Origin of the sequence: Planktothrix prolifica NIVA-CYA 540, from assembly GCF_963864145.1 — a bacterium.
Taxonomy (GTDB): domain Bacteria; phylum Cyanobacteriota; class Cyanobacteriia; order Cyanobacteriales; family Microcoleaceae; genus Planktothrix; species Planktothrix agardhii.
This window is the reverse complement of record NZ_CAWLTW010000001.1, coordinates 4,132,854-4,248,196: the sequence shown is the minus strand read 5'-3', so window position 1 is coordinate 4,248,196 and position 115,343 is coordinate 4,132,854. Positions and strand designations below refer to the sequence as shown.

Below are 115,343 nucleotides of genomic sequence, written 5' to 3'. Positions count from 1 at the left end.
AATCATTTGTCGAATAGATTGATATTAAATCGACAAAGATTGTTTTTATTGAGGAGGAGTTATTTTTGATAAGGGTTGAATTGCATTTTTTAAAGTTTCTTTGTTTAACTCAAGTTTGGGTTTGGGAACAGAACTAATATTAGTTAGGGGTAAACGAGCTAATGCTAATTCTGAAGTTGATGTTTTTTCAGAATCGTTATTAATTAAAATATAACTATTCAGAATTTCTAACTGAGCATCAACAATATCATCATAGTTTTCATACCAACTAGCGATCGCAATTGACAAAGTTTCAATATCATCGGGTAAGGGTTCAATTAACTCGATTAATTCTTGACGGTGTGAGTCAATAAATAATTGAGGCTGTTCTTCTAGTAATTTCAAAAAAGCCTCTAGGTTTTGATGGTAAAAAGACATAGACTAATCCTCCAACTTAATATAAAATTGATTATATCAAATTCAAGGTTAATTTTGTAACCCGACCTCAAAAAAACCGTTTTTTTCAGAAACTGGGTTTATGTACTGTTATACTAAGAGAACATCCTAAACCGCAGGATATAATAATTGAGGTAAAATCACCGATGACATACCTAGAAGAAATTACAATTAAAGTTCCTGTTGATATTGCTGAAAGTTACCGCCAGGCTAACGAACAAGAAAAACAACAGATAGAAACTAGAATTGCCTTTTTATTGAAAAGTCAAACGATATCTCGAAAAATGGCTATTAATAAATTGCGACAAACGATGAGTGAAATCGGTCAAAAAGCCGTTGCGAAAGGATTAAGTCCTGAGATTTTAGAAGATATATTAAAAGATCATGAAGGATAAACTGTTTCTTTTAAATTTAAAATCAGTTTAATTAAAAGTTTTAATTAACTTCAGAAATATAGCCCTAACTGGTGTGACCTCTCCCCCTCACCTTACATCTTATGGGTTTGGGGGTTGGGTCATACATTTACAAGGGGTAATTAAACAGCCCTGGAGAGCTTAAAAAGGGAGGTTTAGGAATATTAAATCTAATGACCCCCAACACTAAAAACAGCCCGTTTGTAGGCTTCATCAAGCACTTCTGAAAGGGTGGGATGAGTATGAACCGAGAACACTAAATCATGGACAGATTGACGGTGATACATAGCATTTGCCGCTTCTTGAATTAAATCAGAAGCATGAAGACCAAAGATATGAACTCCTAAAATTTCCCCCGTATCTTTCCGATAAATCACTTTAGCCATACCTTCGGTTTCTCCCTCCGCAATTGCTTTAGAATTACCCTTAAAATAGGTTTTTACCGTTGCAATTTCAAACCCTTCTGTTTGTCCTAATTCCTTCGCCGCAGGTTCATTTAAACCCACATAACTAATTTCAGGATGGGTAAAAGCAGCCGCCGGAATACTGCGATAATCCACCGCGCGAGGACGTCCGCAAATAGTCTCTACAACGGCGACTCCCTGGGCGGATGCGGTATGGGCTAACATCATTTTACCCGTAACATCTCCAATCGCCCATAAATGGGGAACAGGTTCACCTCCAGATAATACCTCTAAATGATCATTCGTAGGAATAAAACCGCCCCGAATAGGTTCAACATTCACCGATTCTAAACCTAAATTTTTACTCACCGGAATCCGTCCAGTGGCGACCAAACAAGCATCCACTTCTAGGACTTCTTCTACTTCTTTAGTTTTAGTATCGGCTAACTCAATAATAACCGGAGAACCCGGAGTTACTTTTAAGGCTAATTTCCCGACTTTAGTTTCAATATCCCTGGGATTAATTAAAACCCGTTGAGCTAATTTAGCAATATCAGGATCAAAAGTTGGCATTAATTGATCTAAGGCTTCAATCATGGTAACTTCACAACCTAAAGCCGTATAAATATCAGAAAATTCTAATCCGATATAACCACTTCCAATAATCGCAATCCATTGGGGTAGGGATGCTAATTTAACCGCATCATCACTGGTAAAAACTGTTTGATGATCAATCGTAATTCCTGGGGGAACAAAAGGCACAGAACCCGGTGCTAAAATAATATCTTTAGCGGTAATTGTTTTTTCTCCGTTAGTAGTTTCAACGGTAACTTTATTCGCCCCGGCAATTTTACCCCAACCTTGAATTACATCAACCCCTAACCGCTTCAAACTATTAGTCAAGTCACCCCGAAGTTTAGTGACAATATTATCAGCATGGTTAGCAATTTGTTCACGATCAAAACTGACTTGTCCTAACTGAATCCCTAAATTTTTTAAGTGATGGGTATTATGTAATTCTCTGACCCGTCCCGACGCCGCTAATAACGCTTTAGAGGGAATACAGCCTCGGTTAACACAAGTTCCCCCCATGTCCGCGGCTTCAATAATTGCGGTTTTCAAGCCACAACCGACGGCGTGGATAGCAGCACCATGTCCGCCCACTCCCGCACCAATAATCACTAAATCGTAATCCATATTCTGTTACTACTCTATTGGGATTAAAAAATATTACCGTTTTCCCTGTCCCTTGCCAACTCAATAACCTTTACAAACCTAAAATTAGTTTGGTCTGCCCCCGGCTTTTTGCGGTAAGCTAGACTCGATTACTGTGTTTGTCATCCTGATCATAACATGAAAACCAAACTCGCAACTGTTACATTAAGCCTGATTTTATCGGTACTTTTTCCTTTACAAAGTTTTGCTGGAACAGTTTTAGAAGATATCAAAAAAACCGGAGTTTTAAAAGCAGGAGTTCGACAAGATGCACCCCCATTAGGATTTGTTACATCCGATGGAAAGTGGGAGGGATATTGTATTGAATTAATGGATTTATTAGGAGAAAGATTGCAAAAACAGTTAAAACTAAGTAAACCCATAGAGGTACAATTAATTCCCTCAAATTTACAAAATCGGGAACAATTAGTCAGGGAAGGAAAAGTTCATTTAGAATGTGGCCCTAATACAATTTTGAGGAATCCAGAACCAGGTATTACTTATTCTGATCGGTTTTTAGCCACGGGAGTTCACTTATTAGTTAGACCGGATAATCAATCTTATATTCAACCATCGGGAGCTTTAGAAGCTATTTCCATTGGGGTTTTACCTGCATCCTTAACCCAACAGTTTATTAGCAGTCGCTATTCCTTAGCAAAAGTTGTAGAATACCCAGGAGTTGACGGTCGAAAAAATGCCGTTGAAGATGTAGTTCAAGGTCGTTTAAATGCCTTCGCCAGCGACGGATTATTATTAATTGGAGAAGTGCTCAGAAATCCAGAAATAAAACCTCAAGATTATGCTTTAATTCCCAAAGAACCCTTAACCTGTGAATTTTATGGAATGATTCTCCCCGCCGGAGATATGTCTTGGATTAATACGGTAAATTCCTTGATTTTAGTCGAAGAAACAGTTAATATTTTAACGGGATTATACGGAAAAGATTCAGACTATGTAAAAACCCTCGAAGCGGCTCATAATAAATGTTTACAATAAACCGGGAAAATTGCTAAGTCAGCCAACCACAAGGTTTAATCTTTAAACGGGTATCCTTGAAAATATCCAGGGATACCTCGATTCTTTTCCCAACCATTGTTTTTTAATTCAAAAAATGCCACACTATTAATACTTCTAAGACTACACCCAGTCTGAGGCAATTGTAATGAGCGATATCACTCCCCCAAAAGCTGTTCCCAGTAATCCTTCCTCTCCATCCATTCTATTTCTGAATCGCTGTGTTGAGCAGGTGTTTACCGGAATTTTAGATCCCAATACGGAGATATTCCAAAGCAATGCTACGCTTTTGGGAGACTCCTATGCTGAATTTAAAGTCATTCTTCAGCAAGTTCGACAAAATAACTATCAGCAATTATTACCCACCTTAATCGCTGGATTACAATTTATTTTAGGTCGAGAAGCCTACGAGAATCATGACTTAGAAGCGACTCTTTACCATTATCGTCGCAGTTTAGAATATTGGCCACCAGCTTTAGCCAAAGGCAATTTAGAGATGCTTTCTATGGCTAACCGAGAAACTATTCTACCCAATCAATTTATCGAACAAATGGGGGGAGTTTTATTCCATTTGGGGTTATGTTTTCTTACCCTGGGTCAGTCCGATAATCAAGCAAAAAATACTCAAAATTTGCAAGAGGCTAGGAACTATTTTGAGAAAAGCTTAGAAATTTTTGAGAAAGTCAATCGCCCTGATTTAATGTCTAAATTTATTGGGGAATTAACCACAGTTTTAAGACAATTAGAGGAATGGGACGGACTGCAAAAAGCAGCCAAAAAAGCTATTGAATTACACATTTCCTATGGTTCAGAAATCCAGTTAGCCAAGGATTATGGTTTTTTGGCTGAAGCCGCTTTACATGAATCTAAATGGGCGCACGCCAATCAATTAGCGGAGTTAGCTTTAGCTATTCAAGGTCAATCCGCCTACAGTGACCCGATGAGTACCACCGCCAGTTCTAATAATTCCTATCTTTATTTACTCACGGAATCCAAACAGGAATTACAACAGTGGGAAACAACGGTTAATAAACTCGAAGAAGCCTTAAAAAGAACCAGTCTTGAAGATGACCCCAAAGGTTATCTCAGAATTTTGACAGCGTTACACAAACTTTATTTTGATCAAGATTTATATATTCAAGCCTCCCGTTTAAAAGAAGAAAAAATTAAAATAGAATATCAGTATGGGTTACGCGCCTTTATCGGAGTTCGTACCTTACAAGCCCAATCTAAACCCAATGAAGAACAACAATCTATTGCTGTAGAAATTGAAAATTCCGACCGTTTAAAGGACGTTCAAGCCCTATTTGAACGGATTCAAGACCCGGAATATAAACTGATTATTCTGCATGGGGATTCTGGGGTGGGTAAAAGTTCATTACTGAATGCAGGAATTATACCCAAGCTGTTAGAAGAACGTTCAGGTAATTCTAAAGTTGCTACACCAATTTTACTCAGAATTTATACCGACTGGTTACGAGAACCTAACCCGAAAACCTGGAACTTGAATTCCGTTGTCAATTTACTCAAACGCAATGATCAAAATCAAATTCCAACGGTCTTGATTTTTGACCAATTTGAAGAATTTTTTGTGGTGTGTAAACAGTTAGAACAACGATTACCCTTTTATGAATTTTTAAAAGAAAGTTTGAGTTTGAATTCAATTAAAATTTTACTCTCATTAAGAGATGATGCTTTACATTATTTGTTAGAATGCGATCGCCAAACTAATTTAGAGGATGTTATTCAGGCTGAAATCCTCTCAAAAAAAGTGCTTTATGGTTTGGAAAACTTTACTTTAAATCAAGCAAAAACTTTAATTCAAAATCAAATTGAACGAGCTCAGTTCACGATGGAACCTGATTTAATGAATCAATTAATTCAGGATTTAACTGTTAATATTGATCAAATTAGACCAATTGAATTGCAACTGATTGGAACCCAATTGCAATCTAATGATATTCAAACCCTAGAACAATACAGAAAACTTGGAGAACATCCCAGACAAAAAATATTAGAGCAGTTTTTGGATGAAATCATTCGAGATTGTAGTGCCAAAAATGAACGAATAGTAATTAAAATTCTCAATGTTCTAACCAGTGAACAAGAACGTCGTCCCCTGAAAACCAGCAAAGAACTCGCCGAAGAATTAAACACAGAATTTAGTAAAATTGAACCCCTATTAGCAGTCTTAGTAGAGGAAGGATTAATTCTACACCTCCCGGATATCCCCGATGATCGATATCAACTTACCCATGATTATTTAGTCGCTTTGATTCGTGAACAAAAAGGAGAACGATTAATTGCTAAATTAGAACTAGAACGAGATCAAGCTCAACGCAAAATTATTGAGGAGAAACCCAATAGTTTTGTCAACCGGGCGATCGCTTCTGTGTTTCGTTGGATTAATGCTGATTAGTATGGACAATAAACCTCAAACAGAACAGGAAAAAATGCTGGCGGGAGAATTATATCTCGGCAACGATCCAGAGTTAGTTTTAGGACGGAAACGTGCTTCCAAACTGACTCGTTTATATAATAGTACCACAGAAGATGAGTTAGAAACTCGTCAATTAATTCTCTTGGAATTATTCGATAAAATCGGAAATAATCTGTTCATCACTCCCCCATTTTATTGTGATTATGGCTGTTATATTAAACTGGGGAATAATGTTTACATGAACTTTAATTGTATTATCTTAGACTGCAATTATGTTGAAATTGGGGATAATGTTTTATTAGCGCCTAACGTTCAAATTTATGCCGCCTATCATCCAATTGATCCCGAATTACGCCTAACCGGAAAAGAATTAGCAGCACCAATTAAAATAGGTGATAATGTTTGGATTGGTGGCGGTGCAATTATCTGTCCAGGGGTAGAAATTGGTGATAATACCACCATTGGCGCAGGTAGCGTAGTGGTTGATAATATTCCTTCAGGAGTTCTAGCAGCCGGGAATCCTTGTCGGGTAATTCGGAATTTATAGGGAACAGGGAAGATCCCCCCCAAACCCCCCGTGCACGGGGGGCTAGGGGGGGAGGGAACAGGGAATAGGGGGAAAGAGTTTATCCCTCGAGTCCTTGGATTAATCGGCTAATTTCTGGATAGGTTCCCAGTGTTGAATGTCCTGTAACAACGCCTCATATCCAGCAACATTGGGGTGTAAACCATCAGAACATAACCGAGATTTCCACCAATGTTCCCCTCGATCTGTCCAAATTTCTAATAAATCTAAATAGGGAATATTGCGATCTAAACAGGCGAGACGAGTGGCATCTTTGTAGCGAAATTGATCGGCTAAAGTATAATATAAACAGCCCTGAAAGGGCATTTTACTTTCATCAACTGGAACCATTCCCACAAACACAACCTGACACATTTTTTCAGCTTGATCTAATAAATGATTTAGGGTAGTTTCAAAATGATCAAATTCCGTGTAATTGCGACCTTGAAACGATTGTACCCGCGCCGAATCATTTAATCCCACAGAAAAAATACTCACATCCGGTAAACGGTTGCGTAATTCTCCCCGATGGCGCAATTCTTGGTCAAGGCGATCGCAAACTTGAATCACCCGATTTCCCCGTACCCCCAAATTGTAGAGAATCGGGCCAACGCTCTCCGGTGACATCCATTGACGCCGCAGTCGTTCCACCCAGCCGCCCCCTTCAGGATCACCAAATCCATAGACGAGACTATCTCCTAACACCACGACTTTCAGAGGCTGACGTTGGGGCACAATGGACAAATTAGCTAGGGTGGGATTGATCGCTGCTTGCATTTTGCTGGAAAATCCTGATGGATGGACAGTTTACCCGGTCAGAATCGCAATTGGTTTCTACAGGGGGTTTATAAAAGTTAACATCTCAAGGGGCTTTTCACTAGATTCCCTACCTAATATTTCGCAAATTTTTGCACTGATTGACCATAAGTTACTTGCAACTGGTATGCTCAATGTGAGTTCTGTCTTCTGACAGCCCATCGGCTTTACGACAGCACCGGGAGCATCTTCGCTCTATGACTTCAACCGAAAGATAACTAGCCGTGGAATCTTGGCTAAAAGCTGTTTGGATGTCCCAGGGGAATATTCCCTGCTATATATAAACTGAAACTGATTTGCAGGAGGCAACTTGCTAAATGCAAGGCTCTTTAAACGAAATTGATATTCGTAGTATTTTACAACTGATTGAGCTTGGCCAGAGGACAGGGGAACTCATGGTAGAAGCTTACAGTTCATCCCAGACGACGATGGAAATGGAACGCCATCCCATTCGTCTCACGGGACAGTGTTGGCTGGTTTTTTCTTGGAATGGTCGAATTATCTATGCCGGCCAAAGCGAAGGCAGTCTCCAGAGATTACGGGATTATTTACGGCGCTATCAAGCTGAAACCGTCCTTTCGGAGTTGGAAATTCCTTCGATCACATCGGTCAATGCACCGGAATACGGATATTTATGGGCGTTGTTAGAAAATCAAGTGATTACCCCAGAAATTGCCCGTAATATTATTCATTGTATGGTTCAAGAAACCCTATTTGATTTGCTAAGTTTACATCAAGGTGCTTTTATTTTTGAAATGGGATCGGGATTAGCCCCCCAGTTAACCACCCTAGAAATTAGTCCCTTATTAGCCAATATTTTCAAACAAGTTCAAGAATGGAAAAAATTCCATCCCCATATTACTTCCCCAAACCAATGTCCCTTGATTACCGATCAGTCAAAATTACAAAAAACAGTCCGACCTAAAGTGTTTGAAAGCCTGAATCATTGGGCGGATGGTCAAACCTCAATTCGTCAAATATCCCGTTACTTACACCGAGATATTGTCACGGTGGCAAAGGCTATTTATCCCTTTGTACAACAGGGACTTGTACAATTGTTGGCTCTCCATCCTGAAAACGTTTTTAACGAGCCAGAACCTTTTACTGATAGGACTAGAACTCCGAGAATTGTTTGTATTGATGATGATCTAGTAATTCGAGAAAGCGTTGAAATTATTTTAAGAGAACAAGGCTATGAAGCCACAGCAATTGGCAACCCTTTAAAAGCATTGAGTTTAGTTTTTCAGCTTAAACCCGATTTAATTCTTTGTGATATTGCCATGCCCGAATTAAATGGGTATGAAATCTGTGCCATGTTAAGAAATTCTACCGCTTTCCGTCAAACTCCGATTGTTATGTTAACAGGAATTGATGGATTTATTGATCGACTCAAAGCTCGTATGGTCAGGGCGACAAATTACTTAACTAAACCCTTTGGAGATGCCGAATTATTAACATTAGTCGAAACCTATATTGGGCCAGGAAAAACAATAGATGCTTCTATTAATACAGATTTAGAAGATGAATTTATGACAGAGTTAGAAACCCTTTGACCTAATATCACCCGGCTGATGGACTCCCCGCTCTCAAGAGACGGGGCTATCAAGCTCCCGTACTATTCACGTATAATCGAAATAGAATCACATCTTTTGAGATACTTAGGTTTTCTTACACTCTACGATTAATTTGTAATGCAGCATAAACCTCGTTCCACTTGGACTCAAACCGCCAACCTGACTACAGGTAATTTGGGAGTTTCTAATGGAGAAGAAAAATGAATACAGTTATGGTTGTCGAAGATAGTGTCACTCAACGGGAGATGATTTGTGGTCTTCTCAAGGAAAATGGGTTACAAGTCAGTATCGCCACCGACGGTGTGGAAGCACTTGAAGAAGTGCAAAAAAAACCCCCCCGATTTAATGGTGCTAGATATTGTTATGCCCAGGATGAACGGCTATGAACTCTGTCGTCGCCTAAAATCCGATCCCAAAACCCGAGATATTGCCATTGTCATGTGTTCTTCTAAGGGGGAAGAATTTGACCGCTATTGGGGGATGAAACAGGGGGCAGATGCTTATATTGCTAAACCCTTTCAACCCAGTGAACTCATCGGAACCGTTAAACAGTTACTTAGATAATAGGTGAAAAATAACCATGGTTGGGAATTCTGATTTTTTAACCGGGCAAGGAACAGACAGTCCAGAATTTCAAGAACTGGCAACCCCCGAAGGCGAACCCCATCTTCGCTTTTTCGTCCCTTCACGGAATGAATTTGCCATTCCCGCCATCGGGATTCGGGAGGTACTCTTTCAATCGCCAGATCGGATGACCCCGATTCCTAATGTTTCCCCCCTGTTGCTGGGAACCTTCAATCTCAGGGGTCGAGTGATTTGGGTCGCTGATTTAGGGCAATTTTTAGGGGATGCAACCCCCTTAAATACGGATCGAACAGAGATCCATGTTATTGCCGTTGAAGATCAAGACATTATATTAGGATTAGCTGTTGATGAAGTCAATGACATGGCATGGCTTGACCCTGATAAAATGCAAATGCCCACCCAAGTCAGTGATAGTATGACTCCTTTTATCAAAGGAGAGTGGCAAGTTGGAACTGAAGGCAGCGTCCTGCGACTTTTAGACCAAATTGCAATTCTGCGATCGGCTCGTTGGGCAACGTGACCAGCTATCAATCGGGTTTATCCCATAACCATTGAGGAAACCGACTATCAATTGATTATAAAACTGTTTAAGCTAAAGCTTTTAACCTGGGAAACCCAAAAACTCCACCAGAGGTTTTGTCATCCTAATGTTAAATCTCCAATCCTCACTCACCCAGCCCAGGGTAGGGATTATTAGAAAATCTACTACAGACCGGATTACATCCTTATAATCCGTGTTTCTACATCGAAATCTTAACTATTAAGCACGAGCAAAACTAAACTTGAAAGTCAAAAGGGGAATCGCTCATGGCAACAAGCACAGACTTCCTACAAGAGTATCAGCAAACCGAGGAAGCATACTGTCAAGGGAATTATGAACAAGCGGCGGCGCTGGTTTATCAACTGGTAGAAGATTATCCAGAAGATCCATCTGCCCGTCTTCTCTGTGGTCATATCTATGGCTACGGGTTGCAACAGTATGATGTCGCCCGTGAGCAGTATGTCGCCGTCATCAACTTAACCCATGACTCCGAATTACTCGAACAAGCCCATCAAGCCTTAGCCGATACTGACCAATACTTAATAGAATCTCCTCCGGGTAGTTTCGAGGATAGCCTTGATTCCCCAGAAATTTTTAATGCCTTGGTAAACGAAGAAATCGAGGGCGAGGAAATGGATTTAACCCAGGATTTAGATTGGCTCTCAGAAGAAACCAATGGTTCATCCAATGGCACATCCTCCATACCTAATTTAGATTTGGAATCCGCCGATACTCATGGACTGAATGGGTCATCCACCGAAGAAACCCTGATGGATTTTAATGATTTGCAGGATGATAACTTTGATTTCCAAGACTTAGACGATGCTGACTTGGATTTATCCACTTCTGATCTGGATGCTTCCATCGGTTTGGGGTTCAATAATTTAGAGGATGAACCCGATTATGTAAAATCCAATGGTAGTCAATCTCCCCTAAGTTTCACCGAAGATAATCCTTTTGCTTCGGGGGGCGACTTAGAGGAAGGCACAGAAATTTTAAACCCCCTAGACCCGGAAAATTCTTTCACTGAATTAGAAGCCGATCCGTTTACACTGGAAGAAGATGAATCCCTGTCGGTGCCAAACTTTGCCACCGATGAATCTAGCACCAGTGATATTGAACAGTTAAGTGGGGATTTATTCTCTCCCGAGGATGAGTTAGATTGGCTCGATTCCCCAACCGAAAACCCCGAAGACGAATCGGATTCAGTCCACTCACCGGAAACTCTGAATGGGTCATCCCCGGATTATTTATCTCAACCGACTCAATTCCTCGAATTCGATAGCTTCGATGACGATGAATTGGGGGGCTTAAACAATCCAGAGGCCTATGAATCTCATCCGGCAGATCAAAGAGAACTCAACGGTGCTAATCATGAGTCCTCTAGCCCATCCCGTGCCGTGGGTACAGCTTCCTCAAGTTTTGAGGCAGAACTTGATGATATTTTTGCCCCTTTAGAAGATGCAGCCGATTCAGATGGATCGTTGTCACCAGATGAACACCCACCCCAAAATGGTTTCGTCTCGGTCAAGGAAACTCCACCCTTTCAGGAAGATGAATTTGACCCTGATTTAGATTCAGCTTTTAGTTTTTCAGATGAACTCTTCGTTAATGATGCCGATGATTCTGTTTCTCTACCCCCGAACACTCCTAATATGAAGGCTAACTATAAGGTTTTGGATGCTGAAGAAAGCAACGAAGAAGAAACACTATTAACCAATAATAATGCGGTCAATGATTCCTACTTGTCCGATCCCGACGACTCTGGCCCCTCAAGGAGTGTGAATGGTGCTTTCAGTTCTAATTATGCTGATGCGGAAGAAGATGAAGAACCAGATGATCTGGTTTTTGATTCGGCAGATATTCCCAATAGTTTTGATCTCGATCCCGATGAAGATACCTTTGGAAATTCCTTTGATGTCACGGTTGAGGCCAATGATACCAATGGCCGTTCCCAAAATGGCAAGGTGGTGGCTCAGACCCCCAATGATTTCTTAGAGGATTTTGAAGAATTTGATGATATTGGGGATTTTGGCATCACCGACAGTGGAGATAATGACCTGTACGTTGATTCAGATTTCAGCAGCGTAGATAGTAAATTTGGTAATACCACCAACAATAGCACCCTCGATAGTGATAGTTCAGCGATTCAGGATGATGAGATTTTTAATACTGCCTACGCTGCATCGGCTGTAACCACCCTAAGCCCGGATTTGGGGGAAGGGATAGATACGATGGTCACCACAGAGCAGGGGGTATTCTCTTTCTTGGAAAATGCTTCCTTGAAACGTAAACCCTTATATATGGCACTGGGGACGGGACTGGCTACCCTGGTTTTAGTGGCAACGGCTACCAATATTTCGACTCGTACCGCCTCCTTAAATAATAAGTCCGAAGTCGTAGACTATCTACGAGGTACAGGATGGCTGTTGACCGCCGTAGCTGGGGGAACCAGTTTTCTGGCGACCTGGGGATTGGGTCGGATCAGCGCCCAACAAATTGCTAAGGCTACAGATGATTTACAAGCTCAATTTGATGCGATTAGTAAGGGGAACTTAGATGCCCGCGCCACGGTTTTTGCTGAGGATGACTTTGGCAAAATGTCCTCTAAATTTAACCATGCAGCCCAATTTATTCAAAGTATTACCCGAGAAGCCCAACGCAAAGCTAAGGAACAAGAAGACGCTAGAGATGATTTACACCGTCAGGTGATTCGGCTTTTGGATGACGTGGAAGGGGCAGCCCGGGGAGATTTAACTGTAACCGCAGAAGTGACGGCAAACGTTTTGGGAGCGGTGGCGGACTCCTTTAACTTAACCATTCAAAACCTGCGGGAAATTGTGGTACAGGTGAAACAAGCCGCCCGTCAGGTCAGTAAGGGAGCTACCGATAGTGCTACCTTTGCCAAGGATGTCGCCGGGGATGCTTTCCGTCAGGCGGAGGAACTCGCTGCTACCCTCAACTCAGTACAGGTACTGACCGATGCCATTCAACGGGTGGCTGAAAGTGCTCGGGAAGCCGAAGAAGTGGCTCGGTCGGCGGCAGCCTTGGCCACTAAAGGCGGGGAAGCGGTACAAATGACCGTGGCGGGGATTCTGAAAATTCGGGAAACCGTAGCAGAAACTAGCCGAGAAGTCAAGCGTTTGGGGGAATCTTCTCAGGAAATTTCTAAAATTGTCGGGCTTATTTCTCAAATTGCCTCCCGAACTAACTTACTGGCTTTAAACGCTAGTATTGAGGCAGCTAGGGCAGGAGAAGCGGGTAAGGGATTTGCGATTGTTGCGGATGAAGTCCGACAGTTGGCAGATAAGTCGGCTAAATCCTTAAAGGATATCGAACAAATCGTGATGCAAATTCAAAGCCAAACCAATACGGTGATGATGGCGATGTCCCAAGGTCATCAACAGGTGATTGAGGGGACTCGCCTCGCGGAACAAGCTAAACGAGCACTCGATGACATTATTCAAGTGACCAACCGGATTGATGTTCTCGTCCGTTCGATTACGGCGGATACCGTTGAACAGAATGAAACTGCCCGCGCCGTCGCCCAGGTGATGCGAGCGGTGGAACATAGTGCCCAAGAAACTTCCACTGAAGCCCAAAAGGTATCCAGTGCCTTAACTAAACTCGTGGGTGTGGCACGAGACTTGCTGACATCGGTAGAACGCTTCCGTGTCGATTCCTCGGAGAAAGCTTAGGGAGCAGGGGAAGCGGTTTTGATAACTAATGACTAATAACTAACTGATGACTGATGACTGATAACTGATTACTGATTACTGATATGCAACTCGAACAGCAACAACGGATTATGGGCTATTTTATTGAGGAGGCGAAAGACCACCTCAATACGATTGAACAGGGATTGCTCAATCTGCAAGCGACGATTGAAGATCCAGAATTGCTCAATGAAGTTTTCCGAGCGGCTCACTCGGTCAAGGGTGGGGCGGCGATGTTGGGACTTAATAGCATTCAACAAACGGCTCACCGTTTAGAAGATAGTTTTAAAATTCTTAAAGAAAACCGTCTTCCGACTCAATTTATTGATCAACAATTAGAATCATTATTTTTACAGGTTTTTGATACATTACAAGCCTTAATTGATCAGTTATCAGGGCCTTATGGCTTAACGGAAGAAGCAGCCAGTGCTATTTTGAAGGATGTCGAGCCTGTTTTTGAAGCCTTAAATTACCATATTAAAGTAGTTCAACAACAGGGGACAAAGCGATCATCTGAAGTGGAAATTGTAACCACGTCCTCTGTATCTAATCGCCCCATTTCTACTCCTGTTATATCTAAAGAATCTCCTAGTAGTGCGAAGGATTTGGTATTTCGTAGTGATATTCCCGAACGTCTGCGGGAAATGTTGCAACAGTTCAAACAGTCAGAAACCCAAAAAACTCGTCAAGGGTTAATCGAAACCTGTCGGAGTTTAGCTCGGGCTGGGGAACTCTTTGAGTTGCCCAATTGGGTTAAGTTTATCGAGATCCTAGAAAAAGTGATTGCCAATCCTGATAATCACTATCGGAGTCTAGCACCGATAGTGATTAAATCAATTAAAGAAGCCCAAGAACTGGTTTTAGTGAATCGAGAGGGAGAAATTGTTGTAACAGAAGGAATTACAAAACTTTTGCCTAAGACGGTTATCTCTGCAAAAACAGATAAAAAAACTAAATCGTCGCCTCCATCCACGTCCGCCTCTAAAACATTTCCAAGTCAATCTAAACCCCCTAAAACTACGACGGAGACAGCCACAAAACCGGGTCAATCGAAACCGGAGAATGGTAAGAAGAAACCCCCTAAATCCGCAACACCGAATAACTCTTTCTCCGATGTGAACTGGTCAGATTCAGCAACAAACCCTAGTAATACCCCACCCCGTTTACAGAATGGCCCAGAAATTACTACCGAAGAATATAACAGTCTCAGAGACTTATTTGAAGGTTTAGATCAATGGGAAAATGAGGTGAATGAAGAAGTCCCCACGTCAACGTCCCCATCCTTGGCAACCGAAACAGAATCAATGTCAGGGGACTTTTTTGATTTGTTGGGAGACGAAAAACCTGAGTTCAATCAGCCAGAAACGTCGAGCCATATACCCCAAATTCAACCCGGGAAAACCCAACAAAATCCAGGTTTAGTGACTTCTGGAGCCGATGATGATCTGGCAAGTTTCTTTGATCACCTTAGTGATGGGGACTCCGCCATCTCAGAAACGGGAACCACAACCAAGCCGACATCGGTAGAAACCAAACAGCATGACCTTGTAGATGGTTTTGGGGATTTATTCGATGAGTTGTTAATTAATCCCCAAGAGGGGATGCCATCTGCCCGTTCTGCCGACCTTTCCCCGACTCAAATTACGGAGTTATTGGAAGATGCAGAAAATTTAGATGATCTATTCGATCAGTTTGACCCCCAAATTCAAACCAGTCAGGAAAGCGACAGCAGCACATCGGGTCAGATCAATGCCCAGGAAGATTGGTTTGAAGAACTTTTACAAGGGGAACTCGAAGAAGCCCCAGATATGGTCTGGGATCAGCCAAGTACCCCTGAACTCCCCAAAACGTCCCCAAAATTAGAACCAGTAGCCACGGTGCAGACCACCCTAGAACTGCCGGAGGATGATTTTGCCAGTTTGGATGCCTTACTCAATTTAGGAGGGGTAGAGAGTCAACCAACGGCTGCTGAAACGACGGTTGCAGATGAGGATTTCTTGGATTTAGATCAACTGCTCCATACCCCTGTGGCTGAACCCCTAACACCTAATCCTCCTAAAAATATTAAGTCTCAGACCGCCCGCAAAGCCGTAAATACAGAATCACAACTTTCGGAGGAGGATTCCGAATTTAATGATTTAATCCGATTAATTGAAGATGCTCCTCCTCGATCTCGTTCCACAACTCCTCCTAGGGGGACGTTTGCCAAACCCATTACTGAACAAATTGTTAAGGTTCCGGTCAAACAACTTGATGGTCTTAGTAACTTGATGGGGGAACTGGTAGTTAACCGGAATAGTTTGGAACAAGACCAAGAACGGATGCGACAGTTTTTAGATAACTTGCTGCATCAGGTTTCTTTGTTAGGAGATGTGGGTCAACGGATGCAGGATTTCTATGAGCGATCGCTCTTGGAAATTTCCTTACTGTCCCATCGTCGCAAACCCTTCTGGTTTTCTGACAGTGCCTCGATTCATGATGATGATCCCAATAATGATTTGGACTCAACAGAACTGGATCGGTTTACGCCCTTCCATACCCTGTCCCAAGAGATTATTGAGTTAATTGTGCGGGTACGGGAGTCGAGTGCAGATATTGGATTTTTAGTCGAAGAAGCCGACCAAGTAACTCGGGAGTTGCGACGGATTACAACAGCCTTGCAAGAAGGCCTAAATCGCGCCCGGATGGAACCCTTTGGCAGTGAGGCGGATGCCCTGAAACGTCCCGTGCGGGATATTTCAATTAAGTGTGGGAAACAGGCGGAGTTATTTGTTGAGGGTCGAGATACCTTAATTGACAAAATGTTACTGGGTAAACTCCATGACCCCTTAATTCATTTGGTTAATAATGCCATTACCCACGGGATTGAACCGGCGGATGTGCGGACGGCGGCGGGGAAATCTGCCGTGGGTCGGATCTCGATTCGGGTATTTCACCAAGGAAACCAAACGATTATTGCGATTTCCGATGATGGGGGCGGCATTGACGTGAATCGGGTTAAAGATAAAGCTATTCAGAAAGGCATCATTACCGCCGAGGATGCTGAAAGTATGAGTAACCCAGAAATTTATGATCTGTTATTCCTACCCAACTTTAGTACCAAGGATGTGGCGGATGAATTCGCGGGTCGAGGGGTGGGGATGGATGTGGTGCGAACCAGTTTAACCGATATTCGGGGCGTGATTACAACGGATTCTAACTTGGGACGCGGGACGACGTTCACGATTCGTTTACCCTTGAATATGAGTATTTCTCGGGCGTTGTGCTGTGTGAGCGATCGGGTTCGGATTGCTTTCCCGATGGACGGGGTAGAAGATATGATTGACGTTCCTCGGGAACAAATTCGCGTCGAGTCCGATGGAAGTAAGATGTTGGAATGGCGGGGTACAATTTTGCCCCTACGTCATTTGCGGGAACTGTTGACCTATCATCGTCATTTGGGTCGGGGGAATGTCTATGGTGCCAGCACTGAAGAAGACATGATTTCGGTGATTATCCTGCGGTCTTCTAATAGTTATTTGGCGGTACAGGTGGATCAAGTGTTGATTGAACAGGAAATCGTGATCAAACCCTTGGAAGGGCCAGTGCCAAAACCGATTGGGATTGCTGGGGCGACGGTGTTAGGGGATGGTCAAATTGTAGCGATCGCCGATGTCCTAGAACTGATTGATTTGGCCATGGGTCGGATTCGTCGGGATGCTTCGGGCAAAATTTGGCAAATGGGCAGTGCCACGGCTGAACCTGTGGTTCAGAAGTCGGAACCGACGGTATTAATTGTGGATGATTCGATTACGGTGCGATCGCTGCTCTCGCTTACTTTTGAAAAATCCGGTTATCGAGTCGAAGAAGCCCGGGATGGTAAGGAAGCTTGGGAAAAACTAAAATCGGGTTTACCCTGCGATATTGTCTTCTGCGATATTGAAATGCCCCGGATGGATGGGCTGGAGTTGTTATCTCGGATGCAAAAAGATCCGGCGCTAACGAATTTACCCATTGCGATGTTAACGTCTCGCGGTGCGGATCGTCACCGTCAAATGGCTTTTAATTTGGGAGCGAGAGGTTACTTTACGAAGCCTTATTTGGAGGAACAATTATTGGAAGCAGCCGGACGAATGTTACAGGGTGAAGTGGTGGGAAATACCGTCGTTGCTGCGGGGTAAAACCTTGTCACATGGGTAATAATTTATTACAAAATATTAAGCTGTATTGCAAAGCGTCACAACTACCGGGGGAAAAATGGTTTCCAGGTGGGCGTTTGTGATACCATCACTCATGAATAAAAAGACAAGATAGATTGGGAGAAGACCGTTGACACTACGGGTTGCTGTTGTTGGTTCTGGCCCTGCGGGTGCTTCCGCGGCCGAGACGCTAGTTAAAGCAGGTATTGAAACCTACCTGTTTGAACGCAAGCTGGATAACGCCAAACCCTGTGGTGGGGCGATCCCGCTTTGTATGGTCAGTGAGTTTGACTTACCGGCTTACGTCATTGATCGGCGGGTGAGAAAGATGAAAATGATCTCTCCCTCAAACCGTGAGGTTGATATCTTCATTCAAAAAGAAGACGAATATATTGGAATGTGCCGTCGGGAAATTCTCGATGGTTTTATGCGCGATCGCGCTGTCTCTCTGGGGGCGATTTTAATAAATGGTACTGTTCATCAATTAAAAATTCCTCAAACCAATTCCGCACCTTATGTGCTCCATTACCATGATCACAGCACGGCTGAGGGTGGCGTGGGTACACCGAAAACCCTAGAGGTGGATGTAGTCATTGGGGCGGATGGGGCTAACTCCCGCATTGCTAAAGCCATTGATGCTGGGGATTATAATTATGCGATCGCTTTCCAAGAGCGCATTCGGATTCCCGAAGATAAAATGGCCTATTACGAAGATCTGGCGGAAATGTACGTCGGTAACGATGTTTCCCCCGACTTCTACGCTTGGGTATTCCCCAAACATGATCACGTTGCTGTGGGCACTGGGACAATGAAACCCAACCAAGCCATGATCAAACAATTGCAAGCGGGAATTCGCGCCCGGGCTGCTCACCGGATTGAAGGCGGTAAGATTATTAAAGTCGAAGCTCACCCCATTCCCGAACATCCCCGTCCCCGTCGGGTTGTGGGACGAGTGGCTTTGGTGGGAGATGCCGCCGGGACAGTTACCAAGTCCTCTGGAGAAGGTATCTATTTCGCCGCTAAGTCAGGCCGGATGTGTGCGGAAACTATTGTGGAACGCAGTAATAGCGGTCAACGCATTCCAACGGAAGCGGATCTGAAGGACTATATTAGACTCTGGGATAAGAAATATGGGATTACTTATCTGGTGTTAGATATTCTGCAACGGGTCTTTTATCGGACGGATGCGACCCGTGAAGCCTTTGTGGAGATGTGTTCGGATAAGGATGTGCAGAAGTTAACTTTTGATAGCTATTTGTACAAAACCGTTGTTCCGGCTAACCCTTTAACACAGATGAAAATTACCGCCAAAACCCTAGCGAGTTTGTTACGCGGCAATGCGTTAGCACCCTAATTAGTTATCATTGATCATTGTAGAGACGTGCCATGGCACGTCTCTACTGATTATAAGGAGAAATTAAGTATGAGTCCAACAAATCCGTCTGAAAACCAACTAAATGCCACGGAGATTTTACAATTAGTACAACAGGAAAAAACAGCAACCTTGAGTCATTTAGTCTCAAGTGTTGTTCATGAAATTAATAATCCCTTGGGGTGTATTGCTGGAAATATTACTTATATTAAAGATTATGTTAAGGATTTATTGAATTTAATTGAATTATATCAAGAACATTATCCTAATCCGGTGGATGAAATTACCGATGAAATTGATTCTATTGATTTAGAATATTTAATCGAAGATGTGCCGAAATTGTTATCTGCCATGGAAAATGGCGCAGAACGGTTACATCAAATTAGTAATTCTTTACGGACATTTGGGCGGTTTGAGGGCGATCGCCAAGTCTTATTTAATATTCATGATGGCATTAATAGTGTGTTATTAATGTTAAAAAGTCGCTTCAAAGGCACTAAAATCAGGTCTCCGATTGAAGTTGTTAAAAATTATGGGAATATTCCTGAAATTAATTGTTATCCAGGGCATTTTAATCAAGCTATATCTTATTTAATTAATCATGGGATTAATTCCCTAGATAAAAAAGCAGAAGCTCACCCTTCCGATCCTGAATTTAAACCTACAATTACTATTAAAACCGACTTAAACCAAGATTCTGTACTTTTATCAATTCAAGATAATAGTTTAGGAATATCTGATGACGTTCAAAATGCAATTTTTGAGGATTTATTAATTACAAAACCTGTATTACAAGGCAGTGGAATTGGTTTATCGGTGAGTCGTCAAATTATTGAAGATCGGCATCAAGGCAAAATTCTCTGTCGGTCATTGGTGGGAACTGGAACAGAATTTATTATTGAACTTCCTCTGTCGTTATGAGTTAATAATAACAAAATTTTACGAGGACTTGAATTAGAAGGCTACCCTGGATGTAGTAAGACATTTATTGCTAGAGCGATCGCCAAAGAATGGCATATTCCTCAAATTAATTTTGAAATTTCTCGTTAAAACCAAAGAGAATAAATTATGCTCAAAATTACCTTAACCCCCGAACAAGAACAATTTTTACAAGCCCAACTCAAAACTGGAAAATACAATAACCCCCAAGAGGTAATTTCTAAAGCCTTTAAGCTGTTAGAAAAAGAAAATAAAACCGAATTACTTGCTAATATTCCAGCCAGCGCATCAGCTAAAAAGATCCTGACAGAAAAGATTAAAGAGTTTAGGGATAACCTAGAAAACACTCAAAACCAACCCCTAAACCCCGAACGAGAAAAATTGAGTCGAGAAGTAAAAGAGCTATTCGATAAAACTCAATCTATCCCTGGGATTGGAGATATAACCGAGGAGGAAATAGCCACAGAAATAGAAGCTTATAGGGGAGGAGAATGAAAATCATTGTTGATACCAACGTTTTAATCTCTGCTGTTTTAAAAGGGAAAAATGCCAGGGATGTCATTCAATTTATTATTGACCAATCCAACTTTGATTGGATAGTTTCTCAAGAAATTTTAGAAGAATATCGGGAGGTTCTAAAGCGACCTAAGTTTAAAATCCCAAATGAAACTAGAAATCAATGGCTTAATAAAATTGAAACGATTCCTCAATTAGTTGAAGTTAATGTGAAAATTAATTTTCCTAGAGATCCTAAAGATGCTAAGTTTTTGGCTTTAGCAAGAGCGAGTCAAGCCGATTTCTTAATAACTGGAGATAAGGACTTTGATGAGGTAAAAGAAATTGGGAAAACGGTGATTATTTCTGTGTATTACTTTAAGAATATATTTATTAATAAGGAAGTGAAAAATTAAGACAGTTTTGTGGGAAAAACTTTGGGTCAAACCCCGATCTTGAAATTATGTGAAATCTAATTAATCCGTTAAATCCGTGTTCGGAATTTGTGTAAGTTAATCTTAATTATATCATTTTTTTGATATTATCTAATCATAGATTGACAAAATTTTACGAGGACTTGAAAATGACTCAAATATTGCGCGTTGTTGCCCGTGTTGTGGCGTTACCGAATCAGGTAGAAGCGTTAAAAGCGGTATTACTAAGATTAGTTGAACCGACTCGCCAGGAAGCAGGTTGTTTACAATATGATTTATTACAAAATCAAGAAGATCCAACGGATTTTACCTTTGTAGAAACATGGGAAAGTTTAGAGCATTTACAAACCCATTTGGCGAGTGTTCATCTTCAAACTGCTTCAATTGCAATTAAGGATTTAGTTGCTAGTCCACCGGATATTCGGTGTTATGACCGGATTTTATAGGGTTTAATTGTTAAGATTAAAAATAGGATTTAAGTCTAAAATAAAACCCTTTAAAATATTTTCTCCCGATAATTGAGTAGGGTTTTGTAAGATTTCAATAGGTTGATTGATTCGATATATTTCTACTTTTTTTTGAATGGGATCAATTAGCCATCCTAATCCTACCCCATTTTGTTGATATTCTTTCATTTTATTTTGCAGCGTGGTTAAACTATCGGTTTTTGACCGTAATTCGATCACAAAATCTGGACAAATAGGGGGAAATTTTTCTCTTGCTTCTGGCGTTAATTGTTGCCATCTTTCTAGTTGTATCCATGACCCATCGGGAGAACGATTTGCGCCATTAGGGAGTTTAAAACAGGTAGAAGAATCAAAGGTAACTCCGGTTTTATCTTGTTGACTCCAGGTTTCTAACTGAAACAAAATAGAAACATTTCTTCGTCCTGTTTCTCCTCCCGTTGGTGGCATAATTATTAAAACTCCATCAGCAGTTTTTTCAAATTGTAAATCTCTATTTTCGCTACAAAGTTCAAAAAATTGTTCATCGGTTAAAGTATGAATAGAGGGTAAATTGAGAGTTAATATTTCCACCATAAAAGTTACCCTTTTGGGGACTATTAAAAGATGATTTAATTATAACTGTTTTTAGTGGAATTACCAATAGTATTATCAACAACTCCCCAAATTCCTGATAAAATTATCCAACTCAAGGTATTTACTCTAAAATCAAATAAACTGACATCAAAACAGTTAAACAAAATTAATCCTAAAAACGTGATTAAATAGCTATAATAAATTAATCGCTCTGAAGGATTAGTTAAGCTATTTTTTAAGAATAAAAATCCTTGACTTAAAATCCAACCTATTATTCCCATAAAAAATAGTGCTGTGGGGATTCCAATTTCAGCAAACATCATTAAAAATAAATTATGGGGATGACCTAACCAAACGTTCATTTTAGCTTCATATAAGGGCGTAAAATTTCTTAATCCCCATCCGGTTAACGGTCGAGTTTGGGCTAAATTCAAGGCAAATTTCCATTGGGTAATTCTTAGAGTTTCTACCGGACGCACAAAATTTTCATCGGTAATTCTTTGCCAAAAATAAGCGGGGATAATCATTCTTAACCCGTCTTTAATCGGAGAAGGTGCAAAAGCTGACCCGAAAACGGCCGTTACTCCCGTAGTCACTAATAAGATTAACCACCACCATCCTAAATATAAAGCATAAGCTAAACTTGATAATACTGCTAATCCCCAAGCATTACGAGAATTAGTTAAAATTAAGTCAATTGCTGTTAATAATAGTGTGATAATTAATAGTATAATTTTCTGATTTTTATTCAGAATAAAAATATCATATTTCTCGGCTTTGTTTTGCCATTCTTCAATTAATAATCCTAGGGTTAATGTGAAAATAATTATTAAATATGCTGCGAAAATATTAGCATACATAAATACCGATGACATTCGACCCACCGGGTTACCATTTAGTTGTAAACTCCAACCTAAAATTCCCTGTAAAATATCAATTCCCGACCAGCTTAAATATTGTTGTCCGAGTCCCAAAATTATCACGGGAATAGCACCAAATATCATTAACCATGATAACTGTCGCAATTGACTAGGGGTTTGGATAATTTCACTTAACCCCGCAAACATAATAAAATAGGGAATAAAATTAAATAAACCCAGAAAAGACTCCAGGGAATTATTCGCTAAAATAGAAATAATAACTAATAAAATACTTAAAATAGCTAACCCTTTATTAACGGGATTTTTCCGAATTGATTGAAATTGACGTTGATAACTGAGAATCATTCCCAAAAAAATAGAAATGCTGCCAAATATTGGTAAAATAGGTAATAAAAATACCCCCCATTGTAAACAATTCCAAGGTAATTGTAACCGTCGTTCTGGGTGGGGTAAAAGTATTGATTGCATGGGTTAAAATCAGTCAAAAAACCTTAAATCAGTATTAAGAATAAGCCCAATCGGAACGGGTTAAACGAATTTGTGCTAAAGTAAATATGGTGGGAATAATCCTGGCATAATTGGTAGAAATTGCTCGCCATCCTAAGTCAGCAACTAACCACGTCCATAATAACGGCCCCAGGAAAGAAAATACACTGCGAGTTACGCCATATTTTGTCGCAGTAACGGCCATTCCTCGGTTTGCTGTTTGAATAGCAACATAATTTTGAAATTGAGTTGCTGCGGTTGCGCCTCCTGTGATTAAGGCTTCTTTTGCTACTTGATATTTAGCAAAATGTAAAGCAAATTGACTGGCTATTTGTCCTAAAATTATCGGTCGGATAACAGAATTAACTGCTACCAAACTTCCAGCTTTAAATAACCATCCTAACGGATCTTTTTGGGCAGAAATTGGTAAGGGTTGTAAAGGTTTTGTTTCGGTTAATGCTTTTTGAACTTTTTGGGTGAGGTTGGTTTGTTCTGACTGGGGTAAACGTTTCCAAGCTTGACCTAAAAGATGTAAAAAAACTTCCGCTTCTAAATCAGCCGTTGACAGGTTTTTTGCATAGGGAATTTTCAAATAACGACAAACTTGAATTAACGCTTGGCGGTAAGTCACCTGTTGAGTTTTTCCCCGTAAAACCGTTACCCCATCGGCGGCGAGATAGCGAAAACGCTGTTCTAAGGCGTCTAACCAGGCTTCCCGGTCTTGACTTTGAACGTCGATGGGGGTGGGAGTTTGTACATAGTCTAAAGGGTTCAAACCCCGACTAAACAAGAGTTTTGTTAACTGTTCTAACTCATCTTCTGTTGCCAGTTCTAATCCAGATCTAAGTTCGTCCAATGTTGATATCCTCCTCAATTGGGAGTTTTTCCGTTTCCTATTTTACTACTATTTGGGAAAATCTCTTATCCCTGATCAGTAAATCCTGTTTTATGAACAATTGATCATTAAATCCCCTGAAATTCATTATTATTCTTTTTGCTCAACGGGTTTAACTGTTACATTTAATTGTAAACCCATTGCATTAAGCCAGGAAATAAATGTATAAATTTCTTCAGCTTGACTTTGAGATAACATCTGATCTAGCTTTTTATAAAGTTGATGAGCTTCTTCGGTTAACTGATGATTTTGTAAATACGCATCAACAATATCTTTAAATGCAGCTTGAAGTAATTCGGGTTCAGGTTGATTATCTTCAATCTCTAAGATTACTTCTAAATAGCCCGCAGCACTAATGGGATCTTTGAGAGAAGAAATCAAATATTCATGATAGTTTTTACTTGTGGCAACTTTCAGTTTGTTCATAATTTCTCCAGTATTTCTTGGCTTTTTTAATATCTTCTTTTTGAGAATTTTTATCACCCCCACAGAGAAGTAATACAACAGTTAAACCAATTTGTCCAAAATAAATGCGATAACCCGATCCATAATCAATCCTAAATTCATATACTCCTTCTCCTACTGAGCGATAATCTCCTAAATTTCCAAGTTCAACTCGCCTTAGTCGTTTCTTAATTAGAGATACTCCTCTAATATCCTGAAAAGCATCTAGCCATTCTTCAAAGGGACTTGTTCCATCCGGTTTTAAATAGGTTTTTACTTGCTTAGGTTGAACTTCCATAATTTTAACACAACCCATCAGATTACAACTTTCATTCATTTAGAATATCAGGAATTAGCAATATACACTTATAATCTAAGAAACTAAAGTTCAACAATACCAATGAATTCAATCATATTTGATGTCGCCGTTATTGGTGCTGGAGTTTCGGGTTTAACCTGCGCTCAACAATTACAAAAAGCCGGATATAAGGTTATAGTTTTAGATAAATCAAGGGGTGTGGGAGGACGGATGGCGACTCGACGAGTATCAGGAACTCGCGCAGATCATGGGGTGCGTTATTTGGAACCGAAGGGGGAACTATTACAACAGTTAATTCAAGATTTACAAACTCAGGAAGTCTTAGAAAATAAATTACAAGTTTGGACAAATACCCTCTATGAGTTTAAACAAAATCAACTCCAACCTCAAACTATTTCTCAACCCTATTATATTATGCCTTCTGGCATGAATACCGTCGGAAAAATTATGGCTGAGGGCTTAAATATTCAGTTGAATAGTCGAGTTGAATCTGTGACAATTACAGGGGAAAATCATTGGCAATGTCATATAGAATTAACTGATAAAAACAATCCAGAATTGCCTGAAATAGTAACGGCAAAATCTCTTGTTATCGCTATTCCTGCCCCCCAAGCCTTGATGTTATTAGAATCGTCTGATATTGAGTTTGAATCTATTTTTTTAAATCAGATAAAATCAGTTGAGTATGATCCTTGTATTACGGTAATGGCAGGTTATTCTAAAGAACATAATCCAGATATTCTAAATTGGAAAGCGGTGAATTTCTCCGATGATTCCATATTAGCTTGGGTGGGAATAGATAGCAGTAAACGCTTGCATCCTACCCAGCCTGTTTTTGTAATTCAAAGTAATAGTATTTTTGCTCAACAATATTTAGAAACAACTGATTTAAACGCCGTCGGGAAAAAATTAATTGATCAAGCTGCAAATACTTTATTACTCTGGTTAGATACCCCTGAATGGATACAAATTCATCGCTGGCGTTATGCCTTTTGTCGAACACCTTTAAGCGTTTCTTATTTAACCAATACAACTCAATTACCCCTAGTTTTTGCGGGGGACTGGTGTGGCGGAAATCAAATTGAAGGAGCGTTAAAATCGGGAATAGATGCCGCCAATTGGTTACAAAATCAACCTATTTAAAGGGAACAGGGAACAGGCTGCGTCGTGAGCTTGTCGAACGAGAACAGGGAACAGGGAATAGGCTGCGCCGTGATCGTTGGTCTTAAACAATATGATCAGGCTCCAGGGGACAAGGATACTGCTGATCCCCAGTTTCCACTTGTAGGGTAGGATGGTCGATGTCAAAGTGATGATGCAATTCCTCACTGATATGGGTTAAAAAGCTATCTCCTGGACAGCCTTCGGGCATCACCAAATGGGCTGTCAGGGCTGTTTCTGTGGTACTCATGCCCCAAATATGAAGATCATGGACTTGTGCCACCCCAGGTAACTCTTGCAGAAAAGTCCGTACTGCTAGGGGTTCGATGTGCTTGGGTACCCGATCCAAAATTAATCCTAGGGCATCCCGCAGTAGGTTCCAAGTCCCTACCACAATCACGACCACAATCACTAAACTGATGGCGGGATCAAACCACAGCCACCCTGTGAGTAAAATGGCTATGCCCGCGAACACCACCCCCAGAGAAACCAAGGCATCGGCGGCCATGTGCAGAAACGCACCCCGAATATTAATGTCTTTCTTACCCCCAGAGAAAAACAAGAGGGCGGTCAGGGTATTGATCACGACCCCCACCCCAGCCACCCAAATTAGGGTCATACCAGGCACGGGAGTGGGTTCTTGGAGTCGGCGCAGGGCTTCCCAGGTAATGCCTCCCATCGCGAGTAGGAGCAGAATTCCATTCAGTAGGGCGGCTAAAATTGATGATCGTCGCCAACCATAGGTATAGGTTTGATTGGGCGGAAGCTGGGCCAGGTAACTAGCACCCCAGGCCAGTAACAGCCCCAAAACATCACTTAGGTTGTGTCCGGCATCGGCTAGTAGTGCCAGGGATTGGCTAGTTAATCCAAAGGCGACCTCAATCAACACAAAGCCAATATTTAAGCCAATACCGATTTGAAAAGCCCGGGTATAGGTTTTTGGAGTATGACTATGGGAATGACTATGGGAGTGATGATGAACCACAACGGAGATCCTAAATAACTATTTATTCATAATATTAACACGGGGAAGTCGATGTTTAAATCCACAAAGAATTTCATAAGAAATTGTACCAATAGTATTCGCCCAATCATCGGCAGAAATCGAATATTCTCCATCTTCACCTAATAATGTAACAACTTCTCCGACCTGTAAATCTGGAATTTCACTCACATCTAACATGATTTGATCCATGGTAATTGTGCCAATTTGAGAAACTAATTGACCTCGAATTAAAACCTTAATTTTATTAGAAAGATTCCGAGGAATACCATCGGCATAGCCAATGCCAATCACGGCAATTTTAGTTTGCTTTTTAGCAATAAATTGATAGCCATAACTGACTCCTGTTCCGGCTTCAATGGTTTTAACTTGCGTTACCCTGGCTTTAATTTGCATAGCGGGTTTTAAAGTAACTACAGAGGTTAAATGAGTGGCAGGATAAAGACCATAAACACTTAATCCAATTCGCACCATATCATAATGTAAATTCCGATCTGCTAATGTTGCCGCGGAGTTGGCAATATGTAATAATGGAAATTGGGGATCAGCATCCGATTGCCAATGATCTCGGATTTCATTAATTACATTTTCATAGCGATAATGTTGTTGTCGCATCACCGTGAGATCGGGACTATCGGCCGTGGCAAAGTGGGAATAAATTCCGGCTAATTCTAAATTAGGTAATCGTTGAACTAATTTAAAAAATTCTAACCCTTGTTGCCAGGGAGTTCCTAACCGTGACATTCCGGTATCAATCTTAATTTGAACTGCTAAAGATTGATCTAATTTATTTAAAGTTTCTGAAAATAATAATGCTTGTTGAGGTGTGCATAAAGTCGGTTGCAGTTGCCAATGGGCGATCGCTTGGACTTCTTCGGCCGTATGGATCGCCCCCAATAGTAATATCGGTTGCTTAATTCCGGCTTCTCGCAATTCTATCCCTTCTGGGAGGGTGGCAACGGCTAACCACTCAGCCCCCGCCTGACAAACGGTTTTAGCCACGGAAACCGCCCCATGTCCGTAGGCGTCGGCTTTGACTACCGCCATTAATTTTGTTTGGGGAGATAATAAACCTTTAAGCTGGCGGATATTTTCAGCGATCGCCCCTAAATCCACTTCCACCCACGCCCGTTGACGAATCCCAACTTCTATCTCCGAATTGAACAAAGTCCTGTTTCCAATAGAAATAGATTTTCCAGTAACCATATTTTTGCCGTTTAACCCCTGAAGGGGTTAAGCTGTGTTAATATCGGTCAAATCTTATCGCAAAATCTAGCCAATGGGTAGTGTTTTGGTATTGAACGCCTCCTATGAGCCTCTCAATATTACGACTTGGCGACGGGCGGTTGTCTTATTACTCAAAGAAAAAGCCGAACAGGTTGAGCATAATGGAAAATTCCTTCTTCCCGATTTTCCCTTGCCCACCGTGATTAGGCTGCGACACTATGTTCGAGTTCCCTATAAAGATATTCCCCTCACCCGAAGGAATATACTGCACCGGGATAGCCACTCTTGTCAATACTGTGGTCATACCGGAGAGGATTTAACCCTAGATCATGTTATTCCAAGGTCTCGCGGGGGCGGGGATACCTGGGAAAATTTAGTTTCAGCCTGTGTTTGCTGTAATGTCAGAAAGGGCAGCCGCACCCCCAAAGAAGCCGGAATGATTTTGCGGATAACACCGCGTAAACCCCATAGCAGCCTCTATTTTGAGGTGACTCGGCACGTTAAAAGCGGTATGAATAAAGAATGGCAAAAATATGTAATTGGTCTTTAATTTTGCATTCAGTTGAATGGGGAGACAGGGGAAGCAGGGGAGGTAAACTCTTTCTATTCCCCATTACCCATTACCCATTACCTATTCCCTATTACCCATTCCCTGTTCCCTTTTTAAACAATTTAAAATCGTTCTGTTTCTGACCTACCGGGGGTTTGAATGCTTCCGGGTTGATTAATAAACAGGTTAGCTGCACCGTCGTTTTGATAAATACAGTTAATGGTGGGATTACTTTCTAATTCCCCCGTAAATCCAAAGGTATTCATTCGTTGTCTACAATCTCGCTCTTGTTCATTATTCAGCAGATTCCGTTGTTTTAAAATTGCCCAGTTACTGGTACGCAGAACACATCCTGGTTGGAGTTTGGGCTGTGTGACATAGACATTGAAGGGGTTTAGGGTGACAAAGACACGCAAATCCGTGACCATCGCGCTGGCACCAAATTTAATACAGGTTTCGGTATTCGGTGCATTTTGGTCAATAAATTGGCTAGAGGCTACGTTGGATGGGTTTAAGGTGGTGGTGGAACTGATCGCAATTCCAATCCCAATTCCTAAAATCAGTACCCCGCCAATTACTGCTAAAGCCGTGTAATTAAATAGCGAAGGTTTAGCAGGTGCCATTTTGGTTCTACGTCTCATATTAACTCAACAGGGTTGAAACACTCAAACTAGAGTAGAGTATATTCCTTCTGATATGTTATCGCGTTTGGCCGTTGGTTGTGAGTTTTTAGCGTTGTTGGTTAGTGTTGTTGGTTGTTAGCGAGCGAGGACGCTCGCACTACTCGCTCCGTAACTTTCAACCGCCAATATTCAGTAACCTTGTCGCCATCGCAATGATTCATTAAACTATTATGTACAGTCTAATAATTTATAAATTCTGTTCACCCTCAACCCTTTAATTTTTTCAAAAAGGAGAAAAAGCCGTGTCTGTTGAGACAGTACAAAAGAGTGCCACCGTTAGAAAAATTGCTCCCCGTTATCGGGTTTTACTACATAACGATGATTATAATTCCATGGAGTATGTTGTCCAAGTGTTGATGACAACGGTTCCCAGTTTGACTCAACCCCAGGCGGTGAGTATTATGATGGAGGCCCATACTAATAATCTGGCTTTGGTGATTACTTGCGCTCAAGAACACGCGGAATTTTACTGCGAAACCTTGAAAACCCATGGACTGATTAGCACTATTGAACCGGATGAATAAACCTCCTAAAATATAGGGAAATTGGTTTGAAATACGATCTTGAATTTTTAAGGGAATATCCTGCTTTTCTGAGAATTGTTATTTTTCTCCTGGTTTTGGTGTTGCTTTGGCTACCCTTGGCGGCACCTTTTTATTTTTTTATTAGCGATCGCAATTTTGTTAGTATTATTACGTTAATTTTACTCTATATCGAGTTTATTATTTTAATTCACTTCTGGGCAAAATTAATTTATCGTGAATCTCGTCCTCTAATTCGCTATGGTTTAGTTTTTAATCCTAAAAATTATCAAAATTATCTCAAAGGATTATTATTAGGATTATTCAGTTTAATGGGATTATTTATAATCGAATCTATATTCGGTTGGGTAATATGGCAACCTGCAAACCCTAATTTTTTAAGCATTATTTTAGAAGGGTTTTTAGTTGCCCTTGGAATTGGTTTTGCTGAAGAATTATTTTTTAGGGGATGGTTGTTAGATGAACTAAACCGGGATTATAACCCTAAAATTGCTTTGGGAATTAATAGTATAATTTTTGCGGGGTTACATTTTATTAAACCCTTGGCAGAAATTCAAAGAACTGCTTTACAATTTCCTGGTTTAGTGTTATTAGGATTAATATTAGTTATCTCAAAACTAGCTTGGTTTCCGGCTTCTTCTAATAGTTTGCGGTTAAGTCCCTCCGGTTGGTTGGGTTTACCCATGGGGTTGCATGGGGGTTTAGTTTGGGGTTATTATATAATTAATGTTGGGCAATTAATTAATTATTCTGATACGGTTTCTGAGGCTATTACCGGAATTGATAAAAACCCCTTAGCGGGGGTGATGGGGTTATTTTGTTTGAGTGCAATTGGAATTTTTATCTGGTATAAATCGTTATTTAGAAAATTAAAATAGGGAACACCGGAACAGCCCCCCCAAACCCCCCGTGCACGCAGGGCTTGGGGGGAGGGAACGCCGGAACAGTAAGCAGTGAATAATTTATCAGGAAAATTACCATTTTAAAAAATCTTTGTTGGGCTTTAGTTCCAAGATGGGAGGGCTAAAGCCCAACAACACCCAACAACAAGGGTTAATAAACCTGACCATCTGGCATCGTTGCACCATGCAAAATGGCATTTTGTAAATCCACTCCATTGAGTTTGGCATTTCGCAAACTGGCGCCTGTTAAATTCGTTCCTTCTAAACAAGCTCCATCCAAATTTGTTCCCCACAAATAGGCGCCTTGAAGATTAGCACCCGTTAAATCTGCACCGGATAAATCGGCTAAATTGAGATTAGCTTTACTCAAATCTGCGTTTCTCAAATCTGCATCGCGGAGGTCAGCTTTCATTAAGTTAACTAGAACAAATTGCGCTCCTCTTAATACACTTTCATGCAAATCTGCTTGTTGTAAATTTGCTCCTTCCAGATTGGAAAATCGCATTTGAGCAGCCTGTAATGATGTTCCCGTGAAGTTTACACCAGACAATTTTGCCCCACTCAATTTCACATTATTCAGGTCTAGTCCACTAAAATCAATTTCTTCTAAATCTAATCCATTCAGAAATGCACCATTCAAGGTGACTCCGTTTAACTGTGCCCCTCTTAAATTCGCCCCACTTAATCTAGCTCCGGTTAAATTTGTCCAGTTTAAATTGGCGTTTTCTAAATTAGCAGACCGGAGATTAATTCCCTTTAAGTTCGCGCCACATAAATTCACTCCGGTTAAATTGGCACGAAATAAATTTACACAAAATAGAATCGCACCACTCAGTTTTGCATTAGTCAAATCGACGCCATTTAATTGGGCACCTTGGAGGTTAGCTTTAGTTAAATCGGCTTCAATTAATTGGCTGCCTTTCATTTTGGCATAGGTTAAATTAGTTCCATATAAAAATGCTCCGTTCAAGTTAGTATTGAGGAAGAAAGAACGTTCTAAATAGGCTCTTGCTAGGGAAGCATCTTTTAAATTTGAACTCGATAGGTTGGCTTGATTGAGGGTGACTCCAATTAAATTCTCCGCTACAAGATCTAACCCTCGAAAATCCCTTTCTCCCCGAAGATATCGATCAACAATTTCACTGCTTTTCATGGTATTATCCTCTAACTCTAATTGAATAATAATTCAGAGAAAATAACTTTTTTTCAGAAAACTTGCTGATGATAATTTTTTGACTTAATCAGGGTTTAATTTTAATGCACTTAGTTCTGATTAAGATTTATTAAATATCCAATATTTTCTTGAAAAAAGTTAGTGACTTTAGGAATAATACTGAAATTACTTGAACTCCGATTTTGATCGCTTTGACAGAGATCACCCTTAAAATTTTTACACAAATCGATCTAGCTTTCGTTCAATATCAGTTTTATTTTGTCTCTATTAATCAGTATACAATAACAATTGTAATTTAATGGTTTATAAATTTTTGTAAACTTTTTGAAAGATTTAAACATCTCAATTCTTAGATTTTCCCTGGTTTGGGAAAGGGGGAAGTGGACATTAGCCCGTCCATCCTCGAAAATAGCATGGCTAGTTTCCACCCTAGAAATTATAGGTAATTTTACTATCTGTAGATTCAGAATTTATTGTCTGGAAGACTGAGGAAATCAGAAAAATAAGATAGCGATCGCGCCTTTTTTGGTACAATAGCGGTGATTTGTTTGGTGCAACTAACAGCAACTATTAACCGTGAGTAAAGATTTATTTGCCCGTGAAGCCTTAACTCAAATTCCTAAAATTTTAACCTTATTGGATAGAAATCCCCATAGTCCAACCTATGGCTGTTTTGATCGAAATTTTTGGCATTATAAAACTAAAGATTTTGCCAATGGGAGAATGCAAGAATTAGTATTACCCCTAGCTTTAGTTTATGATCTACCTATTTCTGATAATCCCTATTATCAACAACCTGCGATTAAAACCTGGGTAGAATCGGGTATTATTTACCAGACTAATAGCGTTTATAATGATGGTTTTTGTGATCAAAATTTCCCATTAGAACATTCTACGAGTGCCACGGCTTTTTCCCTATTTGCAGGTTTAGAAAGTTATCATTTATTGGGGTTAATGAATTATGAAGCCCTACAATGTTTTGAACATCAAGCCCAGGGGTTAGCCTATTGTAAATTTAGTCAGAGTGCCAGTCAGGAAGCGTTAATTCTTCTGTGTTTAGAAAGGTTGGGTCAAATGTTACAAACCTCTAAATGGCATCGAATTAAAGCCTCTCGTTTAGAACGGTTATTATCTTTACAAAGTCAGGAAGGATGGTTTAAAGAAAGTGATACGTTTGATCCAGGTTATCATAGCTTAACCATTTCTTTTTTAGCTCAATTAGATGATTTGAGATCGGATTTACGGTTAAAAGAGTCCTTAATTAAAGCCGTAGAATTAGCCGCCTATTTTATTCATCCCGATGGGTCGCATGGTGGGGAATATGGTAGTTTTAATACCTATCAATTTTTTCCCTATGGGTTTGAATTAGTGGGGGAATGGCTACCGGATGCGTTAAGAATTAATGACCGATTTTTACAAGGAATTAAAAATGGGTTATCCGCTTGTTATGGGGATGATTATTCGTTAGGAAATCAGGTTTGGAATTATTTACTTACTTGGCGCGATTTTGTCCCTGGAAGACCCCAACCTTTAGCGCGAGATGTAGCAAGTATTTGGTTAAAGGAAGCAGAAATTTTAATTAAACGTCGTCCCCATGTTGAATTATATGTAGCTTTAAATAAAGGCGGAGTTTTTAAGCTATTTCGGGAAAATAAACTGCTATTATCAGATACTCATTTTTCCCTTAAGGTTCGTCAGGGTCGTCAAATTAAAAATGCTGTAGCCCATTTAATGAGTGCTTATACAATTCATGTCGAACAGGATGAGATTTTAATTGAAGGAGGATTAAGTTGGGTTAAATCTAATCAATTATCTTCGTTTAAATTAGTTTTAATGCGAGTTTTAATGTTAATATTAGGTGGGTTTTTCTCAAAGCAAATTCAGAGGTTAAATAGTTCTAAAATTGTTCTAGGAAAACAAGATACACCCTTTAGATTTACCCGGCGATTTCGTTGGGAAAAAAATCAATGGCATATTATTGATGAATTATATGCTGATTCTTGGCGAGGGGTGATTTCCGCCGGAATAGGTTGTGATCAAACTTCCATGGATATTCCCCTAAGTCGCACATTTCAACGGGGACAATTACAACCCTGGTTAGATGTAACAGATGAGATTAGAAAGTTAACTCCAGGTCAATGTTTGAAATTAGAAAGACGGTTTTAAGAGATAATTTTTATTATGTGAGTTTACTTTGTGTGAGGATTATTTTCAGTGATTAAAATAACGAATAACCGATGGTTTCATCCTGGTTTACTATTATTTTGGGTAGGACTAGGAATTTTATTGCGCTTTCTGGGTTTAGGAAATAAATCAGCATCCAGTATTGAAATTTCTACTTTAGTATTTAGTTTGGGTCACGGACTAAAAACTATTCCTTTAGATCAAATTATTTCAGCAGATATTTTATTATCGCCTTTGCGGTTTGAAACTTCTAGTCAACCTGCGGATATTCTTAATCATTTATTGACTGAAAGTAATCATCCCCCCTTATATTTTTTAATCAATCATTTCTGGATGAATTTATTTTCTAATCAGGGAGAATTAGTTTCCTTAACGGTGGCGCGTGCTCTCAGTTCTATTTTAGGGGTTTTATCAATTCCGGCTATTTTTATTTTAAGTTATTTTGCCTTTAGGTCGCTGATTTTTGCTCAAATTACCGCCGGATTAATGGCGGTTTCTCCCTACGGAATTTATTTATCACAGGAAGCGAGACATTATACATTAACCATACTTTTTATGATCGCATCTTTAGGCTATTTAGTCAAGGCAATTAGAAGTTTAGAGGGAGAAAAATCTTTATCTATGATTCAAGTTATAGGTTGGATTATTGTGAATGGATTAGGAATAGCCAGTCACTATTTTTTTATTGTGTTATTAGGGTCATCAGGGTTAGTTATAGGGGGATTTTGGTTAAAGGATTGGCGAAATAAATTAGGCATATTTAGACCATCTTGGCTGAGGATTTATGGAGTAATTTTAGGAACATTAATCAGTGGATTAGTTTGGATTCCAATTTTACAAAGTATTCCCAATGATCAACTCACAGACTGGATAGAAACTCAATTTAAGGGATTAGGATTTATAGAGCCTTTATTTCGGTTATTTGCTTGGTTAATTACCCAAATATTTTTATTACCCGTCGAAGCAACACCGATAATTATAACTATAATTTCAGCCGTGATTCTATTAACAGTTTTTATTTGGATTAGTCCGGGTATAATTCAAGGAATTAGGTTAAATCTTCAATCCTCCGAGACTCAACTAGAAACTAAAATTTTTTCTGGTGTGTTTATTAGTATTATTTTACTGTTTTTAATTTTAATCTATGGACTCCAAAAGGATGTATCCCTGGCGGCTAGATATCAATTTGTTAGCTTTCCTGTGTTTATTTTAATTTTGGGTTCCGCATTAGGTATAATTTGGAAAAATCCCACACTTACTAATTATTCTTGGGTTTCACTTCCGCCTATTTTGCAAGCGAATGGCAAAAAAATTGTGATTGTCACCTTAATAATGGGATGTTTGGGTGCTTTAACGGTTGCGGGAAATTATGGGTTTCAAAAATCCCAAAGATCGGATCGTTTAGCAAGTTATATTATTAATCAAGCTAAAACATCTGTGATTATTGCTACAACTCAACAAACCCACGCAGAAACTCGATCTTTGATGGGATTAGGATTAGAATTTAAGCGTCAGCAGGCTAAAAAGTTACCCGAATTTATGTTAGTAAAAAAAACAGATACTCCTTCCCCTACTTTTACAACTGCTTTAACTCAAGTTCAACGTCCCTTTGAATTATGGGCGGTGAATTTAAAAGATAATACGGATTTTAGTCAATTCCGGTGTCAACAAGATCCCCGTCCTCAACCTAAATTTAATGGATACCGATATCGACGATATTATTGTCGATAGTTGGGTTATGATTTGAGGTTGATCAAATAGGATAAGTTCAAATGCAATTATCTCTAACCCTGTCTCCGATAAAATTAGCTAAACGCCTAACAATGGGAGTAGGATTTTTTACTTTCACCAGTATTCTGATACAAATTGGTAGGTTTGGATTTAATTATCGAAAAGATTGGACAGCGATGTTTAATGTTGATCGAGAGATGAATTTACCTACTTGGTTTAGTGCATTTATGTTAGCGTTTTGTGCTTGGTTATTAGGTGCGATCGCCTCTGCAAAACAAGCTGAACTTGAACAACAAAATAGCTTAACTGATCCTAATGATAATTCTTCGGTAAAATATCGTTATTTCCAACAATGGAAATGGTTATCAATTATTTTTTGGTTATTCGCTATTGATGAAGTAGCTACCATTCATGAAATTTTAATTATTCCTGATATTGCTAAAGGGTTAAATTTACCGCCTTTTTTACGTTCAATGTGGGTAATTCCAGGCATAATTTTAGTCATAGTTTTTCTGCGTAAATATTGGAAATTTTGGTTACATCTTCCCCGAAAAACCCGTGATTATTTTATTTTAGCAGCATCTTTATATATTGGCGGAGCTTTATTTATGGAAATGGTTGGGAGTGTGGTGGCGTTTTATTACCATCAACAAAGTCTAATTTATTCATTAGTAGCCATTGTCGAAGAAATTATGGAAATGATGGGAGTAATTGTGTTTATGTATGGACTGTTAGTTTATATTCAAGAATGGCAAGAAAAAATTAATCTTGAGATTAAAATTTTGCCACAATAGGCTATATAATAAAAGGATATGATTTAGGTAGGAGCATAATATGGTTATGCAAGTGAAACCCCTCCTCTATTCTCAAGAGGAGTATTTCAAACTCGAAGAAACCGCAGAATTTAAACATGAATATCGAGATGGAGATATTATTCCCATGAGTGGAGGTACAACAAATCATAATCAAATTGCTGGAAATGCTTATTTTCAACTCAAACTAGCGTTAAGAGGTCAAAAATATAGATTATTTATTGGGGATGTCCGTCTATGGATGGCCGAACATCGGTTATACACCTATCCTGATTTAATGGTGATTAAAGGGGATGTTATTTATCATGAAAATCGCAAAGATACGGTTTTAAACCCCTTAGTAATTATAGAAATTTTATCTGAATCAACGGGAAGTTATGATCACGGAGATAAATTCAAGTATTATCGTTCTATTCCCGAATTTCAAGAATATATTTTAATCGATCAATATCAATATTCTGTTGAACAATTTGTAAAAACAGAAACGGGAAAATGGCAAGTTAATTTTTATGAGTCGGTGGATTCTATTTTAACATTAAGCACCCTTGACTTTTCCATCAATTTAACCGATCTCTATGAACAAGTTAACTTTGAAACCTCAGAAACATAAAATTCTAACGTCCCATATTCCGTTTCAACTGTTCTAATTCTTCATCCATTTCCCATTGTTTGAATTTCCCTTCTAAGGAATCATTAAAAGAATTAGAACTACCATAGGATTTACTCTGATTCCAACCCTGGGTTTCCCTGGAATTTTGAGGGTTTTCTTGAGCTTTTGATTTGCTACGGTTAGCTTCAACTTCTGCGGCTTTAACCTTAACTTCTTTGTGACGTTGTTGAACTTGATAATAGAGTTCTTTAGATTTTTGAATCCGTTCTTTAACCCCTTGCATTTGTCCCCAAAGTTGATTCCCTTGGCGCAAAAATCCCGCCTCTCGCTCTTGAGCCGCCGCCACTAAATCTAAACGATTAGCCGCCTGTGCTTTTTTCACCCATTTATGCCATTTCTGGACATCTTGAGCCACTTCTAAAATTTCCGCTTGTAGCTTTTTTTCCTCTCGGTTCAACTCAGCAATTAATTTTAAGGTATCCTCCTCCTGTTCCCGCAACTGTTCTTCTAAAGCTTGCAATTCTAAATGAGGATTATCCTTGAGAAACTCCTCTAACCGAGTCTCAAAAAAATTACTAAAATCTTCAAATAAACCCATAATTAAATATTAAATAGAAAAGAACAGTAGAGACGTGCCACGGCGCGTCTCTCTCCCAGGATTAACTGAATTAACTGATTTAGAACTGTTGTCCCACAAAAATTGTTTTAACCTCCCCATTCCGACGAATAACGGCTTGCTGGTTCACCACTTCCACCAGTGACCAACCACTCGCACCAATGGTTTCACCCACATAAATCCGACGGGCTACTCCATTAATTTCAAACAGAGCCGCCGAACGATCGCCCAATTCCAAAATCCCCACTAAAGTATGGGCCGTTGCTGGGGTAGGGTTTGTCGCCGTTGACTGTTCTGCGGGGGTTTCCGTCACCGCAGATGGAGGTGGTAATGGAATAGTTGCCGCCGGGACTCCCTCCCGAACTTGAGGAGTTGCGGGAGTAACTTGGGTGGGTGTAGCGGGTTTAGCCTGGGTTGTGGGGGTTGAAGCTCCTGTTTTTGCAGGAGCTACGGGAGCAGCACCCGAACCTCGTCCACCTGGAACCGCAACGGAAGCAGGTGCGGGGGGCTGGGTTTGTTGTCCCTTAGCCAAGTTTTTCATCACCTGTTGAGACAGAGATGCGGTTTGATTAGAGGCATCTTGAATCGCTCCAGCCACTCGGTTAATGGCTGCGACGAGGTTATTGGTATCCACCACGGGAGCCACGGGAGCCACGGGAGCCACGGGCGGAGTCCCAGGAACGGGCAGGGTCGGTAGGGTGGCATTGGCCACGGGAGGAGGTAATAGGGGCAAGCCTAACCCTGTTTGTTGATTCTGTTGTTCAATATTGGTTAGCGATCGCTCAATATAATTGGAAAATTGAATATCCGCTTTGGTCTTGGCATCTAATACGGGTTCGGGGGCAACCGCCACAGGTTCCGGGGCAAATAAACGCCCTAGCCCTCCCCGGGTCGCCAACCATAATAATAGTGTGATAAATAGCGATGAAAACGCCGCAATTAATAGAATCCGATCCAACGAGGGAGAGGGCTTTTTAACACTCGCATCGCGTAATTTGTCTTTGTCTTCTTCTTCCTCCCGTGGCATCGGGGGTAGAATAATTTGAGGGACTTTAATCGATTTTAGGGAGACAAATTCTGATTTGACCGCTTCCTTGGGTAGCCGAGATTTTCCCTCGATCGCCCGATCAACATCAGAAAAAAGGTCATCCATCAGTTCATCGGCCCATGCTTCTACCGATATTGGTGCTTTGGCAATTGGCACTTGGGAGAATTCCAACCGGGTTTTACTCATTGTTTCTTGAGGCATTGATCGCTCCTGTTATCTGTAAATCCTTAACCTCGATTTATTGATGATACAGCTATTGTATTGATATTTTTATATCATTTCCGACATTTAGCCCATTGTTGAACTAAAAATTAGACTTTATTTCTGGGCTAGGATAGCTTTTGCTTGTTACCAGAGGGCGTCTAAATTCCTCTAAACTGTATTCCGATAAAGGGCGACCGCAATATTCCTCAACCTTGGATAACCTTTTAATAAAACGATGATTAGTTTCCTGTAACCCAATATGGGGATCTAAATCATACCAACGGGCTAAATTAATTAAGACAAATAAAATATCCCCTAATTCTGCTGTTTATCCTCAAAAGATAATTGGTCAATTTTTTCGGCAAATTCACGAACTTCTAAAGATGGCATAATAACTTACCACAAATAAATATTGATAAATTTCTCCTATTATAGCATTATTTTGAATGTTATGCTAAAATAGGTTAAAAAAGTACAGAGTCAGATAGCTATTATTATATACTTGAATCCAGTTTTAATCATGCAAAATTTAACTTTACCCAAACTTGAAACTTTACCTGAAAATTTTTCCTTAGAAGGGATAATTAGCATTACCTTAATAGAAGGAATTACTATCTTTCGTGCTTCTGAAAAGATTCAAAGTAGAATTGAAACTTTACTTGAGAGACAAAAGAAAGCAGTATTAACTCTTGAAGAAGAAAAAGAATTAGATGCTTATGAAGAATTAGATGATTATTTAAGTTTGGTAAATCGGACGATTCGCAATCTTTATTCAACTCAGATTTAACGAAAAATATTATTTTTAATTTATGGATAAAAATACTCCTAAAGAAGTTCGTAAACGAGCAAAATATTTGTGTGAATATTGTCATGCTTCAGAAAAATGGCAATATGTTCAATTTACGATTGATCATATTATTCCCCTTGATCAAAGTGGGGCAAATTCTCCTGATAATTTAGCTTTAGCTTGTTTTCATTGTAATCGTAAAAAATCTAATAAAATTACGGCTACCGATCCAGAATCAAATTTAGAAGTTTCTTTATTTAACCCCCGTTTACATGATTGGAAAAATCACTTTATTTGGTCAAAAGATAAACTCTACATTATTGGCTTAACCTCTATAGGACGCGCTACTGTACAATTGTTAGAATTAAATAGAAATAGAATTATTGATATTCGTGCTGCTGATTTAATTGCAGAAAGACATCCACCCAGTGACGATCCAATTTTAGCTAATGAAATGTCATCAGAATAATTATTACACAGATCAGTAATTATTAGATTTTTCTCCTATTGTTCTCACATACTCCCGAAAAAGACAAGATAAATTAAACAAAATGGTATCGCCTTTGATTTTAGCAACTAAATACCGTTGTTGTAAAGATTTTAAACCATTAATTAAGTCCATTGAGGACAAGTCTAAATGTTGTCTTAAATCTTCTCTGGAAACAGGTTGCTCAAATTTGCTCAATTCTAAAACAATTTTTTCTTCGACGGGTGAAAGTCTGTTGAATAATTGCTGAAAGTGCGATCGCATTTCTTTAGTAATTACCAAACTATCCTCAGCTAAAAACTCAGCTACATCCCCATCAAAAACATCTTTAATTAAAAGAGCAACATCTTTCAAATACATCGGATTTCCTTGATATTTTTCAATCAACTTCAACCCGCTATCCGCATCTTGTTTTAATCCTATCCCTGACAAAATTTCCCCATCCTCTAAACCGGATAATTTTAAAGATTTAATCGGATATAATTCCTCATCCAAACATTCCATTTCTGCACATTGTTCTTGACTAATTAAAATAAGATGACTTTGATGTTCTGTTTCTGTGATTAGTTTAAAAAAGTTTTGATAATCTTGATAAACACTTTGATATTGTCCAGAAAATTCACCCTGGGTAAAAATATTATGAACGTCATCAAGGATAATCAAACATTTTTTATCCGTGAAAACATCAAATAATTGTTTTAAGTTGTCATCTCTAGTTGCTTTTAATTCTTGCTTACAAGTATTCAATAAATCATCAATAAGTAATTCTAAAGATTTGGGATATTTTAAACTTTTCCAGATAATCACCTCAAATTTATCTAAATTCAAATCAACCCATCTTTTAACTAAAGTTGTTTTCCCTATCCCAGATAATCCTAAAACTGAAATCAAACGAATATTATTATCTAATATCCAACTAGAAAGGGCTTTAAGTTCAGACTGTCTATTATAAAAACTGATTATTTTGGGAGCTAAGGTTAAATCGTGATAAACTGATTTAGATAAAGCATTATTTAACTTTTCTTGACTATTCTGCTTTGAATTATATAAAATTTCTGGACTATAATTAAAATTATGATTACCATTTTGACAAATATTTTGATTTTGAGAGGATGTTATATTTAATCTTTTAAAAGTAGACCTAAAATTAGACTTATTAATATCTTCTCCTAATTGTTGAGATAGAATTTCCCATAACTTATAACCCACATCTCTAACCCGACCTTCACTGTGGTTACATTCTTCTGCTATTTCTCTATAAGTTTGATTCTGCCATACACCTTTAATTACTGCTTCTTGAAGATTATCTAGGTGTTTTCCTGTTTGTGAAAAAACTAAGTGATCAGCTATTTGTAAAATATCTGTAATTATCATAAAAGCCAGATAGAGTAATAATTATAGACATTATACCTTGATTTAATCAGGTATTTTACGACAATTCAAGATTTTATCAGAAATATTTATTAATAAAAGACACGATTTAATCAGACATTTTGGGATTGTAGGTAAAATTGCTCAGTTGATAGAATCAAAGGTAGGGAAACTTAAAAGATTAACAATCTCATTTATCTTGAGAGGGATGGTAAGGATGAATTCACTACAAAGAGCTATTTTACTCGTTGTTTTAACTTGTACAACAGCCACAGGAATTGTTATCAGTAAACAGGAAAGTATTCTAGCCCGTCCATGTGGCAGTGACATTTTCAGCAGAATTGGATGTGGTCTTGACCCAACGAACCCTGCTAGGAATGGCGGTGTTGTGGGCCCGGCTATAAATTCTGGCAATGAGGAACAAAGAAACTGGTTTGCAATTTATTTCAAAAACAAGTGCAATGTTCCCATACAAGTCGCAATTCTTCAATATTTTCCTGCTGATACTGGTGGTGGTAGCGGTTCAGAGTCAGGCGTTGCGTTGTACATTTCTGAAAAGTGGGAACCCAGAGGATGGTGGAGGCTCGAACCGGGCGAAACAGCGCTGCTCGCCAACCAAAACATTAACCGAAACTTTTACTACTACGCTGAGTCTATCGGAGGAGAAGGAATAGTTTGGAGTGGTAATGATGCTCAAGATAATCTTAAGGGTCGAGATCTATCTTTTAAGAAAGTAAATATGGGAGAAAGTTTTGTTGATTTCACTCAATCGCTTTCTTGTAGTTCCGCCCGCTAGGTTTTAATGAAACAAAAAATTCAGCAAATAAAACTTAATTGAGTGGCTTAGTAAACAAATAGTTGAACAGTCGCTCAATAAATGTCTTGCAAAACTCTGTAAAAACCTTCATTATTATATTTCTAAACAAAGTTTACTCTTGATCTCTTTCTTGGTGTCTTCGTGTCTTTGTGTTTCTTTATTTCCTGTTAATTCTTTGGCATAAAAGCTCAGTTGTTCATCACCACTAATAAACCAGATTAAAGTATGAGTATCAAGTAAATATTTCATTACATATAATCCTTGAAATCTTCTAAGGGCTCATCAAAATCAGGTGACATTGAAATTAAACCTTTTGCACTCCCGAATTTTCTTTGTACAGCAGGAGTAATATTAAACGTCTTTTTAACCTCATTCGTCAAAGAATTAGATGGGCTCAGTTCAAAATTGTTAGAAATAGTAATTTCTTGCATTAATTGTTGTAATAACCATTGTTTATCCTCAAGGGATAACTGGTTAATTTTTTCGGCAAATTCACGAACTTCTAAAGAGGGCATAGTAACTTACCACAAATAAATATTGATAAATTTAACCTATTATAGCATTATTTTGAATGCCATGCTATAATAGGTTAAAGGAGTACAGAGTCAGATAGCTATTGTTATACAATTGAATCCAGTTTTAATCATGCAAAATTTAACTTTACCCAAACTTGAAACTTTACCTGAAAATTTTTCCTTAGAAGGGATAATTAGCATTACCTCAATAGAAGGAATTACTATCTTTCGTGCTTCTGAAAAGATTCAAAGTAGAATTGAAACTTTACTTGAGAAACAAAAGCAGGTATTATTAACTATTGAAGAAGAAAAAGAATTAGATGCTTATGAAGAATTAGATGATTATTTAAGTTTGGTAAATCGGACGATTCGCAATCTTTATTTAACTCAGATTTAACGAAAAATATTATTTTTAATTTATGGATAAAAATACTCCTCAAGAAGTTCGTAAACGAGCAAAATATTTGTGTGAATATTGTCATGCTTCAGAAAAATGGCAATATGTTCAATTTACGATTGATCATATTATTCCCCTTGATCAAAGTGGCGCAAACTCTCTTGATAATTTAGCTTTAGCTTGTTTTCATTGTAATCGTAAAAAATCCAATAAAATTACAGCTAATGATCCAGAATCGAATTTAGAAGTTTCTTTATTTAATCCACGTTTACATAATTGGAAAGACCACTTTATTTGGTCAGAAGATAAACTCTACATTGTTGGCTTAACATCTATAGGACGTGCTACTGTACAATTGTTAGAATTAAATAGAAATAGAATTATTGATATTCGTGCTGCTGATTTAATTGCAGAAAGACATCCACCCAGTGACGATCCAATTTTAGCTAATGAAATGTCATCAGAATAATTATTACACAGATCAGTAATCATTAGATTTTTCTCCTCTTGTTCTTACATATTCCTCAAAATTTCTGGGCTAGGATGGCTTTTGCTTGTTGCCAGAGGGCATCTAATTCCTCTAAACTGTATTCTGATAAAGGGCGATCGCAATATTCCTCAACCTTGGATAACCGTTTAATAAAACGATGATTAGTTTCCTGTAACCCAATATGGGGATCTAAATCATACCAACGGGCTAAATTAATTAAGACAAATAAAATATCCCCTAATTCTGCTTGTTGATGCTCCTTATCAGTGCCTTGAATTGCTTCTTTAAATTCGGCAACTTCTTCCTCAAATTTATCCCAAACCCCCTCAATATTATCCCATTCAAAACCGATAGATGCGGCTTTTTGAGAAATTTTCATTCCGGCAATTAATGGAGGTAATTGTCGCGCATAACGGCTTAATTTAGCACTAAAAGTTTTAGTTTCGGGTGTTTCTCCTCGCTCATTTGATTTGATTTCTTCCCAATTTTGCCTAACTTCTTCGACACTATTAACTTCCACTTCCCCGAATACATGAGGATGGCGACGAATTAATTTTTCTGTAATATTATTGGCAATTTCTTCTAAGGAAAATTGATTTGATTCCCCGGCAATTTGGGCTTGTAAAATTACTTGTAATAGTAAATCCCCTAATTCATCGGCGATCGCATTTTGATCCCCGCTACGAATTGCGTCTACTACCTCATAGGCTTCTTCGATAATATAGGGTACTAAAGTTTCTGGTGTTTGTTCCAAATCCCAAGGACATCCCCCCTCTGGCGATCGCAATTTGGCAACAACATCAATTAAGTTTTGTAGAGCGATTAATGTAGGATTCAGGGTGATATTTTCGGTATTACTCATTTTAAATCCTTGAATTTTATGATCAAAAAAGGTTTATTTTTTAGGACGACGGGGAGATTTTTTAGCAGTTGTGGGATTAGATTTTTGACGTTTAGGTTTAATTGGGGGAAGCTCCAATTCGTGAGACTCAGACACTTGACGCTTGGTTTTTTGGGGTTTGGGTGTTTCCCTGATCTCTGTTTGAGTTTTTCCGGTTTTTAGCCATTTTCTAAATTCTTTATATAAAGAGTTAGACCAGTCACTAAAAGAATGACTCATGGCTCCCATTTCTAATCCTAAATAAATGGCGATACATTCCCTCGGATAATTGGAGAGCGATCGCAAACTATTCTGCAATATTTCTAAAGGTTCCCTATTTAGTAACTCTAAATATTGTGCCACCATTAACCCCAAAAATCCCAAAATTCCCAGACCTCCTCCTAAATAAAGAATCCTCAAAGCCGTCCCAATAAAAGGCCCATGGGATAAAAAGGAGCGATGGCGCAAACTGTTTTGGTAGGGCGCCCAGAAACACCGCAACATCCCCCAGCGTTGAAACTGTCGGGAGTTGATATCTAAATCGGGGCCAAACATGAGGCCACTAAACAGGAAACTCCCCGTCACCAGAAAGGTGAGGTGACTGCTGCGGGTTTGGCTAAAGGTTAAGCCCGCAATAAAGGGTAAGCTCCAAAGAGTTATCTGGTCGTGGGTTTGACCTGATGGCATGGGGTAAAATGATCAATCAGGGAAAATAGGGTTGTGATTCTAAAAGTTTATGCTATAATAGCCGAATGTGTTAATCGGGCGGTTAACTCAGCGGTAGAGTGCTTCCCTTACAAGGAAGAGGCCACAAGTTCGAATCTTGTACCGCCCATGATTTTAAATCTTAATAGAATTCATCAACTCGAATAATAGCAGGGTAATTATGTCCAAATTAGGTTATTTTCCCTTATTATTTTTAGGATTATTAATCGGTTGTCAACAAAATAGCGATCGCATTCCCACAAATTCCTCCATTTCCGTTGCGATCGAAACCCAAAATAATATTATCATAAAACCATTATCCCCCCAACCGATTCGGATTAATTTAGAAGACTTACCGCCACCTTTCCATAGTGAGAGTGCATCTAAACCTCCCCAAGTTATTCCCATTCCTAATAACCCCGTTTTAAATGTTCCCCCCGGATTTAAAGTTAATATCTTTGCCGAAAATTTAGATAATCCTCGGTGGTTAGCCTTAACTCCCGATGGTGATGTATTAGTAACAGAAACCAAACAAAACCGGATTCGGTTATTAAAAGATACCAACAAAGATGGGGTAGCTGATCAAATTACAACCTTTGCAGATAGCAAAAATGGCTTAAATATTCCCTTTGGAATGGCATTTTCACCCGGTTATTTTTTCTTGGGAAATACAGACGAAGTTAGACGTTATTCCTATAATAATCAACAGCAACTCACGGGAACAGGCGAAAAAATAGCGGAGTTACCTGGAGGCGGATATAACCAACATTGGACACGCAATGTTGTTGTTTCTCCTGACAATCAAAAACTCTATGTTTCCATTGGTTCAAAAACAAATGTGAGTGAAGAAAATCCTCCCCGTGCATCAATTCAAGTGATGAATTTAGACGGGTCTAATCAACAAACATTTGCTTATGGATTAAGAAATCCTGTGGGGTTAGACTTTCATCCAGAAACCAAAGAACTTTATACAACTGTTAATGAAAGGGATGGGTTAGGGGATGATTTAGTTCCTGATTATTTTACCCGTATTCGTTCAGGAGAATTCTATGGCTGGCCCTATAGTTATTTTACACCTAATAATTTAGATCCGCGTCATGTTCAAAATGGTCAAAGTGTCCGCCCGGATTTAGTTAAAAAAACCTTAAAACCCGATGTTTTATTTCAAGCCCATTCAGCCGCTTTAGGATTACAATTTTATGATGGTAATACCTTCCCAGAACCCTATAAAAAAGGCGCATTTGTAGCGTTTAGAGGTAGTTGGAATCGCAATTCTGGTACGGGATATAAATTAGTTTTTATTCCTTTTAATCAAGGTCGTCCCCAGGGATATTACGAGGAATTTTTAACTGGATTTTTAGTTAATCCTGCTATTCCTGAAACTTGGGGTCGTCCGGTGGGTTTATTAGTATTACCCGATGGAAGTTTGATTTTTACTGAAGAAAGTAATGGCCGGATTTATCGGGTTCAATATTCTCCCTAGGTTGGGTTGAGAATAATATGAAATCTGATTATAAATGCTACAGATGATCCCCCCTGTTCCCTCCCCCCCTAGCCCCCCGTGCACGGGGGGTTTGGGGGGGCTGTTCCGGTGTTCCCTGCTATATACGTCTTTTTAATCCAGCTTCTAAATTTTTTCATTGTGGCGTTTCGTCCCAATATTTTAATTTTTTGTAAATATTGAGGGATAATATCAGTTAAGGGTAAATTAGGGAAGGTGGGACTATATTGTGTTTCTTGATAGTTGCCATTTTGCAAAATATAGATTTTTAATATGCCGTTTTCAAATCTCCAAAGTTCAGGAACCCCTAATGTGGCATAAATATCAAGATGGGTGCGGGAAGTAATATCAATTTCTAAAGCCAAATCTGGAGGGGGATCAATTGTTAAATCTAATCGGTTTTTATTTCTAACTAAAGCTTCATTTTGAATAAAAAAACAGTTATCTGGTTCTATTCCTTGTCGCATAAGTTGATTTTTGAATGTAGTTGAACCCAAAGGGAAAAATTCTATATCGAGTTCTTCTAGTAAAGCTTTGATCAAATCGCTAACAAGTTCTTTGCTAAATTCATGTTCAGGTAAGGGAGTCATAATTTCTAAGGTTTCATTTGCATAAGCAATTCGGGATGAACGATGTTCACCTAATTCATCTAATAGGGTTTCAAATTCTTGCCAAGTAATCTGATTAAATATCACGGTTTGTCCAGGGGGAACGGTGATTTGTTTCAGTTCTAACAACATCGTTAAACCTTTGGTAACAATCAGGAGCCTAGTTAAATTGTAGAAGCAATTACCCCTTTCCTCCCGAACCCCCTTAACTATCCGCGATGGGTAATTCCCTAAATGCCCCTTTTGTGGCAATCTATTAATCAATAGGAAAAAAAATTCCGATCGCTATATTGACAAACATCAATTATTAACTATGCAAACTTTACCTATTCCTACTCAAACCCCGGCTAGTCAAACATCGGTGGATACGATGATTCACCGCCGTCAAACCCGTCCTGTCCAGGTAGGGACGGTTACTATTGGGGGCGGTCATCCCGTGGTTGTCCAATCAATGATTAATGAGGATACGATGGACATTGAGGGGGCGACGGCTGCGGTGCGTCGTCTGCATGAAATTGGCTGTGAAATTGTGCGGGTGACGGTTCCCAGTGTGGGTCATGCCACCGCCGTAGGGAAAATTAAACAGAAATTAGCCGAAACCTATCAACCTGTGCCCCTGGTGGCGGACGTTCATCATAATGGCATGAAAATTGCTTTGGAAGTGGCAAAATATGTGGACAAAGTAAGAATTAATCCGGGGTTATATGTATTTGAAAAACCGAAAAGCGATCGCACGGAATACACCCCAACTGAATTTAATGAAATTGGTGATAAAATTAGACAAACCTTAGAACCTTTAGTCGTATCTTTGCGCGATCAAGGTAAGGCGATGCGAATTGGGGTAAATCATGGTTCCTTAGCCGAAAGAATGTTATTTACTTATGGTGATACCCCGGAAGGCATGGTGGAATCTGCATTAGAATTTATTAAAATTTGTGAATCTTTGGATTTTCAAAATATTGTTATTTCCCTGAAAGCTTCCCGGGTTCCGGTGATGGTGGCGGCGAACCGTTTAATGGTGAAACGGATGGATGAATTAGGCATGGATTATCCCTTACATTTAGGGGTGACGGAAGCCGGAGATGGAGAATATGGCCGAATTAAATCAACGGCGGGAATTGGCACTTTATTAGCAGCAGGAATTGGTGATACAATTCGGGTTTCTTTAACTGAAGCTCCTGAAAAAGAAATCCCGGTTTGTTATAGTATTCTGCAAGCTTTAGGACTGCGGAAAACCATGGTTGAATATGTGGCTTGTCCTTCCTGCGGTCGAACTTTATTTAATTTGGAAGAAGTCTTACATCAAGTTCGTGAAGCCACAAAACATTTAACGGGTTTAGATATTGCGGTGATGGGATGTATTGTTAATGGGCCCGGAGAAATGGCCGATGCTGACTATGGTTATGTCGGTAAACAACCGGGTTTTATTTCCCTATATCGGGGTCGAGAGGAGATTAAAAAAGTCCCTGAAACCCAAGGGGTTGAAGAATTAATTAGTTTGATTAAAACTGATGGTCGTTGGGTTGATCCTTAATTAATTCAAAGCAGTGCGAGCGTCCTCGCTCGCTAATTAATATTGATAACTACTTTTATATCCTGAACCAAGAATCAATACCGGAAAGCTGAAACCTGTGCTAAATTGGGCGTATTGATATTGAAATTTCTATTTTCTAGTTCAGCAAACCGATGATTATTTCGAGAAGTGGGCTGGTTCTTGGGGCGACGGCAATGATGTTAACGGCTGTAACCGTTGCCGGAGCAGGAATTCATCTTTCTAGTCAGGCATCCTTTCGGGAAAGCCCAAAGGAGTTGATTGATGAAGTTTGGCAGGTGATCCAAAAAAGTTATGTTGATGGCACCTTTAATCAAGTGGACTGGGTGGCGACCCGCACCGAGTATTTAAACCGGAACTATGCCGACGATGAACAGGCTTATAAAGCCATTCGGGAAATGTTGAAGAAGCTAGATGACCCCTATACTCGCTTCATGAACCCCGAAGAATTCAAAAATATGCAAATTGACACCTCCGGGGAGTTAACGGGGGTAGGGATTCAATTAACCCAGGATGAGAAAACGAAAAAATTAGTGGTGATTTCACCCATTGAGGATTCCCCCGCATTTAGTGCTGGGGTTCAATCCCAGGATATTATTACTGAAATTGATGGTCGCAGTACCGAGGGCATTGATATTAATGAAGCGGTGAGTTTAATTCGTGGCCCGGTGGGAACGAAAGTTAATATTAAAATCCTGCGGGGGGATAAACCTTTGGATTTTAATATTACTCGCGATCGCATTGAAATTCATCCGGTTCGTGCTTCTAAAAATCCTAGTTCTAAGGGAGATATTGGTTATATTCGCCTAAATACTTTTAGCGCTAACGCCGCCGAAGAAATGCGGGATGCTATTAGTGATTTAGAAAAACAAAATGTTTCGGGTTATGTCCTAGATTTACGCTCAAATCCTGGGGGTTTACTTTATTCTAGCGTTGAAATTGCGCGGATGTGGCTGAATCAAGGAGATATTGTTTCTACGGTGGATCGCCAGGGTGAAACTGACCGTGAAAAGGCAAATAATCGAGCTTTAACGAGTAAACCATTAGTGGTTTTAGTTGATGGCGGATCGGCCAGTGCTAGTGAAATTTTATCCGGTGCATTACAGGATAATAAACGGGCGCTTTTAGTCGGAACAAAAACCTTTGGTAAAGGGTTAGTTCAGTCGGTCAGGGGCGTTGGCAAATCTTCGGGTTTAGCAGTAACTATTGCTAAATATTTTACCCCCAGTGGTCGAGATATTAACCATGAAGGCATTCAACCGGATATTAAAATTGAACTCACCGAAAAACAACGGGATGAGTTAAGAAAAGATCGGACTAAAGTTGGAACAATTGATGATCCTCAATATGTGAAGGGGTTAGAAATTCTCGGTGCTGAAATTTCTAAAACTAAACAGGGAACTCAAACTAAGTCTAAGTAATTAAAAGTTGTTGGGCTCGTTGTTGGGCTCGTTGTTGGGCTCGTTGTTGGGCTCGTTGTTGGGCTTTAGCCCCATCTTTCCGTGCTTTATCCCAGAAAGATTGGGCTAAAGCCCAACAACTAAAAAGCGTTTTTGCGATTATTTTCAAACAGAATCTTGTTCAAATAACCAAACATCATCCTGATGATATTTTAATTGAAAATCAGGATGATTTTTTAATCGGTTTACTAATTCGATTACTAATTCGGGAGAACTCGGCCATCCGGGGTGACGTTGGTTTAATAAAACATATTGAAAGGGTTTTAAATCGGTCTGTTCTCGTCCTTGGATAGCTAATTGTAGGATAGGACGGTGGGTAAGGTGGGGGGTAATTTTATCCGTGGTTAAAACAGGATTTTGGGTTTTAATATAGGTTAGGGCTTCCCGTGTAGCTTGCCAATTATCGAGGGTTTGGAGATATTTGGAGGCAAAATAACCATATTTTGCTAAGGCGAAAAAGCAAATTAAAGACCATAAAATTATCCATTTTTTTTGTTTTATCCATCCTCCTCCTGTTGCTAAATTGGCAATAATAGCTAATAAAAGAAAAGGCAAAATTGCTAAGGAATATTGTTGCGTTAAGTTCTTCATTTGGGGATTTTCGGCTAACAGATTTAAAAATAAAATTGGTGTCGCACAAATTAAAGGAGTTAAATGTCGCCAAGAGAGTCCCCAAATTAAGGGAATTAAGAGTAAAATTAAATATTCTAAATTAGCTAAAGTGAAAATTTTACTTAATACTAATCCAGGTTTTAATATGATATTTAAGCTGATTTCAAATAGAGAATTTCCCAGGAAACTATAGACTCCAACGGCGATGGGTGGGGCTTGGGAAAAGTGGGGGATAATCCATTCTGTAGAGAGGAAAAACCAGCATATTCCTGAAAGAATTGCGATCGCAGCACAACGGCGTTTTTTCTCAAATAGCCATAACCATATCCCCATTGTTATTAATAATAAAGATAAAACTTCTTTACAGCCTAAAATAATAAAAATCGAGATAATAAATCCTAAAATATGATTATTTCTAGCCGCTAAAATAGCATATAAAATCGCAGGTAAGGCGATTACTTCCGGGTGAAAATCAAATAAATTAACATTAAAAATTAAAGGATATAATAGATAGACAAATCCTAGGGTTTGGGCTTGGGTTTCTTTTAATCCTGCTTGTAAAGATAGCTGATAAGTGGGTAATGCACCGAGGGAAAGGGAAATTGCTTGAATAGCAAATAACCAATGAATATCGGGGTAAAGTTTATAAAATAGGGCAATAATATACAGAATATAGGCGGCATGATCCCCTAGAATATGTAATCCTCGAAAATAAACAAAGGGTTCTTTTCCCTGACTAATTAAGTAAATTCCATTATCAAAAATTCCTAAATCATAGGCATTAGATTGAAAGAAAAAATGACGTAAACTACTACAAGCAAATAAAATTAAGCTGCTGATAATAACTCCCGTTAATACGGGATAAACTTTAATTTTTTTTCTGAAAATAATATCATTTTTTATCTTATTTATTAAAGATTCTATATTTTCCTTTATTGCCCTTTTTCTATTAACTTACCCAAAGATGTTGGGCAAAGCGAATTGAAAAACTAATCAGTAAGAGGGCAAAAAATCCCAAGGTTAGATAACCCCAACGACGATGATGGGATAACATCACCCCTAAAGCTAAACTAATAGAAATAATACCATAGGTTAAACGACTTAGAGAAATTGTACCCCCAGAGGCTAATAATAAACCCAGGGCAAAAAAGCCATAATTAACCGCTACCAAACTAAGTTCATGGCGTAAATACCAGAGTAAATAACCTCCTCCCAAAATAATAGCTGTATTCAGGAAAGGATCTCCAGCAATTAGCCATAAAATGATGATTAATAAAAATAAACTATAATCAAATTTTGCCTTTCCTAATTGATACCGATAACGCCAAATACAATATCCTATTATAGCAATTATTATCACTAAAAGTGGATGCCAAGGGTCAACAATTGTGCCTTGTTTCCAATTTTGAGAACCGATCAAAATTTGCATAATCATTTTTAACCATCCCTGACTATCAAATCCAGTTTGGCGTTGCCATTGGGTATGTTGGACGGTAATAAAAGCAATGGGATTATTAAATTTTATCCAACAATATAGGCTATAAAATAACAACCCACCGCCACTTAATAAGCCGGATAAATAGGCGATCGCAGGCTTTCGTTTTTGCCAGGATGTAATTAAAAAAGCCGGAATTAAAGCCAGTCCAGTAATGCGGGTTGCCGTGGCTAAACTGCCCCATAAAATCACTTGAGGATATTTTTTTAAATCAAATGCTCGGAGGGCGGCGGTACTCAGAAATAAAAACAAACCTTCAGTATAAATAACACTCCCAAAAATAGATAACGGACACCAAGCTAAAACAGCCGTTGTCCAACGAGCAGCTTGAGGATTATTAGTAGTTTCAACCCATTTATACAGTAAAATTAAAGCTCCAAAAAAAGCTAAATTATTAATTAAAGTTCCCGCTACTTCAAAGGGTAAACCTAAATTCATTAACCCGCGAATTAACAAAGGAAATAGGGGGAAAAATGCCACATTTCCACCGGGTTCATTTTGATTAATTACCTCATATCCAGAGGTGGCAATACCCTGATATAATGGACTATCCCAAGCCGAAAATATTTGCCAACCCCAGGCAATTTTTACTATTTCTGTTTCTGAGGAAACTTGATGTAATTGGGCAGTTATAAAAAAAGCCAATAAAATCAAACTGCGACTAAGTACCCCCATTTTGATGGCAAAAATCACGCCTTGGGATTGAAAAAATTGGCTAATTTGGATTAAAAAATATTTTAATCTTACTAAAATTTGAGTTAAACTATTAATTAAATTCATCGGTTAAGTTTTCTGCCCATGCACGGGCGAATAATTATTGTTTTTAGTTTATAATTAAAGTAATTGTATCAAGAATGAAGCAATTATAAATCGGTTGTAATCATTAAAATCTGTTGTCCCCATTACCTATCACGGATTTAAGCAGATTACGCAGATTAACACAAATTAAAATCCGTGAAATCCGTGAAATCCTCTTAAATCCGTGATCCCTATTTCCTATTATGCCAAAATAGGGTAAACTACTGTAGATTTTCAGGTTTCGATTTTTCCTATGAGCAATTCTGTTTTTTCACCCTTACAAAATCGTTTACTCACTTGTTTGCTTATTTTAGTAGTGGGTTGGTTAAGTTTTCAATTATTAGGTTATGTTGGAGAGTTAATTAGTTTATTAGTAACCTCTGGATTAATTGCTTTTTTACTTAACTATGCAGTGGCAAAATTAGAGCGCTTTATTCCTAGGGGAATAGCGGCAGCTTTAGTCTATTTAGTTGCTATTTTAACCTTTGTAATTATTGGGTTAACCATTGTCCCTCCGGTCTTTAATCAAGGACGACAATTGATCACACGCTTACCAGAATTAATTGAATCAGGACGACAACAGTTAGCTGAATTTCAAGTCTGGAGTGTTGACCGTAATTTACCCTTTGATGTGGGGATTTTACAACAACAACTTTTATCTAAAATTCAGGGAACCATTGAACCCATTTTTGCCGGAAGTTTGGGGATAGTTTTAGGAACCTTTAATTGGTTTTTTGACTTAATTTTTATCTTGGTAATTGCCTTTTATATGTTATTAGATGGGGAGCGGTTATGGAAAATTTTAATCACTATTCTATCCCCACAAATTCGAGAAGTGATCACGATTTCCTTAAAACGAAATTTGAAAAAATTTGTCCTGGGACAAACCTTGCAAGGAATATTTATGACATCCATTTTAACCGTTGCCTTTTTTATGCTTAAAGTTCCCTATTTCCTATTATTTGCAGTTGTGATTGGATTACTGGAAATTATTCCCTTTGTGGGGGCAACATTAGGCATTGGAAGTGTCACTTTTATTGTAGCTTTTATTGATTGGTGGATGGCTTTACAGGTGTTAGCAGTTGCCGTTTCCGTTCAACAAGTGAAGGATAATATTGTTGCTCCTCGAATTATGGGGGATTTAACTGGATTAAGCCCCGTTGTTATTTTCAGCGCTTTATTATTAGGAGGAAAAATTGGGGGATTATTAGGATTTATTCTAGCAATTCCCATGGCAGGAGTGATTAAAAGTATTATCGAGGTGGTTTTTGATCCGACTTTACCCCCTCAAACGGGTTCATTTTTTTATAATCCCTTAAATCCACAGGAATAGGTAATTGGTAATGGGTAATGGGGGAAAATGTTTTCAAAAATAGAGATGAATTTTATTGTTTTGAGAGTGAAAAAAGCTGAACTATGAAATGGTGGCAACGACTAAAAACGAATCCTTTAGCTCAATTTGGGGCTGGAATTTTACTGTTATTTTATTTAGTGGTAATTGCGGCAAATTTTGTTGCACCCTATAGTCCTTATGAATCCCAACTTAACGCTTCTTTATTACCCCCGACCCAAATTTATTGGTATGATCAAAAAGGGCAATGGATAGGCCCCCATGTTTATCCCACTACTCAAGGCCCGGTTGATATTGAAACCGGAAAACGTGAAATTAATCTTGATAAAAGTCAGCCTAGTCCAGTGCGATTTTTTGTGCCGGGAGAACCCTATAAAATTCTAGGAATAATTCCTTTTGATCGTCATTTATTCGGGACTGTAGGGGCTGGAAAAATTAACTTACTCGGCACAGATGAACAGGCTAGGGATCAGTTTAGTCGCCTAGTTCATGGGGGGCGAATTAGTCTAAGTATTGGATTAGTAGGAATTATGATTTCTTTCCCGTTGGGAATGATTTTTGGGGGAATTTCTGGCTATTTTGGCGGATGGTTAGATAGCTTAATTATGCGAATTGTTGAAGTTTTAATGACGATTCCAGGGTTATATTTATTGGTGGCATTAGCAGCCGTTTTACCTCCACAAATTAGCAGTACCCAGCGTTTTTTGTTAATTGTGGTGATTATTTCTTTTATTAGTTGGGCTGGTTTAGCGCGGGTGATTCGAGGGCAGGTTTTATCAATTAAGGAACAACAATTTGTGCAAGCATCAAGGGCAATTGGTGCAAGTCCGTTGTATATTATTACCCGTCATGTTCTGCCCCAAACGGCTACTTATTTGATTATTTCTGCTACCTTAGCCATTCCTAGTTTTATTATTTCAGAATCGGTTTTAAGTTTAATTGGACTAGGGATTCAACCCCCCGATCCCTCCTGGGGAAATTTACTTTCTTCTGCTACCAATGCCTCAATTTTAGTCCTACAACCTTGGTTGATTTGGCCGCCCGCTATTTTAATTATTTTGACAGTTTTAGCCTTTAATTTATTAGGAGATGGGTTAAGAGATGCCCTTGATCCGCGCAGTATTCAACGATAAAATTCTAGGCTAATTCCATCACCACATCAATACTATGTCCTAATACTTCATAAACTTTCCGTTGTTTAAATAGCTCTAAACAATCGGCATTAATGGTATTTTTAGAGGCTTCTTGTTGTAGAATTTTCAATGCGGTAACGGTGGGTAATCCGCTTTTGTAAGGGCGATCGCCAGCCGTTAAAGCATCATAAATATCGGCGATCGTAATGATTTGAGCTTGAATCGGAATATCGGCGCTTGTTAACCCCAAGGGATACCCAGTTCCATTCAGTTTTTCATGATGGCGATAGGCAATCATGGGCACATTTTTTAAATCATTTGTCCAGGGAATTTGTTTTAAAAATGCGTAGGTATAACTAACATGGGATTCAATCCTTTCCCGTTCTTCTGGGGTTAAAGTCCCTTGATGGATCAACAGTTGATCAATTTCTTCTGGAGTTAATAAAGGTTTCATTTCTCCATCTAAATCGCGGTAGGTTATTTGGGCAACTTCTCGCAGTTGATTTAAGGGAATTTCTGCTAAAACTTTAGGTTCATTAGCTTCTAATAAAATCGTCCAATATTTACTTAATTTAGTGACAGATTGCGATAATTTTTGATCCGATTCTTGCAAAGATTGACAGAATATACATTCTTCTTCCTGGGGTAGCTTTTGGGCAGAATGTTGCAACAAATGTTCATATTTTCTCTGAATTGATTCTGCTTCTAAGGTGCGTTGAGCTAAGGCAAATCGATGACGGATGACTTCTAATTGAGTAGGATAGAGTTTTTTGGGTTTGGTTAAAATGGCTTCGGGAACCCCGACTTTTCCAAAATCATGTAATAGGGCTGCATAGCGTAATTCTTGCAATTGACGCTCACTAAATGTAATTTCAGAGAGGGAACCAAAGTTAGTTTGACTCACTTCTTGACTTAAACGCACAGCTAATTCTGCGACTCTTTCTGAGTGACCACAAGTGCAGGGATCTCTGGCTTCAATCACTTCTACCGATGCTTTAACAAATCCCTCAAACAAATTTTCAATACTTTCTTGTAAATGATTTCTTTCAATCGAAATAGCAGCCTGGGAAGCCAGCGATCGCAAAATTCGCTCCTCCCATTTAGAATAGGATTTTGTTGCTTCTATGGCATTTTCTGGCGTAATCTTGATATCAGGGTTAACCTTACGATTAATTAATTGTAATACCCCGATCACTTCCCCCTTGCGGTTTTGCATTGGAACCACTAAAACTGAACGGGTACGATAACTAATATTTTCATCAAAACTCCGATCTAGTTGATAGGGTTCATGTATGGGTAAATCATAGGCATCGGGAATATTTAAAGAAACCGAATTTAAAGCCACATATCCGGCTAAACTGCGAGGGGTTAAGGGGATAGCAAATTCTTTAAAAGATAAGTTAGGTAAAGACGCATTTTGAGCAATTTTAAACAGTAATTTTGAGTTATTATCACTGTGATCCAAAAGATAAACACTTCCCGCATCACTGGACGTAATTTCACGACTTTTAGCTAAAATTAAATTCAGCAGGGAGCTTAAATCTTCAGTTCCAGATAAGGCAGTACCAATATCGAGAAGTTTCTCAATTAGTTCCGCTTGTTCATCAAATTCAGGCAAGAACTTGGGGTTATTAAAAATCATCTTTCTTCAACACAGCTAAAGCTGCGAATTCAAATGGGGAAATAGCAAAGGCTTATGGGGTATTCTATCATAAAAAAAACGGCAGTATTCTTAAGATTAAAACAGTGCTGAGATTTGTTGCGCTAGGGCAAAATCTTTTTCGGTTAAGCCCCCGGCATCATGACTGGTTAAACTGATGGTCAATTTATTATAGGAAATTTCTAAATCGGGGTGATGTCCAGCCGTTTCCGCAGGTTCAACAAGTTTGTTAACAAATGCAATCGCTTCAATAAAATCTTTAAAGATTTTGACTATTTTTAAATGCTTTCCTTCCACTTTCCAGTCGGGAACTTGACTAGAAAGTTCTTGAATTTGGCTAGAATTGAGTAGTGCAACCATGGGATTATTAGGGATAAAAATAAATTGATTATAAACAATACTATCCGCCCTCACCCAGCCCTGGTTTTAGCCGTTGCCATTCCAGATCGGGCGAGAGCGGTGTAGCGGGTCTCTTGAATCGGAACCTGACTGCCGGAAGATCACTCTAACAAGTCCGGTTATCTAGGTCAACAAGTGTCCTAACAGAACATAGACTTGGCACTAGAGGACAGCCCCGGCGCACAGCCGGCATTTTCCAATCAAGTGACCCATGGGTTTACTACCTTCAATCATGGGCATCACCTCCTTGATTCCCTAAACGGTTTAATTCGTTCAGTGTTTACGCTTTTTAGGATAACACAATATTTCAGAATTGCACACCCCAATTGGTAAAAAAATCAAATACTTTCCAGAGGTAAAATTAAGATTTTGCAATCTATCGGGAAATAGGGATCACGGATTTAAGAGGATTTCACGGATTTCACGGATTTTAATCTATGTTAATCTGCATAATCCTGCTTGGCTAAATTTAAGTTTTCATAACATTCAAAGGGTTGATGAATCCAGGGATGATCAGCCAGATAATCAATATAATAATCGGGAGCGATCGCCGAACAACTTTTGTACCACAAAACAGCGGTTTTCATTTCTTGAATTTGGGGATAACGGGATTTTAACCAACCGATAGACTCTTGTAAACTAACCCCAGAATCGACTAAATCATCTACTAATAAAACTTGACTTCCTAATGTGTCTGTTGTCATTGTTAGGTGTTCAGCGAGTTTAATTCCTCCTCGAACTTTCCCCCCGACTCCAGAATAGGATGATGTGGATAAAATTGCCAGGGGTTGATCAAAAATTCGAGATAAAATATCCCCCACGCGCAATCCTCCCCTTGCTAAACAGACAATTTGATTAAATTGCCATTGGGAGTCATAAATTTTTTTGGCTAAGGTTTCAATCTTTTGATGATATTCTGTCCAAGAAATATACAGATCGCTCATAATTAGGTAATGGGTAATTCGTAATGGGTAATTCGTAATTCGTAATTCGTAATTCGTAATTCGTAATTCGTAATTACCCATTACTCATTTTCGATAAACAGCGTTCTAAATAAATTTGAGCCACTTGATCTTGGGGATTGCGATCCAGACATTCTTGGAATAACTGTGCCGCCTCTGAGTAACGTTCTAAATAATACTGCATTAATCCATACTCAAAGGTAGTTTTTGTAATTAATTTCCCCGCTTTAATTTCGGGTAAATCTGCATCAAACACCTCATAGACAGTAACAGCATCGGATTTTCCTTTGACTTTTACCCGATCAATAATTCTAAACGCATATTGATTAGCGTCTTCTAAAGCCATAAAAGTCCAATGGGTAATTAATAAAGAAACCCCATAATTTTTAGTTAAATTTTCAATCCGAGAAGCCACATTCACCGAATCACTAATCACCGTACTATCCAGGCGATTTTTACCCCCGACAATTCCCAACATTAATCCCCCGGTATTAATGCCAATGCCAATTTTAATTGGGGGACGATCGGGGCGTTGGCGGGTTTCATTATAGTCATTAAGTCGATTAATCATCTCCACTCCAGCTCGTACAGAATCATCGGCAGATCCGCCAAATAATGCCATAATTTCATCCCCAATATATTTATCAATAAACCCATAATTATCAACAATTGCAGGCTCCATACGACTTAAAAAAGCATTAATAAATTTAAAATTATCTTCGGGTGTCATATCTTCAGACAGGCTAGTAAAATCCCGAATATCAGCAAATAAAATCGACATTTCTTTTTGAACTGCCGCCCCTAACTGCACTTCTACAATACTTTCATAACCCAAAAAAGAAAGAAATTCATGGGGAACAAATCGCGCCGCTGCGTCGGTTAATTCAAATTCAGAATCTAGGGCTTCATCTAAATGAAGATTCAATTCTGAGAGTTTTTGCATAAATTGAATTCGATCTTCTTCGGCTTTTTTTCGCTCGGTAATATCAACCACAAAACCTTCATAATAAAGTAATTGATTCTGCTCATTAAATACAGCCCGGGCATTTTCAGAAATCCAAATAATACTGCCATCTTTACGATAGGCTTTAAATTCAAATCCTGAAACTTCTCCCTGCTGATCAATTAATTGTTTAAAATCCTTTCGCCTTTGGGAATCAACATAAAGTTCTTCTTGAACATTAGTAATCATCGACATTAAATCCCAGGGAGAATCATAACCTAAAATTCTGGCTAGGGCGGGATTTGCACTAATATAACGTCCGGTGGGTGTAGTTTGAAATAAGCCTTCACTAGCATTTTCAAAAATACTGCGATATTTTTCTTCCGCCTGTCTTAATGCTTGTTCAGTTTGCTGACGTTTAGTAATATCTTGAAAGGCGAGAATTGCATAGGCTAAATCCCCCTGTTCGTCATAGGTTGGTGTCACCCAATTTTCAATCAAAATGGTTTTATCCCCTTGATTGACTTCTAAAATAAAGGTGGTGTCTTGGGTCGAATTAGAGAAATTATCATCGGAAATTGGGGCATAGGATAGATGGTTTTGAAACCCGTTAAGATAGGCTTGATAAATATTAGATAAGGCATCACAGACCACTCCAGGAATCACTTTAGTTTTGAGTAATTCCTGAGCTTTTTGATTGGTATAATAGGGCTTTCCTGTGGGATCTAAAACAGCAACACCCACGGGAATTCCTTCTAAAAATTGTGTCATCTGTCGTTCATTATTTCTAACCTGGGAATACAGTTTAGCATTATCAATGGAAATTGCAGCTTGAGAAAATAGGATTTTCAGAACTTCTAATCTTTCTGGGGTAAACACTGCGGTTGTTAAGTTATTTTCAAGATACAGAATTCCAATCAATTTTCCTCTATTTTTAATCGGAGTCATTAAAATAGATCGGGATTGATGATGTTCCAAATAGGGATCATGACGATATCGGGGTTCTTGACGAGCATCGGATAAAATCACAAATTCTTGGGTTTGAATCACCGTATTCAGAATTAAAAGCGGTAGGTTTTCACTCTCCTCTATGGGTAGGGATTTTAATAAGGAATGAATTTCAATGGAGTCCCCATTTAAAGGATTTAAACTAGCGATCGCTTCAATCACTAAGTTGCCCGATTTAAACAAAAGAATACAACATTTTTCTGCTCCAGCATTTTGAATCACCACTTGAATTAATCGCCTCAAAAGCTGCTCTAAATCAATTTCTTGAGATAGGGCTTGAGAGGCTTTGGTCACCGTTGCTAAATCAAGAGCCGCCGAACCCCCATTACTACTTGATATAATTGTTTCTTCGGTATTTGTATTGATTGTGACTCCAGTTTTAGGGACAATAATTTGTTCCAAAATAGAATCTAACAGTTGAGGATAACGAGATTCTAAAATCTTAACTTTAGCAAAAGCGCCCCAATGAGCATAACCATAATAGGCATCAATTAGGTATACCCGAGCAATTTTTTCTTTTCCCCAATCTAAATAAAATTGAGCCGCTAATTCATAACCGAGGGCTTCTTCCTGAATAAATTGATGGGTTTGAGCCCAATCAATCGCTTGTTCAAAGGCTTCCATCACTTTAACATAATTCCCTTGAATTCGGTTATATTCGGCTTCTACCAAATAAAAATAATGGGAAAAATTTACCGGGGTCAAGGTAGCATAGATTTTTAGTTTTTCAAGATTTAAGGAAATTGTTTCTAAAATACGAGCCTGTTGCTCCCCAGAATATTCAGAATAGAGGGCTAGATTAATTAAAGATTGATAACAGTAAAAAATCGGTAAGAAAATGAAATAGGTTTGTCTATCTAAATATAATTCGGCTTGTTGACACCACTCCCGCGCCTGTTGAAATTTCCCTAATCTATAGGTTAAAATCATAAAATTTAAAGCCAATTGAAACGGTATTTCTTGGGAAGAATGTCCAATTTCACTCATTTTTTGGATTTGGGTTTCAGCCTCAATTGAAAAATTAAGTAGGGTTTGGGGATCTAATTTCCCATTTAAAATTTGTAACTTTTGCTCATAGTGGGTCATAACCATAAGTTCCGATGGAGATTTAAAATCTCGAAACTGATTTAAGAAATACTCAATTTCTGATTCTAATTCCGATATATCTTTACCAACAATATCCGCTATTTTAATATAGGATTGAGCTAGACAATACCCTTGTTCAATATTCCCAAGTTCTTGAATTTGGTATGAGTATAGTTGTAGAGGTGATAACAGATTTTTTAAGGAATATTTATAGGGTTTAATTAGGGTATAAACTAATTTTTTGACATTAATTTTTAACTCATAATTCCCTAATTTAGCAGATAATTCTAAAGCCAATTCTCCCATTTCATTCCCTAATTCTATATCTCCTTGGGTACAAAGTATAAATCCGAAAGCTGCATAAACTAAACTAGATAAAGCGGTATTTCCCCGTTGACAGGATAAATTTACTAATGTGATTACCCTTATGGGAAATTGTTCAGGTATGGTAACGTAAGCTGAAGGAAAACTGGCGGTTAAAATAGTGAATAAACTCACTAAATTAGGATCGGATAATTCGGGCAAATCTAATAATTCTAAAGGGGATCTTCCCGCTAAATAATTGATAAAATTTTGCTTTAATTCTTGCCAAGATTCTAAAGGGGAATCATCTCCCAAACTCACATCAAGCTGTTGACAAACAGTTAAAGCAAGATTCACCGCATTTTGATCTTGATGTTGACTTCTATACCCTTGAATCAATAACTCATAAATTCTAACTTGATCCGATAGGGTTTTAGCCTGTTCTAATATAATCCTACCCCAATCATTTAGGGATTCAAAATCTTGACTTAAAGCCGCAACTTCTGTGGCTTCTGTATATAATTCTAAGGTTAATTGATAGTCGGTTTCCCAACTGTTGGCGGTTAATAATCCCATCCCGATCGCTAAATGTCCAACGGCCGTTGGATAGGCGGTGGTTATCTTTGCTTTGCGTCCTGCTATTAAGTTAAATAAGGCTAACTGATGACGTTCTTTTAGATTTTTAATTAAACCTACGCCTAAATTGAACTGATTAATAATATTCAATAAAGTTTCTGGCAAAAGTTCAGTTAAAATTGTTTCTATGGGTTGATCAAACCGTTTTTGAATTTGATTTAATAATAACTTTCCTATTTTTAAATGGGTCGCTTGTCGTTGAGAACTGGGAATTAAAAGATAGGCAGCTTGTTGAATTCGATCATGAATAAATTTATATTGATCAACTCCCGATTGTAATAGGGGTAAAGTTTCATCGGGATCAAATTGTGAACCCAAATCTACACCTATTTCTAGGGAATAAAATGGATAAATTTCTTTAACAATAACAATCAATTGAGCCTGAGCAGCAACTTCTAAGGCTTGTAAGATTTCTAAATAGGATATTTCTGTCACCGTTGCTAAATCAAAGGCATTAAATTGATGGCCTAAACAGGCAGCAAATTTTAAAATTTCCTGGGTTGCTTCTGGTAATTGTTGTAATTTATGAATAATTAAATCTAAAATATTAGGGTTAACAAAACGAGTTTTGATTTCCGTTAAATCACATTGCCAACCCCTCAGTAAATCTTGATTACCAAGGGAAGATTGAGGCGGATGAAACCAGATTAGTTCTTCTGTATATAATGACTGGAGAAATTGACTCACAAAAAAAGGATTTCCTTGGGTTTGTTGGTTGACTAATTTCGTTAGGGGTTGAGCTAATTCTAAGGAACAAACTAATGTTTCTGCTATGATTTGATTAATGGCAGATGCTTCTAAAGGATTTAAAACAATCTGCTCAATCGGAGTTCCTAAATTTTCTAAGGTTTGTAAGGTTTCTCTTAAAGGATGGGTTTCTCCGATTTCTTGATCCCGATAGGCTAGAATTAAAACTAGGGATTGGGATGAATTTTCAGGACTCATTAATACCTGAATTAATCTTAAAGATTCTATATCCGCCCATTGTAAATCATCCAAAAAAATAATTAAGGGATGGGGCGGTTGAGCAAAGACCTGAATTAACCTGAGAATTAAACGATTAAACTGATTTTGATCAAGATTTGCTTCTAATTCAGGAGTTAAAACTTGCTGATTTAATAAAGATTTTAGTTCGGGAATAACATCAACGAGAATCTGGGTTTTTTCTCCTAATGCTTCCATTAGTTTGGTTTTCCAATCTTCAACTTTTGCGGGAGTTTCTGTTAAGATTTGTTGAATTAACTGTTTAATCCCTTGTACCCATCCCCAAAAGGGGGTATTATTTCTAAATTGATCAAATTTACCGGATATAAAATAAGCTTGATTTTGGATTGTTTTTTGATAAAACTCTTGAACCAGGGACGATTTTCCAATACCCGATTGACCCGTAATAACGATAATTCTGGATTGAATCTCTGGAAAAATTGAACTTAAATGAGCTAGTTCTGATTCCCGTCCATAAAACTTATCAGGAATAATAAAACGATCATTTAAGTCCATGCTGGCTAGAGGAAATAGAGGAATATCCCCGATTGTTTCCCACTGTTCTAAACATAATTCTAAATCATGTAATAATCCTGATGGGGTTTGATACCGTGCTTCTGGATTTTTAGCCATCAATTTTAAAATAATATTATTTAACATCAAAGGTAAAGAAGGTCTGATTTCAATTAAAGGCAAAGGTAAGAGGGCTAAATGGGCATGAATTAACTCTAAAGGTTCGGAAGACTGGAAGGGAAGTTTGCGCGTGAATAATTGATAAAGGGTAACACCCAAAGAATATAAATCTGTTCGATAATCAATACCTCGATGGGTTCTTCCTGTCTGTTCAGGGGACATATATGCTAAGGTTCCTTCTAACCCTTGGGAATTGAAAAATTCCTGATTTTGGCGGTCAAATTGGGTGGAAATACTAAAATCGATCAGTTGAATTTTTAGGGTTTCGGGATGCACTAAAATATTTTGCAACTTCACATCTTTGTGAATAATTCGATGTTGATATAACTGTTCTAAAATTCGGGTAATTTCAATCGCAATTCTCAATAATTCCCCAAAAGTTAATTCTCGAATCACCCAATAATCTGCCAAGGAAACATAACCCTGATCCTCCATAATCAAGGCAAACCCATTACTATAAGGTTCCAAATCCAAAATCGGAACAATTCCCGATATATTTAGGTTTTTAGTAATCCGATATTGATTCCTAAATTCGATCAACGATACGACGGAGGGGTATTCACTGCGTAATAATTTAATCACCACAGGGCACTGGTCGGACAAACGAATTCCACGATAAACGAGTGTTCTCGATCCGTTATAAATAGGGTTAAGAATCTGATAGCCAGGTAAAGTAATCATAACGGGATTCTCGCTTATCGAAACCGGAAAGGGGTGTGGATTAATAAACAGTTACCAGTTCAGTTGTTATTGATTAATAAAGGCAAGTTACGAAGCGGTTGGGGATTAAAGGTTGATGCTTGACTAGCAACGGACATCCCAAACTCTTTTAATCATAGTTGATCAGTGAGGATTGTTCAGGAATTGGCTCAAATATCCCACCATCGGGTAATATTGCCCCAGTTAAAATCGCCTCTGTGCAGTTTACCCCAGTGTCAAACTGTTCCCTGGAGATTAGCGCGGGAAAGGTCAGCCAGAGCTAGATTAGCCCCACTTAAATTAGCGTCTTTTAAGTTAGCACCGATTAATTGTGCTTGACTGAGATCGGCATTGCTCAGGTCTGCTCGTCTCAAATCACAAAAATTTAATCGGGTTTGTTGTAAATTGGCACTAACTAACTTGACTCGCTGTAAGTTAGCACCTGTCATTTCCGCTTGGCTTAAATTCGCTACTACTAATTTAGCCTGTTTTAAGTTGGCTTGGGTAAGATTGGCATTTTGGAGATTAGCTCCAATTAAATTAGCATAACTTAAATTGACTCCGGTTAAATCCAGACCAGATAGGTCGATACCTTGAAAATTGCGATCGCCGTTTTCATATCTTCGCATCAGTTCCCCCCTGGTACTAATACTAATATCCCGTTGAGGTGAAAATAACCGGGGAAATGTGAAGGTATTACCACTTTTGATCACCTGTGAAACTTCTTCATAAAACGGATAGGAACCTAAACCACTTAATCGTAACCAACCTCGAGAACGAGTCATGGCGACAAATAATTGATTGCGGAAATTAAGATTATTTTCTGCGATCGCAACTTGCTCTAAACCAACAATATAAACCATATCTGCTCCCTGTCCCTTAGCTCGATGAATCCGAGAAATTGTCACCCCACCTTCACACCAAAATTGATTCCCATGGGCATTATTATAACTAGGTTTTAGTATATTACAATCAGAGGTTCCAGGGATAAAAATATCAATGCCTTGCTGAATTAAAAAGTTGGCAATATAGGTTTGTAGTTGTATAGCTTCCCAACCGATTCCTAAAACAATAATTAAAATTTCTCGACTGGGGCGCAACCCGTCAATTTTTAGATTATAAACCAGGCGATCGCTTAAATCAATTAATTCATCTGAACGAGAATGATAGGCCTCAAATTCAATTAAAGGTTTTTTCCATAACTGAGCCATGGGATTCAGGGAATTTTCTTCAGAACGTTTTAAAGTAATGGTTTCTTCTGTTGTCAAATAAGCATTAACAAGAGATTTTTCCTTTAGTTTTGGATTAGATAAAATTACTTCATAACCCAGCATTTCCCAATCTTCTGTCCAAACAGTTCCGGTTAATAATCCTTGGGAACGTAATAATCCCAAACCCAGGCCATGAGCCGCCGTTAAAATTTCCCCTGGAACTCGATAACATCGAGACATAATTTCTGTTTTTTGAATCCCATTGCTATATTCCCCGGTTACTAACTGTCCCAACTTATCCCCAAATAATTCACTCGCCGTCGGAATCTTTAAACTATCTAAACTTTGGATTTCATCATAGGCCCAAATTAATCTTTTTTGTGGAATTTCCCCACTATTCCCATCGGCAACTGTCACCGGACGTAAAGATTGATAAGCCATCCAATAAAAAGGCTGTTTTCCCTCAAATTTCAGGTCATCCTCCACCATAAAATCTTGACCTTCATCAATTAAAACCGCATCAAAAATAGCTGGAATTGTAGCTGATTTCAATAAATGTAAACAAGCTTCTGCTAAAGATTCATTGGCTTTTAAACGAGTAGTTTGTTGTAAACTTTGGCTCCAAATCCCCGCCGATTGACAAATAGTTCTATAAAAACCCTGTTGATCTTTAGCTCCCCAAGCATGGAGAACTTTTAACTTAGAATTTTGAGAATCATAGCTAATTTGATTACAACTAAATCTTCTTAAATATTGATCCACCTGTTGTAAAATAGGTTCATATAAACTGCGACTAAAAAATACTAATGCAATATCCCACTCTGGATATTTAAGGTGCATTTGCACCGCTTTTTGACATAATAAAACAGTTTTTCCTGAACCCGCAACTCCTCGGATGCGTTGTGGCCCTGGGGGAATCACCTTAGCAATTTGTTCCTGTTGTAAATCCAATTCAGAAATACGTTTTCTAACCGTTTCTAATACCGCACTACGGGTTAAAGAAGGTTCCAAATAATCCTTTGGACTCAAAAAAAATCGACGAGTCGGCGTCCTAAATAACGGCGTCCCACTAATTACCGCCTTTAACACCCGCCATTGTTCCGGGGAAAGTTCCGCACCTTTTGCCAGCAAGGGTGCGGTTTTGATCCGTTCGATTAAACCCAACTTTTCCCCAGTTTTCCCCGATTCTGTGATTAAATCTTCTCTAAATAAAATTGGCGGACAACTCGGTAGCTGGTGAAATCCCCGATACTGCCATTCAGATTCAAGAATCCGGGGTAGGGCGACCAATACACGACCAGGAACGGCTCGACGGAGAATTTCCTCTAAATTGCAATATTCTAATAAAGCATATAATTGATTTTCAGCCTGTTGATAAGGGTTGGCTTGGGTAGTATAAGATTCTTGTAGTTCCCAGCAATGACCTCTAATCCCTAGAATTTGCTCAATTGTTATTGATTTCACCTCAATAATAATTAATCCCCATTCTGCATCTACGATTAAAATATCAGGTTCCTTGCGAAACCGTCCCAGTTTCGAGAAAATCGGATAGCGCCAATAGGCAATACAATCTCGTTGGACAAAGCTTTGAGAAATGCCAGTCCAAACTTGAGATTCTGCCCGTTCTCCTGCTAAAAATAGAGGTTCAGTGGCAATGAATTTGCGTTCTTGGGATTTGCTATCTCCGATCATTTTTATCCGGTTTCTTACGGCTACAGGTTAAACTAACAAAACGATTGATTCCCATAATATCCACCCTAGCCGATCACAAATTTATTGAGTCTTATGGCTCCTTTTTATCGCCTGACCCTATTTCTATTGGTCTATATTGCCTCCTGGGGTGGAACTTCCTACTTCAGTAGTAGGACTATGGCCGCGGTTGCCAACAAAACCGAACCCCTGACACACACAAGTGATCGCTCCTCCACCAACCCGTTAGGGAGTTCCGATTTATCCTGGCAACTCGCCCAAACTAACCCAGAAAAACCCCCTACCCCAGACGCTAAAACACCCCCACCTCCAAAAAAATCAGGTTTCCGTCTCCCCTCAAAAACATTAATTCTTGGAGTAGGGGCTTTAATTATCACGGTCGGAGCCATTTTAATCTTAATTCGGCTAATCAGTCCCTCCGATCCCGAAGAAGGTAAAGTTATTGATATTCAGGCGCAAACCCTGCCTAAATCTCACCCTGAACCCTCTCCATCGGTCAAGGAACAGCCCCAAACCGCCCCCACCGTGATCCAGCCGGGACAACCTTCTGTGTTCTCAGAAGTGAATAGTCATCCAGAGGCGACATTACAAATTTCTAAAACCGATACACCACGGTCAGAATACCCGGCGAGTTCCTCATTAATAGAGGCACCGTATCCGGCTAAACTCGATCCCCAGGAACAATGGATTAATGATTTAAAACAGACTAACCCCAATATTAGGAATAATGCTATTTGGGAACTGGCTCAAGCCGGAGATTCACGGGCAATTCAAGCCTTATTAGAGTTATTAATTAATTCCGACTCAAATCAGCGCAGTTTAGTTTTAGCTGCTCTTTCAGAAATTGGAACTCGCACCTTAAAACCCTTAAACCGAGCGTTAAGTTTGTCCCTTCAAGATGAAAATGCGGAAGTCAGAAAAAATGCAATTCGAGATTTAACCCGAATTTATGATTTAGTCACCCAAATGAGTCAAATTTTACAACGAGCTATTGATGATCCTGATCCTGAAGTTCAAGAAATGGCAAAATGGGCAACGGATCGATTAAGTCGTTTGCGTTCTACTAATAGTCGTGATGAACCTTTAGGGTAATTACGAATTACGAATTACGAATTACGAATTACGAATTACGAATTACGAATTACGAATTACGAATTACGAAATTGCCTGTTGCCTGTTCCCTGTTCCCTAACGCTATAGCTTTAATTCTTCTGTAAAATCAATACCCGCACCGCGAGTATATTGACCATCGAAAACACCATCCCTATTAGAGTCAAATAAGATAACCCCAGTTTGAAAATAACATTGCAATGTGACCGTTTCTTTCCCGTCCTCAGAAACTAGAATATTAATATCACCTCCATGGGTTGCACATTTAAAACTCATGCGTTCAACTTGTTGACTATTTTGTTTTAAAATAGCCTGAATTTTTGAGTCATCACTGGCTATTTTTACGCCAAATTCTTGTTCATAACCAGGAAAAGGAAGAACTCCGAGTGCTATTCCCAGCCGTTCTCCTCTCTCTATTTTAGCTTCCCAACAAGTGAAATAAACAACTTTACTTTGATCTTCATTGGAATGAACTAATAATCCTAATCTTTGAGGTGGTGAACATTGCTTTTGATAATCTTGGGTGGTTTCAGGAAAATTAGACTGTAGTTTTTTCCAGAGGGTTTTACAGGATTCTGTTCCACAGTTTCCGACAATTTTGTTAGTAGGTTCAGCCGAGGAAAGCGGACTTAAAACCAAACTAATTCCAGTAAAACAAATAGATAAACCCAATAATTTTAATAGTTTCATATTAATTTTAGTTCTTTCATTTGGGATAATAACCAACTTGCCATGGTGGCGCGTCGAGTATCTCTGGGGTTAAATTCTCCGATTTTATAACCCTTAAAACCCAATTCTTCCTTGAGCAATTGTTTATTCTCTGCGGGAATAGAACGAGTTAATTTTACCGTTGCGGGACGACTTTCGATAAAATCAGGAGGTGCGGGATATTCGGTTTTCCAATGGGGATCGGCATTTGTCCCATCCCATTGATCGGTTTCAGGATCATACCGATATCCCAAATAATACCAAACCAATTGATTAACAGTAGCATCATCAATATCTTGATTCATAATCGCCCAAATTGTATCGGTATTTAATGGGGGAAGTTCCAGGGAAGGGGTCATAGTCAAAAATTGAATCTTTTAGCTATTCTCTATTTAACCATAATTTTGCTTTTGGGGCGATCGCTTTTCCTAATTTAACTCAATTTTAACCAACTAAAAATCATCTCTGCCGTTAATTCTAATTCAATTCCTGCTAAAATAGGCAATTTTTTTTCACCTTGATATAATTCAATTCTTTGCCCTGGAAATAGGGCTAAAATACTTTCTGCTTCTGGATCAATTAACCAACCTAATTCCGTACCCTGGCTTAAACAATGGAGTAATTTACCTAAAATTTTAGTTTGGCTTTGTTCAGGAGAAAGGATTTCAATTGACCAGTCAGGATAAATTTCAAATCGATTAACAATTCTTCCCGATGGCAATAAAGGAATTCTTTCCCATCTAAATACGGTAACATCTGGAACAATAGATACTCCCCCAAAAGTACAGCGTAACTCTGGAAAAGCATAGGCTATTTTTGAGGTTTCAGCTATCTGGTTAATAACGGCACAAAGTTTACCCTGTAATCTACTATGTTCACCTTGAGGCATGGGTTTTTGAATGATTTTTCCTTGGAAAAATTCCGATGCTGGTTTAGTTTCGGGAAATTTCAGGAACTCCTCTAAAGTCAGTTGAGGCTGAATAACTGGAGTCATTGTATCCATTTTATATCTGATCATTATTAGAAACTAGACTTCTCGAGGCTATCTTGAGAAACCTAGTTTCTGGGAATTGTTGATGGATTAAAAAACTCACACCGACGTTTTAATAAGCTAAGGTTTCCAGGGTTTCGCGTAGGTACAAACTCACTAATTGATCTAAATTATTGGTGGGTTCAATTAGGTTTAAATCCCGTTCTAATTCCCAGCGTTGAAAACCGGAACTAGATGCGATCGCCACTTTCAAACTTTTCCAGATTTGAGAATCTTCACCCCACTGATTTGAAGCTGAAGCGGCGTTATTCTCAAGGGTTGAATTTGCCATAGTTCTGTACCTCTTTAACAATAGTATCGACTTGATTGATAGAAAAATTCTGTCATCCGTGATACAGATTATCATTTAAACTGAGACAACTCAGTTGGATGAGGAATCAGAATGCACCGAAGACAGGAATTAATGTAACACTATTTAATATTACACAATTTTTGTCAGTTTTGGTCAAGAAATGCTGATATTGAAATTATATAGTAGTTTTTGTGGCTATCTTTACAAAAGTCAAGCCTAATTTAACCACAAAGACACGAAGACACAAAGAAGTTGTCAACACTAAAATTAATTGCTATAGCATTTTTTCTAAAAACTGTTTTGCCCGTTCAGATTCGGGATTTTTAAAAAACTGTTCTGGGGGAGAATCTTCGGCTAGTAAGCCACTATCTAGGAATAAAATCCGGTTAGAAACTTCCCTGGCAAATCCCATTTCATGGGTGACAATTGCCATCGTAATTCCGGTTTTTGCTAAGGCTTTCATCACCTCTAAAACTTCTTTAACCATTTCAGGATCAAGGGCGGAGGTGGGTTCATCCATTAATAAAATATCGGGCTGCATGGCCATGGTTCGAGCGATCGCTACCCGTTGTTTTTGTCCTCCTGAAAGTCGGGAAGGATAGACGTCTGCTTTGTCTGCCAAGCCGACTTTTTGTAATAACTCCATCCCTAAATCTTTGGCGGCAGATTCGGAGATTTTCTTGACTTTTATCGGAGCGTAAATCACATTTTTTAAGACACTTAAATGGGGAAATAAATTAAAGTGTTGAAAGACCATGCCTACGGACTGACGAATTTTATAAATTTCGGCTTTCGGGTCAGTAATTTCCATCCCATCAATGAAAATATGCCCAGATGTCGGGGTTTCCAGAAGATTAAGACAGCGTAAAAAGGTGGATTTCCCACATCCTGAAGGGCCAATAATAGATACAACTTGCCCTTTTTGAATCTCGGTTGAAATCCCTTTTAAGACTTTTAAATCGCCAAAGGATTTATATAAACGGTCAACTTTGACCGCCGGATCAACTGTTACTTTTGAGTTTGCGTTCAAGTCCATTTGCCCCCCAAGTTAAGGTAATAATCATGATATAATAAATAATCGCCACAAAAATCAAGGGTTCAAAGTAAATATACTTTTCCGCCCCGACAATTTGCGCCCGCCGTAACATATCTTCTACCCCAATAACGGATACTAAGGTTGAATCTTTTAACAGGTTAATACTTTCATTCACTAAGGCGGGAAGGATGTTTCTTAGGGCTTGGGGTAAAATAATATCTACCATCATTAGTTGATATTGAATGCCCAAGGCTTCACAGGCTTCTTTTTGCCCCTTGTCAACGGCTTGAATTCCCGCCCGAATGGTTTCGGAAATATAGGCTCCAGAATTCAAGGAAAAGGCTAATATCCCCGCTTGAAAGGCGGTAATATCATATCCGGTGAGTTGGGGCGTGGCAAAATAAATTAAGGTTAATTGTACCAGTAAGGGTGTGCCTCGAAAAATGGATGTATACCATTGGGAAAAAATATTCAGGGGTTTGATTGTTGAAATCTTAAATAGGGCGAGAATTGTTCCCCAAAGAAATCCAAAGAAAGCCGAAACCAAACTAAATTGTAAGGTAATAAAAATCCCGGCTAAGATATAGGGAATATTGGGAGCAATTTTATTAAAATCGAGTTTTAATCCGCTTCCATGGGGAACTTCTGGGGTTTCTAGGGTAGCTTGACGATCAAACCATTTCTTGGCAAGTTCCTCAATTTTACCACTGGCTTGCATCTGTTGAATCACCTGATTAAAGGGTTCAACTAAGGGTGATCCTTTGGGAAAAGCGATCGCCGATCCTGATGCTTCGGTATTGGGAACTTCGTGATAGACTAACCCTGGATTTGCTGCAATATATCCCCTAACAATAGTATTTTCTAAAACCCCCGCATCCAGTCGTTTTGATTTTAACTCCTGAATAATATCACTGGTTTTATTTAAAGGAATAGCCGTTACCCCCGACCAATTTTTAACGGCTTCCTGCTGAATTGATCCCAGTTGGACACCAACTTTTTTGCCTTTTAATTGTTCGGGTTTAGTATAGGCTTTAGGATCAAGACTAACAATGGTATTTTTAGCTTCAAAATAAATATCAGAAAAAGCTACATTTTTTTTTCGCTCAGGAGTAGGGGTCATTCCCGCCATGACAAAATCTGCTCGTTTAGCGGTTAAAGCTGGAATTAAGCCATTAAAATCTATGCCATTAATTTTTAGATCGTAGCCTAATTGCTGGGTAATATATTCGGCAATATCTACATCAAAACCTACAATTTTATCACCACTGGTTGCCGTATCTTTAAACTGATAGGGCGGATAATCTGGGGAAGTTGCCATGATTAGGGTTTTGGTTGTCCCCGATGGTTTTTCCTGGGCAGAAATGGGAAGATTATGGCTAGTAATAATTCCCCAAATTACGAAGGTAATTAGAAATAAAAATAGTAGATATTTGAAGGGTTTTTTCAAAATCATTGTGGGTTGATGTTTTCGCTTTGATATGGATGCGCTGAAGCGCAACAACGAGTTATACGTTTTTATACTGATTACTGTTTAAACTACATTATTCAAAGAAATTCTGTCAAATTTGATAGTTTTCACAAGGGAATACAAATTATTGTTTAAATGTCAAGTCCACTAAACCGAGAATTAAGATTTTGGTTGACTCGCGCTGCAATCTCGACTTACCATAATCTATTGGATATCTGAACGAATAATCACGGGAGAAAAAACCTGAATGCAGCATCGAGGTGTAACAGTATGGTTTACGGGTTTGAGTGGTGCGGGAAAAACCACCATTAGCCAAGCGGTTGCTCAAATATTCCAAGAGAAGGGATGTAAACTAGAGATTTTAGACGGGGATATTGTTCGGGAAAATCTCACCAAAGGTTTAGGATTTAGTAAACCGGATCGGGATGAAAATATCCGTCGGATTGGATTTGTTGCTAATCTCTTAACCCGAAATGGGGTAATTGTCCTGGTTTCTGCTATCTCTCCCTATCGAGAAATTCGCGAAGAAGTGCGGGGCAAAATTGGGGATTTTGTGGAAGTTTATGTGAATGCGCCCTTAACAGTTTGTGAAGGTCGAGATGTCAAAGGATTGTATAAAAGAGCCAGAGCGGGTGAACTTAAAGGCTTTACAGGTATTGATGATCCCTACGAAGCCCCAACAAATCCAGATGTTGAATGTAATACGGATCACGAAGATTTATCCGAAAGTGTTGCTAAAGTCTTAAAAAAATTAGCGGATTTAGGTTATATCTCCAACGATTAGGAAAGGAGTTGACGGTTAACTGTTAGGATAAAAAAAACGATGGGAACAAAGGATTATGAACATCTCTAGGACAAGACAACAACTTTATCGTCAATCAAGGTTATGGATCACAATAGTTTTGATCGTTGGTGTGACTTTGATGAGTTGTTCAAAATCCGCCCAGTCCGATCAAACCGTTAAAGTTAGTCCTCAACTGGAACAGCAAATCCTGCAAGTAATTCGACAGCATCCAGAAGTGATTTTAGAGTCCGTCCAAGCCTATCAACAGCAACAGGACGGCCAACTAAAACAGGCGCGACAAACTTTCCTAGAACAGATCAAAACTAATCCGAAAGCGGTGATCGGGAATTCTCCCTTTACGGGTTCAGATGCTAAAAATATTGTCCTGGTGGAGTTTTCCGACTTTCAGTGTCCCTTCTGCGCCCGTGCCCACGAAACCATTCAGAAGTTTATGAAGGCTAACCAAGATCAGGTGACTCTGGTTTATAAGCATTTTCCCCTGACTCAGATTCACTCAGAGGCTCTACCCGCGGCCCAAGCATCCTGGGCGGCTCAACAGCAGGGCAAATTCTGGGAATACCAAAACGCTTTATTTACACAACAGAATCAATTGGGAGAGGCTTTATATCCGGCGATCGCAAAACAGTTAAATCTGGACGTGGAGAAATTCAATCGCGATCGCCAAAGCCCAGAAGCCCAAGCCGCGATTCAGAAGGATATCCAATTAGGGGAAAGTTTGGGGATTTCGGGAACACCATTTTTTGTGATGAATGGCGAAACCTTCTCCGGTGCGGTGGAACTCTCTAAAATCGAAGAAGTTTTAGCTACGGTTAAGGCATCCCAAGGCCAGAAAAAGTAACCCCTAACCTCGACTTTTCAACCTAAACTATTTAACCAAGCGCGTGAATCAAGAACTTGCACCCTTTGTCAGAAGCCGGGAACCCCTTTCTAGTTTGATTTTGTATCACTTGTTCAAGTGGTCGGTGATCAGCCCGATGTTGCATCTGTACTTTCGAGGTCGGATTTATGGTGCGGATCGGGTTCCCCTGGCGGGGCCATTAGTCGTTGTGAGTAACCATGGGAGCGATTTTGATCCTGTCCTACTGTCGAATTGCATGGGACGCCCGGTTTCCTATATGGCAAAAGAGGAATTATTTGAAGTTCCCATCTTAAAACAGGCGATTTCCCTGTATGGAGCCTATCCAGTTAAGCGGGGTTCCGCCGATCGCAGTGCGATTCGAGCAGCCTTACAACAATTAGAAAATGGTTGGGCTGCGGGGGTATTTCTCCAGGGAACCCGCACCATTGATGGTCGAATTACGGAGCCCAAATTGGGGGCGGCCTTAATTGCAGCCAAGGCGAAAGTTCCCTTATTACCTGTGTGTTTGTGGGGAACCCATGCAATTACTAATCGGGGTTCCCATTTTCCCCGACCGGTTCCCATTACGGTACGAGTCGGCGATTTAATTCCGCCTCCGGATTCTACTGACCGGGACGAATTATTGAAATTAACCCAACATTGTACCGATGAAATTAATGCCTTGCATGATCTCGGACGTTAACTTTTAATCAGTAATTAATTCTACACCCAAATTTTTTATGGAAACTGAATTTTTAAGATCCCAACTGACAGAAAACCTGGACGAAGCGGAATGGGATTGGTTAACGCCCCACCTGGAACGGGAGATTGTAATTATTGTGGAATCTCAATTGGATTTATTAACTGTAGGGGAAGCGATCGCCCAGGATAACGCCCTTTCCGTCCAACATTGGATTAGTGAAGCTTTAATTCATAAACCCTCCCCCGACCAAGTTTTACAATGGAATGATCAGCCCAAAAAACGATTTAAAGCCCTAATTGTGCAACCTTTTGTTTTAATTCAAGAGTTGTAATTTTTGGGTCAGTTGTTGCAAAATCGCCAGACTTTTTAAACCACTTTTAATCAGTTTTAATCCCTTAACTGGATGTTGTAATAACACTTTAATTAAGGGAAATATTTTTAATCTTCCATGATAATCAATCGCCGGGGTTAAATCTGGTAAATCTTGAGAGAAGTCATCACTGACAACCCTGACCATGGCGGCTTTAATTCCGGCTTTTGTTAAAAATTCTAATAGAATTAATCCTTCCATATCTACTACTTCCACGGGATAAAGTTGGCTTAATTTTTGTTTTTCGGTGGCGGTGGTAATCACTCGGTCAGTAGTTAAACCCCTGACTAAATGGGAAGAAATTAATTTTTGGTGTAAGAATAAAGCCAAATCATAATCCCAAGAAATTGCCATAATATTCTCAGGATCTTGACTAGAAATTTTTGAAGTTACAGATAAACAATTCTGATAAACAACAACATCTCCAACCTTAAGATTAGGGGATAAACTTCCACATAATCCCAGAACTAAAACCTGTAAAGACTGATTTTTAATAGCTTCCAAATTAAGCCATTTTTTTAAATAAACGGTTAAATATTCAGAACCCATTGGAATTGGTAAAACCTGAATATTTAATGATTCTACGAGTTGCAATCCCTTTAAAACTGCTCGATATTCTTGACCTTGAGGAACAAGAATAAAATTAAATGGTGCCATCCCTTACCCTAACCATCTGACTAGCCACCGAACAGAAAACCCCCCTTAGCCTTGGGTATTAATTCTGTTAAATCTAGCCAAGAATTTGCCTATTATTCTATCACTCCTTTTAGGTTAGGGCTAATTCTTTAATTTTTCTTTCTAAGGATACGGTATAGCTAAGAGTCAAAGATTGGGTTGCATTAAAGTCGGGCATTTCTTGCCAACAGTGGCGACATCTCCAAACCAGATGACCTTTACGAATATGTTGGAGCATTGGCGATGCACAGCAGGGACAGATAGGCATATAAATCTATTAAACCTCGTATGAATTAGCAACATTAGATGGGTTTCCGAGATAGGGAGCAGACTCTATCGGTACCACTTAGATCATGATTTCAGAATAAAAAACAAATTTGAAGAAGTTTTGAAGATCGGAAAAATCCTGAAAATTTGTAACAAATCTATACATTTAAAATAGAAAACGGACTTAAGTATAGTGATCAAAATTAGAGCCAAAAACACAAACTCGGTTTCTTCCTTCTTCTTTGGCTTGGTATAAAGCCGTGTCCGCCGCCCGCATAATTGACTCTCCGGTTAAACCTTGGTTGGGGAACATAGAAATACCTAAAGAAAGGGTAATTTGACCTAAATCTTGATCCCGGTGTTTGGGCTTTAATTCTTGCACTTCAACTCGGATTTGTTCTGCTCTTTCTTTCACAAATTCCAGAGAAATTTCTGGTAAAATCAGGGTAAATTCTTCACCCCCATAACGACAAGCAATATCTGACCCCCGGACATTTTTTTGTAAGATATTTCCCAGTTGTTGCAAGACAATATCTCCGCCATTATGACCAAAGGTATCGTTATAATTTTTAAAATGATCAATATCAATCATAATAATTCCTAAGCCAAACTTTTGACGTTGAGCGCGGTTAATTTCTCGTTCTAAGGATTCTTCTAAATAGCGACGATTATATAACCCGGTCAAACCATCTCGGATACTTTGATATTCTAAGGCTTCTCGTAATTTCAAGTTAGCCAAGGCTAAAGCAATATGTTCCGCCACGGCCGTTGCTAACCGTTGTTGGTCTGCCGAAATTTGTCCCGATTCTTCGGAGGCTAAACACAATAATCCTAACGCATCTCCCTGGGCAATCATGGGTACACAAAGATGTTCAACCATCACCGGATAAGTAGCCGGAAGTTTATTTTTTTCAGGGGGTTTAGGAATGATTTCACTGGAATTATTAGAATTTAATTGATATTGACGATGATTTTTTTGATGGATATGTTTACACAATAAATTACTGGTTGTAGCTGGAACAAAATGGGATCTCCCCCGGCGCAATGCCCAACAATCTTGAGGGGAAAAAACCGCCTCACTGATTCCCTGTAAATCTCCCCAAATCGCCACCATTTCTACTAGATTTTTAGAATTTCTAGCCACAAATAAACCCCCCGATATTTTTGGGAAAAAAGGCTTGAGTAAATCATTCATCACTTGATAGGCTTCTTCGGTAGAATTACAGGCTTGTAAAAATTCACTCATTTGACCTAAAAGCATGGTTTCACGGTTGCGTTGTTCCAAATCATTCACCCAGCGTGTGAGGTTTTGATTGGCTTGTTGGGCGGCTTCTTCGCTTTGCTTTCTTTCTGTAATATCACAACAGGTCAGGGCAATTCCATCGGACAAAGGAACCACTTGTATTTGTAGCCATTTTCCTTTAATATTGGGGTTGGAAACTTCTAATTCTTCCTCAAAGCCTTTTCGAGTTCTAAAGGCACGCAAATAACGATCAAAATATCCTAAGTTGCTCTCTTGATAAAACACATCATTTAGTTTTTTTCCTAACAAATTATCTTTGTTTTGTGAAAGTAGTTCTTCGGCTTTAGAATTCATATCTACTAAAACAAAATTTGTTAATTTTCCCTCGGTATCTCGATAGCTTTGTAAGAGAAAAAACGCATCTAAACTGCCATCAATAGCCGCCCGAAATCGGGCTTCTGATTCCTGTAGAGCTAGGGTGGTTTTTTGACGTTCAATCGCTTCTTCTTTGAGGTCATTAATGGCTTTAGCTAATTCATTGGTTCGTTGTTCTACCCGTTGTTCGAGTTCTTCATTAACTTCATGAAGTTCATTTTCTAAGAGTTTCCGTTCGGCAATTTCTCGGACTAATTCATCATTGGAAGTTGCCAGTTGCATTGTCCGTTCTTGAACTTTGATTTCTAGGTCTTCTTGGGCTTTTTGAATCGAAATTTCAACCCGTTTGCGATCGCTAATATCTCGCATAAAAACCGTTAAAATTTTTCCAGCTTCTAAGGATAACCGAGAGATAGAAACTTCCGCCGGAAATTCCGTACCATCTTTACGATAACCCGTCACTTCCTGATATTCTCCAATGTCTTGAATTAGACGATTTTCGGGTAATAATTCGGGATGATATTGACAATCTTTTTGAAATGAAAATTCAGAAATCAATAAGCTAAACGGCCGTTTTAAAATTTCATTAGCCGTATAACCAAATATTTTCTCCGCTCCTTGATTAAATAGGGTAATTTGTTGTTGCTCATTAATCGAAATAATCGCATCCTGAGCCATATCTAAAATCCCAGCCAAGCGTAAACCAGAATCTATAATTGCTTGTTCCGCTTGTTTGGCTTTGGTAATATCTCGATTAATTTTTAGAATCGCAATTGGATTTCCTTCGCTATCTTTCTTGAGTGACCAACTACTATGAATAATCACAGTATTTCCCTGTTGATTGGTTTGAATTAATTCTCCTTCCCAGTTGCCTTTTTCTAGCACTTCCTGTTTAATTTTTTCTAAGGCTTGAGGAGATGGAATTTTGAGCAATTCAACTAAATTGTTTCCTAATGCTTCTGATTTAGAATAGCCATAAAGTTTTTCCGCGCCCTGATTCCAATAGTTGATATGATCATTCAAATCAATCGCAATAATGCCATCATTTGCTAAGTCTAAAAGTTGAGCTTGATCCTGTAAAATCTGTTGAGTTCGGGCTTGTTCTACTAATTCCTGTTTTAACCGACTATTTAAAGATTCTAACTCGGCTGTTCGTTCAGAAACTTTGATTTCTAGTTCTTCATTAATTTTTTTTAAAGATTCCTCTGACCATTTTCGCTCCGTAATATTGGTCAGAATCACCACACAGCCTTTAAAAACACTATGGGGTTTTGATAGAGGACTAGCACTTAATAAAAAATTAATTTTTTCTCCATCTTTTCTAATAAACAGAACTTCCCTTCCTTTATAGGGATGACCATTAATCACGGAGGCAATGGAAAAAATAGAATTAGAACTTTTCTCCTTTTTTCGCAAGGAATGACCGCCATTTTGTTGCGGTAAAAGTTCAAGTTTAATCAGGTCATCGAAATCAGAAAGCAGTAAATTTGCCCCTAAAATTCTCTGAGCTTCTTGACTAGCACGAATAATTTTTCCCTGATGATCACAAACAATAATAGACTCGGCTGCTTGTTCTAAAAGTAATCGAGTTAACCGCTCTTGAGCAACAATATCTTCATCTCGTTTTTGTTCTGATAAATCGGTAATAATTAAACATCCGACCTCCACACCTTTTTGATTCAGGATATTAATAGAAAGATAAACCGGAACTTCCGTACCATCCCGGGCAATTAAGGTTAATTCCGCCTTTCCCGAACCTAAATTTGCCTTCTGAGATAGGGCTTGAAATAAGGTTAAATCCGAGGGAGAAATAAATTCTTTAAAATCCGTCCCAATTAAATTTTTTAACGGGGTTTTAACTAAAGACGCTAATCGTTTATTACAATAGAGTAATAATGTACTATCGGTGGTAATGGTAGCGGCACCCTCTTTCATTTCTTCCACCAGCATTCGATAGGAAGAATCAGCCCCTTGCAGGGTATAAACCTGTTCTCCCTCTAACCCAGCAATTACTAAAGCATCAACTTCTCCATTACCAATCGCTCGTAATGTTTCCTTGGCAATTTCTAATTGGTAACGAAGATCTTGAACTTCCTGTTCTAATTGTTCTTCTGATTGCTCTAAGTCAACCATAGTTAACCGTTCATCTAAAAAATAACATTTTCTTAAAAGGATAAATTCAAAGCCATCAGAATTTTATCGGTTTGAGATAAATCTCCAATGATTCTTTGTAAAGGTAAGGGAAGAATCCGAATTAAAGTCGGGACAGCAACAATTTTTTGTCCTTCCGTGAGTTCAGGTTGTTGATATACGTCAATCACTTCTAAATCGTAATTGCCTTTTAAGTAGGTTTCACAAATATATTTGATTGTTTTCAGCGCCAGAATTGATTTAAGATTGGTTCCAGCGATATACAGACGAAAACAATAATATCCCTGCTTTGCCGGGGGCTGCAAGTCCTGTTTGGGGGCAGATAAATAGGATTTCATTAAATAACTTCTCCTCTTATTTTAAATCAAGGATTTTCCCAACCACCTCCTTTCCACAATTCTAACCCAATCAAAATTTTTTCAGGACTGGATAAATCTCCAATAATTTGTTTTAAGGGGGGAGGAATTTTACGAACTAAGGCGGGAAGGGCGAAAATGTGATCTTGCTCGGCAAGTTGGGGGTCATTTAAAACATCAATAATTTCAATTTGATATTTTCCCTGAAGATACTGTTCACAAACTTTTTTCAAGTTGATAAATACTCTGATGGCTTTAGGGGTTTGTCCAGCAATATACAAACGCAATTCCCAGAGTTTAGGATCACTGGGTTTCAAGTATTTTTGATTATCCATGGTCGTGGCAGCTTTTCTGGGTTCAAGACATTAACTTTCAGAGAAAGATAACTTTTGATTAGCGGTAGTAGTAACAGACAGTAGCAGAGGTTTATGTGGATATCTTACCCCATTGATCATTAACTGGTAACCGTTTAATTACAAAAATTCACGAATTTTTATAGTTAACTTCCCAAGTTTCAGATAGACGCTGTAAATCCGGTGAACACCTGACAATAATTCCCTGAGTTCGGGGGGAAACGGTTTTTTCTTTAGGCAATTTCAGCAGTAATAGATTTTGATCTAATTCTGCTGTTACGTTTTCAGGATGGACGGAATAAGGTAAGGGAATCAGACATTGAAATTGTTGGGAGGGATAGGTAAAATCGCAGTACCCTGGCACTTCTACCTGTTCAATTTTTTCCCCGGATAAAAACACAGTTTCCGAGGTAACACGAATTGACAAATCCTCGGGTTTGAGGCTGGGAATAGAGACTTTTAAAATAATATGACTTGAGGTTTCTTGCATCTGCACATCCCGAATCGGTGTGATGCCTTCCTGAGCAACCCAGATGGTTAAGGGGGGATCATTAGAGATGGATTGATCCTTAATAACTTGCATCCGTTGATACAAATTGTTCAGAAATTGCCAAGGGTTCAAATTCTCGAAAATCATAGCTTAATCTTGCTTGAGTTGGTTTAAAAACTGGGCATAAAGCCCTGGGTTTTTATTTGATATTCTTGCAACTTAGCAAACAAATTTGAAGAATTTTTGAAGTTAGCTTTATTAAGATTAGAGGGAACAGGGAACAGGTAATGGGTAATGGGTAATGGGTAATGGGTAATGGGTAATGGGTAATGGGTAATGGGTAATGGGTAATGGGTAATGGGTAATGGGTAATGGGTAATGGGTAATTAGGAATTGCCGTTGATCTCAAATTATTTTATAATGGTGGGTCTGGGTTAGGATTTTGGGGTTTTGAACCGTCCTATCGTTACGTTTCCTCCCCGGTTCTGATTCCACTATTCTTTGATGAGGTGTTTATGATCTTCTCCCAGTCTTCCGGGTACCGAATTGATAACTATTCCAATTTTGAAGTCACAAGCGATAGCCGGATTGAAACCTTCTCTCCGAGTAATATTGTGCCGATTGTGATTGAGCAGTCGGGGATGGGGGAACGGGCTTTCGACCTTTATTCCCGTCTGTTGAGAGAACGGATTATTTTTCTAGGAACTCCGATTGATGATGATGTGGCCAATGCCCTGAGTGCCCAACTATTATTCCTAGAAGCCGAAGACCCGGAAAAAGATATCCAAATCTATATTAATTCTCCGGGGGGTTCTGTGACCGCAGGTATGGCGATTCTGGACACCATGCAGCAAATTCGCCCCGATGTGGTCACCATCTGTTATGGCATGGCCGCTAGTATGGGGGCCTTTTTATTAGCCGCCGGAACCCCAGGAAAACGGATGTCTTTGCCCAGTTCCCGAATTATGATTCACCAACCCCTCGGCGGAACCCAGGGACAGGCCGTTGATATTGAAATCCAAGCCAAAGAAATCCTATATCATAAACGGGTACTAAATGAGTTATTGGCTGAACACACGGGTCAACCAATAGAACGAATTGAGGAAGATACCGAACGGGACTTCTATATGTCTGCGGAAGATGCTAAAGAATATGGTCTAATAGATAAGGTGATCGACCGCACCCAAAATCTTCCGATTCCCGGAGAATCCGTTTCTGTAACCTAAGATGAGGTAACTATGTCCAAGTACGACTCCCATCTAAAATGTTCTTTCTGTGGTAAGTCCCAGGAGCAAGTTCGCAAGCTCATTGCAGGGCCAGGTGTTTATATCTGTGATGAATGTGTGGAACTCTGTAATGAAATTTTAGATGAGGAGTTATTCGACAGCAGTTCGGCCACACCCCCCCCAACGTCCCCACGTCCCCAAGTCCCCCAAGCTCCCCAACGGCGACAACGGACGGGACGAGTGGGTTTAAATCAAATTCCTAAACCGAGAGAAATTAAATCCTATCTCGACTCCCACGTTATTGGCCAAGATGAGGCGAAAAAAGTTCTCTCGGTTGCGGTTTATAACCATTACAAACGGTTAGGGTTTCTACAAACGAAAACTACCGGACGTCCGGCTGAAGATAGTAATGTTGAGTTACAAAAATCTAATATTCTATTAATTGGCCCCACCGGATGCGGGAAAACCCTATTGGCGGAAACCTTAGCTAAAATGTTAGAGGTTCCCTTTGCTGTTGCTGACGCCACAACCCTCACCGAAGCTGGTTATGTGGGGGAAGATGTGGAAAATATTCTATTGCGGTTGTTACAGGTTGCCGATTTTGATGTGGAAGAAGCGCAACGGGGAATTGTTTATATTGATGAAATTGATAAAATTGCCCGCAAAAGTGAAAATCCATCTATTACCAGGGATGTATCGGGGGAAGGAGTACAACAGGCTTTATTAAAAATGTTAGAGGGAACCATTGCTAATGTCCCACCCCAGGGCGGACGCAAACATCCCTATCAGGATTGTATTCAAATTGATACCAGTAATATTCTATTTGTCTGTGGGGGGGCCTTTGTCGGCTTAGATAAATTGGTGGAGCAGAGGACGGGCAAAAAGTCCATGGGATTTGTCCAACAGGGAGATGTTCAACCGAAAGATAAACGCACCGTTGATGCCCTCAAACACATGGAACCCGATGATTTGGTCAAATTTGGTCTAATTCCTGAATTGATTGGTCGGATTCCGATGATAGCGGTCTTAGAACCCTTAGATGAAGCTACCTTGGTCGCCATTTTAACTGAGCCACGCAATGCTTTAGTGAAACAATATCAAAAACTATTGCGGATGGATAATGTGCAGTTAGAATTTGATGAAGATGCAATTAAAGCGATCGCTCAAGAAGCCTATCGTCGCAAAACTGGAGCCCGAGCGTTACGGGGAATTGTGGAGGAATTAATGTTAGATGTCATGTATGAAATTCCCTCTCGCAAAGATGTCAAACGCTGTCGGGTGACGCGAGAAATGGTAGAAAAACGTTCTACGGCGGAATTACTATTACATCCATCTTCCTTACCCAAACCCGAATCAGCATAATCAGTTATCAGTAGAGACGTGCCATGGCGCGTCTGTACCAGTTATCAGTTTAGGAGTTACTAATTATCAATTTATGACATTAAATCTATTAAATTCGGTGCATCTAAGATTCAAAGAATCTCAATTCAAACTGAAAAAACTTATCCCTGTTTTCGTGGGTTTGCTCACCTTATTGAGTATTTTAGGGGTCGGACAATTTCAAGTTTTAGGACAACAACAAAACGATATTACGATTGATTTTGGCGCTCAAAGAACTGGCTTGAATTCCGTTAGTGGCTTTTTGTACGGTAAAAATGCCACCCAACCTCCCGATACTATTATTAAGCCCTTAGAACCTAAATTATGGCGGACATCCCAACTGGACTTGTATCCGCGAGTGATTGGACTGGGGGCTAGATTTCAACTGATTTTAAGTGATACTTGGGGCTATGGCTCCCCCAGGGGCTGGCCCTATGATAATTATGCTAAATGGGAAGAACACGTTCGACAACTTGCCCGCCAACATAAAGATAAAGTCATATTATGGGATGTTTGGAACGAACCTGACTTAAAAGAGCCCTTTTGGAAAGGAACAAGAGAACAGTTTTTTGAAACCTATAAACGAGCCTATCAAGTATTACGTCAGGAATTAGGCCCGAATGTAATGATTGGTGGCCCGAGTATTACTAAATATGATCAAAATTTTCTGAATGCCTTTTTAAATTATTGCAAGAATAATAATTTAGAAGTGAACTTTTTATCTTGGCATGAACTTAATGATCAAGATATTACCTCAATTACGGCTCGGATTAATAATGCCCGTCGGAGTTTACAACAAAATCCCGATTACCAAAGTCTAAAAATTAAGGAAATTCATGTTAATGAAATTATTGGCCCTACGGCTCAATATCGTCCGGCGGAAAATTTAGGCTTTTTGTATTACACCGAATTAGGACGGCCCGATGGTGCGGCTAGAGCCTGTTGGGAACCAATTAATCAAGGCAGTGGAACTAATAATTGTTTTAATAATAGTTTAGATGGTTTAGTTACCCCGGATTTATCTTTACCCAGAGCGGTCTGGTGGGTTTATAAGGCCTACACAGATGGGTTTAATTCCCGGGTTGCTAGTCAGTCTAGTAACCCTAAAATTGTTGCCTTAGCTAGTCGTGCTAATCGAGAAGGAAAGGCTCAAATTCTATTCGGTTATTTTGAACAAGCCTTTTCTGCGCCGACGGCGGGAGTCACATTAATTCTGAAAAATTTACCAAATTCTGCTAGAAATTCAACCTTTAAAGTCCAAAAAATCCCTGATTCTGGAGAACAAGTAATCAAGGAATTGGTCACAGTCCGACAGGAGAATATTACCGTAAATAATCAACAGTTAGTCCGGTTAACAATTCCTAATATTCAACTGCATGAAGCCTATATTTTAACTATTGGCTAAGGTTTATTAAGCAATCTAAGGCTTAAAATCGAACTTTTTGGCGATAAGTTAGTCAATAATTAAAGAAGGGCTTAAAATCAAAGATAACTGTTTACTAGGTAATATTATGTGGCTCCGTAATCAAACTTCCCGTGCTGTTGTGGCAATTTTTGGGCTTTCAATGGTTGCTATGTTCGCTAGTTCAACTCCGGTTATGGCTGAATCTATTGCCCAAGGTGAACCGAATCAACCGCAAATGAATGGCCGTTCAGACAGAATGTTCAGTTCACTGAATTTGACCCCGGAACAACAACAGAAAATTCAAGCAATTCGCCAGGAATATCAGGGACAAATCCGCCAACAACAACAACAAATGCGTCAACTTCAGCAAGAATTAAATGAGTTAATGGCTAAAAATGCTCCCGAAAGCGAACTTCGCCTAAAACATAATCAGTTTATGGCATTAAAACAACAGATGGGAGACATTCAGTTTAATATAATGTTAAAAACGCGAGAAATTTTAACCGCAGAACAACGCACTCAACTGGCTAATTTGATGCAAGAACGTCGTCAAAGTCCTCGTCGCGATCGCTAATTTTTTTTAACTTTCCTATCGGTTCAAATCACCGAATTAATCATAGCAGGATATGGGAACAAAAACTTATCTTTACTTACATGGTTTTGCTTCTAGTCCTGCTTCTAAAAAGGCAGAGTATTTGCGCGATCGCTTTGCATCTTTATCAATTAATTTAAACATTCCTGATTTGAACCAAGGAGATTTTTCCCATTTAACTTTAACTCGACAACTCCAACAAATTCCCACAGAATTATCCCCGGATACTTCTGATATTGTGGTGATTGGTTCAAGTTTTGGTGGTTTAACGGCGGCTAGATTTGCCGAACAAAATTTATCGGTTAAACGGTTAATTTTACTGGCTCCTGCGTTTAATTTTTTATCAGAGTGGTTTCCCAAGTTAGGAGCAGAAAAATTAAATCTATGGAAAACTCAAGGGTATTTATCTATTTATCATTATGCTGAAAAACAGAATTTACCCTTGCATTATGATTTTTTAGAAGATTTAGCTCAATACCCCGATGAACAGTTACAGCGTCAGATTCCTACATTAATTTTACATGGAATTAATGACGAAGTTATCCCGATTCAAGCCAGCCAAAACTATTTAAAAACCAGACCTTGGGTAAGATTAATTGAACTGAATAGTGATCATGGCTTAGAGAATGTTTTAGATGTAATTTGGCAAGAAATTAGGGATTTTTTAGGTTGATAAGCTGTTAAGCATTTAAACTGTATTATGAAGCAATGTGTCAGGTGTGGGGTATCTATCAGGGATTTGTCGTTATGTAATTGAGATGAAGATCAGCTTAGTTAATGTTTGATTTTTTGAATTTTGACTTTCATATTTGTGAATTTTTGTTGGATGAATTGCTTGACTTTTGTTAAAGTTTCACTCATCCCACTAGGACGAATAAACTTCTGAGGACGTTGCTCAGGAAAGTTTAAATAACGATAGTATAAAAACAAATTTTTATAGGCAATATCCACATCATAACCTTGACAAAGCTCGGTAAATTTGCTAGAGGGAATACTCATATAATGTAGATAGGTCAGCCTTTTGCCGTGATCATAAAGAACGTGATCAATGTCCTCAAATTGAGAAGACCAATGATTTCCCGTTGCGTGTTCAACATGATGATAAGCAAAATTATAATAGGGAATTTTACTACGAAGAACCATATAATTAAAAAGGGATTGATCCGGCCCAAATAAAGCCATAACATCTGCCTCACCTGATTTTAAACCCTCTAATAGTTGCTCCAATTGTACATCCAAAAAAACCCCTTTTTTGGATGCAAACCAACCCGCGCAAAAAATATTAGATTTTAGTTCTTCCCCTGGAAAAACTTTGACTAATTGTTCTAAAGGCTGATCAAAAATATATTTGAGATCTGACTTGTATTGAAAATCATAGGTAACCCAATCATAATCATTCAATTTATCATAAATCAGAGTCAAAGAACCCATTAACAAAGTATCTGCATCAAAATAGATAAATTTATCAAAAGGGCCATCAATTCCGCAAAGTTTGCGGTGCATTGCCAGACGATACACTGGGGGGAAACCTCTTTCTTTCCAAACCTTTTGTGCTCTTTTATGATATTTCCATGCTTGAGTTGAGAAATTTTCCCAGCGTTCTATTACAGACTTATCTTCAAATAACATTACGTTTTTTCTTGTTGAAATTTCAGCTTTAACTTTCTCTAAACGATCATCATAAGGAATCACACAAACGGGAATTTCTTGACCTGCATTCGCTTCAATGCTATTCAATAAAGCCACTAATTGATCATAAACAACATCATTTGCTAATGTATAAATACCGTTAGTCATCGTTTGTGATCCTTAATTTAGAAGTTACTGGAACTGGACAGGAAGGGAAATAAACGAGTTAGTTTTCTTTTCCAAGTGGGTTTTCCTTCATGTAAATAACGATAGTATTCCCAAATATTCCAATAGGAACCTCCGGGTTTTAAGGGTGTTCCTGCCCAGTGTAAATACTTGAGCCGTTTGCCATTATCATAAAGGATATGATCTTTTTCTTTAAAATGTTTAGAACCTCCCCAACTCCCCGGTGCATTTTCTGGGGGTTTGACTAAATTTCCCCGTTTAGAAATTTGTTTAAGAACCAGATAGTTTAAAATGGGCTGATCGGTTACTCCTTGGCTAAAATCAAAATATTCTCGATGTTGGGAACAGTCTCTTAGGATATCATAAAGTTGTTCTAGGGTAAAAATTCCAGTTCGAGATGCCCAAAATCCACTGTTAAAAACATCCTCGATTTGTTCATCGCTGAAAATACCTTGTTCTTTAACCAGGGGGGAAAAGATATTGCTGATTTTTTCTCCAACAAAGTGATAATCACAACAGAAGAAATCCCATTGTTTCAGGTAATCTAAGTTAGCAACAATATCCTCAAAAACGATAATATCGGTATCAATATACAGAAATTCGTCTAAGGGCCCAAACCAAACGGCTAATTTCCGCATTTTATTGGGAAGTTTCAGAAAATCTCGATCAAAAATTTCCCCAATTTTCTGAGTTAATTGTTCGAGAAAGTTTAAATCTGGAAAGACTTGCACCCCATGTAATTTTCCCAATGTTTCTGCCACTTCTTGGTAATCTTCATTAAATGGGATGAGAAAAATGGGAACCTCTGAGTTATAATGGCGAATGCTATTAAGAAGGGCGATCGCATTTTCCATCACCCGGTTATTAGCAACAATATAAATGCCTCGGTTCATAACTTCTCCTTAACTTAATAATTTTAATTTTCTTAAAACTCGTTTTAAGAGATTGGGTTGAGAATTCGGGTAGGGCGATACGGGTGGGGTTGTAAATACAGGACGTTTTTCGGGTTCATGTAAATAGCGATAATACAAAAACAAATCTCGATAAGGGAAATCCAAATTTTCTCCTGAACAAACCCTGGTCATCATATTGGGCTGAACACCAATATAATGTAAATAGGTGAGTTGATTCCCTTTATCATAGAGAATATGTTCCTTTTCCTGAAAGTGTTTAGAGGTTGCACTGCACCCTGTCTTTTCAGTATCCGGTAGGCTATAAGCAAAATTATAACTGGGAATGCCTGAGCGCATCACCATGTAGTTAATTAAAGGTTGTTCTCCGGCTCCTTCATAGAGGATTTCTGATTCTCCTGCTTGTAAATAGCCAATTAACTGATTTCTCACTTCAGCCGAGAATACTCCTTTTTTAGAACCATAAAACCCCGAACAAAAAATTTCAGAATCAATACGTTTTTTGTCAAAGACTTGGAGCAGTTTAGGCGATTTAAGGTTATAAACTTTGGTTGGATCAAAGAATTGGAAATCATAAACGATCCAATCATAATGTTGTAATTTCTCAAAAACATGATCTAATGAGTTCATTACTAAGGTATCTGCATCCATGTAAATAAACTCATCAAAAGGGCCATCAAACGCACAAAACCGTCTATGGGCGCCATACAGTCGGTATTTACGGTTTAACCGTTGGGGTTGAGATTCTAGCATAAACTCATCCCACCGTTGAATTGATTCTAAATCATCATAAATAAAAACATTGGGACGGTGTTCAACTTCTGCTTTAACCCGTTCTAATCGATCATCAAAGGGAAACACACAAACGGGTGTTTCTGGGCCTAAAATGGCATCAATACTGTTGAGTAGCGCCAGCAGTTGGTCATAAACTACATCATTGCCAAGAGTACAAATTCCCTGCATACTGACTCCTCTGTTTCTATAGCGTGTTTAGATGGTGCAGCCGAGCATTCAAGATTGAGCAAATTAGAGACTAGAATTCTCAGCAAACTCAGATAACCAATTCAATAAATTCAGTTTGTGTAAAATAATCTGTCGAGCTTCTGCGATCGCCGCTTTTGCTTCAAACCAAGCATCAGGACTGCTAATAACCTCCTGAATATAGGATATTCCTTTTTCATCTAAACTCGGTAATCTTAAGAAACTGCCTGGAGGCAATAATCGATCTGCTGCTGGCCCTCCATAATAAATCGGGAGACACCAAGCGAGTAAAGAATCCCAAAGTTTTTCAGTAACATACCAATCATTATCGGCATAATTTTCAATCGCTAAATTGTAAGAATAAGGAGCCATTCCATACCATTTATTTTTTAATTCTCCCGATGCTTTCACCCAAGTCGGTAATCCTCGACCATAAAAATCGATTTGCCCATTTTGAGCTTGTAACGCTTGCAAAAAATCTAATCGTTTCCGATGATTAGCCGTGCGATTAATTCCTGATGTAATCCAACTACAAGATTTCACTTTTTCCGGGGGATTCATTTCATTTAACTCTCGAAAGGAGTTGGAATGATACCAAATCGCAGGCATATAATCGGGTGTTGGAGCTAAATCATCGGGGCCGGAAATATAACCACAATACTGTTTCGCTTTTTCATAATTAGTTTTATTAATTTCTACAATTTCTGCTAAGGGGGGTTCTCGCAATAAATAAATCATCCGATCTTTAGTAACCCCCCTAAACTTTTCCTGCATATTCGGTTCAGGCGGTTGGGGTTTGAGGGTTTGTTTTAAGCGTTCTTTCCATGATAATTTTTTAGGAGGTTTCCGAAAATCAAATTGATAAAGTAACAGAAAATCCGGTTGAGGATGATTCGCTTGAATCCTAATATTGCCCCACTTGCCAAAATCATGAGGCGTTTGTTGCCAAAGCCAATCACTTTGGTTTACCCCTGGATAGCTGGTGATCATGCCTACAATTTTTTCAGTCATTAGTTTATCCTCAATCTAATTACAAGGCAACGGTGGGACGCATCGGTTCTGGAACGTGAGCTAAAATTTTAGAAATCCGATTTTCCCAAGAAAACTGACGAGCAAATTCTATATTTTCTGTATATCCCTCTAGTTTGCGTGGATATTTTTCCAAAACTTGCTCAAGACATTGAGCAAATAAATGGGGCTGATCCGGCTCACACCAACCCGATATGATATTAGCATACTTAAATTCCATCAGAGGCGGAATTTCTGTTGATGCCATGGGGGTTCCTGATGCTAAATAATCAAAAAATTTCAGGGGAGAGGTAAAGGTAGCTGCTTGAGTCAACAGATGGGGATGAGCTAGAATATCGGCGGCTTGTAATAAACTAGCAAGTTGATTTTGAGGCAGAAATCCTAAAAATTCAACGTTATCGACCTGTTTTTCTTGCGATTGGGTTTGATAATCTTTGACATGGGATGGATCACCGCCTGCAAAAACAAACTGAATTTTAGGTAAGGTTTTAGCCACATCTATCAATAGATCAATACCTTTAAAAGAATATAATCCCCCCGAATAAACGACTAAATACTGTCGCTGATTGTGTAGAAGTTTTTCTCGCCATTTTTGGGCATCTTCAAGTTGCCGAAATAGAAAAAAATCATTACAACCGTTGTGGAGGGTAATCACTTTTTCGGGAGGCATTCCATTATTAATCATGCTGTCTCTCACGGTATCAGCAACGGTGACGGTAATAGTTAATAAAGGACTATTGACTATTTCAGGTTCAAATTTCCATTGTTCATGATGATGCTGTTCATAAATGGCGGGAATGCCGGAACGAATGGCTAATTTGGCAAAGCTCCAATCACGAGTATGTACAATTTTTGCAGCAGGCTTAATAAAGGTGGGGAAATAATATTTAGAAATAATTGTATTCGAGTGAGTCCATTTTCCTCCCCAATGGCGATCAACAGGCCAGGGCCGAGGTAGGGGAGCCACTTTTAATTTATTTTGGACATTATAAGCTTGGACGAGTTCTGGTTCTGGTGTTTGGGGTGAAAATGGATGCAACAATTTCTGGGGATTAAAAGAAGTTATTGCTTTCTGAAGATAAACTAAGACCGTTGAGTAGCCTAAGTTAGCGGCTGCATTGGCAGAATTAACAACCTGTACCAAACTAGCTACATTTGTTTGTGGCAAAACATTCCGAGTGTAAAAAATATAATATTTAGGGAGTGACATAAAATTTATACCTCTGAGTGTATATTGTAGCGTTAGGTTTTGTTATTCAAGCGAATTTTTACACTTTGTTCAATAAATTCTAGGCTATCGAGGATATAAGTTGCCGAATGATAGGACTCATTGAGAAGTTCTTGCCGTTCTTCAAGATCATCGATTAAATCATCTGCCAGTAACTGCAAAAAACCCATCATAGGGTTGAGACGACTACGGACATCATAGGAACTGCGAATAATGGCTCGATCTCGTGCTGCTTCATCGGCAAATTGTAGGGTGTATAGTTGAGCATATTTTTCGCCTTTGGCCAGCAGTTGATCATGGGTTCCCACCTCCGCTACACACCCTTGGTCTAAAACGGCAATTTGATCTGCTTTTTGAATCGTAGATAAACGGTGGGCAATAACAACTGTTGTGCGATCACGACTGAGTTTTTCAATAGCTTCTTGAACTAAACGTTCTGAAACTGTATCTAAGGCACTGGTAGCCTCATCTAAAATCAGAATATCAGGGTTTTGTAAGATCGCCCTGGCAATTGAAATGCGTTGACGTTGGCCACCTGATAGTAACACGCCGCGATCGCCGATGGCGGTTAAAAACCCTTGAGGTAACTTAGCAATAAATTCCTCAGCATTAGCTTGTTTAGCGGCAAAAAGAATCTCTTCATCCGTGGCATTGGGTCTGGCATAAGCTATATTATCTCGAACAGAGGCATTAAATAGGAAGGTATCTTGACTAACAATTCCCATTAATTGTCTGAGACTGTTGAGATCAAAGTCGCGTAAATCACGACCATCGAGTTGAATACAACCTTGAATTGGATCATAAAACCGAGGCAGAAGATCTGCTAAAGTAGACTTTCCCGCCCCGGAACCTCCTACTAATGCTAACGTTGTCCCACACGGAACATATAAATCGATATCCTGAAGGGCAAGTTTGTCATGACCGGGATAGGAAAAAGAAATGTGATCAAAATGAATCCCTTCTTGAAGTCCTGTAAACGGCATGGAACCGGACTTCATAATTGGTTTATTATCCCGTCTTAAAAACTCGCCAATAATATTGATTGCTGCTATCCTTTGAGCTAAGTTACTACGAGCATTATTCAACTGAGAAATCAGGGGTAAGGTGCGGAATAAGATAAATAGATAGGTGAGTAAAATAGTGGATAATGCTGTGATTTGATCTTGGGATAAAAAGAATTTTCCGATCATAATCAGCACTAATAGCACCAGCATATTCACCACTTCATTGATTGGTGCAATCGCGGCGGTTGCCATTTGAGCTTTATAATCTGCCTTTTCTCGTTCTCGAATTAAATGTTTAAGCTGCTCATATTCGGATTTTTCATTAGCAGTGGCTTTGACTAAGCGAATTCCATTCAGGACTTCCATCTGCTTAATGGAATAATTTCGAGATATTTTTGACAGTAAATTTCCTGATAGTCTAGATTTAGAAATAATATATTGATTTAATAAAGTGACGATAAACAGCAAGACGCCTGTTGCCAATGTCAGTTGCCAAGAAATAGATAGGAGAATGATCACAAAGACAAAAATGGTAATGGATGTGGTAAACATTCCCGTATAAATACCAATAGCACTAGAAGCCCGGCTAATTTCTCCTCCTAATTGGTTAATTAAATCCCCAACTTTTGTTTTTGCATAGAAATCTAAATCCACATCTAACATTAACTTTAATCCGGCTTCTCTCATGTCACAGGTTAAGGCGCGACCGAGAGAACTGGAAACTAAGCTGCTCCAATAGGTTGTTAAATTTTTTAAAACTAACGCCAATAAAATTGCTCCTGCCATTAATCCCAAGCGATAGACTTCTGGAACATCACCAAAGGGTACTAATATCTTTTGGATTAAGGGCGGAGCACCCTTCATTTCCATTTCTTGGCCTAGTAAATTTAAGACAACAGGAACAATTAGAGTAGTACTGACCCCACTAAAAATTGCTCCAGAGAAACCCAACACAATTGTAAAGATAATCCTAATTGGATATTGCCGTGCATATTTGACTAAATAGTTTTGATTAATCATACTAACGTTTAATAATTTATTGCATGATAGCCAGGGAATTTATTCTACTCTATCCCATCGAGTCCTGACTGAAATTCTAACGCAGTTTATTAATAACCTCCTCTAAAATGATCGCCATTGCATCTATACTATAGTTCTCAATACATCGTTGGCGAGCTTCCCAACCTTTAGCTTGTGCGTCTTCAAAGTGATCAAAAATTTTAGTAAGTGTTTCGGCAATTTGTTCAGGTGAACCAGGGTCAACTAAATAACCTGTGTCACCAATAATTTCTGGAATATCTCCCACGCGAGTTGATAACAGGGGTTTACCCATTGCCATTCCATCGGTTAACTTTAGAGGAAACTGAGCCTTTGCCGTTAAGGTATCTCGCTGGGGAACGACCACAACATGAGCAGCTGCGACAATTTCTGGCATGGTTTCAACGGGGGAGCGAGGGATTTGAATAATCCAACGTCCCCATTGTTGTATTAGTTGATCATCATAGTCATCATAGGGACTGCCCCCGACAATCACTAACCGATAATCGTCCTGATTTAAGTAATCTAAAGCCATTAAAACATCCTCCACACCTTTATGGGGTCGAGGCGCACCTGGAAACATCAAAACTTTATAGCCTTGTAAACCATAGCGCTGACGACTGCTATCGGGGTCAAATCGACCAGGATCAAATAGATCGGTATCTTTACCATTGGGAAGATAAACTCCTCCAAACCGTTGTTTAAGAAATTCTGTATCAATCGTAATTTGATCGGCAAGGGAAACCCAACGTTCTGTCCACTTAACATAAAGCGGGTCATCAGGAAAGCGTAACTTTCCTTGTGGTTTGAACAAATCTCGATAAACTTGCCTTAATGAACCTGGTTGATAGCTCCATTGATCTCCCCCATGCCAGCTTAATTCCCAATCGTCCATATCTAACAAAAGGGGACGACCTGTGAACCATTTTTTCAATAAAGACACCCCAAAACTGGAAGGTTTCGGTTTAACGGCATAAATAACATCCCCATCAATTTTAGGCAATAAGGTTTGGATAGATTTCACAAACTGAGGATACTGCTGACCTGGAATTGAAACCACAGGAATGTCTTGGGGAGGAATCCCATATAGCTCTTGTCCAAATTGAAAACCAACGACCTCTACCTCGTAGTTGAGTTTTCTGATTACTTGACCGAGTAGAAAAGCACGGATGGCTCCTCCACCGGATAAGTCACTAACAACTAATGAGACTTTCATAGTATGATTTATTCATCCCTTTTTGGGATCAGTTAACGGTTCAGGTAAACTTGGACAAGACCCCTTGAGATAATCGGGATTAATTTAGTTTAGCATAACCCTTAAATTGTCAATCTTTATTGTCTACGACTTTCAACCCTAATCTAGTTTATCCGAATCAATATTACTTTGATTTTAATTCCAGATCATTTTGGCAAAAATTTAGCCATGAACAGCAACAATATCAACGGCAATGGCAACAAACGAAATTACTCCAATTATGAATGATCACCTTCCCTATGATGCTTAATAATGCTAAAATCAATAGCATCCTTTTAAATTTTACATTATTTTAATTTTTTATTTTCAACCCCTTTTATGACTAAGGATACTAAACTCGGCTTTTCATCGCCCTATTTATCGTTAGAAAATTTGCTGATTGCAACAATTATTCTAGGGATTCTCTTAAGACTGATCAACCTCGCAACCCGTGAATTTTGGTATGACGAGGTATTATCCCTTCTGTTATCGACAGGACAAAAAAGTGCCTACATTACTCCTCAAGAGATTCCGATGGTTTTAGCCGATTATACTCAACTCCTCAAGTTACCACGAGAGTCTAACTTCAATGATATTGTAAAAACTGTGGTTAGTCTGCTCAAAGGAATTGTGGCTGAACCTCATCCCCCTTTATTTTACCTCAGTCAGCATTTTTGGTTACGGTTATTGGGCAATAGTGAAATCGCTCAACGGAGTCTCAATACTTTACTTAGTCTTTTGAGTATTGGTTGTGGTTATGGTTTAGGACGAACATTGTTAGGATATCGAGGCGGTTTATTATTCGCCGCCTTATTAGCAACCAATCCCTTCTTTTTATTTCACTCCTTAAATGTACGAATGTATGCCCCTCTAGTTCTCTGGACAATTCTAAGTGCTTGGGCTTTAATTCAGTTAATCGGTGTCGATAAAATTCAACCTCAACACCTACAAACTGAAATCAAATCTTCTCTAAGTTTTAAACAAAAACTGTTTTGGACAGGCATATTAATTCTGTCGGTAGCGGCGGGATGTTTGACGTTTTATTTATTTGCTTATTGGGTGATTGCTTTAGCTGCTTTGGTTTTATACTTAGATCGGCATCACTGGTGGCAACACGCCTTACGTTTGGGAACTGGGGTATTAATTACCGTTCCTTGGGTCTTATGGGGAACTCGTCAACAATTGCGGAATGCTGACTTAGGAAGGTTTAGCACTCCGCCCGGTTTTTTTGCGACAATGCTTCAGCATTTACAAGATTTTGCCTATCTTTTAGGTGTACAATTATTAGTAGGAGATTGGATTACCAGTATTCCAGTTTTTATTGCAGTTCTGGCTGGTATTTTCTGGATTATTGTTTTTACAGTTGGCAGTATTCGGCTTTGGAAAGCAGGAGAACATCAACGGTTAGGAGTCGGATTAATTTTAGGAATATTCCCTCTCCTTTTGGCTTTATTAGCAGATATTATCGGTAAAAAATTTACGATTGGGTTTGGTTGGGGAAGAAGTTTAATGATTATTCTTCCGGGTTGTTTATTGCTGATTACCCTATTTATTCAACGCCTAACAAAAGGACAGTTATATCGTCTTACTGCAACGGGTTTAATTTTCATCTATTTAAGTATTAGTATCGCCGACTATAGTTTAAGACCTCGGCAAATGTTCCATCAACTTTCTGATATTATTTCTACTCAACCGACCACTCCTACATTAATTGTAATGAATTCTAAAGCGTGGGGTTATGTTAACCGTTTAGCCTATTATATATCTCCTGAATATCCTGTATTTTTACTGGCTCAAGAATCAAATAAACTGGCTCCGGCTTTACAAAAATCTTTAACCCCTAAACCTTCAGTATATGGTAGAATTATATTATTAGAATCGGCTGAACCTATTTGGTCTGAACCCACGACAGAAGCAGAACGAGAGACAATTCAAGAAATTTTAAAACCCGAATATCAACTTAAAAAAAATCAGATACTTCAAGGTACAATGGATTTAGATAAATTTACCGTTAATGTTTATCAACGGTCTTAATTTTGGGGATTAATTATTAATCGTGTAAAATCAGTCAATTAACTTCTGTCAGATATTTTTATGACAACAACTGCTATCCCAAAATCCTATACTCGCCTGAGTGAACTGTTACCCAGCCTAAAAGCGATCGCAATTCTCTGGATTGTACTGTATCATATTTGGGCTTATACAAAAGGATATCTCAAATTTTCAGAAATCGCTGAGATTTTGACTGGAAATGGTGTTAAAGGGTTGGTGGAAGGATTGCTTAATTTATTCTGTTCCATGGGAGAACAGGGAGTCCATATTTTCCTAATTGCTAGTGGGTTTGGACTCGCAACATCTTGGTGGAAAAGTTATCAAAAAACACCTAATAATCCTAATATTATAGCATTAATTCCCTTTTGGAAACGAAGATTATTACGGATTTTTCCCCTATATTGGATTGCTCATATTTTTGCCTTATTAATATATTTAATCAACCCCGAATGGGTTCCTTTTGGTCAAGAAGTTTGGAGTCAAGGCGGGTTAACAATTGCGGCGGCATTTTTCGCCAGTTTAACCACTCTGAGAAATTTTATTATGCCCTTTTATACCTTCTTAAATGGGGCTTGGTGGTATGTGGGATTAATCGTTCAACTTTATTTCGTTTTTCCCTTTTTAATTCGTTGGGGGAAACGCTGGGGATGGCAAAATTTATTAATTAATTCTGTAGTTATTTCTTTACTATATCGGGGATTAATTGTGCTGCTTCCGGTTAGTGATACGATTACAGATAGATTATTGCGGGGGGCATTTTTTCCCTCTCGGTTATTTAAATTTGTCTTAGGTATTGTTTTAGCGATCGCATTATTAGAACAAAATTCAGGATCAGACAAATTATTAAACTGGAGTCACAATTTACTATTTAAACGGCGATGGCTGGGTTTTTTAATAATATTTTGGGCTTTAGGATTAGCCTGTGATTGGGGATCGGAATCAGGATTAATGGCTTGGAGAATCCCGGCTGATTTTTTCCTAGGAATTGGAGAATTTTTTGCCCTATTTCAAATTATCAATTATTTACCTAGTCTGAAACCTTGGTTAAATCCTATTGGCGACACATCCTATGGAATTTACCTAATTCACATGAACTTAGAAACAGGTTTATGGGTGGGAATGAGTTTTATCTCCTTTTATTGGTTGCGCTTATTCGTGGTAGTGGCGATCGCCTGTTTTTTGGGAGGATTATTTGATATTGCTGGGAATTGGATAATTAAACAGGGGTTAAAAAATAGTCTTTTTTCTTCTGCTAAATAACCCCTAAACCTCTAATTACTTAACTTCCGTTACTCGCCAACTCAATTTTAAATTTAGCCAGAAATTCCAAAAAGTCACAATAGCGATCGCAATTACTTTTGCTAAATAGGCATTCATTCCAAACACATTAAACAGAATATTCACCAATAACACATTTAAAATCAACCCCGATAAACAAATTAAGTTAAACTTCAAAAATCGTTTAAACCGTTTTCCCGTACCTTTTTGATGGTTAGAAATATCTCCAAATGTCCAAAGATCATTCCAGATAAAATTATTAATAATTGCTACTTCTGCCGAGAATATAGCACTACGAGTTAAAGCTAAACCAATCACAGTATAGAGGAGATAAAACACTCCCATATCGACAAAAACGCCACTAAAACCCACAACTCCAAACCGCAAAAACCGCGTTACCGGCCATCGAGCTAAACGTAATTTAACTAAATGTTGTAAATATTCAATATATTGTTTCCAAGTGACTTTGCTTTCCCCTTCCAAGCGTTCTTGGAACACATAACCCACTTCTCCCACCCAACGAATTTGCCCCCGACCTAACACTTCAATCAGGATTTTATAACCAATAGGATCAAGAGTTCTTCCAGCAATTGCTTCCCTTCTCACCATAAAATACCCACTCATCGGATCAGACACTCTACCAATCACACCAGGTAAAATAATTAATCCTAAAACCTGCGCTCCCCTCGATAAAAAGCGCCTAATCACACTCCAATCACTAACGCCTCCGCCTTCAACATGGCGACTACCAACCGCTAAATCCGCACCCCGTTCTATTTCAGATAAAAGTTGTAATAAACTCTCTGGAGGATGTTGTAAATCCGCATCAATTACCCCTAAAATTTCCCCTCTAGCCACTTGCCAACCCCTGATTACAGCAGTTGATAATCCCCGTTCTTCCTGACGTCGCATCACCCGCAATTGGGGAAATTCTGGGATTAACTCCGCCGCAACTTTCCAAGTTAAATCCGGGCTATCATCATCAACAATAATTAACTCATATTCATTCGGAATTACTCCGTCTAATAACTGAGTTAATTGTTGAACAATGGGTCTAACATTTTCGCTTTCTTTGTAAGTGGGAATGATCAAGGATAATCTAATCGCAAACTCACTAATTTCCGTTGAAATATTGGCTTGGGCAGGAATCTGTAATGGCCCAGTTGGAACCGGAATTAAATTATTGACTTCAGGAAAATTCATATTGGGTTTGACCTCATTAATTGTTACTGTTTACATATCATTAAATCTAACACGACCCGTCTGAACATAATCAAATACTCGATTAATTTGGTTACGTTCAGATTCGGTAATATCTTTATCAGATAAAATAGCCGACATTAATCTCAAATAATCAGCATGACCCAGTTGACCAGAATTGACAATCCGATCCGTCACTTGACTAATTGAGATTTTAGAGCGAGTGGGAAGTGTCCACAACATTTTAATCTTAACCTCTCTAATTTAACTATTGACTAATTTTGCGATAAAATTTGCTAAACTAACGAATTAGGCTCCGCAAAGTCTTAACTATTCTAAACCCTAATCAAATCATTTGGTGGAGATTGCTTTTTATGCAAATTGAACGAATTCCAGTCCTCTCTGATAACTATATTTTTTTACTGCATGATCCTGATCGGAAAATTGCCGCCGTTGTTGACCCCGCAGAAGCCGATCCCGTTTTACAACATTTACAGAGATTAGACGCTGAATTAGTTGCAATTTTTAACACTCACCATCATAGCGATCATGTTGGGGGAAATACTCAACTAATTAAACAATATCCCCATCTTACCGTTTATGGAGGTGAAGAAGATCGAGGCAGAATCCCCGGTCAAATGGTATTTTTAAAACCGGGTGATCAAGTTCAATTTGGGGATCAAATCGGGCAAGTTTTATTTGTTCCCGGTCATACAAAAGCCCATATTGCCTATTATTTTCCGCCCCAAAATCCCGATCAACCGGGGGATTTATTCTGCGGGGATACCCTATTTGCCGGGGGCTGTGGCCGTTTATTTGAAGGTACTCCCCAACAAATGTTGACATCTTTAAATCAATTCCGAAATCTCCCAGAAACCACTAGGGTTTGGTGTGCCCACGAATATACTCTTAATAACTTAAAATTTGCCTTAACGGTTGATGCTGATAATCGAGATTTACAGGATCGTTTTCAAGAAGTTACCGTAGCCCGCAGTCAAAATCAAGCCACAATTCCTTCAAATATTGGTTTAGAAAAACGCACTAATCCTTTTTTGCGTTGGGATATTCCCAGTCTACAAATGGCGGTGAATAGCCATGATCCCGTTCAAACCTTTGCTCGTTTACGGGGAATGAAGGATCAATTTTAAGGTTAAATCAAAGTTCCCAATCTTCAATTTGTAAGTTGGGAACTCGACTAAATTCTGTGGTATTGTGAGTGACTAAAACTCAAAACAAATTCTCCCTAATTTCATATTGTCCTTGATTTTCTCGGACTAATGGTTCACCCACCCAGCCACCAATTACCTCCTCAAAAAACCCAGGTTGCCAATTTTCATGTTTCAGGTTTTCACTAGCGGCTTGAAAGATCACAATAGCTTCTAAGTCTCTATCTTTAAATTCTGCTGGCATTTGTACTCGTAATATTCCATCCTTACCAATGCGTCCTTTGAACTGAATACTCTGCATAGCAGCCTCCGGGGTGAATCCTGATCCAACTCAGTCTGTATTGTATAGCAGGGAACACCGGAACAGCCCCCCAAACCCCCCGTGCACGGGGGGCTAGGGGGGAGGGAACAGGGAGAGTATCCTCAACCGGGGTAAGTTGATCATGGACTTGCGATCGCACCCTAATTTTGTTAATATAGAGTGTTTGGGTTAAAAAAAATATAGGAACTGATCATGGCAAAACGGACTCAAGTGGTTCTGACCAAAGATGTGATTAAATTGGGAAAAAATGGGGATCTCGTAGAAGTCGCCCCGGGTTATGCTCGTAACTATTTGATCCCTCAGAGTATAGCAGTTCGGGCTACCCCTGGCATTCTCAGACAGGTAGAACGGCGTCGGGAAGAAGAACGTCAACGCCAACTAGAATTGAAGCAACAGGCTCAAACTCAGAAACAAGCCCTGGAAGCGGTGGGTGTGTTCAAAATTGCCAAACAAGTTGGGGAAGAAAACGCAATTTTTGGTACTGTTACCGAAAAAGAATTAGCAGAATTGATTCAACAAGCAACGGGTCAAGAAGTCGATCGTCGGGAAATTACTCTCCCCAGTATCAGTAAATTAGGAACCTATAAAGCCAATATTAAGTTACATTCTGACGTGACGGCTGATGTGGAAGTTGAAGTGGTTTCTCTGTAAATTTCATCAATTTCAAAGGTTTTTCCCTAAGCCCGAACTTGAGTTCCGGGCTTATTTTTATTCTTGTTCTTTGAAATAAGGTTCTTCAGTATCTAGTATGCTAAAATTATAGTTAATAAAATTAATCAGGACTTATACAAAAAGATTGGCTGATAGAATCCTACAAGAAGTTTTAGAAATAGATTTAGAGAAGTCGGAATTAATTGCCATCCTCGAAAAAAGAACACAAGAAGAAATCAAAAAAGTGTTAATGAGATGGGGAACATAAGTGTTAGAAAAGATAGAAGAAGTCAGCATAGATCTGTGAAAAGGATACAAAAGCTTAGTCTTAAAAAATTTACATCTAAATTAAAAGTATTCCTGATCTACAAATTTGAACTAGAAAAGTAGAGTGTTAAGACTGGAAAACTCAATTATTCATGAACTGGGTAGTTTAGGTTGAAGTCAATGGTTGAATTTTGCTTTTTCCAAATTGAAATAGATTCTCCATCTTTACTAGCTGCAATCAATTGTCCATCGGGACTAAAACTAACAGAACTAAATCGAATTTTAGCCGCAATTAAGGAAGTGATAAAACGCCCTTTACTGACATCCCATAGGTTAACAGTTTTATCATTACTCGCAGAAGCTAAAATTTTACTATCGGGACTAAAACTTAAATCATTGAAACGATACCATCTTGACTTGCAGAAACCAACATCTCTTTTTGCTTAGAAAAACTGACTTGATTAATCCCACCCTTGTGTCCTTGCAGAGTCGAAATTAACAAACCTTCCTTTGTCCAAATTTTAATCATTTCATCCGTACTTCCCGTAGCAATTAAATTACCATCTCGACTAAAATCAACACTATTAACCGCTTGTTGATATCCTGCTAAACTTCTAATTAATTGACCTTCTCGACTCCATAATTTCACGGTTTTATCATCACTCGCCGAGGCAATTATTTGACTATCAGGACTAAAAATAATACTCCAAATTGGTTTAGAATGGGCTGGAATTGTTTTAATGAGTTCCCCCTGGCGAGTCCAAATATTAATTATGCCATCTTCACTTGATGAAGCAATAAGTTGATTATCAGGACTAAAAACAACGCTGAGAACAGGTGTTTTATGTCCATTTAAGGTTTTAATTAAGTTACCATTTAAACTCCAAATTTTAACTGTTTTATCTTTACTTGCGGAAGCAATTTGTTGACCATCAGGACTAAAACTAACCCATTTGACTTCATCTTTATGTCCTTCCAATGTTCTAATAATTGTTCCATCTTTTGTCCAAAGTTTTATTGTCTTATCCTTACTCGCCGAGGCAATAAGTTGACTATTCGGACTAAAGGTAACAAACCAAACAGACTTTTTATGTCCTTTTAAAGTCTGAATAACTTTACCTTCACGATTCCATAATTTAATCGTTTTATCTTCACTGGCAGAAGCAATCAGTTGATTATCAGGACTAATACTCACACTTAAAACATTATTTTTGTCATGTCCATCTAAAATATTTTCCTCTTGAATCACTTGAACAGCAATACTTAATTTGCTCTGAGTTTCTTGCTCAATGGCAGATTTAGGGGTTTGATGAGATAACAACTTTCCGGCGGTGACTAAGGTTAATAAGGCTTCAAGCTGATTATTTTCTGTGGTTAAAGCTGTGTATTTAGTATTTTCTAAAGCTAAGTTAACTTGTTTATTTTTAACTTCTGAAATTCTTAAAAATCCTAATGCTAAGGTTAATAAAAGTGCCATTCCACCACCAATTATCGTCGAACGGGCAAAAAGTTGCCAAAGTTCTTTATTTTTGGCTTCTGCTTGTTGGCGTTTTTTGGTTTCTATCTCCAACTGTTCTAAAATTACAGAACCACGATTTTGACGAATTAAACCGACTAAATAATCATGTACCAGTTGATACCGTTCCACCGGAATTTCAGGTAAAAGAAAAACTAAACCAGAGAGGACAAAAATCTTCAGAACCGTATCCAAATTTTGATTAATATTGTCAAAATGGTTGGTTATTTCTTTGATTCCTCGGACTAAATCAGCGCGAGTTTTTAAAGGACGAGTATTATTTTCATCCGTTAGTAAATAAAGCACTAACTCCGCTAAACTTTTATTCCTTAAACCACAATCTTGAATCACTTCATCTAAATAGTCTTCAACTAACTGTTTCTTTTGTCCCGCTTGTTGATATTGTTGTAATGTGTTAATATTTTGAGCCTGCAACTGAGAACCCACAACTTGTAATTCTATTGGTCGAATTTCTCCTAAATCTTCAGCTAAATCTTCAACTAATTTTTCAATTAGAGCAGGTTCAAGGACACATTGAGTTCTTTCTGTTAAACTTTGAATCACAGATTTAGCTTCTTCTCGTGTAAAGTTCCCAATATATGATAGAATGTTTTTATCTAAAATATTATTCCCAATACTTTCTAAATAGCCTTGACGACTACATTCTAATAAATAGTGTAAGTAATCTTCTCGTAAGGATAAAACAATTTTTACATAGGGAATATCTAAGCAATCTTTGATGAATTTATAACAGGTTTGTCGCTGTTGATTATCTTTGCAAGCAAAGAAAAATTCTTCAAATTGGTCAAAGATAATCACAACCCAGAAATTTTGATTGACTAAAGCTCTAATTTGCTCTAAAATTATCTCTTGATTATTGAAAATAGAAGAATCTAACTCAATATTTTTAAACTCCCTAATTCCCTTGGCTAAAGCCCGAGAAAATTCCCGACTAAAATTGGTATAAACTTGCAGTAATACTGGGATACAGTAACGAGTTTCAATCGTATTTTTTTGTAATTCTGGAATAAATCCCGCTTGCAAAATCGAACTTTTACCCACTCCAGACTGTCCATAAATCACTGTTAATCGACAATCATTTCTTCTAATGCGTTCACACAGCCAATTTACCACGGATAAACGACCGGAAGCACTAATTTCGGGATTAATAATTTTGGGGTAGTTAACTGGGGGTAAACCGGGGTTAGTAATGCTTTGAATATGTCCGAGTCTTCCGGCTCCGATAAACGCTCTTAATCTAAATTGTTGTTCAATTTCCCGACGTTTTTGTTTGATTTCATAAGCCATTAAATATTCGCCTTTTTGGAAATATAAATCCTGTAAAAGTTGTAAAATTTTAATATAGAGGTCTGGGTCATAGTGAGGTTTAGTTCGAGCTTTGGCTTTTTCCAGAATATTAATCGCTTCTTGCTGTTGATTCAATTGTTGATAGGCGTGAGCTAGGGTAAATAAATACCATCCTTGATGATAGGAGGTTTCCCAGTCTAAAATCGACTGTTGCTCTGATGTTTTAGCCTGATAAGTGGAGCAGGTTTTAATTAACAAATTTTGAGCTTTTTCTGCTAAATTTCTGGCTTCTGAGGGAGAATTTTGAGCCAAAGAAACTTCTGCCAAAAAATGATAAGCCCGAGCTTCTCGGAAGGGATAACCGTAAGTCCGATTATAATGAATCGATTCTTTAGCAACGGTTTCTAATTCTTGCCATTGTTTTAATCCAAATAAAATATCAGCTAAAGCATTAATAAATTTAGCCACTAAATCCCAACGGTCAGCTTGTTTAAACCCTTCGATAGATTGAGTATAATAGGTTTTAGCTTGATGATAAGCAGATTCTTTTTGAAATCGATGTAAAATTCCGTAACTGTGCCACCAAAATCCAACATAAAATAATAACTGACTATGGCGAATTAAATGATTAGTTTGTTTCCAAAGCTGCAAACTTCGTTCATAATGTTGTAAAGCAACTGGATTAAAATGATCAGAAATTCGACCCAATATAAACTCTAAACCAGCCTCTAGTTCAATATCTAAGGGTTCTCCCCGCTTCTGTAACTCTTGGCGAGCCGATTCTAATTCTAATCTTAAAGGTGAACCAAACTCTAAATTAAAAGAAGAATTCGCCAAAAAAATACCAGCACCACTATCTAATACTTTAACAGAAACTTGCTCTGTCATTTGTTTGATAAACTGTAATAAATCCTCCGTACTAATTTCAAAAGAAACTGAGGTTGACCAACTATGAAAATCAGGAGCCAAGCGAATTAAAGATTGTAAGAGAAAATCTGTAACCCACAATACCAAAGGAAATTCAAATTTCCGGCGAAATTCCTCTCGCATTTGATTCATAATTTTAATCAAAATTTCCAGTTGTTCGTTAGACTCCAAACCGGATATGATTAAAGCTATCGGGGGATTTTCTTCTCTTTCAATGGCTTTAACCAATGTATTATAAAGATTAGTAACATCGGCATCTATGACAATATTTTTAATTAAGTTAGAATGTTGTTCTTCTAATTGTTTAATAAATTTTTCTCTAACCATTCTATAATTACAATGGGCTAAAATCAGAGAAAAATCGTGATTAAATCTGGTGAAAATTCGATTTAAAGTTTTTAAAGAATTTTGGTTATTTGCTTGTATTGCTTTCATAAAATTTGGTTGGCTTCCTTTTCCATAAGGCGATAACTGTACTCAAATGTTTAAGTTGATAGGTCGAATCAATCAGTAAACGTTTACTAGACCACCCTCACATCTCCCACAAGGATGATTCTTGTCGGTTGATTAATTAATCCCCATCTACTGAGTACGGCAATTGATCATTCAATTCAGGAATCGGAATGCACCCAATACTGCGGTTTTACTTTTACCTTCGCAGTTCTATTGATTTTTCCATGTTATAACTTATCCAAACTTTCTACAACAACACGACGAAGAATTTCTGTGACTTCTGCGGCCATTCGAGCATCTAATTCCAATGCTTGCTGAGTAAAATCCCCCTTATTATTAATAGGAATTACACCCCTTAAAGCAAGTGCTAAGGTTCGGAATTCCGCAGGTTTTTGATTAGCATTGGGTAGGGGGTCAATAAACTGTACAAATGCCACATAGCAGAGTTCTACCGTTTGCCGAACTGTACTATCTCCATAACCCATTTTAGAAAGAATAACTGGAGACGTAATCACCTGTTCAATTCCCAAAGTTTTTAACGCCACATCCACATAACGGGCCGGGTCTTCACCTAGGGCTTTAATCAAACAATTGAAGTTTTTTTCTGGAAGGTTAGGAAGTTGAGATTGGGCGGGTAAATAATTATGCCATCCAATTAAAGAAATCAGACGAGTTAAATCATAAGTCGAAATGAAATTATCTCCTTATCAATATCAGGAATTTTTCCCAAGGCAGGATAGGGACTATATTGTAAAGGTTTACGGTTTAAATATTGGGGATAATTTTGAATAGTATTTTGATAGGGAGATTGCTCAAATCCTTGATCTAAAAAAGCAAATTTATCTAAATTCGCCCCAACTTCATGCTCAATTTTCTGAAAATTATCGAATACTTGCTGTCTATTTTTGGCTTGTTCTAAACTGTCGCTATTCATCGAGCATATTTCCTAAGTTAAAAGAAAATTGGGTGCTTCAGTAGAGACGTGCCTGAGCGCAGCGATACCGTAGGCTATTGGCACGTCTCTACTGTTACTTACAACAAATACAGCAAAATGAACAGAATAATCCAAACTACATCAACGAAGTGCCAATATAATTCAGCCGCTTCTGGGCCAAAATGGGACTCTTTGCTATAATGGTCAGTATTGCGCCCGCGCCAGAGAACCGCTAAAATTAATACCACTCCAAAGGTCACGTGCAAACCGTGAAACCCGGTTAAAACATAGAAGCAACTGGCGTATAAATTGGTGGTTAATCCAAACTCTAACTGGCTGTATTCGTAGGCTTGACCTGCTAAAAAGGCTAACCCCATAATTGCTGTAGCAATAAACCAATTTCGCAACCCCGCAGAGTCATTTTTCTTAATAGCAATTGCCCCTTGGTTCATGACAAAACTACTAGAAATCAGAACCACAGTGTTAATCGCTGGTAGTAGTAATTCTCGTTCTGTTCCTTCAGGGGGCCAAACCGGGGACATGGCTCGATAAATTAAATAGGCGGAAAATAACCCCAAAAAGATCATACTTTCCGCCACCAGGAAGACCACCACCCCCAACATTCGCAAATCGGGATGTTCTTCGTGTTCATGTCCAGAGGCAGTTGCCTCCTGTGCATATCCCAGAACGGTTTGAGAATCGTTAATGGCTGAACCTTGCATGAATTGAATTAATAAAAGGGAACACCGGAACAGGGAACAGGGAACAGGGAACAGGGAACAGGAATCAAGATTGATTTCCTAATTCCCAATCCCTTTTAATGACTGGGATCGTTAATGTCTTTTTCCGCTTCTAACACCTTGGTTGAACCGGAGTCTGTAAATAAAGTCGAAGATTTGGCTTGAGACATAGGAATCCCAACCTCTTTGGGACGGTCTCCGGTCATTTGTTTTAACCGTTGACGAATCGCCAAGGTTTTGCGACTACCGTAGTCATAGGGCCCAGTTTTTAATACTGGGGTAACTAAGAAATTTTCAATCGGAGGGGGAGAAGACGTCATCCATTCTAGGGTTAAAGCTTCCCAGGGATTATCGGGGGCTTTCGGCCCTTTGAACCAACTCCAAGCCGCATTAATTAAGAAAGGGAAGGTAGAAACGGCCAGAATATAACTACCCAGGGTGCAGACCTGATTCAGCGTAGTGAATTGGGGGTCATACATCGCCACCCGACGGGGCATTCCCATTAATCCCAAGGCGTGCATGGGCATAAAGGTTAAGTTCGTACCCACAAAGGTGAGAGCAAAGTGAACGATTCCCCAGGGTTCATTCATCATCCGTCCGGTCATTTTCGGGAACCAATGATAAATAGCGGCAAACACCCCAAACACCGCCCCACCAAAGAGAACATAGTGGAAGTGGGCCACGATAAAATAGGTATCGTGAACGTGAATATCAAAGGGAACCGACGCCATCATAATTCCGGTGACACCGCCTATAACGAAGGTAGCCAGAAACCCCATGGCAAAGAGCATGGCACTATTCAGACGCAGTTTTCCGCCCCAAATGGTCGCTAACCAGCCAAACACCTTAATTCCCGTGGGTACGGCAATGATCATCGTGGTGATCATAAAGAACATCCGTAACCAACCCGGGGTGCCACTGGTGAACATATGGTGCGCCCAGACAATTAAGCCTAAAAAGCTAATGGCTAAACTGGAATAGGCGATCGCTTGATAACCAAAAATCGGTTTGCGAGCATGAACCGGAAGCACATCGGAAATCACCCCAAAAAAGGGCAAGACCATGATATACACCGCCGGATGGGAATAAAACCAGAATAAGTGCTGATAAACAACCGGATCACCGCCCCCGTTGGGATTAAAGAAACTGGTTCCGGCAATTAAATCAAAGGATAGGAGAATTAAAGCCGCTGCTAAAACCGGAGTCGATAACAGCACTAAGGCGGAAGTGGCGATCATGGCCCAACAAAATAGGGGCATATCGTTCAATCCCATGGTGGGAATCCGCATCTTGAAAATTGTGACGGAGAAATTCACCGCCCCCAAAATCGAAGAAGTTCCCAACAATAAAACGCTGAGAATCCAAACTTCCTCTCCGAATTGGCCCGATAACAGACTTAAAGGCGGGTAAGATGTCCAACCAGATTGGGGAGCTTCCACCAAGAAACTAGCTAACAGCAAAATTCCCCCCGGAGGAATTAACCAAAAACCCACGGTATTCAAACGGGGAAAGGCCATATCCTTCGCCCCCACCATTAAGGGGATCAAATAGTTGGCCAAACCGCCACCAGCCGGAACGATCCAAAGGAAGATCATCACCGTGCCATGAACCGTGAATAGGCTGTTATAGACTTCAGGAGTCACAAAATCGGGATCGGGGGTTGCCAGTTCTGTCCGAACGGCCGTGGCCAAGGCTCCACCGACTAAATAAAAGAAAAATGCCGTGACGAGATATTGAATCCCGATGACTTTGTGATCCGTACTAAAACCAAAAAAATCTTGCCAACGTCTTTCTTCCTCATGATGAGGTTTAGGAACATTAGCCGTGAGATCAAGTTGTGCTTGTGCCATAGGAATTCAGTAATCAGTAATCAGTAATCAGTAATCAGTGTTAGAAACAAAATCAAGATTTTGTTGACTCGAAGCAACAGTCAACTGTCTCATCACTGATAACTGTTCACTGTTGACTGATAACTGATTTTCGTTGGCATAGGGGGCTAAAAATTCGCCCTCGCTGAGTTCTGCGGGATTAATCGCAACGGCTGTTTGCAGGTCAGGGTTACTTGCTACTAAATTTTCTGCAACCCAGGCTTGATAATCCTCTGGGGTATCGACAATCATTTGCGATCGCATCGCCCCATGATAACTACCACACAATTCGGCGCAGACAATCGGATAGGTTCCTAGTTTGTTAGGGGTAAACCGGAGTTCTGTAATCCGACCGGGGATAGTATCTTGCTTTAACCGTAATTGCGGAATCCAGAAGGCATGGATCACATCTTGGGCGCTCATATTTAACTGCACTTCTTGACCGATGGGGACATGAAGTTCCCCCGCGTTAATGCCTGTTTCTTTGTAGTTGAAAAGCCAGGCAAACTGTAACCCGGTAACATCCACATTCACGGCCGCGGCTTTCCCTTCTTGGCTAGGAGATGCCCCAATTCCCAAGGCAATTTGGGTGAGTTCTGGCTTCCCCCCACCCCTCGTTCACGGGGGGCTTGGGGGGGCTGACCGTCGATTAAGGGGGCTGCGATCGCCGCTCCATTCATTTTGCCGTGGGCGTGCATAGAGTGTTGACCCGATGCCATCGGATCAAGTCCCCCCATATTGTTATAGATTTCAAAACTATAAATACCAATTCCCAAAACTACCACCGCCGGAATTGCTGTCCAGACGATTTCTAGGGGAATATTCCCGTGAATCGGAGCCGCGTCGGTGTTGTCATCCGGGCGACGACGAAACTTAATTGCCGCGACTACTAGGACTCCTTCTACCAGAAGCACTAGGCCAAAGCTAATGGTCATCATAATATCAAATAGACCATCGACTTGCGCCGCTTGTTCGGTGGCAGCCACGGGTAATAAATTGTGGTTTTGACCATACCAGAGAGATACGAGAGTAATCCCGATCCCTACCAGTAGGGTCAAAATTGAACTCGGAATTTTCACGTTGATTCCTCCTTATTGACCATCTCCAACACCGATATCGGATGGGAAGATACTGCTATATACATACACGCTTTTTTAATCTTAATGGCTGTTTGAGAAACCTGAACATCAGGGTTAATTGTCCATCTAAAATAACGCTTCTACGGTAAAACAGATCACAAAACTATGGAACGGTATGGGGTGATATCCACAGATTTTCTTTATAATTGGGCTTCACTCCTCAACCCCCAAATCGAAAAACTGATCTTAAGTCTGTTCATCTGCATACCGTATTTTTGACTTAGATAGGTAGAATTAACCATCATGTTTCAATTAGCATTAGTCAAGTTAAATCCCTAGAACCCATGGCCCATAATGTCCTTGATGATGCCAGTTTATCAACCCCCCAGACGCAGGAGAACGGCTTTCTAGCGCAGGATAGAATCCGCCGTCTGGTCTGGAAACTGAGTATTGCTACCTTACTATTAATGGCCGTTGGCAGTGCAACCAGAGTTATGAATGCTGGATTAGCCTGTCCAGACTGGCCCTTGTGTTACGGGCAGTTAGTACCCACCTCCCAAATGAATCTGCAAGTCTTCTTGGAATGGTTTCACCGTTTAGATGCAGCCGGGATCGGACTGGGTGCGATCGCCCTGGTGGGATTATCCTGGTGGGATCGACGGGAGTTACCTAAATGGTTACCCTGGGCTGCTCTATTCGCCTTGGCTTTAATTCTATTTCAAGGGGTTTTAGGGGGACTGACGGTAACCCAACTCCTGCGGTTTGATATTGTGACCGCCCATTTGGGAACCGCCTTACTATTCTTCTCCACTCTGCTGATTATCGGTTGTTTACTGTTACCCTATCAAGGCATGGGAACGGTGGGAAAGCTACCAGGGATCGGTATTACCGCGGCAATTTTAGTCTATTTACAAAGCATTTTAGGAGCCTTAGTGGGTTCTCAATGGGCTTTACATCAATGTTTGGGAACCTCCCAACTCTGTACCGTGATGAATAGTCATCTTTTCGGGGTAGTTCCCCCCACCCTGGCCACCCTAATTCTGATTGTCTTGGTTTGGCGAACTTCTGCCTTACATCCTAAACTCAGAACTTTAGGAAATATCGCCGGAGTTTGTTTAATCGCTCAAATTATTTTGGGGGTAGCTACCTATAAAATGCGGTTACAGGTGGAACCCTTGACTGTTGCTCATCAAGCCATGGGTGCTACACTTCTGGGAACTTTAGTTTGTTTTAGTATTCTCGCCCTACGGGATCGTCAGTCATCAGTTATCAGTTATCAGTCATCAGTCATCAGTCATCAGTGATGAGTTATCAGTGATGAGTTAATAGTTAATAATTGATGACTATTATGTTTACTTATAACTAATTACTGATCGCTGATTACCGTCAGAAAATCAACAAATTCTATAGGTCATAAATTCATGCAAGAAGTGATTCAAACCCAGGTATCCCGACACCACGAGAATATTTTACAAGTGCTGCAAAGTTATTATCAACTGACCAAGCCTAGAATTATTCTGTTGTTATTAATTACAACCTCCGCCGGAATGTGGTTAGCCTCAAAAGGAGAAGTTGATCCCCTATTGTTATTGGTAACATTAACTGGGGGTGCTTTAGCGTCGGGTTCTGCTAACACCATCAACTGTTTGTATGACCGAGATATTGACTATATTATGGAACGGACTCGCTGGCGGCCGATTCCTTCAGGTCGAGTTAAACCCATTGATGCTCTAATTTTTGCGATCGCTCTTGCTATTACTTCTTTTACCTTACTGACGGTTTTTGCTAACTTATTAACAGCTTGTCTCGCCCTATCGGGAATTGTTTTTTATGTCCTGATCTATACCCATTGGTTAAAGCGTCATAGTGTCCAAAATATCGTAATTGGGGGAGCCGCTGGAGCGATTCCTCCTTTAGTCGGATGGGCGGCAGTTACCGGGGATTTAAGTTGGGCAGCGTGGCTATTATTTGCGATCATTTTCCTCTGGACACCGCCTCATTTTTGGGCTTTAGCCATGATGATCCGAGATGAATATAAGGAAGTTGGGGTTCCGATGTTACCTGTGATTGAAGGGGATGAAGTTACAGCTAAACAAATTTGGATTTATAGCTTAATTATGGTTCCCTCAACGTTATTGTTAGTTTATCCCTTACATACCAGTGGTTTTGTTTACGGGGCGATCGCTCTGATATTAGGGGTGATTTTCCTACAAAAAGCTTGGCAATTATTACAATCTCCCTCAGAAAGAGATGTAGCGCGATCGCTGTTTAAATATTCCATTTTCTATTTAATGCTATTGTGTTTGGCAATGGTTGTAGATAGTTTACCCGTTACTAACTCTATGGTGATGGCATTGAGTGAATCTTTGCCCATGGGATTGCTATAAACCCAATATTTTTAGGGTGGGTGACATCATCAAAGATAACTTAAATTCTGATCTCACCCACCCACTCTGACACTGCTTCGCAAAAGTATAGCAGTCGCCAGACCTATTAGGACAAAGAGTGATGCAGCAAAGCTAGACGGTGAAGTCTTTTCCTCCGAGA

General features: G+C 39.0%; 106 protein-coding genes, 1 tRNA gene and 3 pseudogenes. 52 read left to right on the top strand and 58 right to left on the bottom strand.

Annotated features, from left to right (window positions below; translation table 11 throughout):
• Positions 1-45 precede the first annotated feature (45 nt).
• A complete protein-coding gene (locus tag AC559H_RS18710) occupies positions 46-417 on the bottom strand; it encodes a hypothetical protein (protein WP_026795298.1) in 372 nt (123 codons plus the stop codon).
• 164 nt (positions 418-581) lie between these two features.
• On the opposite strand from AC559H_RS18710, the gene AC559H_RS18705 reads away from it, so the two are divergent.
• The gene (locus AC559H_RS18705) at positions 582-830 is read left to right on the top strand and encodes a hypothetical protein (protein ID WP_026795299.1); all 249 of its coding nucleotides are present in this window, start codon (positions 582-584) and stop codon (positions 828-830) included.
• 188 nt (positions 831-1,018) lie between these two features.
• On the opposite strand, the gene lpdA is transcribed toward AC559H_RS18705, so the two are convergent.
• Positions 1,019-2,449 carry a dihydrolipoyl dehydrogenase gene (gene lpdA, locus AC559H_RS18700; protein WP_026795300.1) on the bottom strand — a complete coding sequence of 477 codons (1,431 nt, stop codon included), beginning with the start codon at positions 2,447-2,449 and terminating at the stop codon, positions 1,019-1,021.
• Between the two features lie 156 nt (positions 2,450-2,605).
• Here lpdA and AC559H_RS18695 point away from each other — a divergent pair, with 156 nt between their 5' ends.
• From AC559H_RS18695 to AC559H_RS18685, 3 genes are all read left to right on the top strand, one after another.
• Positions 2,606-3,463 carry an amino acid ABC transporter substrate-binding protein gene (locus AC559H_RS18695; protein ID WP_026795301.1) on the top strand — a complete coding sequence of 286 codons (858 nt, stop codon included), beginning with the start codon at positions 2,606-2,608 and terminating at the stop codon, positions 3,461-3,463.
• A gap of 166 nt (positions 3,464-3,629) precedes the next feature.
• Positions 3,630-5,900, top strand: a complete 2,271-nt coding sequence (locus AC559H_RS18690; protein WP_026795302.1) for an nSTAND1 domain-containing NTPase — start codon at positions 3,630-3,632, stop codon at positions 5,898-5,900.
• A gap of 1 nt (position 5,901) precedes the next feature.
• A complete protein-coding gene (locus AC559H_RS18685; RefSeq protein WP_026795303.1) occupies positions 5,902-6,468 on the top strand; it encodes a sugar O-acetyltransferase in 567 nt (188 codons plus the stop codon).
• 99 nt (positions 6,469-6,567) lie between these two features.
• Here the strand turns inward: AC559H_RS18685 and AC559H_RS18680 are convergent, their stop codons facing one another.
• Positions 6,568-7,263 (bottom strand): GDSL-type esterase/lipase family protein, encoded by a 696-nt coding sequence (locus AC559H_RS18680; RefSeq protein WP_026795304.1) that lies wholly within the window; start codon positions 7,261-7,263, stop codon positions 6,568-6,570.
• A 356-nt stretch (positions 7,264-7,619) separates the two neighbouring features.
• Between AC559H_RS18680 and AC559H_RS18675 the strand changes: the two genes are divergently transcribed.
• From AC559H_RS18675 to AC559H_RS18625, 11 genes and pseudogenes are all read left to right on the top strand, one after another.
• Positions 7,620-8,855 (top strand): response regulator, encoded by a 1,236-nt coding sequence (locus tag AC559H_RS18675; RefSeq protein WP_026795305.1) that lies wholly within the window; start codon positions 7,620-7,622, stop codon positions 8,853-8,855.
• Positions 8,856-9,076: 221 nt separating this feature from the next.
• Positions 9,077-9,440, top strand: a pseudogene (locus AC559H_RS18670) (response regulator transcription factor).
• Positions 9,441-9,456: 16 nt separating this feature from the next.
• Positions 9,457-9,981, top strand: a complete 525-nt coding sequence (locus tag AC559H_RS18665; protein ID WP_026788064.1) for a chemotaxis protein CheW — start codon at positions 9,457-9,459, stop codon at positions 9,979-9,981.
• Positions 9,982-10,268: 287 nt separating this feature from the next.
• The gene (locus AC559H_RS18660) at positions 10,269-13,700 is read left to right on the top strand and encodes a methyl-accepting chemotaxis protein (RefSeq protein ID WP_026795307.1); all 3,432 of its coding nucleotides are present in this window, start codon (positions 10,269-10,271) and stop codon (positions 13,698-13,700) included.
• A gap of 83 nt (positions 13,701-13,783) precedes the next feature.
• The gene (locus tag AC559H_RS18655) at positions 13,784-17,878 is read left to right on the top strand and encodes a hybrid sensor histidine kinase/response regulator (RefSeq protein WP_026795308.1); all 4,095 of its coding nucleotides are present in this window, start codon (positions 13,784-13,786) and stop codon (positions 17,876-17,878) included.
• 148 nt (positions 17,879-18,026) lie between these two features.
• Positions 18,027-19,250 carry a geranylgeranyl reductase gene (gene chlP, locus AC559H_RS18650; protein WP_026788067.1) on the top strand — a complete coding sequence of 408 codons (1,224 nt, stop codon included), beginning with the start codon at positions 18,027-18,029 and terminating at the stop codon, positions 19,248-19,250.
• 69 nt (positions 19,251-19,319) lie between these two features.
• Entirely contained in the window at positions 19,320-20,189 is an 870-nt protein-coding gene (locus AC559H_RS18645) for a sensor histidine kinase (protein WP_051319453.1), read from the top strand.
• 15 nt (positions 20,190-20,204) lie between these two features.
• Positions 20,205-20,318 carry an AAA family ATPase gene (locus AC559H_RS18640; RefSeq protein ID WP_141293158.1) on the top strand — a complete coding sequence of 38 codons (114 nt, stop codon included), beginning with the start codon at positions 20,205-20,207 and terminating at the stop codon, positions 20,316-20,318.
• Positions 20,319-20,336: 18 nt separating this feature from the next.
• Complete coding sequence (locus AC559H_RS18635; RefSeq protein WP_026788068.1) at positions 20,337-20,702, top strand: ribbon-helix-helix domain-containing protein; 366 nt, start codon at positions 20,337-20,339, stop codon at positions 20,700-20,702.
• Entirely contained in the window at positions 20,699-21,118 is a 420-nt protein-coding gene (locus tag AC559H_RS18630; protein ID WP_026788069.1) for a putative toxin-antitoxin system toxin component, PIN family, read from the top strand. The genes AC559H_RS18635 and AC559H_RS18630 overlap by 4 nt, the downstream gene beginning before the upstream one ends.
• A gap of 167 nt (positions 21,119-21,285) precedes the next feature.
• A complete protein-coding gene (locus AC559H_RS18625) occupies positions 21,286-21,582 on the top strand; it encodes a putative quinol monooxygenase (protein ID WP_026788070.1) in 297 nt (98 codons plus the stop codon).
• A gap of 3 nt (positions 21,583-21,585) precedes the next feature.
• Here AC559H_RS18625 and AC559H_RS18620 read toward each other — a convergent pair whose 3' ends face one another.
• The 5 genes from AC559H_RS18620 to AC559H_RS18600 all read right to left on the bottom strand — a co-directional run bounded on the left by AC559H_RS18620 (position 21,586) and on the right by AC559H_RS18600 (position 25,180).
• Positions 21,586-22,176 (bottom strand): Uma2 family endonuclease, encoded by a 591-nt coding sequence (locus AC559H_RS18620; protein ID WP_026788071.1) that lies wholly within the window; start codon positions 22,174-22,176, stop codon positions 21,586-21,588.
• Positions 22,177-22,211: 35 nt separating this feature from the next.
• The gene (locus AC559H_RS18615) at positions 22,212-23,525 is read right to left on the bottom strand and encodes an O-antigen ligase family protein (protein WP_026795309.1); all 1,314 of its coding nucleotides are present in this window, start codon (positions 23,523-23,525) and stop codon (positions 22,212-22,214) included.
• A 34-nt stretch (positions 23,526-23,559) separates the two neighbouring features.
• Positions 23,560-24,399 carry a YaaW family protein gene (locus AC559H_RS18610; RefSeq protein ID WP_026795310.1) on the bottom strand — a complete coding sequence of 280 codons (840 nt, stop codon included), beginning with the start codon at positions 24,397-24,399 and terminating at the stop codon, positions 23,560-23,562.
• A gap of 129 nt (positions 24,400-24,528) precedes the next feature.
• Positions 24,529-24,864, bottom strand: coding sequence for a helix-turn-helix domain-containing transcriptional regulator (locus tag AC559H_RS18605; protein WP_026795311.1), 336 nt, complete (start codon positions 24,862-24,864; stop codon positions 24,529-24,531).
• Positions 24,836-25,180 (bottom strand): type II toxin-antitoxin system RelE/ParE family toxin, encoded by a 345-nt coding sequence (locus AC559H_RS18600; protein ID WP_026795312.1) that lies wholly within the window; start codon positions 25,178-25,180, stop codon positions 24,836-24,838. Before AC559H_RS18600 ends, AC559H_RS18605 begins: the two co-directional genes overlap by 29 nt.
• A 102-nt stretch (positions 25,181-25,282) precedes the next feature.
• Here AC559H_RS18600 and AC559H_RS18595 point away from each other — a divergent pair, with 102 nt between their 5' ends.
• Entirely contained in the window at positions 25,283-26,344 is a 1,062-nt protein-coding gene (locus AC559H_RS18595) for an NAD(P)/FAD-dependent oxidoreductase (protein WP_036831187.1), read from the top strand.
• An 82-nt stretch (positions 26,345-26,426) separates the two neighbouring features.
• Here the strand turns inward: AC559H_RS18595 and AC559H_RS18590 are convergent, their stop codons facing one another.
• Both AC559H_RS18590 and alr read right to left on the bottom strand, forming a co-directional pair.
• On the bottom strand, positions 26,427-27,347 hold the full coding sequence (locus AC559H_RS18590; RefSeq protein WP_026795314.1) for a cation diffusion facilitator family transporter: 921 nt from the start codon (positions 27,345-27,347) through the stop codon (positions 26,427-26,429).
• 18 nt (positions 27,348-27,365) lie between these two features.
• On the bottom strand, positions 27,366-28,571 hold the full coding sequence (alr, locus tag AC559H_RS18585; RefSeq protein WP_026795315.1) for an alanine racemase: 1,206 nt from the start codon (positions 28,569-28,571) through the stop codon (positions 27,366-27,368).
• Positions 28,572-28,644: 73 nt separating this feature from the next.
• Between alr and AC559H_RS18580 the strand changes: the two genes are divergently transcribed.
• Entirely contained in the window at positions 28,645-29,142 is a 498-nt protein-coding gene (locus tag AC559H_RS18580) for an HNH endonuclease (protein WP_026788079.1), read from the top strand.
• A 122-nt stretch (positions 29,143-29,264) separates the two neighbouring features.
• Here the strand turns inward: AC559H_RS18580 and AC559H_RS18575 are convergent, their stop codons facing one another.
• Positions 29,265-29,783, bottom strand: a complete 519-nt coding sequence (locus AC559H_RS18575) for a DUF3172 domain-containing protein (RefSeq protein WP_026788080.1) — start codon at positions 29,781-29,783, stop codon at positions 29,265-29,267.
• A gap of 284 nt (positions 29,784-30,067) precedes the next feature.
• On the opposite strand from AC559H_RS18575, the gene clpS reads away from it, so the two are divergent.
• Together clpS and AC559H_RS18565 are read left to right on the top strand one after the other, a co-directional pair.
• Positions 30,068-30,349 (top strand): ATP-dependent Clp protease adapter ClpS, encoded by a 282-nt coding sequence (gene clpS / locus AC559H_RS18570; protein ID WP_026788081.1) that lies wholly within the window; start codon positions 30,068-30,070, stop codon positions 30,347-30,349.
• A 26-nt stretch (positions 30,350-30,375) separates the two neighbouring features.
• A complete protein-coding gene (locus AC559H_RS18565; protein ID WP_026795316.1) occupies positions 30,376-31,245 on the top strand; it encodes a CPBP family intramembrane glutamic endopeptidase in 870 nt (289 codons plus the stop codon).
• Positions 31,246-31,420: 175 nt separating this feature from the next.
• Here AC559H_RS18565 and AC559H_RS18560 read toward each other — a convergent pair whose 3' ends face one another.
• The gene (locus AC559H_RS18560) at positions 31,421-32,422 is read right to left on the bottom strand and encodes a pentapeptide repeat-containing protein (protein WP_026795317.1); all 1,002 of its coding nucleotides are present in this window, start codon (positions 32,420-32,422) and stop codon (positions 31,421-31,423) included.
• 597 nt (positions 32,423-33,019) lie between these two features.
• On the opposite strand from AC559H_RS18560, the gene AC559H_RS18555 reads away from it, so the two are divergent.
• Genes AC559H_RS18555 through AC559H_RS18540 form a run of 4 tightly spaced genes read left to right on the top strand, consistent with a single transcriptional unit; the run spans position 33,020 to position 37,780 of the window.
• Positions 33,020-34,609 (top strand): hypothetical protein, encoded by a 1,590-nt coding sequence (locus AC559H_RS18555; protein WP_026795318.1) that lies wholly within the window; start codon positions 33,020-33,022, stop codon positions 34,607-34,609.
• A 48-nt stretch (positions 34,610-34,657) separates the two neighbouring features.
• Complete coding sequence (locus AC559H_RS18550) at positions 34,658-36,358, top strand: glycosyltransferase family 39 protein (protein ID WP_026795319.1); 1,701 nt, start codon at positions 34,658-34,660, stop codon at positions 36,356-36,358.
• A 41-nt stretch (positions 36,359-36,399) separates the two neighbouring features.
• Entirely contained in the window at positions 36,400-37,152 is a 753-nt protein-coding gene (locus tag AC559H_RS18545) for a DUF8692 domain-containing protein (RefSeq protein ID WP_026795320.1), read from the top strand.
• 40 nt (positions 37,153-37,192) lie between these two features.
• Complete coding sequence (locus AC559H_RS18540; RefSeq protein ID WP_026795321.1) at positions 37,193-37,780, top strand: Uma2 family endonuclease; 588 nt, start codon at positions 37,193-37,195, stop codon at positions 37,778-37,780.
• 4 nt (positions 37,781-37,784) lie between these two features.
• Here the strand turns inward: AC559H_RS18540 and AC559H_RS18535 are convergent, their stop codons facing one another.
• From AC559H_RS18535 to AC559H_RS18525, 3 genes and pseudogenes are all read right to left on the bottom strand, one after another.
• On the bottom strand, positions 37,785-38,378 hold the full coding sequence (locus AC559H_RS18535; RefSeq protein ID WP_026795322.1) for a TIGR04376 family protein: 594 nt from the start codon (positions 38,376-38,378) through the stop codon (positions 37,785-37,787).
• 79 nt (positions 38,379-38,457) lie between these two features.
• The gene (locus tag AC559H_RS18530; protein ID WP_026795323.1) at positions 38,458-39,645 is read right to left on the bottom strand and encodes a hypothetical protein; all 1,188 of its coding nucleotides are present in this window, start codon (positions 39,643-39,645) and stop codon (positions 38,458-38,460) included.
• 147 nt (positions 39,646-39,792) lie between these two features.
• A pseudogene (locus AC559H_RS18525) lies at positions 39,793-39,973 on the bottom strand (nucleoside triphosphate pyrophosphohydrolase); the annotation flags it as partial.
• A 195-nt stretch (positions 39,974-40,168) separates the two neighbouring features.
• Here AC559H_RS18525 and AC559H_RS18520 point away from each other — a divergent pair.
• Together AC559H_RS18520 and AC559H_RS18515 are read left to right on the top strand one after the other, a co-directional pair.
• Positions 40,169-40,435 carry a hypothetical protein gene (locus tag AC559H_RS18520; RefSeq protein WP_026795324.1) on the top strand — a complete coding sequence of 89 codons (267 nt, stop codon included), beginning with the start codon at positions 40,169-40,171 and terminating at the stop codon, positions 40,433-40,435.
• Between the two features lie 22 nt (positions 40,436-40,457).
• Positions 40,458-40,904: an HNH endonuclease gene (locus AC559H_RS18515; protein WP_026795325.1), complete on the top strand. Its 447-nt coding sequence runs from the start codon at positions 40,458-40,460 to the stop codon at positions 40,902-40,904.
• Positions 40,905-40,916: 12 nt separating this feature from the next.
• On the opposite strand, the gene AC559H_RS18510 is transcribed toward AC559H_RS18515, so the two are convergent.
• Positions 40,917-42,296 (bottom strand): helix-turn-helix domain-containing protein, encoded by a 1,380-nt coding sequence (locus AC559H_RS18510; protein ID WP_026795326.1) that lies wholly within the window; start codon positions 42,294-42,296, stop codon positions 40,917-40,919.
• A 214-nt stretch (positions 42,297-42,510) separates the two neighbouring features.
• Here AC559H_RS18510 and AC559H_RS18505 point away from each other — a divergent pair, with 214 nt between their 5' ends.
• A complete protein-coding gene (locus AC559H_RS18505) occupies positions 42,511-43,089 on the top strand; it encodes a DUF1036 domain-containing protein (protein WP_026795327.1) in 579 nt (192 codons plus the stop codon).
• A 114-nt stretch (positions 43,090-43,203) separates the two neighbouring features.
• Here the strand turns inward: AC559H_RS18505 and AC559H_RS18500 are convergent, their stop codons facing one another.
• Both AC559H_RS18500 and AC559H_RS18495 read right to left on the bottom strand, forming a co-directional pair.
• Positions 43,204-43,359 (bottom strand): PIN domain-containing protein, encoded by a 156-nt coding sequence (locus AC559H_RS18500; protein ID WP_148292255.1) that lies wholly within the window; start codon positions 43,357-43,359, stop codon positions 43,204-43,206.
• The gene (locus AC559H_RS18495) at positions 43,359-43,625 is read right to left on the bottom strand and encodes a DUF2281 domain-containing protein (RefSeq protein WP_051319452.1); all 267 of its coding nucleotides are present in this window, start codon (positions 43,623-43,625) and stop codon (positions 43,359-43,361) included. The genes AC559H_RS18500 and AC559H_RS18495 overlap by 1 nt, the downstream gene beginning before the upstream one ends.
• Before the next feature lie 130 nt (positions 43,626-43,755).
• Here AC559H_RS18495 and AC559H_RS18490 point away from each other — a divergent pair, with 130 nt between their 5' ends.
• Positions 43,756-44,022 carry a hypothetical protein gene (locus AC559H_RS18490; RefSeq protein WP_026795329.1) on the top strand — a complete coding sequence of 89 codons (267 nt, stop codon included), beginning with the start codon at positions 43,756-43,758 and terminating at the stop codon, positions 44,020-44,022.
• A gap of 22 nt (positions 44,023-44,044) precedes the next feature.
• Positions 44,045-44,491, top strand: a complete 447-nt coding sequence (locus AC559H_RS18485; protein ID WP_026795330.1) for an HNH endonuclease — start codon at positions 44,045-44,047, stop codon at positions 44,489-44,491.
• A 55-nt stretch (positions 44,492-44,546) separates the two neighbouring features.
• On the opposite strand, the gene mazG is transcribed toward AC559H_RS18485, so the two are convergent.
• Together mazG and AC559H_RS18475 are read right to left on the bottom strand one after the other, a co-directional pair.
• Positions 44,547-45,374 carry a nucleoside triphosphate pyrophosphohydrolase gene (gene mazG, locus AC559H_RS18480; protein ID WP_026795331.1) on the bottom strand — a complete coding sequence of 276 codons (828 nt, stop codon included), beginning with the start codon at positions 45,372-45,374 and terminating at the stop codon, positions 44,547-44,549.
• 33 nt (positions 45,375-45,407) lie between these two features.
• A complete protein-coding gene (locus AC559H_RS18475; protein WP_071782589.1) occupies positions 45,408-46,079 on the bottom strand; it encodes a metal-binding protein in 672 nt (223 codons plus the stop codon).
• A 76-nt stretch (positions 46,080-46,155) separates the two neighbouring features.
• Here AC559H_RS18475 and AC559H_RS18470 point away from each other — a divergent pair.
• Positions 46,156-46,227, top strand: a tRNA-Val gene (locus AC559H_RS18470).
• A 51-nt stretch (positions 46,228-46,278) separates the two neighbouring features.
• Positions 46,279-47,580, top strand: a complete 1,302-nt coding sequence (locus AC559H_RS18465; RefSeq protein WP_043938959.1) for a PQQ-dependent sugar dehydrogenase — start codon at positions 46,279-46,281, stop codon at positions 47,578-47,580.
• A 68-nt stretch (positions 47,581-47,648) separates the two neighbouring features.
• On the opposite strand, the gene AC559H_RS18460 is transcribed toward AC559H_RS18465, so the two are convergent.
• Positions 47,649-48,338: a Uma2 family endonuclease gene (locus AC559H_RS18460; protein ID WP_043938957.1), complete on the bottom strand. Its 690-nt coding sequence runs from the start codon at positions 48,336-48,338 to the stop codon at positions 47,649-47,651.
• Between the two features lie 181 nt (positions 48,339-48,519).
• On the opposite strand from AC559H_RS18460, the gene ispG reads away from it, so the two are divergent.
• Together ispG and ctpC are read left to right on the top strand one after the other, a co-directional pair.
• The gene (gene ispG / locus AC559H_RS18455; protein WP_026795333.1) at positions 48,520-49,740 is read left to right on the top strand and encodes a (E)-4-hydroxy-3-methylbut-2-enyl-diphosphate synthase; all 1,221 of its coding nucleotides are present in this window, start codon (positions 48,520-48,522) and stop codon (positions 49,738-49,740) included.
• A 152-nt stretch (positions 49,741-49,892) separates the two neighbouring features.
• Positions 49,893-51,179 (top strand): carboxyl-terminal processing protease CtpC, encoded by a 1,287-nt coding sequence (ctpC, locus tag AC559H_RS18450; protein WP_026788099.1) that lies wholly within the window; start codon positions 49,893-49,895, stop codon positions 51,177-51,179.
• On the opposite strand, the gene AC559H_RS18445 is transcribed toward ctpC, so the two are convergent.
• The 3 genes from AC559H_RS18445 to AC559H_RS18435 form a co-directional block, all read right to left on the bottom strand.
• The gene (locus AC559H_RS18445; protein WP_155806316.1) at positions 51,172-51,327 is read right to left on the bottom strand and encodes a hypothetical protein; all 156 of its coding nucleotides are present in this window, start codon (positions 51,325-51,327) and stop codon (positions 51,172-51,174) included. The genes ctpC and AC559H_RS18445 overlap by 8 nt on opposite strands.
• Positions 51,324-52,658, bottom strand: a complete 1,335-nt coding sequence (locus AC559H_RS18440) for a DUF2079 domain-containing protein (RefSeq protein WP_272944317.1) — start codon at positions 52,656-52,658, stop codon at positions 51,324-51,326. Before AC559H_RS18440 ends, AC559H_RS18445 begins: the two co-directional genes overlap by 4 nt.
• Positions 52,659-52,779: 121 nt before the next feature.
• The gene (locus AC559H_RS18435) at positions 52,780-54,105 is read right to left on the bottom strand and encodes a mannosyltransferase family protein (RefSeq protein WP_148292256.1); all 1,326 of its coding nucleotides are present in this window, start codon (positions 54,103-54,105) and stop codon (positions 52,780-52,782) included.
• 271 nt (positions 54,106-54,376) lie between these two features.
• On the opposite strand from AC559H_RS18435, the gene AC559H_RS18430 reads away from it, so the two are divergent.
• Together AC559H_RS18430 and AC559H_RS18425 are read left to right on the top strand one after the other, a co-directional pair.
• Complete coding sequence (locus AC559H_RS18430) at positions 54,377-55,456, top strand: AI-2E family transporter (protein WP_026795337.1); 1,080 nt, start codon at positions 54,377-54,379, stop codon at positions 55,454-55,456.
• Positions 55,457-55,539: 83 nt separating this feature from the next.
• The gene (locus tag AC559H_RS18425; protein WP_026795338.1) at positions 55,540-56,607 is read left to right on the top strand and encodes an ABC transporter permease; all 1,068 of its coding nucleotides are present in this window, start codon (positions 55,540-55,542) and stop codon (positions 56,605-56,607) included.
• A 4-nt stretch (positions 56,608-56,611) separates the two neighbouring features.
• Here AC559H_RS18425 and AC559H_RS18420 read toward each other — a convergent pair whose 3' ends face one another.
• The 5 genes from AC559H_RS18420 to AC559H_RS18400 all read right to left on the bottom strand — a co-directional run bounded on the left by AC559H_RS18420 (position 56,612) and on the right by AC559H_RS18400 (position 68,883).
• Positions 56,612-58,249: an HD family phosphohydrolase gene (locus AC559H_RS18420; protein WP_026795339.1), complete on the bottom strand. Its 1,638-nt coding sequence runs from the start codon at positions 58,247-58,249 to the stop codon at positions 56,612-56,614.
• Between the two features lie 96 nt (positions 58,250-58,345).
• Complete coding sequence (locus tag AC559H_RS18415; protein WP_026788105.1) at positions 58,346-58,627, bottom strand: 4a-hydroxytetrahydrobiopterin dehydratase; 282 nt, start codon at positions 58,625-58,627, stop codon at positions 58,346-58,348.
• A gap of 479 nt (positions 58,628-59,106) precedes the next feature.
• Positions 59,107-59,610, bottom strand: coding sequence for a phosphoribosyltransferase (locus tag AC559H_RS18410; RefSeq protein WP_026788106.1), 504 nt, complete (start codon positions 59,608-59,610; stop codon positions 59,107-59,109).
• Positions 59,611-59,683: 73 nt separating this feature from the next.
• Positions 59,684-65,962: an AAA family ATPase gene (locus tag AC559H_RS18405; RefSeq protein ID WP_051319451.1), complete on the bottom strand. Its 6,279-nt coding sequence runs from the start codon at positions 65,960-65,962 to the stop codon at positions 59,684-59,686.
• 254 nt (positions 65,963-66,216) lie between these two features.
• A complete protein-coding gene (locus tag AC559H_RS18400) occupies positions 66,217-68,883 on the bottom strand; it encodes a pentapeptide repeat-containing protein (protein WP_051319450.1) in 2,667 nt (888 codons plus the stop codon).
• A gap of 93 nt (positions 68,884-68,976) precedes the next feature.
• Here AC559H_RS18400 and AC559H_RS18395 point away from each other — a divergent pair, with 93 nt between their 5' ends.
• Positions 68,977-69,993: a HEAT repeat domain-containing protein gene (locus AC559H_RS18395; protein ID WP_051319449.1), complete on the top strand. Its 1,017-nt coding sequence runs from the start codon at positions 68,977-68,979 to the stop codon at positions 69,991-69,993.
• A 102-nt stretch (positions 69,994-70,095) separates the two neighbouring features.
• On the opposite strand, the gene AC559H_RS18390 is transcribed toward AC559H_RS18395, so the two are convergent.
• From AC559H_RS18390 to AC559H_RS18365, 6 genes are all read right to left on the bottom strand, one after another.
• The gene (locus AC559H_RS18390; protein WP_051319448.1) at positions 70,096-70,701 is read right to left on the bottom strand and encodes a hypothetical protein; all 606 of its coding nucleotides are present in this window, start codon (positions 70,699-70,701) and stop codon (positions 70,096-70,098) included.
• Positions 70,698-71,078 (bottom strand): DUF1823 family protein, encoded by a 381-nt coding sequence (locus tag AC559H_RS18385; RefSeq protein ID WP_036831172.1) that lies wholly within the window; start codon positions 71,076-71,078, stop codon positions 70,698-70,700. Before AC559H_RS18385 ends, AC559H_RS18390 begins: the two co-directional genes overlap by 4 nt.
• 74 nt (positions 71,079-71,152) lie before the next feature.
• Positions 71,153-71,713 carry a Uma2 family endonuclease gene (locus AC559H_RS18380; RefSeq protein ID WP_026795341.1) on the bottom strand — a complete coding sequence of 187 codons (561 nt, stop codon included), beginning with the start codon at positions 71,711-71,713 and terminating at the stop codon, positions 71,153-71,155.
• A gap of 109 nt (positions 71,714-71,822) precedes the next feature.
• On the bottom strand, positions 71,823-72,041 hold the full coding sequence (locus AC559H_RS18375) for a hypothetical protein (protein ID WP_026788109.1): 219 nt from the start codon (positions 72,039-72,041) through the stop codon (positions 71,823-71,825).
• Between the two features lie 295 nt (positions 72,042-72,336).
• Positions 72,337-73,098, bottom strand: a complete 762-nt coding sequence (locus AC559H_RS18370) for an amino acid ABC transporter ATP-binding protein (protein WP_026795342.1) — start codon at positions 73,096-73,098, stop codon at positions 72,337-72,339.
• A complete protein-coding gene (locus AC559H_RS18365) occupies positions 73,064-74,545 on the bottom strand; it encodes an ABC transporter substrate-binding protein/permease (protein ID WP_237746371.1) in 1,482 nt (493 codons plus the stop codon). The genes AC559H_RS18370 and AC559H_RS18365 overlap by 35 nt, the downstream gene beginning before the upstream one ends.
• A gap of 268 nt (positions 74,546-74,813) precedes the next feature.
• On the opposite strand from AC559H_RS18365, the gene cysC reads away from it, so the two are divergent.
• The 4 genes from cysC to AC559H_RS18345 all read left to right on the top strand — a co-directional run bounded on the left by cysC (position 74,814) and on the right by AC559H_RS18345 (position 77,243).
• Positions 74,814-75,350, top strand: a complete 537-nt coding sequence (cysC, locus tag AC559H_RS18360) for an adenylyl-sulfate kinase (protein WP_026795344.1) — start codon at positions 74,814-74,816, stop codon at positions 75,348-75,350.
• A gap of 55 nt (positions 75,351-75,405) precedes the next feature.
• The gene (locus tag AC559H_RS18355; RefSeq protein ID WP_026795345.1) at positions 75,406-76,209 is read left to right on the top strand and encodes a DsbA family protein; all 804 of its coding nucleotides are present in this window, start codon (positions 75,406-75,408) and stop codon (positions 76,207-76,209) included.
• A 136-nt stretch (positions 76,210-76,345) separates the two neighbouring features.
• Complete coding sequence (locus AC559H_RS18350) at positions 76,346-76,912, top strand: lysophospholipid acyltransferase family protein (protein WP_081692377.1); 567 nt, start codon at positions 76,346-76,348, stop codon at positions 76,910-76,912.
• Positions 76,913-76,949: 37 nt separating this feature from the next.
• Positions 76,950-77,243 carry a DUF2288 domain-containing protein gene (locus AC559H_RS18345; RefSeq protein WP_026795347.1) on the top strand — a complete coding sequence of 98 codons (294 nt, stop codon included), beginning with the start codon at positions 76,950-76,952 and terminating at the stop codon, positions 77,241-77,243.
• Here AC559H_RS18345 and AC559H_RS18340 read toward each other — a convergent pair.
• From AC559H_RS18340 to AC559H_RS18315, 6 genes are all read right to left on the bottom strand, one after another.
• Entirely contained in the window at positions 77,226-77,939 is a 714-nt protein-coding gene (locus AC559H_RS18340) for a phosphorylase family protein (RefSeq protein WP_026795348.1), read from the bottom strand. The two genes, AC559H_RS18345 and AC559H_RS18340, sit on opposite strands and share 18 nt — an antisense overlap.
• 109 nt (positions 77,940-78,048) lie before the next feature.
• Entirely contained in the window at positions 78,049-78,195 is a 147-nt protein-coding gene (locus AC559H_RS18335; protein ID WP_155806318.1) for a hypothetical protein, read from the bottom strand.
• A gap of 213 nt (positions 78,196-78,408) precedes the next feature.
• The gene (locus AC559H_RS18330) at positions 78,409-81,975 is read right to left on the bottom strand and encodes a PAS domain S-box protein (RefSeq protein WP_051319447.1); all 3,567 of its coding nucleotides are present in this window, start codon (positions 81,973-81,975) and stop codon (positions 78,409-78,411) included.
• A gap of 32 nt (positions 81,976-82,007) precedes the next feature.
• Positions 82,008-82,331 carry a circadian clock KaiB family protein gene (locus AC559H_RS18325; RefSeq protein ID WP_026788117.1) on the bottom strand — a complete coding sequence of 108 codons (324 nt, stop codon included), beginning with the start codon at positions 82,329-82,331 and terminating at the stop codon, positions 82,008-82,010.
• 26 nt (positions 82,332-82,357) lie between these two features.
• Entirely contained in the window at positions 82,358-82,684 is a 327-nt protein-coding gene (locus AC559H_RS18320) for a circadian clock KaiB family protein (RefSeq protein WP_026795349.1), read from the bottom strand.
• Positions 82,685-82,832: 148 nt separating this feature from the next.
• Positions 82,833-83,339 (bottom strand): Hsp20/alpha crystallin family protein, encoded by a 507-nt coding sequence (locus AC559H_RS18315; RefSeq protein ID WP_026795350.1) that lies wholly within the window; start codon positions 83,337-83,339, stop codon positions 82,833-82,835.
• A gap of 368 nt (positions 83,340-83,707) precedes the next feature.
• Here AC559H_RS18315 and clpP point away from each other — a divergent pair, with 368 nt between their 5' ends.
• From clpP to AC559H_RS18290, 5 genes are all read left to right on the top strand, one after another.
• Positions 83,708-84,418, top strand: coding sequence for an ATP-dependent Clp endopeptidase proteolytic subunit ClpP (gene clpP / locus AC559H_RS18310; RefSeq protein WP_026795351.1), 711 nt, complete (start codon positions 83,708-83,710; stop codon positions 84,416-84,418).
• Between the two features lie 12 nt (positions 84,419-84,430).
• A complete protein-coding gene (gene clpX / locus AC559H_RS18305; protein WP_026795352.1) occupies positions 84,431-85,780 on the top strand; it encodes an ATP-dependent protease ATP-binding subunit ClpX in 1,350 nt (449 codons plus the stop codon).
• A gap of 73 nt (positions 85,781-85,853) precedes the next feature.
• Entirely contained in the window at positions 85,854-87,203 is a 1,350-nt protein-coding gene (locus AC559H_RS18300; RefSeq protein ID WP_036831167.1) for a GH39 family glycosyl hydrolase, read from the top strand.
• 106 nt (positions 87,204-87,309) lie between these two features.
• On the top strand, positions 87,310-87,777 hold the full coding sequence (locus AC559H_RS18295) for a Spy/CpxP family protein refolding chaperone (protein ID WP_026788121.1): 468 nt from the start codon (positions 87,310-87,312) through the stop codon (positions 87,775-87,777).
• Positions 87,778-87,829: 52 nt separating this feature from the next.
• Positions 87,830-88,468: a YqiA/YcfP family alpha/beta fold hydrolase gene (locus AC559H_RS18290; RefSeq protein WP_026795354.1), complete on the top strand. Its 639-nt coding sequence runs from the start codon at positions 87,830-87,832 to the stop codon at positions 88,466-88,468.
• A gap of 101 nt (positions 88,469-88,569) precedes the next feature.
• Here AC559H_RS18290 and AC559H_RS18285 read toward each other — a convergent pair whose 3' ends face one another.
• The 7 genes from AC559H_RS18285 to AC559H_RS18255 all read right to left on the bottom strand — a co-directional run bounded on the left by AC559H_RS18285 (position 88,570) and on the right by AC559H_RS18255 (position 97,017).
• Entirely contained in the window at positions 88,570-89,592 is a 1,023-nt protein-coding gene (locus AC559H_RS18285; RefSeq protein ID WP_026788122.1) for an Npun_R2821/Npun_R2822 family protein, read from the bottom strand.
• A 17-nt stretch (positions 89,593-89,609) separates the two neighbouring features.
• Positions 89,610-90,503, bottom strand: a complete 894-nt coding sequence (locus tag AC559H_RS18280) for an Npun_R2821/Npun_R2822 family protein (RefSeq protein ID WP_026788123.1) — start codon at positions 90,501-90,503, stop codon at positions 89,610-89,612.
• A 9-nt stretch (positions 90,504-90,512) separates the two neighbouring features.
• Positions 90,513-91,484, bottom strand: a complete 972-nt coding sequence (locus tag AC559H_RS18275; protein ID WP_026795355.1) for an Npun_R2821/Npun_R2822 family protein — start codon at positions 91,482-91,484, stop codon at positions 90,513-90,515.
• A gap of 63 nt (positions 91,485-91,547) precedes the next feature.
• On the bottom strand, positions 91,548-92,513 hold the full coding sequence (locus AC559H_RS18270) for a glycosyltransferase family 10 domain-containing protein (RefSeq protein ID WP_026788125.1): 966 nt from the start codon (positions 92,511-92,513) through the stop codon (positions 91,548-91,550).
• A gap of 19 nt (positions 92,514-92,532) precedes the next feature.
• On the bottom strand, positions 92,533-93,741 hold the full coding sequence (locus AC559H_RS18265; protein WP_036831162.1) for a glycosyltransferase: 1,209 nt from the start codon (positions 93,739-93,741) through the stop codon (positions 92,533-92,535).
• A gap of 32 nt (positions 93,742-93,773) precedes the next feature.
• Positions 93,774-95,783: an ABC transporter ATP-binding protein gene (locus AC559H_RS18260; protein WP_026795357.1), complete on the bottom strand. Its 2,010-nt coding sequence runs from the start codon at positions 95,781-95,783 to the stop codon at positions 93,774-93,776.
• Positions 95,784-95,859: 76 nt separating this feature from the next.
• Positions 95,860-97,017, bottom strand: a complete 1,158-nt coding sequence (locus tag AC559H_RS18255) for a glycosyltransferase family 4 protein (RefSeq protein ID WP_026795358.1) — start codon at positions 97,015-97,017, stop codon at positions 95,860-95,862.
• Between the two features lie 119 nt (positions 97,018-97,136).
• Between AC559H_RS18255 and AC559H_RS18250 the strand changes: the two genes are divergently transcribed.
• The 3 genes from AC559H_RS18250 to AC559H_RS18240 all read left to right on the top strand — a co-directional run bounded on the left by AC559H_RS18250 (position 97,137) and on the right by AC559H_RS18240 (position 100,347).
• On the top strand, positions 97,137-97,280 hold the full coding sequence (locus tag AC559H_RS18250; protein WP_155806319.1) for a hypothetical protein: 144 nt from the start codon (positions 97,137-97,139) through the stop codon (positions 97,278-97,280).
• Between the two features lie 94 nt (positions 97,281-97,374).
• A complete protein-coding gene (locus AC559H_RS18245) occupies positions 97,375-99,069 on the top strand; it encodes a glycosyltransferase family 39 protein (protein ID WP_026795359.1) in 1,695 nt (564 codons plus the stop codon).
• A gap of 60 nt (positions 99,070-99,129) precedes the next feature.
• Positions 99,130-100,347: an acyltransferase family protein gene (locus AC559H_RS18240; RefSeq protein WP_026795360.1), complete on the top strand. Its 1,218-nt coding sequence runs from the start codon at positions 99,130-99,132 to the stop codon at positions 100,345-100,347.
• A gap of 15 nt (positions 100,348-100,362) precedes the next feature.
• Here AC559H_RS18240 and AC559H_RS18235 read toward each other — a convergent pair whose 3' ends face one another.
• On the bottom strand, positions 100,363-101,568 hold the full coding sequence (locus AC559H_RS18235) for a glycosyltransferase (protein WP_026795361.1): 1,206 nt from the start codon (positions 101,566-101,568) through the stop codon (positions 100,363-100,365).
• A 30-nt stretch (positions 101,569-101,598) separates the two neighbouring features.
• Positions 101,599-101,808, bottom strand: coding sequence for a hypothetical protein (locus tag AC559H_RS18230; RefSeq protein ID WP_026788132.1), 210 nt, complete (start codon positions 101,806-101,808; stop codon positions 101,599-101,601).
• Between the two features lie 131 nt (positions 101,809-101,939).
• On the opposite strand from AC559H_RS18230, the gene gloB reads away from it, so the two are divergent.
• Entirely contained in the window at positions 101,940-102,713 is a 774-nt protein-coding gene (gene gloB, locus AC559H_RS18225) for a hydroxyacylglutathione hydrolase (RefSeq protein WP_026795362.1), read from the top strand.
• Between the two features lie 79 nt (positions 102,714-102,792).
• Here gloB and AC559H_RS18220 read toward each other — a convergent pair whose 3' ends face one another.
• The gene (locus AC559H_RS18220; RefSeq protein ID WP_026788134.1) at positions 102,793-103,032 is read right to left on the bottom strand and encodes a hypothetical protein; all 240 of its coding nucleotides are present in this window, start codon (positions 103,030-103,032) and stop codon (positions 102,793-102,795) included.
• A gap of 213 nt (positions 103,033-103,245) precedes the next feature.
• On the opposite strand from AC559H_RS18220, the gene rplI reads away from it, so the two are divergent.
• Positions 103,246-103,704, top strand: coding sequence for a 50S ribosomal protein L9 (gene rplI, locus AC559H_RS18215; protein ID WP_026795363.1), 459 nt, complete (start codon positions 103,246-103,248; stop codon positions 103,702-103,704).
• A 145-nt stretch (positions 103,705-103,849) separates the two neighbouring features.
• Positions 103,850-103,972, top strand: a complete 123-nt coding sequence (locus tag AC559H_RS18210) for a hypothetical protein (protein ID WP_274518401.1) — start codon at positions 103,850-103,852, stop codon at positions 103,970-103,972.
• A 145-nt stretch (positions 103,973-104,117) separates the two neighbouring features.
• Here AC559H_RS18210 and AC559H_RS18205 read toward each other — a convergent pair whose 3' ends face one another.
• The 7 genes and pseudogenes from AC559H_RS18205 to AC559H_RS18175 all read right to left on the bottom strand — a co-directional run bounded on the left by AC559H_RS18205 (position 104,118) and on the right by AC559H_RS18175 (position 112,796).
• A complete protein-coding gene (locus tag AC559H_RS18205) occupies positions 104,118-104,339 on the bottom strand; it encodes a WD40 repeat domain-containing protein (RefSeq protein WP_081692387.1) in 222 nt (73 codons plus the stop codon).
• A gap of 20 nt (positions 104,340-104,359) precedes the next feature.
• Entirely contained in the window at positions 104,360-108,157 is a 3,798-nt protein-coding gene (locus AC559H_RS18200) for an nSTAND1 domain-containing NTPase (protein ID WP_051319760.1), read from the bottom strand.
• Positions 108,158-108,402: 245 nt separating this feature from the next.
• On the bottom strand, positions 108,403-108,762 hold the full coding sequence (locus AC559H_RS18195) for a hypothetical protein (protein ID WP_026795364.1): 360 nt from the start codon (positions 108,760-108,762) through the stop codon (positions 108,403-108,405).
• Between the two features lie 86 nt (positions 108,763-108,848).
• Positions 108,849-109,109 carry a hypothetical protein gene (locus tag AC559H_RS18190; RefSeq protein WP_051319761.1) on the bottom strand — a complete coding sequence of 87 codons (261 nt, stop codon included), beginning with the start codon at positions 109,107-109,109 and terminating at the stop codon, positions 108,849-108,851.
• Between the two features lie 98 nt (positions 109,110-109,207).
• A complete protein-coding gene (locus AC559H_RS18185) occupies positions 109,208-109,831 on the bottom strand; it encodes a cytochrome c oxidase subunit 3 (RefSeq protein ID WP_026795365.1) in 624 nt (207 codons plus the stop codon).
• A 95-nt stretch (positions 109,832-109,926) separates the two neighbouring features.
• A complete protein-coding gene (gene ctaD, locus AC559H_RS18180; RefSeq protein ID WP_026795366.1) occupies positions 109,927-111,699 on the bottom strand; it encodes a cytochrome c oxidase subunit I in 1,773 nt (590 codons plus the stop codon).
• Positions 111,700-111,726: 27 nt separating this feature from the next.
• Positions 111,727-112,796: pseudogene (locus AC559H_RS18175) on the bottom strand (cytochrome c oxidase subunit II).
• Between the two features lie 344 nt (positions 112,797-113,140).
• Here AC559H_RS18175 and AC559H_RS18170 point away from each other — a divergent pair.
• Together AC559H_RS18170 and AC559H_RS18165 are read left to right on the top strand one after the other, a co-directional pair.
• Positions 113,141-114,100 (top strand): COX15/CtaA family protein, encoded by a 960-nt coding sequence (locus tag AC559H_RS18170; protein WP_026798567.1) that lies wholly within the window; start codon positions 113,141-113,143, stop codon positions 114,098-114,100.
• Positions 114,101-114,217: 117 nt separating this feature from the next.
• A complete protein-coding gene (locus tag AC559H_RS18165) occupies positions 114,218-115,183 on the top strand; it encodes a heme o synthase (protein WP_026795368.1) in 966 nt (321 codons plus the stop codon).
• Positions 115,184-115,343 lie beyond the last annotated feature (160 nt).

Bases quoted from the DNA above. Each gene is read 5' to 3' on its own strand.
- AC559H_RS18710 (WP_026795298.1), bottom strand. From the start codon at position 417: ATGTCTTTTTACCATCAAAACCTAGAGGCTTTTTTGAAATTACTAGAA.
- AC559H_RS18705 (WP_026795299.1), top strand. From the start codon at position 582: ATGACATACCTAGAAGAAATTACAATTAAAGTTCCTGTTGATATTGCT.
- lpdA (WP_026795300.1), bottom strand. From the start codon at position 2,449: ATGGATTACGATTTAGTGATTATTGGTGCGGGAGTGGGCGGACATGGT.
- AC559H_RS18695 (WP_026795301.1), top strand. From the start codon at position 2,606: ATGAAAACCAAACTCGCAACTGTTACATTAAGCCTGATTTTATCGGTA.
- AC559H_RS18690 (WP_026795302.1), top strand. From the start codon at position 3,630: ATGAGCGATATCACTCCCCCAAAAGCTGTTCCCAGTAATCCTTCCTCT.
- AC559H_RS18685 (WP_026795303.1), top strand. From the start codon at position 5,902: ATGGACAATAAACCTCAAACAGAACAGGAAAAAATGCTGGCGGGAGAA.
- AC559H_RS18680 (WP_026795304.1), bottom strand. From the start codon at position 7,263: ATGCAAGCAGCGATCAATCCCACCCTAGCTAATTTGTCCATTGTGCCC.
- AC559H_RS18675 (WP_026795305.1), top strand. From the start codon at position 7,620: ATGCAAGGCTCTTTAAACGAAATTGATATTCGTAGTATTTTACAACTG.
- AC559H_RS18665 (WP_026788064.1), top strand. From the start codon at position 9,457: ATGGTTGGGAATTCTGATTTTTTAACCGGGCAAGGAACAGACAGTCCA.
- AC559H_RS18660 (WP_026795307.1), top strand. From the start codon at position 10,269: ATGGCAACAAGCACAGACTTCCTACAAGAGTATCAGCAAACCGAGGAA.
- AC559H_RS18655 (WP_026795308.1), top strand. From the start codon at position 13,784: ATGCAACTCGAACAGCAACAACGGATTATGGGCTATTTTATTGAGGAG.
- AC559H_RS18645 (WP_051319453.1), top strand. From the start codon at position 19,320: ATGAGTCCAACAAATCCGTCTGAAAACCAACTAAATGCCACGGAGATT.
- AC559H_RS18635 (WP_026788068.1), top strand. From the start codon at position 20,337: ATGCTCAAAATTACCTTAACCCCCGAACAAGAACAATTTTTACAAGCC.
- AC559H_RS18630 (WP_026788069.1), top strand. From the start codon at position 20,699: ATGAAAATCATTGTTGATACCAACGTTTTAATCTCTGCTGTTTTAAAA.
- AC559H_RS18625 (WP_026788070.1), top strand. From the start codon at position 21,286: ATGACTCAAATATTGCGCGTTGTTGCCCGTGTTGTGGCGTTACCGAAT.
- AC559H_RS18620 (WP_026788071.1), bottom strand. From the start codon at position 22,176: ATGGTGGAAATATTAACTCTCAATTTACCCTCTATTCATACTTTAACC.
- AC559H_RS18615 (WP_026795309.1), bottom strand. From the start codon at position 23,525: ATGCAATCAATACTTTTACCCCACCCAGAACGACGGTTACAATTACCT.
- AC559H_RS18605 (WP_026795311.1), bottom strand. From the start codon at position 24,864: ATGAACAAACTGAAAGTTGCCACAAGTAAAAACTATCATGAATATTTG.
- AC559H_RS18600 (WP_026795312.1), bottom strand. From the start codon at position 25,180: ATGGAAGTTCAACCTAAGCAAGTAAAAACCTATTTAAAACCGGATGGA.
- AC559H_RS18595 (WP_036831187.1), top strand. From the start codon at position 25,283: ATGAATTCAATCATATTTGATGTCGCCGTTATTGGTGCTGGAGTTTCG.
- alr (WP_026795315.1), bottom strand. From the start codon at position 28,571: ATGGTTACTGGAAAATCTATTTCTATTGGAAACAGGACTTTGTTCAAT.
- AC559H_RS18580 (WP_026788079.1), top strand. From the start codon at position 28,645: ATGGGTAGTGTTTTGGTATTGAACGCCTCCTATGAGCCTCTCAATATT.
- AC559H_RS18575 (WP_026788080.1), bottom strand. From the start codon at position 29,783: ATGAGACGTAGAACCAAAATGGCACCTGCTAAACCTTCGCTATTTAAT.
- AC559H_RS18560 (WP_026795317.1), bottom strand. From the start codon at position 32,422: ATGAAAAGCAGTGAAATTGTTGATCGATATCTTCGGGGAGAAAGGGAT.
- AC559H_RS18545 (WP_026795320.1), top strand. From the start codon at position 36,400: ATGCAATTATCTCTAACCCTGTCTCCGATAAAATTAGCTAAACGCCTA.
- AC559H_RS18540 (WP_026795321.1), top strand. From the start codon at position 37,193: ATGGTTATGCAAGTGAAACCCCTCCTCTATTCTCAAGAGGAGTATTTC.
- AC559H_RS18535 (WP_026795322.1), bottom strand. From the start codon at position 38,378: ATGGGTTTATTTGAAGATTTTAGTAATTTTTTTGAGACTCGGTTAGAG.
- AC559H_RS18530 (WP_026795323.1), bottom strand. From the start codon at position 39,645: ATGCCTCAAGAAACAATGAGTAAAACCCGGTTGGAATTCTCCCAAGTG.
- AC559H_RS18520 (WP_026795324.1), top strand. From the start codon at position 40,169: ATGCAAAATTTAACTTTACCCAAACTTGAAACTTTACCTGAAAATTTT.
- AC559H_RS18515 (WP_026795325.1), top strand. From the start codon at position 40,458: ATGGATAAAAATACTCCTAAAGAAGTTCGTAAACGAGCAAAATATTTG.
- AC559H_RS18510 (WP_026795326.1), bottom strand. From the start codon at position 42,296: ATGATAATTACAGATATTTTACAAATAGCTGATCACTTAGTTTTTTCA.
- AC559H_RS18505 (WP_026795327.1), top strand. From the start codon at position 42,511: ATGAATTCACTACAAAGAGCTATTTTACTCGTTGTTTTAACTTGTACA.
- AC559H_RS18500 (WP_148292255.1), bottom strand. From the start codon at position 43,359: ATGAAATATTTACTTGATACTCATACTTTAATCTGGTTTATTAGTGGT.
- AC559H_RS18495 (WP_051319452.1), bottom strand. From the start codon at position 43,625: ATGCCCTCTTTAGAAGTTCGTGAATTTGCCGAAAAAATTAACCAGTTA.
- AC559H_RS18490 (WP_026795329.1), top strand. From the start codon at position 43,756: ATGCAAAATTTAACTTTACCCAAACTTGAAACTTTACCTGAAAATTTT.
- AC559H_RS18485 (WP_026795330.1), top strand. From the start codon at position 44,045: ATGGATAAAAATACTCCTCAAGAAGTTCGTAAACGAGCAAAATATTTG.
- mazG (WP_026795331.1), bottom strand. From the start codon at position 45,374: ATGAGTAATACCGAAAATATCACCCTGAATCCTACATTAATCGCTCTA.
- AC559H_RS18475 (WP_071782589.1), bottom strand. From the start codon at position 46,079: ATGCCATCAGGTCAAACCCACGACCAGATAACTCTTTGGAGCTTACCC.
- AC559H_RS18465 (WP_043938959.1), top strand. From the start codon at position 46,279: ATGTCCAAATTAGGTTATTTTCCCTTATTATTTTTAGGATTATTAATC.
- AC559H_RS18460 (WP_043938957.1), bottom strand. From the start codon at position 48,338: ATGTTGTTAGAACTGAAACAAATCACCGTTCCCCCTGGACAAACCGTG.
- ispG (WP_026795333.1), top strand. From the start codon at position 48,520: ATGCAAACTTTACCTATTCCTACTCAAACCCCGGCTAGTCAAACATCG.
- ctpC (WP_026788099.1), top strand. From the start codon at position 49,893: ATGATTATTTCGAGAAGTGGGCTGGTTCTTGGGGCGACGGCAATGATG.
- AC559H_RS18435 (WP_148292256.1), bottom strand. From the start codon at position 54,105: ATGAATTTAATTAATAGTTTAACTCAAATTTTAGTAAGATTAAAATAT.
- AC559H_RS18430 (WP_026795337.1), top strand. From the start codon at position 54,377: ATGAGCAATTCTGTTTTTTCACCCTTACAAAATCGTTTACTCACTTGT.
- AC559H_RS18425 (WP_026795338.1), top strand. From the start codon at position 55,540: ATGAAATGGTGGCAACGACTAAAAACGAATCCTTTAGCTCAATTTGGG.
- AC559H_RS18420 (WP_026795339.1), bottom strand. From the start codon at position 58,249: ATGATTTTTAATAACCCCAAGTTCTTGCCTGAATTTGATGAACAAGCG.
- AC559H_RS18415 (WP_026788105.1), bottom strand. From the start codon at position 58,627: ATGGTTGCACTACTCAATTCTAGCCAAATTCAAGAACTTTCTAGTCAA.
- AC559H_RS18410 (WP_026788106.1), bottom strand. From the start codon at position 59,610: ATGAGCGATCTGTATATTTCTTGGACAGAATATCATCAAAAGATTGAA.
- AC559H_RS18405 (WP_051319451.1), bottom strand. From the start codon at position 65,962: ATGATTACTTTACCTGGCTATCAGATTCTTAACCCTATTTATAACGGA.
- AC559H_RS18400 (WP_051319450.1), bottom strand. From the start codon at position 68,883: ATGATCGGAGATAGCAAATCCCAAGAACGCAAATTCATTGCCACTGAA.
- AC559H_RS18395 (WP_051319449.1), top strand. From the start codon at position 68,977: ATGGCTCCTTTTTATCGCCTGACCCTATTTCTATTGGTCTATATTGCC.
- AC559H_RS18390 (WP_051319448.1), bottom strand. From the start codon at position 70,701: ATGAAACTATTAAAATTATTGGGTTTATCTATTTGTTTTACTGGAATT.
- AC559H_RS18385 (WP_036831172.1), bottom strand. From the start codon at position 71,078: ATGACCCCTTCCCTGGAACTTCCCCCATTAAATACCGATACAATTTGG.
- AC559H_RS18380 (WP_026795341.1), bottom strand. From the start codon at position 71,713: ATGACTCCAGTTATTCAGCCTCAACTGACTTTAGAGGAGTTCCTGAAA.
- AC559H_RS18375 (WP_026788109.1), bottom strand. From the start codon at position 72,041: ATGGCAAATTCAACCCTTGAGAATAACGCCGCTTCAGCTTCAAATCAG.
- AC559H_RS18370 (WP_026795342.1), bottom strand. From the start codon at position 73,098: ATGGACTTGAACGCAAACTCAAAAGTAACAGTTGATCCGGCGGTCAAA.
- cysC (WP_026795344.1), top strand. From the start codon at position 74,814: ATGCAGCATCGAGGTGTAACAGTATGGTTTACGGGTTTGAGTGGTGCG.
- AC559H_RS18355 (WP_026795345.1), top strand. From the start codon at position 75,406: ATGAACATCTCTAGGACAAGACAACAACTTTATCGTCAATCAAGGTTA.
- AC559H_RS18350 (WP_081692377.1), top strand. From the start codon at position 76,346: ATGTTGCATCTGTACTTTCGAGGTCGGATTTATGGTGCGGATCGGGTT.
- AC559H_RS18345 (WP_026795347.1), top strand. From the start codon at position 76,950: ATGGAAACTGAATTTTTAAGATCCCAACTGACAGAAAACCTGGACGAA.
- AC559H_RS18340 (WP_026795348.1), bottom strand. From the start codon at position 77,939: ATGGCACCATTTAATTTTATTCTTGTTCCTCAAGGTCAAGAATATCGA.
- AC559H_RS18335 (WP_155806318.1), bottom strand. From the start codon at position 78,195: ATGCTCCAACATATTCGTAAAGGTCATCTGGTTTGGAGATGTCGCCAC.
- AC559H_RS18330 (WP_051319447.1), bottom strand. From the start codon at position 81,975: ATGGTTGACTTAGAGCAATCAGAAGAACAATTAGAACAGGAAGTTCAA.
- AC559H_RS18325 (WP_026788117.1), bottom strand. From the start codon at position 82,331: ATGAAATCCTATTTATCTGCCCCCAAACAGGACTTGCAGCCCCCGGCA.
- AC559H_RS18320 (WP_026795349.1), bottom strand. From the start codon at position 82,684: ATGGATAATCAAAAATACTTGAAACCCAGTGATCCTAAACTCTGGGAA.
- AC559H_RS18315 (WP_026795350.1), bottom strand. From the start codon at position 83,339: ATGATTTTCGAGAATTTGAACCCTTGGCAATTTCTGAACAATTTGTAT.
- clpP (WP_026795351.1), top strand. From the start codon at position 83,708: ATGATCTTCTCCCAGTCTTCCGGGTACCGAATTGATAACTATTCCAAT.
- clpX (WP_026795352.1), top strand. From the start codon at position 84,431: ATGTCCAAGTACGACTCCCATCTAAAATGTTCTTTCTGTGGTAAGTCC.
- AC559H_RS18300 (WP_036831167.1), top strand. From the start codon at position 85,854: ATGACATTAAATCTATTAAATTCGGTGCATCTAAGATTCAAAGAATCT.
- AC559H_RS18295 (WP_026788121.1), top strand. From the start codon at position 87,310: ATGTGGCTCCGTAATCAAACTTCCCGTGCTGTTGTGGCAATTTTTGGG.
- AC559H_RS18290 (WP_026795354.1), top strand. From the start codon at position 87,830: ATGGGAACAAAAACTTATCTTTACTTACATGGTTTTGCTTCTAGTCCT.
- AC559H_RS18285 (WP_026788122.1), bottom strand. From the start codon at position 89,592: ATGACTAACGGTATTTATACATTAGCAAATGATGTTGTTTATGATCAA.
- AC559H_RS18280 (WP_026788123.1), bottom strand. From the start codon at position 90,503: ATGAACCGAGGCATTTATATTGTTGCTAATAACCGGGTGATGGAAAAT.
- AC559H_RS18275 (WP_026795355.1), bottom strand. From the start codon at position 91,484: ATGCAGGGAATTTGTACTCTTGGCAATGATGTAGTTTATGACCAACTG.
- AC559H_RS18270 (WP_026788125.1), bottom strand. From the start codon at position 92,513: ATGACTGAAAAAATTGTAGGCATGATCACCAGCTATCCAGGGGTAAAC.
- AC559H_RS18265 (WP_036831162.1), bottom strand. From the start codon at position 93,741: ATGTCACTCCCTAAATATTATATTTTTTACACTCGGAATGTTTTGCCA.
- AC559H_RS18260 (WP_026795357.1), bottom strand. From the start codon at position 95,783: ATGATTAATCAAAACTATTTAGTCAAATATGCACGGCAATATCCAATT.
- AC559H_RS18255 (WP_026795358.1), bottom strand. From the start codon at position 97,017: ATGAAAGTCTCATTAGTTGTTAGTGACTTATCCGGTGGAGGAGCCATC.
- AC559H_RS18245 (WP_026795359.1), top strand. From the start codon at position 97,375: ATGACTAAGGATACTAAACTCGGCTTTTCATCGCCCTATTTATCGTTA.
- AC559H_RS18240 (WP_026795360.1), top strand. From the start codon at position 99,130: ATGACAACAACTGCTATCCCAAAATCCTATACTCGCCTGAGTGAACTG.
- AC559H_RS18235 (WP_026795361.1), bottom strand. From the start codon at position 101,568: ATGAATTTTCCTGAAGTCAATAATTTAATTCCGGTTCCAACTGGGCCA.
- AC559H_RS18230 (WP_026788132.1), bottom strand. From the start codon at position 101,808: ATGTTGTGGACACTTCCCACTCGCTCTAAAATCTCAATTAGTCAAGTG.
- gloB (WP_026795362.1), top strand. From the start codon at position 101,940: ATGCAAATTGAACGAATTCCAGTCCTCTCTGATAACTATATTTTTTTA.
- AC559H_RS18220 (WP_026788134.1), bottom strand. From the start codon at position 103,032: ATGCAGAGTATTCAGTTCAAAGGACGCATTGGTAAGGATGGAATATTA.
- rplI (WP_026795363.1), top strand. From the start codon at position 103,246: ATGGCAAAACGGACTCAAGTGGTTCTGACCAAAGATGTGATTAAATTG.
- AC559H_RS18200 (WP_051319760.1), bottom strand. From the start codon at position 108,157: ATGAAAGCAATACAAGCAAATAACCAAAATTCTTTAAAAACTTTAAAT.
- AC559H_RS18190 (WP_051319761.1), bottom strand. From the start codon at position 109,109: ATGAATAGCGACAGTTTAGAACAAGCCAAAAATAGACAGCAAGTATTC.
- AC559H_RS18185 (WP_026795365.1), bottom strand. From the start codon at position 109,831: ATGCAAGGTTCAGCCATTAACGATTCTCAAACCGTTCTGGGATATGCA.
- ctaD (WP_026795366.1), bottom strand. From the start codon at position 111,699: ATGGCACAAGCACAACTTGATCTCACGGCTAATGTTCCTAAACCTCAT.
- AC559H_RS18170 (WP_026798567.1), top strand. From the start codon at position 113,141: ATGGCCCATAATGTCCTTGATGATGCCAGTTTATCAACCCCCCAGACG.
- AC559H_RS18165 (WP_026795368.1), top strand. From the start codon at position 114,218: ATGCAAGAAGTGATTCAAACCCAGGTATCCCGACACCACGAGAATATT.